Source organism: Bradyrhizobium sp. USDA 4486, from assembly GCF_054057995.1.
In genome coordinates this window covers 6,275,868-6,387,651 of sequence record NZ_JBSRZV010000001.1, presented here as the reverse complement: position 1 = coordinate 6,387,651, position 111,784 = coordinate 6,275,868, and the positions used below count along the sequence as shown (strand labels likewise).

103 protein-coding genes, 2 tRNA genes and 4 pseudogenes (2 of these 109 only partly in view) are annotated in these 111,784 nt (G+C 65.0%); 52 read left to right on the top strand and 57 right to left on the bottom strand.

The window, feature by feature from the left end:
- Positions 1–832: the 3' portion of a penicillin-binding protein activator gene (locus ACVWY3_RS30105; RefSeq protein WP_456841706.1), read on the top strand. The gene continues 404 nt to the left of window position 1, outside the view; only the last 832 of its 1,236 coding nucleotides appear in the window; the start codon falls outside the window, past its left edge; it ends in the stop codon at positions 830–832.
- A 119-nt stretch (positions 833–951) separates the two neighbouring features.
- On the opposite strand, the gene hemW is transcribed toward ACVWY3_RS30105, so the two are convergent.
- Genes hemW through rph form a run of 3 tightly spaced genes read right to left on the bottom strand, consistent with a single transcriptional unit; the run spans position 952 to position 3,512 of the window.
- Complete coding sequence (hemW, locus tag ACVWY3_RS30100) at positions 952–2,136, bottom strand: radical SAM family heme chaperone HemW (protein WP_456843491.1); 1,185 nt, start codon at positions 2,134–2,136, stop codon at positions 952–954.
- Between the two features lie 16 nt (positions 2,137–2,152).
- Positions 2,153–2,788 (bottom strand): RdgB/HAM1 family non-canonical purine NTP pyrophosphatase, encoded by a 636-nt coding sequence (rdgB, locus tag ACVWY3_RS30095; protein ID WP_456841705.1) that lies wholly within the window; start codon positions 2,786–2,788, stop codon positions 2,153–2,155.
- Positions 2,789–2,798: 10 nt separating this feature from the next.
- Positions 2,799–3,512, bottom strand: a complete 714-nt coding sequence (gene rph / locus ACVWY3_RS30090) for a ribonuclease PH (protein ID WP_235542105.1) — start codon at positions 3,510–3,512, stop codon at positions 2,799–2,801.
- A 170-nt stretch (positions 3,513–3,682) separates the two neighbouring features.
- On the opposite strand from rph, the gene hrcA reads away from it, so the two are divergent.
- Together hrcA and grpE are read left to right on the top strand one after the other, a co-directional pair.
- Positions 3,683–4,771, top strand: coding sequence for a heat-inducible transcriptional repressor HrcA (gene hrcA / locus ACVWY3_RS30085; RefSeq protein ID WP_456841704.1), 1,089 nt, complete (start codon positions 3,683–3,685; stop codon positions 4,769–4,771).
- A gap of 109 nt (positions 4,772–4,880) precedes the next feature.
- Entirely contained in the window at positions 4,881–5,498 is a 618-nt protein-coding gene (gene grpE / locus ACVWY3_RS30080) for a nucleotide exchange factor GrpE (protein WP_456841703.1), read from the top strand.
- Positions 5,499–5,629: 131 nt separating this feature from the next.
- Here the strand turns inward: grpE and pncA are convergent, their stop codons facing one another.
- Entirely contained in the window at positions 5,630–6,352 is a 723-nt protein-coding gene (pncA, locus tag ACVWY3_RS30075) for a bifunctional nicotinamidase/pyrazinamidase (protein ID WP_456841702.1), read from the bottom strand.
- 164 nt (positions 6,353–6,516) lie between these two features.
- Positions 6,517–7,458 (bottom strand): hypothetical protein, encoded by a 942-nt coding sequence (locus ACVWY3_RS30070; RefSeq protein ID WP_456841701.1) that lies wholly within the window; start codon positions 7,456–7,458, stop codon positions 6,517–6,519.
- Positions 7,459–7,856: 398 nt separating this feature from the next.
- Between ACVWY3_RS30070 and dnaK the strand changes: the two genes are divergently transcribed.
- From dnaK to ACVWY3_RS30030, 8 genes are all read left to right on the top strand, one after another.
- Positions 7,857–9,758 carry an Hsp70 family protein gene (gene dnaK, locus ACVWY3_RS30065; RefSeq protein WP_456841700.1) on the top strand — a complete coding sequence of 634 codons (1,902 nt, stop codon included), beginning with the start codon at positions 7,857–7,859 and terminating at the stop codon, positions 9,756–9,758.
- A gap of 245 nt (positions 9,759–10,003) precedes the next feature.
- Positions 10,004–11,140, top strand: a complete 1,137-nt coding sequence (gene dnaJ, locus ACVWY3_RS30060; RefSeq protein ID WP_456841699.1) for a molecular chaperone DnaJ — start codon at positions 10,004–10,006, stop codon at positions 11,138–11,140.
- An 88-nt stretch (positions 11,141–11,228) separates the two neighbouring features.
- On the top strand, positions 11,229–11,828 hold the full coding sequence (locus tag ACVWY3_RS30055) for a class I SAM-dependent methyltransferase (RefSeq protein WP_027561640.1): 600 nt from the start codon (positions 11,229–11,231) through the stop codon (positions 11,826–11,828).
- A 57-nt stretch (positions 11,829–11,885) separates the two neighbouring features.
- A complete protein-coding gene (locus ACVWY3_RS30050; RefSeq protein ID WP_456841698.1) occupies positions 11,886–12,464 on the top strand; it encodes an NADPH-dependent FMN reductase in 579 nt (192 codons plus the stop codon).
- Positions 12,465–12,469: 5 nt separating this feature from the next.
- Complete coding sequence (gene pyrF / locus ACVWY3_RS30045) at positions 12,470–13,183, top strand: orotidine-5'-phosphate decarboxylase (RefSeq protein WP_456841697.1); 714 nt, start codon at positions 12,470–12,472, stop codon at positions 13,181–13,183.
- A gap of 75 nt (positions 13,184–13,258) precedes the next feature.
- Positions 13,259–13,570 (top strand): DUF1330 domain-containing protein, encoded by a 312-nt coding sequence (locus tag ACVWY3_RS30040; RefSeq protein WP_456841696.1) that lies wholly within the window; start codon positions 13,259–13,261, stop codon positions 13,568–13,570.
- A gap of 175 nt (positions 13,571–13,745) precedes the next feature.
- Positions 13,746–14,561, top strand: coding sequence for a 4-hydroxy-tetrahydrodipicolinate reductase (dapB, locus tag ACVWY3_RS30035; protein ID WP_456841695.1), 816 nt, complete (start codon positions 13,746–13,748; stop codon positions 14,559–14,561).
- Positions 14,562–14,586: 25 nt separating this feature from the next.
- Entirely contained in the window at positions 14,587–15,210 is a 624-nt protein-coding gene (locus ACVWY3_RS30030) for a 2,3-bisphosphoglycerate-dependent phosphoglycerate mutase (protein ID WP_456841694.1), read from the top strand.
- A 117-nt stretch (positions 15,211–15,327) separates the two neighbouring features.
- On the opposite strand, the gene ACVWY3_RS30025 is transcribed toward ACVWY3_RS30030, so the two are convergent.
- Together ACVWY3_RS30025 and ACVWY3_RS30020 are read right to left on the bottom strand one after the other, a co-directional pair.
- Positions 15,328–16,224 (bottom strand): methylated-DNA--[protein]-cysteine S-methyltransferase, encoded by an 897-nt coding sequence (locus ACVWY3_RS30025; protein WP_456841693.1) that lies wholly within the window; start codon positions 16,222–16,224, stop codon positions 15,328–15,330.
- A gap of 54 nt (positions 16,225–16,278) precedes the next feature.
- The gene (locus tag ACVWY3_RS30020) at positions 16,279–16,812 is read right to left on the bottom strand and encodes a DUF2244 domain-containing protein (protein ID WP_456841692.1); all 534 of its coding nucleotides are present in this window, start codon (positions 16,810–16,812) and stop codon (positions 16,279–16,281) included.
- Positions 16,813–16,834: 22 nt separating this feature from the next.
- Here ACVWY3_RS30020 and nth point away from each other — a divergent pair, with 22 nt between their 5' ends.
- Both nth and ACVWY3_RS30010 read left to right on the top strand, forming a co-directional pair.
- A complete protein-coding gene (nth, locus tag ACVWY3_RS30015; RefSeq protein WP_456841691.1) occupies positions 16,835–17,605 on the top strand; it encodes an endonuclease III in 771 nt (256 codons plus the stop codon).
- 34 nt (positions 17,606–17,639) lie between these two features.
- Positions 17,640–18,029 (top strand): annotated as a pseudogene (locus ACVWY3_RS30010) (HlyD family secretion protein); the annotation flags it as partial.
- Positions 18,030–18,062: 33 nt separating this feature from the next.
- Here the strand turns inward: ACVWY3_RS30010 and ACVWY3_RS30005 are convergent.
- From ACVWY3_RS30005 to ACVWY3_RS29995, 3 genes and pseudogenes are all read right to left on the bottom strand, one after another.
- Entirely contained in the window at positions 18,063–18,803 is a 741-nt protein-coding gene (locus tag ACVWY3_RS30005) for a sulfate transporter family protein (RefSeq protein ID WP_456841690.1), read from the bottom strand.
- A 244-nt stretch (positions 18,804–19,047) separates the two neighbouring features.
- Positions 19,048–19,485, bottom strand: a pseudogene (nikR, locus tag ACVWY3_RS30000) (nickel-responsive transcriptional regulator NikR); the annotation flags it as partial.
- A 229-nt stretch (positions 19,486–19,714) separates the two neighbouring features.
- Positions 19,715–22,165, bottom strand: a complete 2,451-nt coding sequence (locus ACVWY3_RS29995) for a heavy metal translocating P-type ATPase (protein WP_456841689.1) — start codon at positions 22,163–22,165, stop codon at positions 19,715–19,717.
- A 51-nt stretch (positions 22,166–22,216) separates the two neighbouring features.
- On the opposite strand from ACVWY3_RS29995, the gene ACVWY3_RS29990 reads away from it, so the two are divergent.
- Positions 22,217–22,492 (top strand): metal-sensitive transcriptional regulator, encoded by a 276-nt coding sequence (locus tag ACVWY3_RS29990; protein WP_024338640.1) that lies wholly within the window; start codon positions 22,217–22,219, stop codon positions 22,490–22,492.
- Between the two features lie 66 nt (positions 22,493–22,558).
- Here ACVWY3_RS29990 and ACVWY3_RS29985 read toward each other — a convergent pair whose 3' ends face one another.
- Entirely contained in the window at positions 22,559–23,542 is a 984-nt protein-coding gene (locus tag ACVWY3_RS29985; protein WP_456841688.1) for a YiiX/YebB-like N1pC/P60 family cysteine hydrolase, read from the bottom strand.
- Positions 23,543–23,729: 187 nt separating this feature from the next.
- Between ACVWY3_RS29985 and ACVWY3_RS29980 the strand changes: the two are divergent.
- Positions 23,730–25,128: pseudogene (locus ACVWY3_RS29980) on the top strand (flavin monoamine oxidase family protein).
- A 390-nt stretch (positions 25,129–25,518) separates the two neighbouring features.
- Here ACVWY3_RS29980 and ACVWY3_RS29975 read toward each other — a convergent pair.
- From ACVWY3_RS29975 to pheS, 4 genes are all read right to left on the bottom strand, one after another.
- Positions 25,519–26,292, bottom strand: coding sequence for a sulfite exporter TauE/SafE family protein (locus ACVWY3_RS29975; RefSeq protein ID WP_456841687.1), 774 nt, complete (start codon positions 26,290–26,292; stop codon positions 25,519–25,521).
- A gap of 19 nt (positions 26,293–26,311) precedes the next feature.
- Positions 26,312–28,720, bottom strand: a complete 2,409-nt coding sequence (gene pheT / locus ACVWY3_RS29970) for a phenylalanine--tRNA ligase subunit beta (RefSeq protein WP_456841686.1) — start codon at positions 28,718–28,720, stop codon at positions 26,312–26,314.
- The gene (locus tag ACVWY3_RS29965) at positions 28,717–29,070 is read right to left on the bottom strand and encodes an endonuclease domain-containing protein (protein WP_456843490.1); all 354 of its coding nucleotides are present in this window, start codon (positions 29,068–29,070) and stop codon (positions 28,717–28,719) included. Before ACVWY3_RS29965 ends, pheT begins: the two co-directional genes overlap by 4 nt.
- A gap of 302 nt (positions 29,071–29,372) precedes the next feature.
- Entirely contained in the window at positions 29,373–30,455 is a 1,083-nt protein-coding gene (pheS, locus tag ACVWY3_RS29960; RefSeq protein ID WP_283082930.1) for a phenylalanine--tRNA ligase subunit alpha, read from the bottom strand.
- A gap of 136 nt (positions 30,456–30,591) precedes the next feature.
- On the opposite strand from pheS, the gene ACVWY3_RS29955 reads away from it, so the two are divergent.
- The gene (locus tag ACVWY3_RS29955) at positions 30,592–31,002 is read left to right on the top strand and encodes a hypothetical protein (protein ID WP_456841685.1); all 411 of its coding nucleotides are present in this window, start codon (positions 30,592–30,594) and stop codon (positions 31,000–31,002) included.
- 8 nt (positions 31,003–31,010) lie between these two features.
- Here the strand turns inward: ACVWY3_RS29955 and rplT are convergent, their stop codons facing one another.
- The 3 genes from rplT to infC form a co-directional block, all read right to left on the bottom strand.
- Positions 31,011–31,370: a 50S ribosomal protein L20 gene (gene rplT, locus ACVWY3_RS29950; RefSeq protein WP_027550107.1), complete on the bottom strand. Its 360-nt coding sequence runs from the start codon at positions 31,368–31,370 to the stop codon at positions 31,011–31,013.
- 80 nt (positions 31,371–31,450) lie between these two features.
- On the bottom strand, positions 31,451–31,651 hold the full coding sequence (rpmI, locus tag ACVWY3_RS29945) for a 50S ribosomal protein L35 (RefSeq protein ID WP_008539890.1): 201 nt from the start codon (positions 31,649–31,651) through the stop codon (positions 31,451–31,453).
- Positions 31,652–32,019: 368 nt separating this feature from the next.
- A complete protein-coding gene (gene infC / locus ACVWY3_RS29940; RefSeq protein ID WP_027574769.1) occupies positions 32,020–32,559 on the bottom strand; it encodes a translation initiation factor IF-3 in 540 nt (179 codons plus the stop codon).
- 251 nt (positions 32,560–32,810) lie between these two features.
- On the opposite strand from infC, the gene ACVWY3_RS29935 reads away from it, so the two are divergent.
- Together ACVWY3_RS29935 and ACVWY3_RS29930 are read left to right on the top strand one after the other, a co-directional pair.
- A complete protein-coding gene (locus tag ACVWY3_RS29935; protein WP_456841684.1) occupies positions 32,811–33,611 on the top strand; it encodes an alpha/beta hydrolase in 801 nt (266 codons plus the stop codon).
- Between the two features lie 142 nt (positions 33,612–33,753).
- Positions 33,754–34,221: a nuclear transport factor 2 family protein gene (locus tag ACVWY3_RS29930; RefSeq protein ID WP_456841683.1), complete on the top strand. Its 468-nt coding sequence runs from the start codon at positions 33,754–33,756 to the stop codon at positions 34,219–34,221.
- A gap of 119 nt (positions 34,222–34,340) precedes the next feature.
- On the opposite strand, the gene ACVWY3_RS29925 is transcribed toward ACVWY3_RS29930, so the two are convergent.
- The 3 genes from ACVWY3_RS29925 to ACVWY3_RS29915 form a co-directional block, all read right to left on the bottom strand.
- Complete coding sequence (locus tag ACVWY3_RS29925; RefSeq protein ID WP_456841682.1) at positions 34,341–35,129, bottom strand: acyl-CoA thioesterase domain-containing protein; 789 nt, start codon at positions 35,127–35,129, stop codon at positions 34,341–34,343.
- A 192-nt stretch (positions 35,130–35,321) separates the two neighbouring features.
- On the bottom strand, positions 35,322–36,497 hold the full coding sequence (queG, locus tag ACVWY3_RS29920; RefSeq protein WP_456841681.1) for a tRNA epoxyqueuosine(34) reductase QueG: 1,176 nt from the start codon (positions 36,495–36,497) through the stop codon (positions 35,322–35,324).
- Positions 36,446–37,138, bottom strand: coding sequence for a glutathione S-transferase family protein (locus ACVWY3_RS29915; RefSeq protein ID WP_027561613.1), 693 nt, complete (start codon positions 37,136–37,138; stop codon positions 36,446–36,448). The genes queG and ACVWY3_RS29915 overlap by 52 nt, the downstream gene beginning before the upstream one ends.
- Before the next feature lie 169 nt (positions 37,139–37,307).
- On the opposite strand from ACVWY3_RS29915, the gene ACVWY3_RS29910 reads away from it, so the two are divergent.
- The 3 genes from ACVWY3_RS29910 to ACVWY3_RS29900 all read left to right on the top strand — a co-directional run bounded on the left by ACVWY3_RS29910 (position 37,308) and on the right by ACVWY3_RS29900 (position 40,376).
- Positions 37,308–38,114 carry an undecaprenyl-diphosphate phosphatase gene (locus ACVWY3_RS29910; protein ID WP_456841680.1) on the top strand — a complete coding sequence of 269 codons (807 nt, stop codon included), beginning with the start codon at positions 37,308–37,310 and terminating at the stop codon, positions 38,112–38,114.
- A 192-nt stretch (positions 38,115–38,306) separates the two neighbouring features.
- On the top strand, positions 38,307–39,632 hold the full coding sequence (locus ACVWY3_RS29905; RefSeq protein WP_456841679.1) for an FAD-binding oxidoreductase: 1,326 nt from the start codon (positions 38,307–38,309) through the stop codon (positions 39,630–39,632).
- 3 nt (positions 39,633–39,635) lie between these two features.
- Positions 39,636–40,376 carry an SDR family oxidoreductase gene (locus ACVWY3_RS29900; RefSeq protein ID WP_456841678.1) on the top strand — a complete coding sequence of 247 codons (741 nt, stop codon included), beginning with the start codon at positions 39,636–39,638 and terminating at the stop codon, positions 40,374–40,376.
- 86 nt (positions 40,377–40,462) lie between these two features.
- Here the strand turns inward: ACVWY3_RS29900 and ACVWY3_RS29895 are convergent, their stop codons facing one another.
- Positions 40,463–41,428, bottom strand: a complete 966-nt coding sequence (locus ACVWY3_RS29895) for a complex I NDUFA9 subunit family protein (RefSeq protein ID WP_456841677.1) — start codon at positions 41,426–41,428, stop codon at positions 40,463–40,465.
- A gap of 149 nt (positions 41,429–41,577) precedes the next feature.
- Between ACVWY3_RS29895 and ACVWY3_RS29890 the strand changes: the two genes are divergently transcribed.
- A tRNA-Leu gene (locus tag ACVWY3_RS29890) sits at positions 41,578–41,664 on the top strand.
- Positions 41,665–41,778: 114 nt separating this feature from the next.
- On the opposite strand, the gene ACVWY3_RS29885 is transcribed toward ACVWY3_RS29890, so the two are convergent.
- Complete coding sequence (locus tag ACVWY3_RS29885; RefSeq protein WP_456841676.1) at positions 41,779–43,050, bottom strand: MFS transporter; 1,272 nt, start codon at positions 43,048–43,050, stop codon at positions 41,779–41,781.
- 302 nt (positions 43,051–43,352) lie between these two features.
- Between ACVWY3_RS29885 and ACVWY3_RS29880 the strand changes: the two genes are divergently transcribed.
- The 9 genes from ACVWY3_RS29880 to ACVWY3_RS29840 all read left to right on the top strand — a co-directional run bounded on the left by ACVWY3_RS29880 (position 43,353) and on the right by ACVWY3_RS29840 (position 51,892).
- A complete protein-coding gene (locus tag ACVWY3_RS29880; protein WP_456841675.1) occupies positions 43,353–44,687 on the top strand; it encodes a UbiA family prenyltransferase in 1,335 nt (444 codons plus the stop codon).
- Positions 44,688–44,789: 102 nt separating this feature from the next.
- Positions 44,790–45,404 (top strand): ribonuclease D, encoded by a 615-nt coding sequence (locus tag ACVWY3_RS29875; RefSeq protein WP_456841674.1) that lies wholly within the window; start codon positions 44,790–44,792, stop codon positions 45,402–45,404.
- A gap of 228 nt (positions 45,405–45,632) precedes the next feature.
- The gene (lptC, locus tag ACVWY3_RS29870) at positions 45,633–46,352 is read left to right on the top strand and encodes an LPS export ABC transporter periplasmic protein LptC (protein ID WP_456841673.1); all 720 of its coding nucleotides are present in this window, start codon (positions 45,633–45,635) and stop codon (positions 46,350–46,352) included.
- A 5-nt stretch (positions 46,353–46,357) separates the two neighbouring features.
- Positions 46,358–47,083 carry an LptA/OstA family protein gene (locus ACVWY3_RS29865; protein ID WP_456841672.1) on the top strand — a complete coding sequence of 242 codons (726 nt, stop codon included), beginning with the start codon at positions 46,358–46,360 and terminating at the stop codon, positions 47,081–47,083.
- Positions 47,084–47,328: 245 nt separating this feature from the next.
- Positions 47,329–48,342 carry an LPS export ABC transporter ATP-binding protein gene (lptB, locus tag ACVWY3_RS29860; RefSeq protein WP_456841671.1) on the top strand — a complete coding sequence of 338 codons (1,014 nt, stop codon included), beginning with the start codon at positions 47,329–47,331 and terminating at the stop codon, positions 48,340–48,342.
- Between the two features lie 89 nt (positions 48,343–48,431).
- Positions 48,432–50,060, top strand: coding sequence for an RNA polymerase factor sigma-54 (gene rpoN, locus ACVWY3_RS29855; protein ID WP_456841670.1), 1,629 nt, complete (start codon positions 48,432–48,434; stop codon positions 50,058–50,060).
- 171 nt (positions 50,061–50,231) lie between these two features.
- Entirely contained in the window at positions 50,232–50,843 is a 612-nt protein-coding gene (hpf, locus tag ACVWY3_RS29850; protein WP_456841669.1) for a ribosome hibernation-promoting factor, HPF/YfiA family, read from the top strand.
- A gap of 238 nt (positions 50,844–51,081) precedes the next feature.
- Positions 51,082–51,543, top strand: a complete 462-nt coding sequence (gene ptsN, locus ACVWY3_RS29845) for a PTS IIA-like nitrogen regulatory protein PtsN (protein ID WP_008141251.1) — start codon at positions 51,082–51,084, stop codon at positions 51,541–51,543.
- A 118-nt stretch (positions 51,544–51,661) separates the two neighbouring features.
- Positions 51,662–51,892 carry a hypothetical protein gene (locus ACVWY3_RS29840; RefSeq protein WP_456841668.1) on the top strand — a complete coding sequence of 77 codons (231 nt, stop codon included), beginning with the start codon at positions 51,662–51,664 and terminating at the stop codon, positions 51,890–51,892.
- 211 nt (positions 51,893–52,103) lie between these two features.
- On the opposite strand, the gene ACVWY3_RS29835 is transcribed toward ACVWY3_RS29840, so the two are convergent.
- From ACVWY3_RS29835 to ACVWY3_RS29800, 8 genes and pseudogenes are all read right to left on the bottom strand, one after another.
- On the bottom strand, positions 52,104–52,376 hold the full coding sequence (locus tag ACVWY3_RS29835; protein ID WP_007598581.1) for a BQ00720 family protein: 273 nt from the start codon (positions 52,374–52,376) through the stop codon (positions 52,104–52,106).
- Between the two features lie 50 nt (positions 52,377–52,426).
- A pseudogene (locus ACVWY3_RS29830) lies at positions 52,427–52,853 on the bottom strand (Hsp20 family protein).
- A gap of 292 nt (positions 52,854–53,145) precedes the next feature.
- A complete protein-coding gene (locus tag ACVWY3_RS29825) occupies positions 53,146–54,231 on the bottom strand; it encodes a sn-glycerol-3-phosphate import ATP-binding protein UgpC (protein ID WP_456841667.1) in 1,086 nt (361 codons plus the stop codon).
- A 13-nt stretch (positions 54,232–54,244) separates the two neighbouring features.
- Positions 54,245–55,093 carry a sn-glycerol-3-phosphate ABC transporter permease UgpE gene (gene ugpE / locus ACVWY3_RS29820; protein ID WP_456841666.1) on the bottom strand — a complete coding sequence of 283 codons (849 nt, stop codon included), beginning with the start codon at positions 55,091–55,093 and terminating at the stop codon, positions 54,245–54,247.
- Positions 55,093–55,974: a sn-glycerol-3-phosphate ABC transporter permease UgpA gene (ugpA, locus tag ACVWY3_RS29815; protein ID WP_456841665.1), complete on the bottom strand. Its 882-nt coding sequence runs from the start codon at positions 55,972–55,974 to the stop codon at positions 55,093–55,095. The genes ugpE and ugpA overlap by 1 nt, the downstream gene beginning before the upstream one ends.
- Before the next feature lie 47 nt (positions 55,975–56,021).
- Positions 56,022–57,338 carry a sn-glycerol-3-phosphate ABC transporter substrate-binding protein UgpB gene (gene ugpB / locus ACVWY3_RS29810; RefSeq protein ID WP_456841664.1) on the bottom strand — a complete coding sequence of 439 codons (1,317 nt, stop codon included), beginning with the start codon at positions 57,336–57,338 and terminating at the stop codon, positions 56,022–56,024.
- Between the two features lie 218 nt (positions 57,339–57,556).
- Positions 57,557–58,774 (bottom strand): CaiB/BaiF CoA transferase family protein, encoded by a 1,218-nt coding sequence (locus ACVWY3_RS29805; protein WP_456841663.1) that lies wholly within the window; start codon positions 58,772–58,774, stop codon positions 57,557–57,559.
- Between the two features lie 176 nt (positions 58,775–58,950).
- Positions 58,951–59,376: an organic hydroperoxide resistance protein gene (locus ACVWY3_RS29800; RefSeq protein WP_061023501.1), complete on the bottom strand. Its 426-nt coding sequence runs from the start codon at positions 59,374–59,376 to the stop codon at positions 58,951–58,953.
- A gap of 155 nt (positions 59,377–59,531) precedes the next feature.
- On the opposite strand from ACVWY3_RS29800, the gene ACVWY3_RS29795 reads away from it, so the two are divergent.
- Positions 59,532–59,990, top strand: a complete 459-nt coding sequence (locus ACVWY3_RS29795) for a MarR family winged helix-turn-helix transcriptional regulator (protein WP_283082904.1) — start codon at positions 59,532–59,534, stop codon at positions 59,988–59,990.
- Between the two features lie 99 nt (positions 59,991–60,089).
- On the opposite strand, the gene ACVWY3_RS29790 is transcribed toward ACVWY3_RS29795, so the two are convergent.
- Positions 60,090–60,165, bottom strand: a tRNA-Ala gene (locus ACVWY3_RS29790).
- 91 nt (positions 60,166–60,256) lie between these two features.
- Positions 60,257–60,664, bottom strand: a complete 408-nt coding sequence (locus tag ACVWY3_RS29785) for a TIGR02300 family protein (protein ID WP_456843489.1) — start codon at positions 60,662–60,664, stop codon at positions 60,257–60,259.
- Between the two features lie 170 nt (positions 60,665–60,834).
- On the opposite strand from ACVWY3_RS29785, the gene aroA reads away from it, so the two are divergent.
- The 12 genes from aroA (at position 60,835) to ACVWY3_RS29725 (ending at position 73,116) form a co-directional block, all read left to right on the top strand.
- On the top strand, positions 60,835–62,172 hold the full coding sequence (aroA, locus tag ACVWY3_RS29780; RefSeq protein WP_456841662.1) for a 3-phosphoshikimate 1-carboxyvinyltransferase: 1,338 nt from the start codon (positions 60,835–60,837) through the stop codon (positions 62,170–62,172).
- The gene (gene cmk / locus ACVWY3_RS29775; protein WP_456841661.1) at positions 62,169–62,807 is read left to right on the top strand and encodes a (d)CMP kinase; all 639 of its coding nucleotides are present in this window, start codon (positions 62,169–62,171) and stop codon (positions 62,805–62,807) included. Before aroA ends, cmk begins: the two co-directional genes overlap by 4 nt.
- A gap of 269 nt (positions 62,808–63,076) precedes the next feature.
- Entirely contained in the window at positions 63,077–64,783 is a 1,707-nt protein-coding gene (rpsA, locus tag ACVWY3_RS29770; protein ID WP_456841660.1) for a 30S ribosomal protein S1, read from the top strand.
- Between the two features lie 274 nt (positions 64,784–65,057).
- A complete protein-coding gene (gene sppA, locus ACVWY3_RS29765) occupies positions 65,058–66,038 on the top strand; it encodes a signal peptide peptidase SppA (protein ID WP_456841659.1) in 981 nt (326 codons plus the stop codon).
- A 171-nt stretch (positions 66,039–66,209) separates the two neighbouring features.
- Positions 66,210–66,515: an integration host factor subunit beta gene (locus ACVWY3_RS29760; RefSeq protein WP_008539997.1), complete on the top strand. Its 306-nt coding sequence runs from the start codon at positions 66,210–66,212 to the stop codon at positions 66,513–66,515.
- Positions 66,516–66,586: 71 nt separating this feature from the next.
- Positions 66,587–66,979, top strand: a complete 393-nt coding sequence (locus ACVWY3_RS29755) for a lipopolysaccharide assembly protein LapA domain-containing protein (RefSeq protein ID WP_456841658.1) — start codon at positions 66,587–66,589, stop codon at positions 66,977–66,979.
- Positions 66,980–67,043: 64 nt separating this feature from the next.
- Entirely contained in the window at positions 67,044–67,715 is a 672-nt protein-coding gene (locus ACVWY3_RS29750; protein WP_456841657.1) for a phosphoribosylanthranilate isomerase, read from the top strand.
- Positions 67,712–68,929 (top strand): tryptophan synthase subunit beta, encoded by a 1,218-nt coding sequence (gene trpB / locus ACVWY3_RS29745; protein ID WP_456841656.1) that lies wholly within the window; start codon positions 67,712–67,714, stop codon positions 68,927–68,929. Before ACVWY3_RS29750 ends, trpB begins: the two co-directional genes overlap by 4 nt.
- Positions 68,926–69,762: a tryptophan synthase subunit alpha gene (trpA, locus tag ACVWY3_RS29740; RefSeq protein WP_456841655.1), complete on the top strand. Its 837-nt coding sequence runs from the start codon at positions 68,926–68,928 to the stop codon at positions 69,760–69,762. Before trpB ends, trpA begins: the two co-directional genes overlap by 4 nt.
- A 172-nt stretch (positions 69,763–69,934) precedes the next feature.
- Complete coding sequence (accD, locus tag ACVWY3_RS29735; protein WP_456841654.1) at positions 69,935–70,876, top strand: acetyl-CoA carboxylase, carboxyltransferase subunit beta; 942 nt, start codon at positions 69,935–69,937, stop codon at positions 70,874–70,876.
- On the top strand, positions 70,873–72,216 hold the full coding sequence (locus ACVWY3_RS29730; RefSeq protein ID WP_456841653.1) for a bifunctional folylpolyglutamate synthase/dihydrofolate synthase: 1,344 nt from the start codon (positions 70,873–70,875) through the stop codon (positions 72,214–72,216). The genes accD and ACVWY3_RS29730 overlap by 4 nt, the downstream gene beginning before the upstream one ends.
- A 159-nt stretch (positions 72,217–72,375) precedes the next feature.
- Positions 72,376–73,116: a metallophosphoesterase family protein gene (locus ACVWY3_RS29725; protein ID WP_456841652.1), complete on the top strand. Its 741-nt coding sequence runs from the start codon at positions 72,376–72,378 to the stop codon at positions 73,114–73,116.
- 16 nt (positions 73,117–73,132) lie between these two features.
- Here ACVWY3_RS29725 and ACVWY3_RS29720 read toward each other — a convergent pair whose 3' ends face one another.
- From ACVWY3_RS29720 to ubiE, 12 genes are all read right to left on the bottom strand, one after another.
- A complete protein-coding gene (locus ACVWY3_RS29720) occupies positions 73,133–74,140 on the bottom strand; it encodes an ATP-dependent DNA ligase (RefSeq protein ID WP_456843488.1) in 1,008 nt (335 codons plus the stop codon).
- A gap of 144 nt (positions 74,141–74,284) precedes the next feature.
- A complete protein-coding gene (gene trxA, locus ACVWY3_RS29715) occupies positions 74,285–74,605 on the bottom strand; it encodes a thioredoxin (RefSeq protein ID WP_008540017.1) in 321 nt (106 codons plus the stop codon).
- Between the two features lie 67 nt (positions 74,606–74,672).
- Positions 74,673–78,182 (bottom strand): double-strand break repair helicase AddA, encoded by a 3,510-nt coding sequence (addA, locus tag ACVWY3_RS29710; RefSeq protein WP_456841651.1) that lies wholly within the window; start codon positions 78,180–78,182, stop codon positions 74,673–74,675.
- On the bottom strand, positions 78,176–81,322 hold the full coding sequence (addB, locus tag ACVWY3_RS29705; protein WP_456841650.1) for a double-strand break repair protein AddB: 3,147 nt from the start codon (positions 81,320–81,322) through the stop codon (positions 78,176–78,178). The genes addA and addB overlap by 7 nt, the downstream gene beginning before the upstream one ends.
- 282 nt (positions 81,323–81,604) lie before the next feature.
- Positions 81,605–82,327, bottom strand: coding sequence for a nucleotidyltransferase family protein (locus ACVWY3_RS29700; RefSeq protein ID WP_456841649.1), 723 nt, complete (start codon positions 82,325–82,327; stop codon positions 81,605–81,607).
- 138 nt (positions 82,328–82,465) lie between these two features.
- A complete protein-coding gene (locus ACVWY3_RS29695; RefSeq protein WP_456841648.1) occupies positions 82,466–82,786 on the bottom strand; it encodes a PilZ domain-containing protein in 321 nt (106 codons plus the stop codon).
- 77 nt (positions 82,787–82,863) lie between these two features.
- On the bottom strand, positions 82,864–84,396 hold the full coding sequence (gene tsaE / locus ACVWY3_RS29690; protein WP_456841647.1) for a tRNA (adenosine(37)-N6)-threonylcarbamoyltransferase complex ATPase subunit type 1 TsaE: 1,533 nt from the start codon (positions 84,394–84,396) through the stop codon (positions 82,864–82,866).
- Positions 84,393–86,897 (bottom strand): ATP-binding protein, encoded by a 2,505-nt coding sequence (locus ACVWY3_RS29685; RefSeq protein WP_456841646.1) that lies wholly within the window; start codon positions 86,895–86,897, stop codon positions 84,393–84,395. Before ACVWY3_RS29685 ends, tsaE begins: the two co-directional genes overlap by 4 nt.
- Positions 86,898–87,196: 299 nt before the next feature.
- On the bottom strand, positions 87,197–87,655 hold the full coding sequence (gene dut, locus ACVWY3_RS29680; protein ID WP_456841645.1) for a dUTP diphosphatase: 459 nt from the start codon (positions 87,653–87,655) through the stop codon (positions 87,197–87,199).
- Positions 87,652–89,103 (bottom strand): bifunctional phosphopantothenoylcysteine decarboxylase/phosphopantothenate--cysteine ligase CoaBC, encoded by a 1,452-nt coding sequence (gene coaBC / locus ACVWY3_RS29675; protein WP_456841644.1) that lies wholly within the window; start codon positions 89,101–89,103, stop codon positions 87,652–87,654. Before coaBC ends, dut begins: the two co-directional genes overlap by 4 nt.
- A gap of 57 nt (positions 89,104–89,160) precedes the next feature.
- Complete coding sequence (gene ubiB / locus ACVWY3_RS29670) at positions 89,161–90,735, bottom strand: 2-polyprenylphenol 6-hydroxylase (protein ID WP_456841643.1); 1,575 nt, start codon at positions 90,733–90,735, stop codon at positions 89,161–89,163.
- Positions 90,732–91,493, bottom strand: coding sequence for a bifunctional demethylmenaquinone methyltransferase/2-methoxy-6-polyprenyl-1,4-benzoquinol methylase UbiE (gene ubiE, locus ACVWY3_RS29665; RefSeq protein WP_456841642.1), 762 nt, complete (start codon positions 91,491–91,493; stop codon positions 90,732–90,734). The genes ubiB and ubiE overlap by 4 nt, the downstream gene beginning before the upstream one ends.
- 81 nt (positions 91,494–91,574) lie before the next feature.
- Here ubiE and mutM point away from each other — a divergent pair, with 81 nt between their 5' ends.
- Positions 91,575–92,474: a bifunctional DNA-formamidopyrimidine glycosylase/DNA-(apurinic or apyrimidinic site) lyase gene (mutM, locus tag ACVWY3_RS29660; RefSeq protein ID WP_456841641.1), complete on the top strand. Its 900-nt coding sequence runs from the start codon at positions 91,575–91,577 to the stop codon at positions 92,472–92,474.
- A gap of 166 nt (positions 92,475–92,640) precedes the next feature.
- Here the strand turns inward: mutM and ACVWY3_RS29655 are convergent, their stop codons facing one another.
- Together ACVWY3_RS29655 and ACVWY3_RS29650 are read right to left on the bottom strand one after the other, a co-directional pair.
- Positions 92,641–93,384, bottom strand: coding sequence for a nucleotide-binding protein (locus tag ACVWY3_RS29655; protein WP_456841640.1), 744 nt, complete (start codon positions 93,382–93,384; stop codon positions 92,641–92,643).
- A 244-nt stretch (positions 93,385–93,628) separates the two neighbouring features.
- Positions 93,629–94,990, bottom strand: a complete 1,362-nt coding sequence (locus ACVWY3_RS29650) for a serine protease (RefSeq protein WP_456841639.1) — start codon at positions 94,988–94,990, stop codon at positions 93,629–93,631.
- Between the two features lie 267 nt (positions 94,991–95,257).
- Between ACVWY3_RS29650 and ACVWY3_RS29645 the strand changes: the two genes are divergently transcribed.
- Complete coding sequence (locus ACVWY3_RS29645; RefSeq protein WP_456841638.1) at positions 95,258–96,061, top strand: HesA/MoeB/ThiF family protein; 804 nt, start codon at positions 95,258–95,260, stop codon at positions 96,059–96,061.
- Between the two features lie 318 nt (positions 96,062–96,379).
- On the opposite strand, the gene ACVWY3_RS29640 is transcribed toward ACVWY3_RS29645, so the two are convergent.
- Positions 96,380–97,381, bottom strand: coding sequence for a 2-hydroxyacid dehydrogenase (locus ACVWY3_RS29640; protein ID WP_456841637.1), 1,002 nt, complete (start codon positions 97,379–97,381; stop codon positions 96,380–96,382).
- A gap of 318 nt (positions 97,382–97,699) precedes the next feature.
- On the opposite strand from ACVWY3_RS29640, the gene ACVWY3_RS29635 reads away from it, so the two are divergent.
- Positions 97,700–98,230, top strand: a complete 531-nt coding sequence (locus ACVWY3_RS29635; protein ID WP_456841636.1) for an SH3 domain-containing protein — start codon at positions 97,700–97,702, stop codon at positions 98,228–98,230.
- A 162-nt stretch (positions 98,231–98,392) separates the two neighbouring features.
- On the opposite strand, the gene irrA is transcribed toward ACVWY3_RS29635, so the two are convergent.
- Positions 98,393–98,884: an iron response transcriptional regulator IrrA gene (irrA, locus tag ACVWY3_RS29630; protein ID WP_456841635.1), complete on the bottom strand. Its 492-nt coding sequence runs from the start codon at positions 98,882–98,884 to the stop codon at positions 98,393–98,395.
- Between the two features lie 356 nt (positions 98,885–99,240).
- Here irrA and fabA point away from each other — a divergent pair, with 356 nt between their 5' ends.
- The 4 genes from fabA (at position 99,241) to ACVWY3_RS29610 (ending at position 102,169) form a co-directional block, all read left to right on the top strand.
- On the top strand, positions 99,241–99,762 hold the full coding sequence (fabA, locus tag ACVWY3_RS29625; RefSeq protein WP_456841634.1) for a bifunctional 3-hydroxydecanoyl-ACP dehydratase/trans-2-decenoyl-ACP isomerase: 522 nt from the start codon (positions 99,241–99,243) through the stop codon (positions 99,760–99,762).
- 39 nt (positions 99,763–99,801) lie between these two features.
- Positions 99,802–101,025 (top strand): beta-ketoacyl-ACP synthase I, encoded by a 1,224-nt coding sequence (fabB, locus tag ACVWY3_RS29620; RefSeq protein ID WP_456841633.1) that lies wholly within the window; start codon positions 99,802–99,804, stop codon positions 101,023–101,025.
- A 134-nt stretch (positions 101,026–101,159) separates the two neighbouring features.
- On the top strand, positions 101,160–101,957 hold the full coding sequence (gene fabI, locus ACVWY3_RS29615) for an enoyl-ACP reductase FabI (protein ID WP_456841632.1): 798 nt from the start codon (positions 101,160–101,162) through the stop codon (positions 101,955–101,957).
- Between the two features lie 74 nt (positions 101,958–102,031).
- A complete protein-coding gene (locus ACVWY3_RS29610; protein ID WP_456841631.1) occupies positions 102,032–102,169 on the top strand; it encodes a hypothetical protein in 138 nt (45 codons plus the stop codon).
- A 9-nt stretch (positions 102,170–102,178) separates the two neighbouring features.
- On the opposite strand, the gene ACVWY3_RS29605 is transcribed toward ACVWY3_RS29610, so the two are convergent.
- The 3 genes from ACVWY3_RS29605 to ACVWY3_RS29595 are packed head-to-tail and all read right to left on the bottom strand — an operon-like array spanning position 102,179 to position 104,161.
- Positions 102,179–102,775, bottom strand: a complete 597-nt coding sequence (locus ACVWY3_RS29605; protein ID WP_456841630.1) for a glutathione S-transferase family protein — start codon at positions 102,773–102,775, stop codon at positions 102,179–102,181.
- Positions 102,772–103,233: an N-acetyltransferase family protein gene (locus ACVWY3_RS29600; protein ID WP_456841629.1), complete on the bottom strand. Its 462-nt coding sequence runs from the start codon at positions 103,231–103,233 to the stop codon at positions 102,772–102,774. The genes ACVWY3_RS29605 and ACVWY3_RS29600 overlap by 4 nt, the downstream gene beginning before the upstream one ends.
- Position 103,234: 1 nt before the next feature.
- The gene (locus tag ACVWY3_RS29595) at positions 103,235–104,161 is read right to left on the bottom strand and encodes a LysR substrate-binding domain-containing protein (RefSeq protein ID WP_456841628.1); all 927 of its coding nucleotides are present in this window, start codon (positions 104,159–104,161) and stop codon (positions 103,235–103,237) included.
- Between the two features lie 113 nt (positions 104,162–104,274).
- On the opposite strand from ACVWY3_RS29595, the gene katG reads away from it, so the two are divergent.
- Entirely contained in the window at positions 104,275–106,440 is a 2,166-nt protein-coding gene (gene katG, locus ACVWY3_RS29590; RefSeq protein WP_456841627.1) for a catalase/peroxidase HPI, read from the top strand.
- A 121-nt stretch (positions 106,441–106,561) separates the two neighbouring features.
- Here katG and pnp read toward each other — a convergent pair whose 3' ends face one another.
- From pnp to infB, 5 genes are all read right to left on the bottom strand, one after another.
- Positions 106,562–108,724, bottom strand: coding sequence for a polyribonucleotide nucleotidyltransferase (gene pnp / locus ACVWY3_RS29585; RefSeq protein ID WP_456841626.1), 2,163 nt, complete (start codon positions 108,722–108,724; stop codon positions 106,562–106,564).
- A gap of 463 nt (positions 108,725–109,187) precedes the next feature.
- Entirely contained in the window at positions 109,188–109,457 is a 270-nt protein-coding gene (gene rpsO / locus ACVWY3_RS29580; RefSeq protein WP_283038809.1) for a 30S ribosomal protein S15, read from the bottom strand.
- Positions 109,458–109,459: 2 nt separating this feature from the next.
- Positions 109,460–110,578 carry a tRNA pseudouridine(55) synthase TruB gene (gene truB / locus ACVWY3_RS29575; protein ID WP_456841625.1) on the bottom strand — a complete coding sequence of 373 codons (1,119 nt, stop codon included), beginning with the start codon at positions 110,576–110,578 and terminating at the stop codon, positions 109,460–109,462.
- Positions 110,575–111,006, bottom strand: coding sequence for a 30S ribosome-binding factor RbfA (gene rbfA, locus ACVWY3_RS29570; protein WP_456841624.1), 432 nt, complete (start codon positions 111,004–111,006; stop codon positions 110,575–110,577). Before rbfA ends, truB begins: the two co-directional genes overlap by 4 nt.
- Positions 111,007–111,161: 155 nt before the next feature.
- Positions 111,162–111,784 carry the final stretch of a translation initiation factor IF-2 gene (gene infB, locus ACVWY3_RS29565; RefSeq protein ID WP_456841623.1) on the bottom strand. It continues 2,062 nt past the right edge of the window, so the window shows 623 of its 2,685 coding nt (coding positions 2,063–2,685); the start codon falls outside the window, past its right edge; its stop codon occupies positions 111,162–111,164.

Below are 111,784 nucleotides of genomic sequence, written 5' to 3'. Positions count from 1 at the left end.
CGAGGAAGGCGCCGAGATCATTCTGGGGCCGCTGTTCGCGCAATCCGTGCCCGCGGTCGCCCAGGTCGCGCGCACGCGCGGCATTTCCGTGATCGCGTTCTCGACCGATTCCAGCATCGCCGGCCGCGGCGTGTATCTGCTGAGCTTCCTGCCGGAGTCCGACGTCAACCGGATCATTGAATATTCCGCCAGCATCGGGAAGCGCTCCGTCGCCGTGCTCGTGCCCGACAATGCCTATGGCAATGTCGTCGAGGCCGCAGTGAAGGCAGCGGTGCCGCGGCGTGGCGGACGCGTCGTCGTCTTCGAAAGATATGGTGCGGATCGCGCCACCCCGGCGCGCACCGTGGCGCAGCAGCTCGGCAGTGCCGATGCGCTGTTCATTGCCGACGACGGCGATGCCGTCGTCGCGGTGGCCGATGCGATGACCGCGGCCGGCGCGAATTTGCGCAACATCCAGCTGCTCGGCACAGGGCTGTGGGACAATCCGCGCGTCTATGCCAGCCAAAACTTGCAAGGCGGCCTCTATGCCGCACCGGATCCGGCCGGCTTCCGCGCGTTCTCCGGCCGCTATCGCACCAAATACGGCGCCGAGCCGATCCGCACCGCGACACTCGCCTATGACGCCGTCGCCCTCGTCGCCGCGCTCGCGCGCACCCAGGGCACCACGCGATTCTCGGCCGACGTGCTCACCAACCCCTCAGGCTTTGCCGGCATTGACGGCCTGTTCCGCTTCCGCGCGGATGGTACCAATGAACGGGGCCTCGCGGTGATGAAGGTGACGACCGGCGGTGGCGTTGCGGTGGCGGGTTCGCCGAAGAGCTTTGGAGCGTAGCTCAGGACGAAGGCGCCGTAGGGTGGGCAAAGGCGCACTTGCGCCGTGCCCACCATCTCTCAGCTAAATCGCATGGAATGGGTGGGCACGCTTCGCTTTGCCCACCCTACGAGAGCTCGTTACGCCGCCAAATCGGCGACCACCGCATCCAGCACCGGGAATCCGCTGCTCGTCACGCGCAAACGTCCCGTCGCGTCGACCGTGATCGCGCCTTCCTCGCGCAGCAGCGCGATGCGGCCGGCGTCGAGTGGACGGCCGGCCAGGGCTCTGTAACGGTCGGGGTCGATGCCCTCGGCGAGGCGCAATCCCATCAGCAAAAATTCGTCGGCCCGTTCTTCGCTGTTGAGGAGATCGTCGGTGACGACGCCGTGACCGTTGGTTTCGACCCGCAGCAGCCAGGCTTCGGGACGTTTCTCCGTGGCAGTGGCATGGCGCACGCCGTCGATATCGAGGCGGCCATGTGCGCCCGGGCCGATGCCGGCATATTCCGCGCCCCGCCAGTACACCAGATTGTGCCGGCACTCGGCACCGCGCCGCGCGTGGTTGGAGATCTCGTAGGCGGGCAGGCCGAGCCTGTCGCAGGTCTCCTGCGTCACGTCGTAGAGCGCGCGCGCGACCGCTTCGTCCGGCGTTTTCAGCTTGCGAGCCTGGTGCAGGCCGAAGAACGGCGTGCCTTCCTCGATCGTCAGTTGATAGAGCGACAGATGCTCGGCGGCTTCATCGATCGCGTGCCGCAGCTCGTCGGCCCACATCGCCGGCGTCTGGTCGGGGCGGGCGTAGATCAGGTCGAACGAATAGCGCTCGAACGAGCGGCGCGCGATGGCGACGGCATCGAGCGCTTCGCGTGCGCTGTGCAAGCGGCCAAGCGCCTTCAGCGAGGCATCGTCGAGCGCCTGCACGCCAAGCGAAACGCGATTCACGCCCGCCGTGCGATAGCCGGCGAAGCGTGTGGCCTCGACGCTGGTCGGGTTCGCCTCCAGCGTGACCTCGACATCGTCGGCAACGGACCAGTGCTTGCCGATCGCATCGAGCACGGCGCCGACAGTGGCGGGCTGCATCAATGACGGCGTGCCACCGCCGAGGAAGATCGAGGTGACCTCACGGCCGGGCGCGCGCTCGGCCGTCGTTGCGATCTCGCGCGCGAAAGCGGAAGCGAACCGCGGCTCGTCGATCGCGGCGTGGCGGACATGGCTGTTGAAGTCGCAATAGGGGCACTTCGACAGGCAGAACGGCCAGTGCACGTAGACGCCGAAGGCTTCAGATTCCTGTTTTGACGCGTTTTCCTGGCGCGAACCGGTATCCACTTCGCTCGAAAACGCTCTAGCGCGGCTCAAGGCAGATCTCCGCCAGTTTCACGAAGGCGCGGGCGCGGTGCGACAGGCCGAGGCCGAGCGGCGGCAGGCCGTGCTTCTCGATGCTGGTCATCTCGCCGAAGGTGCGATCGTGTCCGTTCGGCAGGAACATCGGATCGTAGCCGAAACCGGCACTCCCGCGCGGCGGCCACACCAGCGTGCCGTCGACGCGCGCCTCGACCTCTTCGAGATGATCGTCGGGCCAGGCGACGCAAAGCGCGGAGACGAAATGCGCGGCGCGCTTGTCGGGCGTGGTCGCGCCACGCTCCTGCAGCAGACGCTCGATCTGCGCCATGGCTGCGGCGAAGTCCTTGCTGGGTCCGGCCCAGCGCGCGCTGTAGATGCCGGGCGCGCCGTCGAGCGCGTCGACCACGATGCCGGAATCATCGGCGAATGCGGGAAGCCCGGTCGCCTTTGCCGCTGCGATCGCCTTGAGCGCGGCGTTGCTGCGGAAGTCGTTGCCGGTCTCGTCGGGCTCGCCCAGACCGAGCTCACCGGCCGACACCGCCTCGATGCCGTAAGGCGCGAGCAGCTCCTTCATCTCGGCGAGCTTGCCGGGATTGTGGGTCGCGATGACGAGCTTTCCAGTGATTCGGCGGTGCATGGCTTATTGACTACGCCACGGCCAGTTTCTGCAAGTCCACCAGACGCGCGATGCCTTTCTGCGCCAGGGCGATCAGCTTCAGGAACTCGTCCTGCGTGAACGGCTCGCGTTCCGCGGTGCCCTGCACTTCGATGATGCGGCCGTCGCCGGTCATGACGAAATTGGCATCGGTTTCTGCTTCCGAATCCTCGGCATAGTCGAGGTCGAGCACCGGCGTGCCGTTGTAGATGCCGCAGGAGATCGCAGCGACGTTGTCGCGCAGCACATTGGCCTTGATCATGTTGCGCGCCTTCATCCAGTTGATGCAATCGGCGAGCGCGACCCAGGCGCCGGTGATCGAGGCCGTGCGGGTGCCGCCGTCGGCCTGGAGCACGTCGCAATCGACCGTGATCTGGCGCTCACCGAGCGCCTCGAGATCGACGATGGTGCGAAGCGAGCGGCCGATCAGGCGCTGGATCTCGACGGTCCGGCCGCTTTGTTTTCCGGCAGAGGCCTCACGGCGGGTGCGTTCCGACGTCGCGCGCGGCAGCATGCCGTATTCGGCGGTGACCCAGCCGCGGCCCTGGCCCTTCAACCATGGCGGTAGGCGGTCCTCCAACGTGGCGGTGACCAGCACATGGGTGTCGCCGAATTTCACCAGGCACGAGCCTTCCGCATATTTGACCACGCCACGCTCCAGCGTCACGGGGCGCAATTCGTCGGGCGCACGGCGGCTTGGCCGCATGGGAAATCCTCCAAAAACTCACGGAAAAGGGCTGTTCGCGGTGCTTGTAGGTGGGGTGAGGGTGGGCGGCAAGGCCTTATTCGCCCCCGGTTTTCCACCCCGCAAATGCCACGCTTGTCAGACGCGTCGAGGATGGACAAATTATGAGCATCTGAGAGGAGTTACCGTCTGTGGCCCATCACGATCCGATCCATCTGATCGCGCCGCGCGCAGGCCTCGCCCAGCTCAACGAGCGTTCCCGCGATATCTTTCGTCAAATTGTCGAAAGCTATCTCGCGACCGGCGAGCCCGTCGGCTCGCGGAATATTTCGCGGCTGATCGCCATGCCGCTGTCGCCGGCCTCGGTCCGCAACGTCATGGCCGATCTGGAACAGCTCGGCCTGATCTATGCCCCGCACACCTCCGCCGGCCGGCTGCCGACGGAACTCGGCCTGCGCTTCTTCGTCGATGCCCTGATGCAGGTCGGTGATCTCAACGAGGCCGAGCGGCAGTCGATCCAGAGCCAGCTCTCCTCCGTCGGCGAGGCGCAGTCGGTCGAGGCGGCGCTCGACCAGGCTTTGATGCGGCTGTCGGGCCTGACCCGTGCCGCTGCCGTGGTGCTGACGCCAAAATTAAATGCGCGGCTGAAGCATATCGAATTCGTCCGCCTGGAACCGGAGAAGGCGCTGGTGATCCTGGTCGGCGAAGATGGCCAGGTCGAGAACCGCGTGCTGACGCTGCCGCCCGGAGTTCCCTCCTCGGCGATCACCGAGGCCGGCAATTTCCTCAATGCGCGCATCCGCGGCCGGACGCTCGCCGAGGCTCGCCTTGAGCTCGAAACCGCGCTGGGGGAAGCTCGCGCCGAGCTCGATCAGCTGACGCAGAAGGTGATCTCGGCTGGACTTGCGAGCTGGTCCGGCGGCGAGAACGAAGACCGCCAGCTCATCGTGCGCGGCCACGCCAATCTGCTCGAGGATCTGCACGCGCTGGAGGATCTGGAGCGGGTTCGCCTCCTATTCGACGATCTCGAGACCAAGCGCGGCGTCATCGACCTGCTGGGCCGCGCCGAGACCGCCGAGGGCGTGCGCATCTTCATCGGTTCGGAGAACAAGCTGTTTTCCTTGTCCGGCTCCTCCACGATCATCTCGCCCTATCGCGATGCCGCCGGTCATATCGTCGGCGTTTTGGGGGTGATCGGGCCGACGCGGCTGAATTATGCCCGCGTCATCCCGACCGTGGACTACGCCGCCCGCATCGTCAGCCGTCTCCTGGGGGGCTGACCGGCATTTGCGCCGATCACGGGCGCTTGATTTTCGCGCGCTTAGGCACGATATCCGGCCCAACAATCCTTGCTAACAATCCTTGGAAACCAGTTCGAGATTTGAGCCGATGAACGATCGAGACCGGCAACCCGAAGACACGACCGCGCCGACCGGCGAGCCCGTGGTGTCAAAGCCCTACGTCATGCCCGACGATCCCGAGCCGGGTTCGGTCGAGACCTTGCAGAAGGAAGCTGCCGAAGCGCGCGACCGCATGCTGCGGACGCTGGCCGAGATGGAGAATCTGCGCAAGCGCACCACCAAGGAGGTCGCCGACGCCCGCCTCTACGGCATCACCGGCTTTGCCCGCGACGTGCTCGACATCGCCGACAATCTCCAGCGCGCGCTGGATGCCGTTCCGGCCGAGGCGCGGGCGGCGGCCGATCCCGGCCTGATCTCGCTGATCGAGGGCGTCGAGCTCACCGAGCGCTCGCTGCTCAACGCGCTGGAGAAGCACGGCGTGAAGAAGTTCGATCCGCAGGGCCAGAAGTTCGACCCGAACTTCCAGCAGGCGATGTTCGAAGTGCCGGATGCGTCGGTGCCGTCGGGCACCGTGGTGCAGGTCGTGCAGGCCGGCTACACCATCGGCGAGCGCGTGCTGCGTCCGGCTCTCGTCGGCGTGGCCAAAGGCGGCGCGAAGGCCGCGCCGGCCGCGAACAACAACGAGTCGAGCGACGCGCCGAACTGAGCGGCGAAAATGGGCGAAGCGTCATTCCGGGGCGGCTCGCAGGGCTGAACCCGGAATCTCGAGGGTCTCAGGCGCGCAATTGCGCACCTGAGTTAAATGCTTCGCGTCGCCCCGGAATGACTGCGTGAAGCCTACGCACTCACCGCGATATCCGCCGACTGGATCCGCTTCACGCCGGCCTTGGCCATATCGGCCCAGGCTTTTGCCAGCGAGCCCTGGGTGTCGATGCCGCGGCAGGCGTCTTCCACCACGTAGACCTCGAAGCCAGCCTTGCGCGCGTCTAGTGCGGTCCATGCGACGCAGAAATCTGTCGCCAATCCCACAACGAAGACGCGCTTGATCTTGCGCGCCTTCAGATAGCCGGCCAGACCCGTCGAGGTCTTGCCGTCGGCTTCGAGGAAGGCCGAGTAGCTGTCGACGTCCTTGTGAAAGCCCTTGCGGATGATGAGCTCGGCGTGCGGGATATTAAGGTCCTTCGACAGCGCCGCGCCGTCGGTGCCCTGTACGCAATGATCGGGCCACAGCACCTGCTTGCCGTAAGGAAGATCGATGGTCTCGAACGGCTTTTTGCCGGAATGCACCGAGGCGAACGAGATGTGACCGGGCGTGTGCCAATCCTGCGTCATCACCACATTCGCAAAACCTTTCGCGATTCTGTTGATGACGGGCACCACCTGCTCGCCCTCCTTCACCGCAAGGCTGCCGCCGGGCAGGAAGCAGTTCTGCACGTCGATCACGAGCAGCGCGGAGGTGTCGTCCGGCTTGATCGATGCCGCTGCGAAAAGTGCGGTCGGAGTGAGAGCCACGAGCGCCGTCGTTCCAAGCGCCGCCAGGATTTGTCGCCGATCCAGCATCGTTCGCCTCCCCTTGTGAGCCAATGGAGACAAAGCCTAGTTCCGCGCGCGAACGAACTGAAGCCCGAAAATGCAGCCCGATTTGGTAAGGGGTTGGGCTGCCAGCCCGTCCCGGATAAGCGCGCCTTCACAGGCGCGCGGCGAGTGTGTTGGACCGTCTGCAGCTATCCCTTCGGCTGGATCCCGTCGCGCACGGCGCGGAAGCGGGTGAAGGCGGCCTGCCACTGGTCGCGCGGGGCGCTGGCGATGATGCGCAGCGAGGCGCCGCCGGTCGAGAAGCGGATCCACTGCACCACGGTCACCGGGACCTTGTCCTTGCCGCTGACGCCGTCGATGCGGGTCTCAAAACCCTGCTGGCCGTTGATGCGGATCGGCTCGGACATGGTGACGCGCGCCTCGCGCACGCCGGGGATCTGGAGCGCCGCCTCCTGGGCGAAGCGGGCGCGGTCGTCGGCGGCTTGCGGGGTGGCGCCGATCAGGCCGAGGATCATGAACGGCTTCTGCTCATAGCCGGTGCTCTCGCTGCCGTCGGCCAGGATGATGCTGGAGCCCGGCGCCAGCGTGCGGATGTCCTTGAAGTCGGCAAGATCAGTGATCTTGAACGGCATCAGCGCGATCTGCTCTTCGGCCGACACCTCCCTGCGGGTGGTGGCGCTGGCAAACATCTGCCGCACCGCCTCGTCGGTGTAAATCTTGGTCGCGTTCTCCGGAATCTGCACCGCTACATAGCCGGAGAAGCCGGCGCCTGGCACGATCATCGAATAGCGCTTCACCGGGGTGTCGCCCGCCTTGCCGCTTTCGGTGGTGAAATAGGCAAGGCCCGCAGGGGTCTCTAACTTGTCCTGCTTGACGCCACCGGTGCCGGCCGGATTGGAATTGAAGGCGCTGACGACCTCGCCATAGGCCGCCGGCGGCAGCTCCGTGATCAGCACCTTGACGCTGCCGTCCTCGCTTTCGAAGCCCGGAAAGCTCTTGGCCGTGTTGAGCCCGACCAGCGGCACCATGCCGAGACGAAGTCCGGGCGGGTAAACGGCGTCGGCGGCAAAGGCCGGGAGCGCTGAGGCAGCGAGGAGAGCGAGCGCGGCGAGGGGGCGGATCAGCTTCATGGGCACTCTGATTGGTTCACATTGAGGCCGTTCAATGGTCGGCGATTGGGCCGCTTTGTCGCGCGAAGCAGCCCGATGACGAGGCTGTCCGGCCGGTCCGCCTTGTAGCGGGTTTGGCCCGCCGGTAACAGGGCGGGCCGGATCACGGTGCCGGGGGCTGGCGGACCGCCGAACCTGTTAATATTTCCTCACCCGCAAGGGCGGTTGAGCCCGGATATGATCTTCCAAAACTCAATGTTTTCACGGCCGAAACTTGCGTTCGGTCCTTGCGGCCCCCTCCCCCCCTCCTATATGAGCCTCAATCATCGCAATATCGCGGATGTTTGATCTTAGGGGGTTTCGGTTCGGGTGCCTTCTGGGCCCAGCCAACCTGCCGCAAAAAGAAGGATATCAGGACCATGGGAAAGGTCATTGGGATCGACCTCGGCACCACGAACTCGTGCGTCGCCGTGATGGATGGCAAGAACGCCAAAGTCATCGAGAACTCCGAAGGCATGCGCACGACGCCTTCGATCGTCGCCGTGACGGACGACGGTGAGCGCCTCGTCGGCCAGCCTGCCAAGCGCCAGGCCGTCACCAATCCCGAGCGCACGTTCTTCGCGGTGAAGCGCCTGATCGGCCGCCGCTACGACGACCCGATGGTCGAGAAGGACAAGAAGCTCGTTCCGTACAAGATCGTGAAGGCTTCCAACGGCGACGCCTGGGTCGAGGCCGACGGCCAGACCTACTCGCCCTCGCAGGTCTCGGCGTTCATCTTGCAGAAGATGAAGGAGACCGCGGAAGCCCATCTCGGCCAGAAGGTCGACCAGGCCGTCATCACCGTTCCCGCCTACTTCAACGACGCCCAGCGCCAGGCGACCAAGGACGCCGGCAAGATCGCGGGCCTTGAAGTGCTGCGCATCATCAACGAGCCGACCGCGGCTGCGCTCGCCTATGGTCTCGACAAGACCAAGGCCGGCACCATCGCCGTGTACGACCTCGGCGGCGGCACGTTCGATATCTCCATTCTCGAAATCGGCGACGGCGTGTTCGAGGTGAAGTCGACCAACGGCGACACCTTCCTCGGCGGCGAAGATTTCGACATGCGCCTCGTGGGCTATCTGGCCGACGAGTTCCAGAAGGAGCAGGGCATCAACCTGCGCAACGACAAGCTCGCGTTGCAGCGCCTGAAGGAAGCTGCTGAGAAGGCCAAGATCGAGCTGTCGTCGACGACGCAGACCGAGATCAACCTGCCCTTCATCACCGCGGACCAGACCGGCCCGAAGCATCTGACGATGAAGCTCACCCGCGCCAAGTTCGAGGCGCTGGTCGACGACCTCGTGCAGAAGACCATCGAGCCCTGCCGCAAGGCGCTGAAGGACGCCGGCATCACCGCCGGTGAGATCGGAGAGGTCGTGCTGGTCGGCGGCATGACCCGCATGCCGAAGGTCCAAGAGGTCGTGAAGCAGCTGTTCGGCAAGGAGCCGCACAAGGGCGTCAACCCCGACGAAGTCGTGGCGATCGGTGCTGCGATCCAGGCCGGCGTGCTCCAGGGCGACGTCAAGGACGTGCTGCTGCTCGATGTGACCCCGCTGTCGCTGGGCATCGAGACGCTGGGCGGCGTGTTCACCCGCATCATCGACCGCAACACCACGATCCCGACCAAGAAGAGCCAGGTGTTCTCGACCGCCGAGGACAACCAGAACGCGGTTACCATCCGCGTCTTCCAGGGTGAGCGTGAGATGGCGGCCGACAACAAGATGCTCGGCCAGTTCGACCTGATGGGCATTCCGCCGGCGCCGCGCGGCATGCCGCAGATCGAGGTGACCTTCGACATCGACGCCAACGGCATCGTCAACGTCTCGGCCAAGGACAAGGCCACGGGCAAGGAGCAGCAGATCCGCATCCAGGCCTCTGGTGGTCTGTCGGAAGCCGACATCGAGAAGATGGTCAAGGACGCCGAGGCCAATGCCGAGGCGGACAAGAAGCGCCGCGAGGCCGTCACCGCCAAGAACGAGGCGGATGGTCTCGTGCATTCGACCGAGAAGGCTCTGGCCGAACACGGTTCGAAGGTCGCCGAGAGCGAGCGCCGCGCCATTGAGGATGCCGTCAGCGACCTCAAGGAAGCGCTGAAGGGCGACGATGCCGAGGCGATCAAGGCCAAGACCCAGACGCTGGCCCAGGCTTCGATGAAGCTCGGCGAGGCCATGTACAAGCAGCAGGCCGAGGCCGACGCCAAGAAGGATGCGGCCAAGGATGACGTCGTCGACGCGGAATTCACCGAAGTCGACGACGACAAGAACAACAAGAAGTCCGCCTGAACCCCGAGAGGGTGACGATGCGGACGGCTTGGACCCCACACGCGCTAATGGCCTCCCCCTTCGCGGGGGAGGCTTCCGTGTCGAGGTCGCCGGGGCACGCTCCCGTTACGATCGATCAATTTCCAGCCGTTATTCTCAGCGCTGCCAGGCTGCTCTCTGCCGTGAGGCGGGAGGGCGCTTATATCGGTGCGTGGCAGCGCTGTTTCGCCCCAACTTGAATCGCGATTGGATAGACCGAGCTCAACATGTCCACGTCCACCAAGCGCTGCTACTACGAGACCCTCGAAGTCGACCGCGACGCCGACGAATCCAAGCTGAAATCGTCGTTCCGCAAGCTCGCGATGAAATTCCATCCCGACCGCAATCCCGGGGATGAGACCAGCGAAGTCAAGTTCAAGGAAATCAACGAGGCCTACGAGGTCCTGAAGGACAAGGACAAGCGCGCCGCCTACGACCGCTACGGTCACGCGGCTTTCGAGCAGGGTGGCGGCTTTGGCGGCGGCGCCGGTTTCGGCGCGGGCTTCGCCTCCTCCTTCTCCGACATTTTCGAGGACCTGTTCGGCATGGCCGGGCAGCGCGGCCGTGGCGGCCGCGAGCGCGGGGCGGACCTGCGCTACAACATGGAGATCACGCTCGAGGAAGCCTTCGGCGGCAAGACCGCGCAGATCGAGATCCCGGTCTCGGTCACCTGCGAGGCCTGCTCGGGCATCGGCGCCAAGGCCGGCACCAAGCCGAAGACCTGTTCGACCTGCGGCGGCGCCGGCCGTGTGCGGCAGTCGCAGGGTTTCTTCACACTGGAGCGGACTTGTCCGGGCTGTCAGGGCCGCGGCCAGATGATCGAGGAAGCTTGCCCGTCCTGCGCGGGCCAGGGCCGGGTCACCCGCGAGCGCACGCTCTCGGTCAACATCCCGCAGGGCGTCGAGGACGGCACCAGGATCAGGCTCGCCGGCGAAGGCGAAGCCGGCGTTCGCGGCGGTCCGCCCGGCGACCTCTACATCTTTCTGTCCCTAGCGCAGCACCAGCTGTTCCAGCGCGATGGCGCCGACCTGCACTGCCGCGTGCCGATCTCGATGGTGACGGCCGCCTTGGGCGGCGAGTTCGAGGTGCCGACCATCGACGGCGGGAAGACCAAGGTGAAGGTGCCGGCCGGAACCCAGTCGGGCCGCCGATTCCGCATTGCATCAAAGGGCATGCCGGTGCTGCGCTCGCGCCAGACCGGCGATATGTACGTCCAGGTCGCGGTCGAGACCCCGCAGAACCTCACCAAGAAACAGCAGGAGTTGCTGGCCGAATTCGAAAAACTGTCCTCCGGCAATACCCAGCCGGAGTCGGTCGGCTTTTTCGCCAAGGTGAAGGATCTCTTCAGTAATCGGGCGAACTGACTTGTCTTGACCGTGCCGCCTTCGGCCTATACCTGTTTATGACCATTTTCTGACACGCCGCGGTCGCGCGGTCCCGTCCGGTCCTGACATGCCATTGCCATCGTCCGCGCGTGCGTTGAAGAAGCCCCGTCTCGATGACGAGGTGCGTTTTCTCAGGTCGTGGATCGAAAAGCCGCTGCACATGGGGGCGGTGATGCCATCGGGCAAGCTCCTGGCCCGGACCATGGCGCACTACGTTGATATCGATTCGGACGCTCCGGTGGTCGAGCTCGGGCCCGGCACCGGCGCCATCACTTCAGCCCTGGTCGAGCGCGGTGTCGACCAGAAGCGTCTCGTCCTCGTCGAATACAATCCCGGCTTCTGCGCTCTGCTGCGCGATCGCTATCCGCAAGCCAAGGTGGTGCAGGGCGATGCCTACCGCCTGCGCGACACGCTCTGGAACGTGCTGAGCGCGCCGGCGAGCGCGGTCGTCTCGGGCCTGCCGCTGGTGACAAAACCGATGCTGACGCGGCTGAGGCTGATCCGCGATGCCTTCACGGCATTGGCGCCCGGCGCGCCCTTCGTCCAATTCACCTATGCGGTGGTGCCGCCGATCCCGAAATCGCTGCCCGGCGTGTCCACAGAGGCCTCGGAACGGATCTGGATGAACCTTCCGCCGGCCCGCGTCTGGGTGTATCGCAAGGACTAATTCCGCCGGCATTTCCCTTTGCGCGGCGGGCTCGTTTCGCCGCACGCATTGGATCGGATGCCCGCACCCAAAATCCTGGTCATTCCCGGCTCGCTGCGCACCGGTTCGCACAATGCGAAGCTGGCAGCGCTAGCCGCTTATGAATTTGCCCAAGCCGGCGTCGACGTCACCCGCATCTCGCTCGCCGATTTTCCGCTGCCGATCTACGACGGCGATCTTCAGGCCAAGTCAGGCATTCCCAAGCACGCCATCAACCTCAAGCGCATGATCGGTGCGCATCATGGCGTCCTGCTCGTCACGCCCGAATACAACGCCTCGGTGCCGCCGCTGCTGAAGAACGCGATCGACTGGGTCAGCCGCGTGCAGGAGCTGCATGAGACGCGTGGCGACGTATTCCGCAACCGGTCCTTCGCGCTCGCCGGCGCCTCGCAGAGCCGGCTCGGTGCTGCGCGCGCGCTCCAGGCGCTCAGGCTGATCCTGACCTCCTGCCACGCCAACGTGATTGCCAATCAGCTCGCGCTCGCCTTTGCCGATCAGGCCTATGACGATATGGACAGGCTGAAGAACGAGGACGATATCGCCGCGTTGAAGCAGCTGGTCGCGCAGTTGATCGACATTTCCCAACGCATGATGTGAGTGACATGACGCCAGCCGAGATCGCCCCGAAAGACCGCCTGATCGTCGCGCTCGATCTGCCCAGCGTCGATGCCGCGGAGGCGATGATCGCGAGGCTCGGCGACAGCGTCAGCTTCTACAAGATCGGCTATCGGCTCGCTTATGCCGGCGGCCTGCCGCTCGTCGCCAAGCTCGCGGACATAGGCAAGAAGGTCTTTCTCGATCTCAAGCTGCACGACATCGGCAACACCGTGACGCAAGGCGTCGAGAGCATCACGAAGTTGGGCGCGACCTTCCTCACCGTGCACGCCTACCCGCAGACCATGAAGGGCGCCGTCGAAGGCCGTGGCTCTTCGAAGCTGAAGATCCTCGCCGTCACGGTGCTGACCTCCTACAACGAGGACGACCTGCACGCGGCCGGCTACCGGCTCGGCGTCTCAGAGCTGGTCGAAGCGCGCGCACAGCAGGCGCAGGTGCTCGGCGTCGATGGCCTCGTGTGCTCGCCCGAGGAAGTCGGCAGCCTTCGCAAGATCGTCGGCCACCAGATGACCCTCGTCACGCCCGGCATCCGTCCGGCGGGCTCGGCAACAGGCGACCAGAAACGCATTATGACGCCCGGTCGTGCGATTGTCGCGGGCGCCGACTATCTCGTCGTCGGACGGCCGGTGGTGGAAGCCGCCGACCCCAAGGCGATCGCTGATGCTATCCAGGTCGAGATCGCGCAGGCGCTCCGAGCGTGATGCGGAGAAGTGCGAGGCGGTTTTCCGATCAGGGCATGCTCAGATAGAGAGCACGAACAACCAGGGAGAAGAACGATGGCAAAGGGCTACTGGATCGGACGCGTCGACGTGAGCAACGAGGAGGGCTACAAGCCCTACGCCGTCGCCAACGGTCCGATCTTCAAGAAATGGGGCGGCCGCTTCGTCGTCCGCGCCGGCAAGTTCACCACCGTCGAGGGCGCCAGCCGCACCCGCAACGTCGTGATCGAATTCCCTGACTACGAGACCGCGATCGCCTGCTACAACTCGCCGGAATACCAGGCCAACATCAAGGTGCGCCAGCCGCACTCGACCGCCGACCTCATCATCATCGAGGGCTATGACGGCCCGCAGCCGCAGGACGGCTGAGCCGGGACTGTCATTCCGGGGCGATGCGAAGCATCGAACCCGGAATCTCGAGATTCCGGGTTCGGCTCTGCGAGCCGCCCCGGAATGACGGTGAACGTGGCGGCCCCTGCCCCGATCCCCCTCGGTTGCCGGAACTGCATCCCCCCGCTACAACGGCCGGAGAGAGGATCACACCATGTCCGACATGCGCTTAATTGTTGCAGGAGCTGGCGGCCGGATGGGCCGGGCGCTGACGCGGGCGATTGCCGAGAGCAAAGGCGCGGTGCTGGCGGGTGCCCTGGAGGCGCCGGGCTCGGAGCTGCTCGGCAAGGACGCCGGCGTGCTCGCAGGCCTGCCGGCCAATGGCATCAAGCTCTCGGCTGATCTCTGGGCGATGTCGAAGGACGCCGATGGCATCCTGGATTTCACCGTGCCTGCAGCCACCATCGCCAATGTCGCGATCGCCGCCGAGCGCGGCCTCGTCCATGTCATCGGCACGACCGGCCTGTCGGGCTCCGACAACGCCGTGATCAAGAGCGTGACTAACCGCGCCGTCGTGGTGCAGTCGGGCAATATGAGTCTCGGGGTCAATCTGCTCGCCGCCGTGGTCAAGCGCGTCGCCAAGGCGCTCGATGAGACTTTCGATATCGAGATCGTCGAGACCCATCATCGCATGAAGGTCGATGCGCCCTCCGGTACGGCGCTGATGCTGGGCCAGGCCGCAGCCAGCGGCCGCGGCGTCACTCTCGACGACCATTCCGAGCGCGGCCGCGACGGCATCACCGGCGCGCGCCGGCCGGGCCATATCGGTTTCGCCTCCTTGCGCGGCGGCACCGTCGCCGGCGACCACAGCGTGACCTTCCTCGGCCCGTTCGAGCGCCTGACGCTGTCGCATCAGGCCGAGGACCGCATGCTCTTCGCCCATGGCGCGCTCAAGGCGGCGCTGTGGGCGCATGGCAAGAGCCCCGGGCATTACTCCATGGCCGACGTGCTCGGTCTCGCCGACATCTGAATCAAGCAAGTAACGGAAATCCTCAATGAGCGAACGTCTCCTCGTGCTCGTGCGCCACGGCCAGAGCGAATGGAATCTGAAGAACCTGTTCACGGGATGGAAGGACCCTGATCTCACCGAGCTCGGCGTCACCGAAGCGAAAGAAGCCGGTCGCAAGCTGAAATCGCAGGGACTTGTGTTCGACGTCGCCTTCACCTCGGTGCTGACGCGCGCGCAGCACACGCTCGACCTCATCCTCGGCGAGCTCGGGCAAGAAGGTCTGCCGACCTCGAAGAACCTCGCGCTGAACGAGCGCGACTATGGCGATCTCTCCGGCCTCAACAAGGACGATGCGCGCAAGAAATGGGGCGAGGATCAGGTGCTGATCTGGCGCCGCTCCTACGACGTGCCGCCGCCCGGCGGCGAAAGCCTGAAGGACACGCTCGCACGCGCGCTGCCTTACTACGTGCAGGAGATCCTGCCCGGCGTGCTCAATGGCAAGCGCACGCTGGTCGCTGCCCACGGCAACTCGCTGCGCGCGCTGATCATGGTGCTGGAAAAGCTCTCGCCGGAAGGCATTTTGAAGCGCGAGCTCGCGACCGGTGTGCCGATCATCTACCGGCTGAATGCCGATTCGACCGTGGCCTCGAAGCTGGATCTGGCGGGCTGATAGACACCGTCATTCCGGGGCGCCCGGAGGGCGAATCCGGAATCTCGAGGTTCCCAGGTGCGCAATTGCGCACCGTAGTTCGATGCTTCGCATCGCCCCGGAACGACATTGAATAAGTCACTGCATCCCGATCCGCCCGGCTTCCCAGCCCAGCATGGCCTGCTTGCGGGTGATGCCCCAGTGGTAGCCGGTGAGCTTGCCGCTCTTGCCGAGGGCGCGGTGGCAGGGCACGACGAAGGAGACCGGGTTCTTGCCGATCGCAGCGCCGACGGCGCGCGAGGCCTTCGGGCTGTTGATGTTGCAGGCGATGTCGGAATAGGACACCGCGCGCCCCATCGGAATCTTGAGCAGCGTCTCCCACACCCGCACCTCGAAATCGGTGCCGATCAGGACCACGCGCAGCGGCTGATCCGGCCGCCACATCCTGGGGTCGAAGATGCGGTGGGCGAGCGGCGCGGTGCCTTCGTGATCTTCCACATAGGTCGCGTTCGGCCAGCGCCGCGTCATGTCGGCGAGTGCGATCTTCTCTTCGCCATGATCCGCAAAGGCGAGGCCCGACAGGCCGCGATCGGTCGCGATCACGATCGCGGTGCCGAACGGCGAGGGATGGAAGCCGTAGCGCAGGGTGAGGCCCGCGCCGCCGTTCTTCCATTCACCCGGCGACATCGCTTCATGCGTCACGAAGAGATCATGCAGCCGGCCCGGCCCCGATAAGCCGGAGTCGAGCGCGGCGTCGAGGATGCTTGCGGAGTCCCGCAGCAGCCCCTTGGCGTGGTCCAGGGTGAGGGCCTGCATGAAAGCCTTCGGCGTGATCGAAGCCCAGCGGCGGAACAGATGGTGCAGCTCATCCGGCGTGACGCCGGCGGCATCCGCCATCGCCTCGATGGTCGGCTGGGCGCGCCAGTTCTCCGAGATGAACGCGATCGCCCGGCGCACGGAATCGTAGTCGCGCAGCGCGGCATTCTGGGGGCCCGGCTTGGCCAGGCGCTGGTCATGGATGGCGAGTGTCATCATGACCGGAAATGTAGGAGGGCGGAGGCTAGGAAACCACCCGATTTCTGACTGCGCTCAGGTCACCGGATTGTAGGTCGGGCCACGCTTGGCGGCATTCAGTGCCTCGATCAAGTCCTTGTAAAAACTAGATTTTTCTTCTGGGCCCAAGAATCGGGCGATCTGGATCTGATGGCCCCGCGAGATCAGATAGAGATGCTCGATGCCAAAGTCCTCGTCGACCTCCATGTCGAGGCGGACCCAGAGCGGGTTGAAGGTCCATTCGGCGACCGCGCCGCGATGGCTGACGCGCCGCACGCGCAGCTCGGACGGCGTGACCACGATCTCCTCGCTCGCCCGCGCATCGCGGAAATTGACCTTGAAGGCCCACCAGATCACCAGCACGTCGAGGCCGAAGAAGCCGAACACAGGCCAGGCGCCCATCATCAGGAAGGCAAGGCCGGTGACAAAGCTGACGACGCTCAGGAACAGCATCACCGCGAGGAAGCCGGTGCGGTTCAGCGAGCGATGCGGCGTCAGCAGCGCGGAGAAGATCCGCGCCTCGCGCGGATCTTCAGAATTCTTGCGCTCAATTTCGTTGCCTGTGCTCATCGTCCCTCAGTATATCCCGATCATGGCGAAAATCACCCGCAAGCCGGCCCCGCGCAAAGCGCCGGTGCCGAAGAAGAAGGCAAAACCGGCCGTCGCGAAGCCCAACGCCTCTTCGAAGAAATGGGCCTCCGCCAAGAAATCGCTCAAAGCCACCAGGCCATGGACGCCCGCCGAGATTCACGAGGTCTTCAGCCGTTTCCGCAAGGCCAATCCCGAGCCGAAGGGCGAGCTCGAGCACATCAATCCGTTCACGCTGCTGGTCGCCGTGGTGCTGTCGGCGCAGGCGACCGATGCCGGGGTCAACAAGGCGACACGGGAATTGTTCAAAGTCGCCGACACGCCGCAAAAGATGCTCGATCTCGGCGAAGAGCGCCTGCGCGAATACATCAAGACCATCGGCCTCTATCGCACCAAGGCGAAGAACGTGATCGCGCTGTCGGCCAAGCTGCTCAGTGATTTCGGCGGCGAGGTGCCGCGCACGCGCGCGGAGATCGAGTCGTTACCCGGCGCCGGGCGTAAGACCGCCAACGTCGTGCTCAACATGGCGTTCGGCGAGCACACCATGGCCGTGGACACGCATGTCTTCCGCGTCGGCAACCGCACTGGGATCGCGCCCGGCAAGACACCGCTCGACGTCGAGCTTGGTCTCGAAAAGGTGATCCCGGCCGAGTTCATGCTGCACGCCCATCATTGGCTGATCCTGCACGGCCGCTATACTTGCCTCGCGCGCAAGCCGCGCTGCGAGGTGTGCCTGATCAACGATCTCTGTCGCTGGCCGGAGAAGACGGTGTGACGGTCGTGAGAGCGAAGCGCATTAGGGGCACGTCGTGAGTCAACAAGAGCAGATCGCACCGTCGGCACCTGCCGCCACCCCCGCCGCGTCGCCCAAGCCCATGCTGCCGCCGGCCAGCTCGCTCTGGAGCCGGCTCGCGATCCCGCTGTTCGCCGTCGTCGTCGCGCTCGGCTTCGTCGCACTGGCGATGCTGCGCTTCGACGAATGGGTCGGCAATGCCGTGGTCCAGACCACCAATGACGCCTATGTGCGCGCCGATCTGACGCGGCTTTCGAGCCGCGTCTCCGGCGCGGTGCTCGCGGTAGGAGTGACCGACTTCCAGCACGTCAAGGCCGGTGACCTCCTGATCCAGATCGATCCCGCCGATTACGAGGCGCAGGTCGCGCAGGCCCCGGCGCCGTTCAGCTTTGCCAAGACGGTGCTGCGCAAGTGCGGGGTGAAGGTGACCTGATCGAGGTCACCGCATCTGGCGCGCCGGCTCGATCAGCTCTCGCCGCGGACCTGACAGGCGCTTGTGCATGTGGACCATGAAGGCCATGCCGAAGATCGGCGTCGCCAGGTTGACAACCGGGATCGAAACGAAAGCAGCGATGAACAGGCCGGCGGTGAAGATGGTCGCGGCATTGTCGCGCCGCATCGCCTTGGCTTCCTCCGGCGGACGGAAGCGCATTGCGGCGAGCTCGAAATATTCGCGACCCAAAAGCCAGGCGGCGGCGAGGAAGAAGATCAGGAAGCCGGCGCCGGCGAATAGCACCAGCGGCAGGGCCGCGAGATACACCAGGATGGTCAGCAGCGCGGTCTTGATGCCTTCGAACATCGCCTGGTTGAACGGCAGCGCCACGCCCGGCCGTTCGGCCGGATAATGCTCGCGCTCGACGATCTCGGCGACGTCGTCGACGAATAGGCTCGCCACCAGCGAGGTGATCGCGGGCATCAGGAACACGCCGCCGAACACGACGCCGAGGCCGGCCGCGATCGAGACGATCCAGGCCAGGACTTCCAGCGACGAATGCCAGCCCGGCCCGAGCAGGCCTTCCAGCCAGACCTCGCCCGAGGTCGCAAACCAGCTGAGCAGCCGCTGCAAGCCGATCGCCAGCACGGTGATCAGCACCAGTGCAAGCCCGATCGATCGCCACAGGATCGAGCGCATCGGCGGCGACAGCATTTGCGACAGCGCCTTTGCGGCGGTATCCAGCATGGGGGACCCTCTCAGGTAAGCACTTCGCGAGAGGTAGACACCGGATGCGGCTTCGGCAAGGGCGCGTAGCCCAGCGGAGGTCTGCGGATTGCGGCTCTCGTGTCCCGGACGTAGCGCGGCATGCAATGACGCGCTGCCGAGCCGGGACCCAGGAGCTTGCGGCGAGATGGCCCGCGCTCTGCAGCGCACCGCGTAAGTGCGCGCTGCGCTCGTCCGGGGCACGCGAGCTACGGACTACTCGTGCCCGGTGCCCGTGCTTCCGCACTTTCGCCGGTTTCCCCTCGCCCGTCGGGATCATCATCACGCGGCCGTAGCGCACGCCGCGTTCGGCGATGATGTGGTCGGCGAAATGCCTGACTTCGGCGGCGTCGCCGCGCAACGCGGTCATCTCCATGCAATTGTCGTGATCGAGATGGACGTGCAGGGTCGCGAGCGCGAGGTCATGGTGACCATGGAATTCCTGCACCAGGCGTTTTGAAAGATCGCGCGCGGCGTGGTCGTAGACATAGACGAGACCCGCCACGCACTGGCCGGTCTGCGCGGTGTCTTCCGTGCTCTGTTGCAGCCCGGCGCGGGCGAGGTCGCGGATGATCTCGGAGCGGTTCTGGTAGCCGCGCGCCTCGGCCGCGGCATCGATCTCCGCCAAGAGTTCGTCCTCGATCGTGATGGTAATTCGCTGCATCAGGTCCTCTCCGCGGCCACCGCTCCTCTTATTACCTCGCCCCGCTTGCTGGGAGAGGTCGGAATTCAAGCCTAGCTTGAATTCCGGGCGAGGGGGACTCTCCGCGAGTCCAATTCTCACTGTGATTGCGCAGACAGCCCCTCACCCCAACCCTCTCAGCGCGAGCGAAGCTCGTCGCGGCCCCGTAAGAACGGCGCGAGGGAGTGCGCCTTCGTGCGGCTACTACGCTTCACAGCCGAGTCGCACGCAGCCGCAGCGCATTCCCGACCACGCTGACCGAAGACAGCGCCATCGCCGCCGCGGCGATGATCGGCGAGAGCAGGAGGCCGAACGTGGGATAGAGAATCCCGGCGGCGATCGGGATGCCGGCCGCGTTGTAGACGAAGGCGAAGAAGAGGTTTTGCCTGATATTGCTCATCGTCGCCTGCGACAGTTTTCGCGCGCGCACAATGCCGGTGAGGTCGCCCTTGAGCAGGGTGACGCCGGCGCTCTCCATTGCCACGTCCGTGCCGGTGCCCATGGCGATGCCGACTTCCGCGGCCGCCAACGCCGGCGCGTCGTTGACGCCGTCGCCGGCCATTGCGACGCTGCGCCCGGCCTTTTGCAGTTTTGTGACGACCGCGCTCTTCTGGTCCGGCAGCACCTCGGCCTCGACCTCGGCGATGCCGAGCCGGCGCGCCACCGCTTCCGCCGTCGTGCGGTTGTCGCCGGTGAGCATGATCACCTTGATGCCCTCGGCCGCGAGCGCCTTCAGCGCTTCCGGCGTCGAAGCCTTGACCGGATCGGCGATCGCGAACAGGCCGGCGAGCTTGCCGTCGACGGCCATGTTGATCACCGTGGCACCGTCGCCGCGCAGCCGTTCGGCCTCCGTGTCGAGCGCCTTGGTGTCGATGCCGATCGAGTCCGAGTATCTGGCATTGCCGAGCACGACGGTCTTGCCGTCCACCCGGCCAGTCGCGCCTTTGCCGGTTGGCGAATCGAATTGCTCGACCTGGCCCAGAGCGAGTTGCTTCTCCTTCGCAGCGCGCACGATGGCGTCGGCCAGAGGATGCTCGCTGGCGCGCTCGACGCTGGCCGCAATGCGCAGGATGTCGTCTTCGGCAAAGCCGGCCGCAGGCACGATCGCGACCACCTTCGGCTTGCCCTCGGTCAGCGTCCCGGTCTTATCGACCACCAGCGTGTCGATCTTCTCCATCCGCTCCAGCGCCTCGGCATTCTTGATCAGCACGCCCGCCTGCGCACCGCGGCCGACGCCCACCATGATCGACATCGGGGTAGCAAGCCCGAGTGCGCAGGGGCAGGCGATGATCAGCACGCTGACCGCGGCGACGAGGCCGAAGGCGAGCCGCGGCTCCGGTCCGAACCAGGCCCAGGCGATAAAGGCGGCGATCGCGACAACGATCACCATCGGCACGAACCAGCCGGCAACTTGATCGGCCAGCCGCTGGATCGGCGCGCGCGAGCGCTGCGCGTCGGCGACCATCTGCACGATCTGTGATAGCAGCGTCTCCCGCCCGACCCTGTCGGCGCGCATGATGAAGCTGCCGGACTGGTTCAGCGTGCCGGCGATGACCTTGGCATCGACCTCCTTGGTCACCGGCATGGATTCGCCCGTCACGAGCGACTCGTCGAGCGAGGAGCGGCCCTCGAGAATGATGCCGTCGACCGGCACCTTCTCGCCGGGACGCACGCGCAAGCGGTCGCCGGCGTGAAGCGTATCGATCTCGACTTCATGCTCACTGCCGTCGGCGTCGACGCGGCGCGCCGTCTTCGGCGCGAGCTGAAGCAATGCCTTGATTGCGCCTGACGTTGCATCGCGGGCGCGCAGCTCCAGCACCTGCCCGAGCAAAACCAAGACAGTGATGACGGCCGCCGCCTCGAAATAGACGGCGACCGCGCCGCCATGTCCGCGGAACGTTGCCGGAAAAATCTCCGGCGCGACGGTGCCGAGCACGCTGTAGACATAGGCAACGCCGGTGCCCATCGCGATCAGCGTGAACATGTTGAGGTTGCGGGTGGCGAGCGACTGCCAGCCGCGGACGAAGAACGGCCAACCTGCCCACAGCACCACCGGCGTTGCGAACACGAGCTGGATCCAGTTCGAGAGAGTCGGGTCAATCCAGTTGTGAGGACCTGCGAGATGGCCGCCCATCTCCAGCACCACGGCCGGCAGCGCCAGGGCGCCGCCGATCCAGAACCGCCGGGTCATGTCGGCGAGCTCCGGATTGGGGCCAGTCTCGAGGCTCGCCATCTCCGGCTCCAGCGCCATGCCGCAGATCGGGCAACTGCCCGGTCCGACCTGGCGGATCTGCGGATGCATCGGGCAGGTGTAGATCGTGCCCGCAGGCATCTCCGGGTCGGGCGCCTTGTCCTTGGCCAGATACTTGGCGGGGTCGGCGGCGAACTTGGTGCGGCACCCGGTGGAGCAGAAATGGAAGGTCTCGCCGTGATGTGCGAGGTGGTGTTTTGAAGTCGCGGGATCGACGGTCATGCCGCAGACGGGATCAAGCACTTTCGCGGCGTCTTGGTCGTGCGCGTGATGACGACTGTGAGCGGCGTGATCGCCATCTCCGCCGCAGCACGAAGAAGCGGTGGGCTTTGCGGCCGGGGCTTTCGTGGAACGGCCGCATCCGGACTGCGTTTCCGCATCGGGACGGTGCTCGTGGTTGGCGTCGTTCATTTCCGCACTCCGGTCCTTGTAACCCATACCCGGTAGGGGTATATAGGCCGCATGCGCAAGGACATCAAGGCATCCGTCGGAAAACGTCTCGGCCGGATCGAAGGCCAGGTTCGGGGTCTCTCGAAGATGGTCGAGGAAGACCGCTATTGCATCGACATCGTGACGCAGATCTCGGCCGTCCGCGCCGCGCTGCGTCGGGTCGAGGAAGAGATTTTGAAGGATCACGTCGCCCATTGCGTCGAGCACGCGATCGCGAGCGGCGACAAGGCCGATCAGCGCGAGAAGATCGCGGAGCTGATGGCGGTGATAGGGCGCGCGGAGCGGTAGGTCTGCTCCGTCATGCGAGCGACATGACGATTGTTGAGGCGTTATCGCGCTATAACCCCGTGGGGCCTAGGCCGCGATCTCGCGTGTGCGCCGGCGCCGCCGCGTGCGATACATCGTCAGCTTCTTCAGCAGCGGGAAATGCCTGGAGACAGCAACACGCCCGGTGATCTCCGCCGGCTGCGCGCTCACTTCCTCAATCGAAACTTCAGCCGGCGTCTCTTCGTCAATCGCTTCAGGAACGAGCGGCGGCGCACGGAGCGTTTCTGGAAACACACTGAACGTGCCCGCTACCTCCTCGAGCGGCTTCTGCTTGTCGGCCCAGTGCAGGGAGGTGTAGTCGAAACCGTGCACGATGGTGGGTTTGACGACTTCGAAATAGGGCGAGATGTCGAAGTCGCGGGGCATGTAGAGCGAGGAATCGCGGATGTGCAGGATCTCGCGGCGCGCGGCGCGGCTGCCGGCCTTGGTGATCTTGGGCAGGATCGGATAGCGCACGGCGTCGAACGCCTGCGCGATCAGCGCCGAGCAGATGATCTTGGTCGGGTCGCCCGAGCCGAGCGCGATCATGCGGCGCCGCCAGCGTTGCGGTATCGGCAGCGGAAACAGGAAGCGCATCAGATCGACGATGTTCTTGGTGTCGTAGCCGAAGCCGATGCGGTTGATCGCATAGCGGCAGACCGTGGTGCGGTCCTCATAGGACAGCCCGACCGGGCGGCAGACTCGGGTGTGATACGGGAAGTATTTTGACAGCGGCGCCGAGGTGACGCCTTCGCCGATATTGGCCTCGATCAGCACATGCGGTTCGCCGCTGGGCTCTTCCGCACCTTCGATCGGGCCGACGTAGAGCGCGGCATGCGACCAGGTCGACTGCGTCAGATATTTGATGATGCCGGAGATGCGGTTGTTGCCCTCGACCAGCAGCACATCGCCGGGCTCGATGACGCCGCGCAGGTGCTCCGGGTCGCTCGGCGTGAACGGCTCATAGCCCGGCACCTCCTTCGAGAGGTACGCGGCAATCAGCTTGCCGACTGAATCTAGGACCGTCCCCATGAGCTCCCCCGGGCCTTTCTGGCCGTCTTTTCTTCCATCTCTATCATGGTCGAAACGTGTTGCAATTCGGTTCATCAGTCTGTGAGATCAAGCACGATTGATTCACCATGATGGTTGCCGCGCAGCATCAGATGCGGCAAGGTTCGCGGGCTGTTCCCGTTCGCCGCAAGTCCCCGGAAACCATGACATGACAATCACGCGCCGCGGTTTCCTTTCGGCGTCCGCGGCCTTCGCTGCGATGCCGGTCTTGATGCCGGACTCGCGCGCCACCGCCGCGCCGCTGCCGCGCGACGCCGACATTGTCGTCATCGGGGCCGGCGCCGCGGGGATAGCTGCGGCGCGGCGCATCATGGCGGCCAACCGCAAGGTCGTGGTGGTAGAAGCGGCATCGCAGATCGGCGGCCGCTGCATCACTGATGCCAAGACCTTCGACACGCCGTTCGACCGCGGCGCGCGCTGGATGCACAATCCCGAAACCAATCCGATGATCCGCCTCGCGCGGGCCGCCGGGCTGGACGTGGTGCAGGCGCCGGCGGGGCAGAAGATGCGCATCGGCCGCCGCAATGCGCGGGCCGGCGAGACCGAGGAATTCCTCGCGGCGCTGGTGCGCGCCAACCGCGCCATCGACGAGGCCGCGCGCGGCAAGCTCGATACCTCCTGCGCCTCCGCGCTGCCGAAGGACCTCGGCGACTGGGCCGGCGCGGCCGAGTTCATGCTTGGGGCCAGCTTCGCCGGCAAGGATTTGAAGGAGCTGTCCGCGATCGACAAGGCCCGCGCGCAGGACCGCAATGCTCCCATCGCCTGCCGCCAGGGTCTCGGCACGCTCATCACCAGGCTCGGCGAGCAGGCGCCGGTGGCATTGTCGACGCCGGCGAGCCGGATCGTCTGGAGCAATCGCGACGTCAGCGTGGAGACGCAAAGCGGCAAGATCGCCGCGCGTGCGGCCATCATCACGGTCTCGACCAACGTGCTGACCTCGGGCGCGATCAAGTTCGGGCCCGATCTTTCCCAAGCGGACGCTGGACGCCGCGTCCAAGCTCTCTCTCGGCAGCTACGATCACATCATGCTGCAGCTGCCCGGCAACCCGCTCGGACTGTCGCGCGACGACATCCTGATCGAGCAGAGCAACTCGACGCGCACGGCACTGCTATACGCCAATATCGGCGGATCCTCGCTGTGCTCGATCGACGTCGGCGGCTCCTTCGGCCGCGATCTCTCCGAGCAGGGCGAGAAGGCGATGGCGGCCTTCGCGAAGGAATGGATCACAAAGCTGTTCGGCAGCGAGGCCGCGTCCGCCGTGCAGAAGACCAGCGCGACGCGCTGGAATGCCTCGCCCTATGTCATGGGCGCGATGTCGGCTGCCTCGCCCGGCGGCCAGCTCTCGCGCAAGGTCCTGGCCGAGCCGATCGGCTGCATGTTCCTCGCCGGCGAAGCCACCCACGAGACGCTGTGGGGCACCGTCGATGGCGCCTGGGAAAGCGGCGAGCGCGCCGCGGATGCAGCCCTGCGCAAGATCGGCGCGATCAGGGACGAGCAGGAGGTGCCGACGCAGTCGACGAAGAAGCGGCGGGCGCCGCGGGGATAGGGCAGAGGCAACCAAGCGGCAACATACTCGGCCGTCGAGCGAGGCAGCAGCGCTCTCTCCGTTCCCTCCCCCACAAGGCAGCGCTATCGCATATGAAAACGGCGTCATTTTTGGCGTTACCGTTTCCACATCGTCATGGCCGGGCTTGTCCCGGCCATCCACGTCTTCACTCCTGCAAAACAAGACGTGGATGCCCGGGACATAGGCGAGCGAAGCGACGCCGTCCTTGCGGACGGCTATGCCCGGGCGTGACGAGTTTGTGGAGCGATCGACTGCTCACAAGATACATCGAACCTGCAGCATTATCCGCATATGCGATTGCCCCGCCCCACAAGGAGAAAGGGAACGCGCCGCCATCGAGGCGCTGGGCGGGTCTCAGCCCAGTGAGACTTAGCGAAGCACCCCATCCAGCACCGGCAGCCCGGCGATCACCGCCATCGCGATCAGCACGTAGCAAATCCCGCGAAACACCTTTTCGCTGGCGCGACCGAACAGCGATGCGCCGAACGCGACGCCGAGCGCATAGACCGGACCGACGATCAGCGAGAGCACGAGCGACTCGCGGCTGATCAGGCCCGTCGTCGCGTAGCTCACCATCGAGAAGAAGTCCGAGGCGCCGAAGAACAGCACGATGTTGGCGCGTGCGACGATGGGTGCGATGGGCCGACCGAGCCAGTAGCCGATGATCGGCGGGCCGCCGGTCTGCGCCAGTCCGCTACAGAAGCCGGAGAGGCCGCCAATGCCGACCGAGAGCCAGAGGTGGTCCTTGCCGCGATAGCGCCAGCCTGACAGCAGCAGGAGCAGCAGCGCTGCGACGAAGCAGGAGATGATCCAGCGCGTGGTGACGGGCTCGAGCACGCTGAGGAAATAGGTGCCGACGGGCACGCCGATCAGCGCGCCCAGCACGATCACGGCGGCCGCCGCTCTTCGGTCCGCCTTCCGCCACGCATCCGGCAGCAAAGGCGCGGCGGCGACGAAATCGATCACGAGCAGCAGCGCAGCAACGAGACGCGGCGCGGCGATGCTGCTTGCCAGCGGCATGAAGATCAGCGCCGAGCCGAAGCCGGAGAAGCCGCGCGCGGTGCCCGAAACAAAAGCGACGGCGCAAAGCGCCATCGCAATGGTGAGGCTGACGTCCTTCGGAAGGAAGTCGGCGATACTCATGCTCCATTATTCCAGAGCATCACGCCCGCAGCGTGCCGCCGGTCTTCTTCGTGACCTCCGCCACGATCTTCGCGGCCACGGCCTCGATCTCCTGATCGGTCAGGGTCTTCTCGCGCGGCTGGAGCGTCACCGCGATCGCGATCGACTTCTTGCCGTCATCGATCCCCTTGCCCTCGTAGACGTCGAAGACGTTCACGCCGGTGATCAGCTTCTTGTCGACGCCCTGTGCGGCGCGCACGATGTCGCCCGCCTTCACGGCACGGTCCACGATGAATGCGAAATCGCGCGTGACAGGCTGGAACGCCGACAGCTCGATCAGAGGCTTCGCGCGGGTCGGCTTCTTCTTGGCCTCGGGGATGCGGTCTAGGATCACCTCGAATACGACAAGCGGGCCGTCGGCGCCGAGTGCCTCGAGCGCGCGCGGGTGCACCTCGCCGAAAGTGCCGAGCACGTTCTGCGGCCCGATCTGGATCGTGCCGGAGCGGCCCGGATGCAGCCACGGCGGGCCACCGGCCACGATCTGAAGCGCCTGCATCGGCGCACCGGCGCCCGCCAGCACCGCCAGCGCATCGGCCTTGGCGTCGAACACGTCGGCCTGCGCCGAGCCCGTCCAGTGCCGGCCGAGACCTTCCGAGGACGCAAGGCCACGGCGCACGCCGCTCGCCGCCATGAACTGATCCTGCGGACCATCGCCCTTGAAGACTTGACCGACCTCGAACAACGCCACGTCGCCATAGCCGCGATCGGCGTTGGCCTGTGCTGCCGAGATGAGTCCCGCCAAGAGGGTTGGGCGCATGTCGGAGAGGTCCGAGGCGATCGGGTTCGCCACTTCGAGCTCGCGCTGGCCGCCGCCGAACAAATTTGCCGCAGTCTTGCTGATGAACGACCAGGTCACTGCTTCGACCATGCCGCGGCTCGCCAGCGCGCGCCTGGCGCGGCGGGTGCGGAGCTGCAGCGGGGTCAGCACGGGCTTGCGCGCGTCGTCACCGCGTTCGAACGGCGTCATCGGCACCTTGTCGACACCGAAGATGCGGACGATCTCCTCGACGATGTCGGCCTTGCCGTGCACGTCGGAGCGCCACGACGGCACCGCGACCTTCACGACCGGGCCGGGGCCCGCCATCATGAAGCCGAGATGGGTCAGGATGCGCTTCATCTCTGCCTGCGGCACCTCGATGCCCGAGAGGCGCTTGACCTCCGTCACCGGGAAATCGATCACGCGGTCGTCGCCAAAGGCCTTGCCGACCACGACGTTCTCGGACGGCGTGCCGCCGCACATGTCCACCACGAGCTTGGTCGCAAGCTCGAGGCCCGGCACCATGAAGGCCGGATCGACGCCGCGCTCGAAGCGGTAGCGCGCATCGGAATTGATGCCGAGCTTGCGGCCGGTCTGGGCGATGTTGATCTCGTTCCACAGCGCCGACTCTATCAGCACGTCAGTCGTGTTCTCGTCGCAGCCCGAGGCTTCGCCGCCCATGATGCCGGCGAGCGATTCGACGCCGTGCTCGTCGGCGATCACGCAGATGGCGGGATCGAGGTTGTAAGTACGGCCGTCGAGCGCCAGCAGGGTCTCGCCGTCGCGGGCGCGGCGCACGACGAGATTGCCCTTCACCTTCTTGGCGTCGAACACGTGCAGCGGGCGCGCGCGGTCGTAGGTCATGAAGTTGGTGATGTCGACCAGCGCGTTGATCGGGCGCAGCCCGATCGCGGTCAGCCGCTTCTGCAGCCAGTCCGGCGACGGGCCGTTCTTCACCCCGCGCACGAGGCGGAGCGCGAAACCCGGACACAGCGTCGCGTCCTCGACGGTCACCTTCACGGGACAAGGAAATTCGCCCTTGATCGACTTGATCGTCGGGTCCTTGAACTTGCCCATGTCGGCAGCGGCGAGATCGCGCGCGATGCCGTGCACGCCGGTGCAGTCCTGCCGGTTCGGCGTCAGATTGATCTCCACCACGGGATCGCCGAGCGCGGCCCATTCGGCATAGCCTGCACCGATCGGCGCATCCGCCGGCAGCTCCATGATGCCGTCATGATCGTTGGAGATCTGCAGCTCGGCTGCCGAGCACAGCATGCCGCGGCTCTCGACGCCGCGGATGGTGCCGACGCCGAGCGTGATGTCCTTGCCGGGAATGTAGGTGCCGGGCGGCGAGAACACGCTGACCAGCCCCGCACGCGCGTTCGGCGCGCCGCACACGACCTGCACCGGCGCGCCACCGTCGCCGGTGTCGACCATGCAGACCCGCAAGCGATCCGCATTCGGATGCTGCTCCGCCGAGATCACCTTCGCAATGGTGAAGGCTTTAAGCGCTTTCGCCTTGTCCTCGATGTTCTCGACCTCGAGGCCGATCATGGTGAGCTTGTCGGCGAGCTTTTCCAAGGGCTCGTCGGTGTCGAGATGATCCTTCAGCCAGGAGAGGGTGAATTTCATGGCTGCTCTTTCTCCTCGGAGACGGTCTGCTCCCTCTCCCGCTTGCGGGGGAGGGGTGGGGTGGGGGCTCTCTCCGCGATGATAGTCGCGATTGTTTCGAGAACGCCGGCGCGGTTGGTCATGACATCGAGATTGCTGAAGCGGAGCACCCTGAAGCCCTTCGCTTCGATCGCGGCAGAGCGATGAGCGTCGGCGCGCTCGCCTTCGTCCGAGAAATGTTGGCCGCCATCGAGCTCGATGACGAGTTTGGCCGCGTGGCAGATGAAATCGGCGACGTAGTGCTCGATCGGGAATTGGCGGCGGAAGCTCGCGCCGTTCAATCGGCCGGCCTGCAGCTCCGACCAGAGGATACGTTCCGCATCGGTCGAATTGCGCCGAAGCGCGCGCGCGTTCGCGCGCAGCTTAGCCGGTACTTTCCAGTTCGGAGGCTTGGGACCGACCATCGGCAGCCCCATCGAGGAAACACCCTCTCCCCAACCCTCCCCCGCAAGCGGGGGAGGGAGTTCGAGCTGTCGGGTGGACAGAGGATACGTACCCTTGTGACGAACACCACGCGCACGCCCTATCCGTTCCCTCCCCCGCTTGCGGGTCAGGGAGAGGCTTGTCTCCGCGGAGGGAACGGAGAGAGCTTTCGTAGGGCCATTTGCCACCCTCACGTGCTCAGCCCTCCCGCCAGCGTCGGCACTTCCAGCGGCTTGAAGCCGTAGTGGGAGAGCCAGCGGACGTCGCTGTCGAACAGCTGGCGCAAATCGGCGATGCCGTATTTCAGCATGGCGATGCGGTCGATGCCCATGCCCCAGGCAAAGCCCTGGTACTCGTCGGGATCGATGCCGCAGGCGCGCAGCACGTTCGGATGCACCATGCCGCAGCCGAGAATCTCGAGCCAGTCCTCGCCCTCGCCGAAGCGGATCTCGCCCTTGTCGCGGCGGCACTGGATGTCGACTTCAAGCGACGGCTCGGTGAACGGGAAGAACGACGGCCGGAAGCGCATGTTGATGTGGTCGACCTCGAAGAAGGCCTTGCAGAACTCGTGCAGGATCCATTTGAGGTGGCCGAGATGCGAATGCTTGTCGATGACGAGGCCTTCGACCTGGTGGAATTGGGGCGTGTGGGTCGCGTCCGAATCGATGCGGTAGGTGCGGCCCGGGCAGATCACGCGGATCGGCGGCTTCTGGCTCAGCATGGTGCGCACCTGCACTGGCGAGGTGTGGGTTCGCAGCAGCATGCGCGAGCCGTCCTCCTTCGGATGGAAGAAGAAGGTGTCGTGCATCTCGCGGGCGGGATGGCCGACCGGAAAATTCAGTTTTGTGAAGTTGTAGTCGTCGGTCTCGATATCGGGGCCTTCGGCGACCGAGAATCCCATATCCGCGAAGATCGTGGTCAGCTCGTCCCAGACCTGGCTCAGCGGATGGATGCGGCCGGCCTCGGCCGGCGCATCGCGCAGCGGCAAGGTGACATCGACGGTTTCGGAGGCGAGCCGCGCATCGAGCGCCGCCGACTTCAGCACGTCGCGCCGTGCTGCGAGCGCCTCGGTGACCTTGTCCTTGGCCTGGTTGATCGCGGCCCCTTGCGTCTTTCGCTCGTCCGGCGACATCTTCCCGAGGGTGGCCAGCAGCGCCGAGATCGAGCCCTTCTTGCCGAGGGCTGCGACGCGCACCGCTTCGAGCGCGGCTTCGTCGCCGGCGGCAGCGATCTGGTCGAGGATGGATGTTTCGAGCGTTGCGAGGTCGGACACGGTCGGATCCTTTCAAAAGGCTGCCGGTTGTGGCCGCAGCCGGGCCGGAACGTCAAGCCGAATAGCCGTCGTAAATGCAGGGCATTTGAACCCTATGGGCATGGCTGGGACCAACCTGAAGTCAAAAGGAGGGACTATGCGTCTGCGATCCTGCCTCGCCGCTCTGGCGATGGTTCTTTTCGGAAACGTGACCTACGGCGCCGAGGAATGCCCGGCCAAATCGACGTCGATGGACGACATCGTCGCCGTCCTCAACGCGGCACCGAGCTGCGACCGTGCCATGATGCTGTTCGAGGCCTGCGCCTACGGCGCCAGCGGCGACGTGCAGCTCGGCGGAGCGGTCGAGAAAAAGTGCGAGGCCGATTTCGCCGGGCAATTGAAGCCGCCGCAAAAGCTCAGCTATCAACGCGAGCTGGCAGGCTGCGACCGGAAATACCGGAACAAGTCCGGCACGATGTATATCTCGGCGACAGCCTTCTGCCGGGCGGAGGCCGCCCAGCGTCACTCGCAACGCGCGCTGAAGGCTGCGGGCCACAGGGCCCGCTAGCGTAAGCCTTAAGCAGCCAGTGCGGCTTTGGCCTTCTCGGCGATCGCCTGGAACGCGGCGGGCTCGCGGATCGCGAGATCCGACAGCACCTTGCGGTCCACGGTGATGCCCGATTTGGCGAGACCGTCGATAAATCGGCTGTAGGTCAGGCCGAACGGACGCACAGCGGCGTTGAGACGCTGGATCCACAGCGCGCGGAAGGTGCGCTTGCGACGCTTGCGGTCGCGGAAGGCGTATTGCTGGGCCTTCTCCACGGCCGGCTTGGCGGCGCGGATGGTGTTCTTGCGGCGGCCGTAGAAGCCCTTGGCGGCCTTGTAGACTTTCTTGTGCTTGGCGTGGGCGGTCACACCGCGTTTGACGCGAGACATGACAAAATCCTTCAGAGATGACTTCGGTTATCGGATCGCCGCGGGATGCGCGGCACGGATGGCAGTGATCGTCGACGCGATCAGGCGTTCGGCAAGAAGTACTTCTTGACGTTGTCGCCGTCGGTCTTGAACAGCACGCGGGTGCCGCGGAGCTGACGGATCTGCTTCTTCGTCCGCTTGATCATGCCGTGACGCTTGCCGCGCTGGGCGTGCATCACTTTGCCGGTGGCAGTCACCTTGAAGCGCTTTTTAGCGCCCGACTTGGTCTTCAGCTTGGGCATTTGGCTCTCCTAATGGCCACAGAAATCCGCCCGCGAAGGCGGTTGGCCGTCAAAAATGCTCGTTAGAGCGTTGATTGTGCTCAGGTTTTCGCGAGCAAGCGCGACACCCGCACGAACACCGCCACGGCAGCCCTTAAATCAGCCGGGCGATGAAGGCTGGGCTTATGACAGAGGACAGGCCGATTGGCAATGATGAACCGCCGGAACCGGCTCGCCGACTATTGCAAGTTGTCACCCTCATGTCCCAGCCGTGTCGCTGGAAGCAGGACCAAAATGGCAATTATTTCCGACAACGCGCACCAAAACAAAACGGCCCGCCGGAGATCCGAACGGGCCGTCGAATTCTCAAAGTCCGCTGAAAGCTCGTCTCAGCGAGGTGCCAGCACCATGACGACCTGGCGACCTTCGAACCGCGCGTCCTGCTCGACCTTGGCGAGCTCGGCGACGTCGGTCTTGATCTTGTCCAAAAGCTTGGTGCCGATCTCCTGATGCGCCATTTCGCGGCCGCGATAGCGCAGCGTGATCTTGACCTTGTCGCCCTCTTCGAAGAACCGCTGCATCGCGCGCATCTTCACGTCGTAATCGTGATCGTCGATCATCGGGCGGAGCTTGATCTCCTTGATCTCGACGGTCTTCTGCCGCTTGCGGGCTTCCGCGGCTTTCTTCTGAGCGGAATACTTGTACTTCCCGTAGTCCATGATCTTGCAGACGGGAGGGCTGGTATTCGGCGAAATCTCGACCAGATCCATCCCGACTTCCTGGGCCATCCGGATGGCGACGACGGTCTCGACCGTGCCTTTGTTCTCACCGGTCTGGTCGATCAGCTGGATCTGCGCATTGCGAATATCATCATTGATGCGAGGCCCGTCTTTGCTGGCAGCGGGCGGAGCTTTATTAGGACGGCGAATGGGTGGTTCTCCAAAGTTGTGAAAGAAGCGGCTATTTTGAAGGAAGAAGCGTTTGCGGGCAAGCAAGTCGCGTGTGCACGAGACGAAAAACCCTCAAATGCGAGGCATTTGGGCCACGCCTGACGACACGCTGATCGAAATAGACACCTTGCTTCTGTTCCGCAAGCGTCCCAAAGGGACAATGCCGGCAGCGGTCGCTCAATCGCGCGCGGCCCGGACTGCTGAAACCGCACAGTCAGAGTAAACGTTCCATGACCCAAGCAATTCCCGATGCCGTGCTCGACTTCATCGATGTGGGAGAGGGTCCGTCCGCGCGCAAAATCGCGGTGCGCAGCCGGCGCGGACAAGGACATGGTCAGGGCCCGGGGCTGGTCTGGCTCGGCGGCTTCAAATCGGACATGCAGGGCGGCAAGGCCCAGGCGCTGGATGCCTGGGCCGGCGAGCACGGACGTGCCGCGGTCCGATTCGACTATTCCGGTCATGGTGAATCCAGCGGCAATTTCGCCGATGGAACCATCGGCAGCTGGCTCGAGGACAGCATCGCGGTGTTCGAGCGGTTCTGCGAGGGACCGCAGATCCTGGTCGGCTCCTCCATGGGTGGCTGGATCGCGCTGCTGCTCGCGCGCGAGATCAGGAAGCGTTCCGGTAAAGCGTCGCTGGCCGGCCTCGTGCTGATCGCGCCGGCGCCCGATTTCACCGAAGAGCTGATGTGGAAGAAGTTCTCGCCCGAGGTGAAGAAGGAGATCGAGAGCAAGGGCTTCTGGCTGCGGCCGTCGGATTATGGCGACGGCTCTCCCTACCCGATCACGCGGAACCTGATCGAGGAGGGTCGCAATCATCTCGTGCTCGGCAGCGCGATCGATCTCGGCTGCCCCGTGCGCATCCTGCAAGGCGCTCAGGACCCAGATGTGCCCTGGCAGCATGCGTTTGCCTTGACGCATCGCCTGCCGGCCGACGACGTCGTGCTGACCATGATCCAGGACGGCGATCACCGCCTCTCCCGCCCGCACGACATCGCGCGGATTCTTGCGGCAGTGGCCGAGATCGGGTGAAGTGTTGCCTTAGAATTCGCTGTCATTGCCCGCGAAGGCGGGCAATCCAGTATTCCAGAGACGGCTGTGATTGACCGAGAGGCCGCGGCCTACTGGATGCCCCGCCTGCGCGGGGGCATGACGGAGAACGGGAGCAACGCCAATGACCACGACCGCCATGCTGCGCGCCTTCTGCGATGCCGTCGAGCAGCGCAACGGACGTGCCTTCGCGGAGCTCTTCACGCAGGACGGCGTCTATCACGACGTTTTCTACGGCGCCTTCGCTGGCCGTGAGAAGATCGCCGCGCTGATCGACGATTGGTTCTATCGCACGGCGACCGATTTCCGCTGGGAGATGCACGATCCTGTCTCTGACGGCACCACGCTCTATGCGCGCTACACATTCAGCTACAGATCAACCTTGCCGGAAGCGAATGGCGCGCGGGCGATGTTCGAGGGCGTCGCGATCATGACGCTGCGTGACGGCAAGATCGCCTGTTATCACGAGGTCGCCAACACCGCGCCGGCCTTCGTCGACCTGAAGTTCGCGCCGGAGCGGATCGCGAAGATTGTCGCCAGGCAGGGCGCCGAGCTGAAGGCGCGGCCGGAGATGAAGCGGCATCTTGGCTAGTGCTTTCCTCCCGTCATTCCGGGGCGATGCGAAGCATCGAACTACGGTGTGCGATTGCGCGCCTGAGAATCTCGAGATTCCGGGTTCATCGCTGCGCGATGCCCCGGAATGACGGTGGGCTACGGCGACGACGGCTTCGCCATCGGCTTGCGCTGCGCCAGCGCCGCCACCGTCGCGGTGCCGATCGGGCCCTCTTCGTCGTAGAGCCAGCATTCGCCGATCGCCACGCCCTCGGTGGCCTGGTGGTTCACCACGTCGAAGCCGATCCAGTTCGTCACCGGCAGCCGGTGCAGATAGATCGTGACGTCGCTGTTGATGTAGCCGAGCCCCTTGTCGCCGGCGTTTGCGAACGGGCTGGCGAAGTCGGCGCCAACAGCGACATGCACGAACGGTGTCATCGGCACGCCGGCGACGAGCTCGCGCACCTCGCTCATCCACAGCCGGCGCGGGCCGAGCGAGCCCATATGGCCAACGATGGGACGCGTTGTCCATTTGCCGTTCATGCCGAGCCTGGGATCGGTAGGTTTTGGAATGTCTGACGGCTTCGGCACGTCCCAGTTCGGCGGCGACCAGATGTTGCCGTCGGGATTCTGCGTCTTGCGCAGCAGCTGGCACGAGGCGCGCGCCATGCTGACGCCGCCCGAGAAGAATTCGGCCTCCACCACGCGGATGCGCAGCCCGTCGCGCACCAGCCGGGTCGTCACGTGAATCGGCTTGTCGATGGTCGGCAGCCGGAACATGTCGACGGTGAGGCGCGCCGGCACGAATTCGGGCCCCGAATGGCGCTCCTCGATGACAAAGCCGAGCAGCCCGATGATGACGCGTCCGTGCAGCGACTTCGGGTCCCACGGGCCATTGGCCACTTCCGTCGGATGGAAGGTATCGCCGTCGCGCGTGAAGAAAGGCATGTTTGTTGTCATGGTGCGCGACTTTTGAGGGAATGGGCGCGGAAATCAAGGGTGGTGAGAGCGGGCGCGCGAGGCAGCCACAACACAGGTGTCATCGCCTGCGAAGGCGGGCGATCCAGTACTCCGAGAAGGCGGTGATTGAGTCGAGAAGCCGCGGCGTACTGGATTCCCCGCCTTCGCGGCGGCCGTGGATCAAGAGGCGGCTCGCCACTCCTCACGCACGCCCTCGTCGGACTCTCCGTCCAACGCAGCGCTCTTCATCGCTTCAAGCTCTTGTCGCTCCAGCAACTGCCCCAGCGCCCACACCGCCGCCCCACGCACCAGCGGGCTCGCATCATCGAGCAATCGCCGCGCCTCTTCGGCCAGCACCACCTCACCGGAGTTACCGATCGCAATCAGCACATTGCGCAAGAAGCGGTTGCGGCCGATGCGCTTGACCGGCGACTTCGTGAACAGCGCACGAAACGCTGCGTCGTCGAGCCGTGAAAGCTCAGCAAGACCAGGCGCGCGCAATTCATCACGCGCGGCGAGCTTGGCTTCACGACCCTCCTGCGCGAACTTGTTCCAGGGGCACGCCGCAAGGCAATCGTCGCAGCCATAGATGCGGTTGCCGATCGCTTTGCGAAACTCGTGCGGGATCGGTCCCTTGTTCTCGATGGTGAGGTAGGAGATGCAGCGCCGCGCATCGAGCTTGTAGGGCGCGGGAAAAGCCGCCGTCGGGCAGATGTCGAGGCAGGCCCGGCACGAGCCGCAATGATCGATCTCGGCGACATCGCGCGGCAGCTCCAGCGTGGTGTAGATCGCACCGAGAAACAGCCATGAGCCGAACTCGCGCGAGACCAGATTGGTGTGCTTGCCCTGCCAGCCGAGATGCGCGGCCTGCGCCAAGGGCTTCTCCATCACCGCCGCGGTGTCGACGAACACTTTCACTTCCGACGGCGCGGTTGCGACCAGCCAGCGCGCCAGCGCCTTCAGGCGTTTCTTGATGAGGTCGTGATAGTCGTCGCCCTGCGCATAGACCGAAATTGCCGCGCGCGTGCGCTCCTTCAGGATCGCTAGCGGATCAGAGTCGGGGCCGTAATTGACCCCGAGCATGATGACGCTGCGCACGTCGGCCCACAGCCCGCGCGGATCGACGCGGCGCTCCGGTTGGTTCGCGAGCCAGTCCATGTCGCCATGGCCGCCCGCGGCGATGAATTCGAGGAAATGCGTGCCGGCCTTTTCGATCGTGCCAGGCGCTGTGATGCCGATGCAGTCGAAGCCGAGCGCGCGCGCCTCGCGCGCCAGCGCCGCCTTCAGTTCAGTTGGATCGCAGTTCAGAAATCCAGGTCCACGTAGGTGCGCGATGCCGGCACGCCGGCCAGCCATTCGCTGAGCAGCGGACGGAATGACGGGCGGGATTTCACCCGCGCGTACCACGCCTTTGCTGCGTCGTCCTCGCTCCATGGCACGTCGCCCAGATAGTCGATCGCCGAGAGATGCGCCGCGGCGGCGAGATCCGCGTAAGTCAGCCGGTCGCCGGCGAGGAAGTTGCGCGTCTGCGCCAGCCAGCCGATATAGGCCAGATGATAGCGCACATTGGCCTTGGCCGCGCGCATCACGTCGGCCGAAGGCGGGCCGCCGCCATTCTCCTCGCTCATGAAGCGCTTGTAGATGCGCTCGGTGACGAGCGGGTGCGAGACCTCCTCGAAGAACTTTTCGTTGAACCAGGCCATCAGCCGGCGCACCTCGACGCGCTCGAAGGTCGTCTCCGGCATCAGGCGCTTGGGCCCCATCCCGGCGCCATAGGCCTCATCGACATACTCGGCGATGATGGCCGCGCCCGGGATCGGCGGCTGCTCGTCGTCCACCAGCACGGGCGTGGTGCCGGCCGCGTTGAGCAGCAGAAATGCCTCGCGCCGTTCCCAGCTGCGCTCCTCGATCAGCTTCAGATCGAGCCCGTATTCGCCCGCGATCAGGCGGATGAAGCGCGAATGCGGACAGAACGGATGATGAAACAGTGTAAACATGAAGCCTTTGACTATTTGATGGTGCTTAAGAATCCATCAATGTTTGTGCGGCGCCACACTAGTCCCTCAAAACTGCGAAGCAAGAGCGCGGTGTCGCATTTTGCGATTGCAGCATTGGGGGGAATAGGCGAGAAGAGCCCCGCTTTTCCAGCCGAAATGGACCGTAAATATGTCAGATGCAATACGGGCAGTGATCCTCGGCATCATCGAGGGGGTGACCGAGTTCCTTCCCGTGTCCTCGACCGGCCACCTGCTGCTTGCGGAGCGCTTCTTCGGCCTCGGCGAAGGCGCATTCTGGGATTCGTTTACGGTTCTGATCCAGTTGGGTGCGATCCTCGCGATCGTCGGGCTCTACTTCAGGAAGCTCTGGGATGTCGCGATCGGCCTGTTCACGGGCGATGTCTATGCGCGCCGTTTCGTGATCGGCGTGCTGGTGGCGTTCCTGCCCGCCGTGATCGTCGGCCTCGTCGCCGGCAAATACATCAAGAGCGTGCTGTTCAATCCCTGGGTCGTCTGCTTCACGCTGATCGTCGGCGGCGCCATCCTGCTCTGGGTCGACAAGCTCGACCTCAAGCCGCGCGAGCATGACGCCACCAAATTCCCGCTGCTGATGTACCTCTATATCGGCATTGCCCAGTGCGTCGCCATGATCCCGGGCGTGTCGCGCTCCGGCGCCAGCATCGTCGCCGCGATGTTCCTGGGGGCCGACAAGCGCGCGGCAGCGGAGTTCTCGTTCTTCCTCGCCATCCCCACCATGATCGGCGCGTTTGCCTACGATTTTTACAAGAACCGCTCCGAGATGACGATGGACCACATGGGCATCGTCGCCATCGGCTTCGTGGTGTCGTTCGTCACCGCGATCATCGTGGTCAAGACGTTCCTGGAGTACGTCACCCGCCACGGTTTCGTGGTGTTCGCCTGGTGGCGCGTCATCGTCGGCACCCTCGGCCTGATCGCGCTGGCGCTGGGGCGGTAAAGTAACGACTGCCGGACCAAACGTCGGGGCCGGCGTTGTGCTATGGCTCACCTCCCCGCCGGGGGAGAGGTGGTCCCCGCCGGGGAGAGGTGGGCGTCGAGCTCGCGATTGGATGCGTGGTTTCAACGCAATATAAGCTTTTGACGGCTAGGCAGTTTCCGGAGCGGGGTGGCCCGCAGGCGGAGCTGAACCATGACCCTCGTCAGCGGCTGGGGGCGCTTTCCAGTCGTCGATAGCGACGTGCTGCGTCCGCGCTCGTTCGCGGCGCTGGGTGAAGCCGTGGTGGCCGGCTCCGTGGCGCGGGGCAACGGCCGCGCCTATGGCGACGCCGCGATCGGCGCTGTCAAGACGATCGGGATGACCGGGTTCGACCGGATCAGGTCGTTCGATCCCGCGACCGGGCGTATCCGTCTCGAAGCCGGCGTGCTCCTGTCGGATCTGATCGACACCTTGGGTCCACGCGGGTTCCTGCCTTTCGTCGTGCCCGGCACGCGCTTTGTTTCGGTCGGCGGCGCGATCGCCGCCGATGTGCACGGCAAGAATCACCATTGCGAGGGCGGCTTCGGCCGCTATGTCGAGAGCATCCTGCTGCGCACCGGCCAAGGCGAGATCATCGAAGCTTCGCGCGAAGAACATTCCGATGCCTTCTTTGCGACCATCGGCGGCATGGGCCTGACCGGAATCATCCTCGAAGCGACGATGCGGCTGCGGGCGGTGGAAACGGGCTGGATCCGCGAGCGCGTGATCTCCGCATCCGATCTCGACGCCGCGATGCGCGCGCTGGATGCGGGCGATGCGTCGACCTATTCGGTGGCGTGGATCGATTGCGCTGCGCGCGGGCGTGATCTCGGTCGCTCGCTGATCTATCTCGGCGAGCACGCGCGCCGCGACGAGCTCGCGGAAGGTGCCGCTGCATTTCCCGCCGGCAAGAATCCCGCCTTCGCCGTGCCCGTCGACCTGCCGTCGATGACGCTGAACCGCTTCAGCATCCGCGCCTTCAACGAGCTCTACTACCGCATGGGCGCGCGGCGCGCCGGCGGCAGCCATGTGGTCTCGCTCTATCCCTATTTCTTCCCGCTCGACGCGATCGCCGGCTGGAATCGCATTTATGGCAAGCGCGGCTTCCTCCAGCATCAATGCGTGATTCCGCAAGCCAGCGCGCGCGCCGTGCTCGGCGAGATCCTCGACCGTGTCGCAAGGCGCGGCGATGCCTCCTTCCTCGCAGTGCTCAAGAAGCTCGGCCAGGGTGACGGCATCTTGTCGTTTCCGCTGCCCGGCTACACGCTGGCGCTGGATTTCGCGGTAAAGGGCGACATCCTGAATTTTCTCGACGAGATCGATCGTCTCGTCGTTGCGGCCGGCGGCCGGCTTTATCTGGCGAAAGACGCGCGCCAGTCGCGCGCGACGTTCGAGGCCGGCTATCCCGCTTTGTCGCGCTTCAACGCGATCCGCAAATCGCTCGACCCCAAGGGCAGCATCCGCTCCAAGCTTTCGCAACGCCTGTTCGATGAGGTGTAAGCCGTGACGTCACGCAAGACCGTTCTGGTGCTCGGTGGCTCCTCCGATATCGGCCGCGCTGCCGCGCGCGCCTTTGCCAGGACCGGATACGACGTCGCCCTCGCCGGCCGCGACGTCGCGGTGCTGGAGCCTGATGCGGCCGATCTGCGCGCGCGCTACAACGTCGAGGTGGGTCTCCATAAATTCGATGTGCTCGACACCGCTTCGTTCGATGGCTTCGTCGCCGCCCTTCCCGCGCTGCCTGACGTCGTCATCTCGATCATCGGCCTGCTCGGGGTGCAGCAGGATGCCGAGAGCGATCTCGCCCACGCCACCACGATCATGCGTTCCAACTACGAAGGCCCGTCGCTGATCCTCGGCCTGTTCGCGGAAAAATTCTTAGGCCGCGGCGCTGGCACGATCGTCGGCGTGTCCTCTGTCGCCGGCGATCGCGGCCGCGCCTCGAACTATGTCTATGGCTCGGCCAAAGCAGGCTTCTCCGCCTTCCTTTCGGGCCTGCGCGCCCGCGCCAGCCGCGGGGGCGTGCATGTCGTCACCGTAAAACCGGGCTTCGTCCGCACCAAGATGACGGAAGGCATGAAGCTGATCGGCCCGCTCACCGTCGAAGCGCCTGTCGTTGGCGACGCGATTCTTCAGGCCGTCGAGAAGAAGACCGACGTCATCTATGTCAGCGGCAGATGGCGCCTCGTGATGCTGATCATCAAGGCGCTGCCTGAGGCGATCTTCAAGAAGCTGAAGTTTTGAGGCTGTGGCCGCAGCGGCGGTCTGCCCCTCGCCCCGTTCGTCCCACAAACTCGTCAAGCCCGGCCATGACGACGGAGAGAGACGTCTCACACGCTCATGCGCTGGAACTGGCCGGCCGCGCGGAAGCGCCAGAGATATTGCGGGGCGATGGCCTCCAGCGAATCAGCCGTGATGCCCAGGCCTTCCAGCGTGAGCCCGGCAGCTTTCGCCGCATCCGACACGACATTGTCGCGCTCGAGCAGCGTGACCTGGTCCGGCGTCAGCTTGAAAGCGCCCGGCGCGAATTGCAGGAAGGCGGCCTGGAAGCGGGCGAGCCTGAACGATAGCGGTACCAGCATCCGCTTGCGGTCGGTGATCTCGAGGATGGCCTCGATGATCTCGCGCATGGTCAGCACTTCAGGCCCGCCGAGCTCATAGGTGGCGCCCGCCTTGGCCTTGCCGTCGACCGCATCCGCGATCGCGGTGGCGACGTCGCCGACATAGACCGGCTGCATCTTGGTCTCGGCGCCGATCAGCGGCAGCACCGGCGACATCCGCGCCAGAGCCGCAAAGCGGTTGGTGAACTGGTCCTCGGGGCCGAACATGACGGAGGGGCGGAAGATCGTCGCGGATGGCACCGCGGCCAGCACCGCCGCCTCGCCGGCCGCCTTGGCCTTGGCATAGTGCGAGGGCGATTCGGAATCGGCGCCGATCGCGGAGACATGGATCAGGCCGGCGCCCGCCGCCGCGGCCGCCTTGGCGACGGTCTCGGCGCCTTTGGCCTGAACGGCGTCAAAGGTCTGCGCGCCGCTCTCGGCGAGCACGCCGACGAGATTGATCACGACATGCGAATCGCGCAGCGCCGCCTCGACCGAGGCCGGATAGCGCAGATTGGCCTGCACGGTGTGGACCTGCCCGACCCTGCCCGAGGGCTGGAGGTACCCGGCTAGTTCCGGCCGCCGCACTGCAACACGGACCCGGTAATCGCGCCGGCATAGCGCCCGGACGACATTCCGGCCCAAAAACCCCGATCCGCCGAAAACCGTGACCAGCGTGTCCAGATTCGATGCCATGGGGTCCATTCCTGCAGGAAGCGTGCGAGATATCAGGCTTGTATCGGGCCGGTTTGCGATGCGCAATCCGCATCGCCAAAACCGGGCAAGCATGAATTGACAACGGCGTCACCGAACCGTAGTAACCGCCTCCGTGCCCCAAACGGCATGCCCAGGTGGTGGAATTGGTAGACGCGCTGGCTTCAGGTGCCAGTGGCTTAACGGCCGTGAAGGTTCGAGTCCTTTCCTGGGCACCATTTTGCGGGGTTTGGACCCAAAACAGAGCTACCTCCGATCGTTAGGGATGCCAGGGCGGCGATCGTAGAATCATCGGCGCGTGGGTTCTTGTGGAACCAGATCGGCCCTGTCCCTCACACCACCCGCTTCCCCGCCCGCTCCGCTACCGCCTTCTGCACGAAATACATCGCCACCAGCGCGACGGCGGCCGATGCGACGACGACGTAGCCGATCCGGTCGAAATGGAGCAGCGAGCCGTCAGGCGCCTGCGCGATGATGGCGCCGGCGAGCACCGAGCCGAGGCCGCCGGAAAGCTGCTGGAGCGAGGCGCTGCTCGCGCTGAAGGAGCCGCGCTGGCTTTGATCGGGGATCGCCGACATCAGCGCCTGCGACGGGATCATGCGCGAGAAGATGCCGACGAACATCAGCACGTTGACGAGGATCGCGGTCACGAGCGAGACGTGGCCTAGATGGGTGTAGATCAGCACCATGATCACCGACACCACGCTGCCGAACACGAAGGTCGGGTATTTGCCGAACGCGTCGCTGGCGCGGCCGACCAGCGGCCCGGTGACGATGCTGAACAGGCCGGAGACGAGATAGATCGTCGGCAGATGCGTGATGTCGATGCCGAGATTGTGCACGGTGAAGGCGCTGGAGAACGGCATCAGCATGTAGCCGCCCGTCGCCAGCAAGGTGGTGACCCCGAAGGCCAGCGTGTAGCGCGGCTCCGCGACGGTCGCGATCAGATGACGGAACGGATTTCTGTCCTGCTTCAGCTTCAGATGCGCGTCGACCGGCTCCATCGCGAAGACGATGACCGCGATCGCCGCGATCGACAGGCCGACGATCGCAACGAAGCAGACATGCCAGTTCCAGTGATTGGCGAGAAACAGGCCGGCGGGAATGCCGAGCACCTGGCTCGCGGCGAACGCGGTCTGCACGAAGCCCATCACGCGGCCGCGCAGATGCAGCGGAAACAGATCGGTGATGATGGCGAGCACGACCGAGCCGATCACGCCGCCGAACAATCCGGTCACGATCCGCCCGAGCAGCAGCACATGGTAATTCTGCGCGGCGGCGCAGAGCAGGGTGCCGAGCGTGAAGCCGACATAGAAGAACAGCAAGAGGCGCTTGCGATCGAAGCGATCGGCAAAGCCGGCGGCCAGCACGCCGGAAATTCCTGCGCTGAACGCATAGGCAGACACCGCGACGCCGAACTGGGTGGCCGTGATGTTGAGCGCGGGCATCAGGATGGCGCCGAGCGGCGACATGATGATGAAGTCGAGGATGATCGTGAATTGCGTGAAAGCGAGCAGCGCGATCAGGAGCGACTGGTAGCGCGAAAAGCCACGCTGCCGTTCCTGTTGATCATCGATCGGCGCGGCGAGCGTCTGTTCGGTCATGGGTACCTGGTTCGCGGATGGGCGCGGCAGGGCGCCGCGCGAAACTGGCAGATAGGGTGAATGGTGAGGATTTCCACGGCGCACACGGCAAAGGCGGTGCCGGAACACGAAGCTCACGCCGGGTTGTGGGATCGATGCAACAGCTCGACACGCCGATTTGACTTGACCGTCCCGTCGGGCCGGCCGCCCCCTCCGGCCGAATTAAGCCGCCCTTAGCGAATGCCCCCTAGGCTCGCCACCGTCCATTTCCCTGCTCCCGGCCGGAAGCCGGTCAGTTTTGCGGCAGTTGAGAGCGTTTTCGGATGGAGCAGCCCGCCCGGCAGCATGATTTTGGCACGCCCGAGCCGTCGGTTGCGGCGGCGCGGACGCTGGTCATCGACCTCGAAGGCGCGCTGCTGCGCTCCGAACTGCTCATGGAGGTGCTGTTCTCCAGCCCCGGCCGCCTGCTGGCCCGCTTCGGCGCGGGCGGACGACCAGGCATGGCAGCGCTCACGGATGTCCTCGCGCAGGCCGACATCGACTACGCCCACCTGCCCTACGCGTCCGGCGTGCTGAACCAGGCGCTGGCGGCGCGGGCGCGGGGCGAGAAGATCTATCTGGTGGCAGGCCGTTTCGCCCGACATGCCGCGGGCATCGCCGCGCATCTCGGCTTTGATGGCGTCGTGACGCCGGCCGGTCTTGCTGCCGGTGACAGACTGCCGTTCGATCGCGGCTCCATCGAACGCGTCGAGAGCCGTGGCCGAAGCCGCGTCAGCCTGAAGGCTTCTAGTCTGAAGATTTGGGCGAACGCGCTGCGCGTCTACCAATACGCCAAGAACACGCTGGTGTTCGTGCCTGCGATCACCGCGCATCAGATGAATCTTGCGACGCTCGGCTATGCGCTGCTGGCGTTCATGGCGTTCTCGGCCTGTGCATCCGGCGCCTATCTGATGAACGATCTGCTTGATCTTGCCGCCGACCGCCAGCATCCCACCAAGCGCCATCGCGCGCTTGCGTCAGGCGATCTTCCGATCTCCTCAGCACTGCTCGCGATCCCTGCCCTCTGGCTGTTCGCGGTTGTCACCAGCCTCTGCATCTCGCCGCTGTTCCTCGGCGTGCTCGGCATCTATCTCGCCACCACCATCGCCTATTCGCTCGTGCTCAAGCGCAAGATGCTGGTCGATGTCGTCACGCTCGCCGGCCTCTACAGCCTGCGCATCGTTGCCGGCGCGGTCGGCGTCGGCGTGGTGCTGTCGGAATGGCTGCTGATCTTCTCGCTGTTCGTGTTCACCTCGCTCGCGCTGATCAAGCGCTTCAGCGAGCTCAGCATGCGCGAGAGCGCCGGCCTCGCCGATCCCTCCAATCGCGATTACAGGATCACCGACCTCCATGTCATCGCCGCGATGGCGGCGGCGAGCGCGATGAACGCGGTGACGGTGTTCTCGCTCTATGTGTCGTCAACCGCGGTGACGCCGCTGTACGGCCGTCCCTGGATGCTGTGGCTGCTCAATCCGCTGCTGCTCTACTGGTTCGGCCGCGCCTTGATGATGGCGCATCGCCGCGAGATGCCCGATGATCCGATCATCTACGCTTTCCGTGACGGCCCCAGCCGCATCACGGTCGCGGCAATGATCTGCATCATGCTGGCCGCGATCTGAGCTGTCAGGCGCTTGCGCGGCCCGCCCCCAGTGGCTACATCGCGGGCCATCCGATTAGCCTATGATGCCGACAGACCGATTCGATCGAGGTTTTGACCCACCATGACCGTACGCCTGCACCGCGGCGACCTGCCGGACCTGTCCCGCTACACCTCGGCGGTGGCGATCGACACCGAGACCATGGGGCTGAACCCGCACCGCGACCGGCTCTGCGTGGTGCAGCTCTCGCCCGGCGACGGCAGCGCCGACGTGGTGCAGATCCCCAAGGGGCACACCGACGCGCCGAACCTGAAGGCCCTGCTGGCCAATCCGGCCATCACGAAGATCTTCCACTTCGCGCGGTTCGACATCGCGGTGCTGTACCAGACGTTTGGTGTCATGACCGGGCCGATCTACTGCACCAAGATCGCCTCCCGCCTGACCCGCACCTATACCGATCGCCATGGCCTGAAAGACCTCGTCCGCGAGGTGCTCAATATCGACCTTTCCAAGCAGCAGCAGTCCAGCGACTGGGGTTCCGACAGCCTGTCCGAGCCGCAGCTCGCCTACGCCGCCTCCGACGTGCTGCATCTGCATGCCCTGCGCGAGCGGCTCGATGCCATGCTGGTGCGGGAAGGCCGCACCGCGCTGGCCAAGGCCTGTTTCGAATTCCTGCCGACCCGCGCCCTGCTCGACCTGCAGGGCTGGGCCGAAGAGGACATTTTTGCGCATTCCTGAGGCGTCTACGATGTCATTCCGGGGCGGCTCGAAGAGCCGAACCCGGAATCTCGAGATTCCGGGTTCGATGTTTTGCATCGCCCCGGAACGACGGGAGCAAGCGGACCGAGGTAATCGCCCCGTTTCGGACACTTTCGTAACGGCCTGTCGCCGGCTGCATATCGTGGCGGCGCCGGGTACAATGCGGCGCACCCAACCGGACAGAGCGAGCGACACTCTGGAGCAGCAGTGAATTCGGCCCAGAATCCCACCTACGACGCCGCGCTTGCGGCGAAGTTTGCCAGCGCGGCGCGCCACAGCCGTCTGGTGCGGATTCTGCGCATCGCGGTCCCGGTGACGGTGATCGTGTCCCTGGCCGCGATCGTCGCCGTCTCGACCTTCCTCAATCCGTTCCAGATCCCGATCAAGCTCGACTCTGGAAGTCTCGTGGTCACCGGCACCAAGATCACGATGGAAACCCCGCATATGTCCGGCTTCACACCGGACCAGCGGCCCTACGAGCTCTGGGCCAAGGCGGCGACGCAGGACATCACCGATCCCGATCACGTCGATCTCGCCGATCTGCGCGCCAAAGTGCTGATGGAGGATCAATCCACCCTGTTCCTCGATGCCCGCACCGGCCGCTTCGACAACAAGCAGCAGCAGCTCGACCTGCACAAGGATATCTTCCTGCGCACCTCGACCGGCTACGAGGCGCGGCTGAACTCGGCCTTCGTCGACATGGGCAAGGGCACGGTCTCCTCGGACGAGCGCGTCGACGTCAAGCTGACCAACGGCACGCTGACCGCAGATCGCTTACGAATTACGGAAGGCGGCGACGTCATTCGCTTCGAGGGCAATGTCGTGATGCATCTCGACAAGATCAGCACGGATGATGCCGCGGCCCCCGTCGAGCAGACAGCGCCGCCACCGGCGAAGTCAAAGAACAAGTCTGCCAATTCAAGATGATTTTCATGATCAGGTTTTTTCCGCGCAGCAAAGTCAAAGGGTGCGCCATCCTCGGTGCGACGGCGCTAGCTGTCGGCATCGCGCTGACGGCAGGTGCAGCGATCGCGCAGAGCACGATACAGGGCACGCCGAACGCGTTGCAGGGCTTTTCGCAGAACCGCGATCAGCCGATCCAGATCGAGGCCGCCTCGCTCGAGATGCGCGACAAGAAGAAGGAGGCGACCTTCTCCGGCAATGTGAAAGTCATCCAGGGCGACACCACCATGACCTCGAAGACGCTGGTGGTGTTTTACGAATCCGGCGGCGGCGACAAGCCGGCCGCGCCGCAGCCCGCAGCGAAGGGCGCGAAGGGTGCGCCGATGCAGTCGGCAACGCCGGGCCCCGGCGGCAGCTCCTCGATCAAGCGGCTGGAGGCGCGCGGCAATGTCGTGGTCACCCAGAAGGACCAGGTGGTGACAGGCGAGACCGCCGTGTTCGACACCAAGACCAACCTCATCACGATGTTTGGCGGCGGCGCAGGCCAGGTGGTCATGACTCAATGCAAGAACGTCATGCGCGGCGACCGGCTGACCGTGGACATGACCACCGGCGTGTCCCGCGTGGAATCCGACAGCGGCCGGGGCGTTCAGGTCCTGCTGCCGCAGGGCGGCGGCAGTGAGTGCGGCTCGGGCGGTCCGGCCAAGCCCGGCGCGGCCCCGCCCTCGCTGCTGCCCGGCATCGGCAAAAAGTGAATTCTGAAAGCAAGTTCATGGACTTGGGTCGGATGGCGCCGATCCGAGGTTGAAGCTTGCGTAGCGAGACTGTATCTAGCGGCCAGGGCTTTCGAAGCGGGGTCCGCCGCTTTTCGGGCGTGTTTCACTGGGCATGAGACATCCCTTCATTCATGCTGTGCCGGCGAATCGAGAGGCCGGCGCGGCAGATCGCGCGAACGCTGCGCAAACGCCGCGCAAAAACCGCGAAAGGCTGGAAGGCGGGGATGGTCGATCTATTCAGCATGTTCCGTCGGCGCCCCGCCAAACGCGGCCGGCCAGGATTTGCGCGGGATATCACCGCGCTTGGGGACAGCGTCGGGGGTCTCGTGACCAGCCCGGTGCGGGACGCCCCGCCGATTGCTCGTGACCAGCCGATGCACGCGCCCGACCAGTTCCAGGGTGACTATCAAGGCGACCATCAGGCCGACTACCAACCCGAGCCGCCGCGCACGGTTCACCCGGTCCGGAGCGCCGCGAAGCCGAATGGCGCCGGCGGGCCGCAGCTGCTGCGCCGCCCCGGCTTTCTGGCTGTGCATAGCGTGGAAAAGGCGTTCGGCAGCCGGCAGGTGGTGCGTGGCGTGAGCATCTATGTGCGGCGCGGGGAGGCCGTCGGTCTGCTCGGTCCGAATGGTGCCGGCAAGACCACCGTGTTCTACATGATCACCGGGCTGATCAAGGCCGATCGTGGCGCGATCGAGCTCGACGGCCACGACGTTACGCAACTGCCGATGTATCAGCGCGCGCGGCTCGGCATCGGCTATCTGCCGCAGGAAGCCTCGATCTTTCGCGGCCTCACCGTCGAGCAGAACATCCGCGCCGTGCTCGAAGTGGTCGAGCCCTCGCGCAAGAAGCGTGAGCAGCAGCTCGATTCCCTGCTTGACGAATTCAACATCACGCGCCTGCGCAAATCGCCCTCGATCGCGCTGTCAGGCGGCGAGCGCCGCCGCGTCGAGATCGCGCGCGCATTGGCGACGCGCCCGAACTATATGCTGCTCGACGAGCCCTTCGCCGGCATCGATCCGATCGCGGTCGGCGATATTCAGGACCTCGTCCGCCATCTCACCAACCGCGGCATCGGCGTGCTGATCACCGATCACAATGTCCGCGAGACGCTGGGTCTCACCGATCGTGCCTATATCGTTTATGCCGGTGAGATCCTGACGGAGGGAAGCCCGGACGAGATCGTCGCCGATCCCGACGTTCGCCGGCTTTACCTCGGCGAGGAATTCCGCCTCTAGCCCGTTTTTCCCATTCGTCAAGACGTGTACATCGGGCTCGGACTAGGATAAGCAAAAATCGGACCAACTTTTGGATCGGTTCTTGCTTCATGGCGCTTACGCAGAGATTAGAGTTCCGGCAATCGCAGTCGCTGGTCATGACGCCGCAGCTGATGCAGGCGATCAAGCTGCTGCAATTGTCCAATCTCGATCTCACGACCTTCGTGGAGGAGGAACTCGAGCGCAACCCCCTGCTGGAGCGGGCCAGCGACGATGCCCCCGGCGGCGAGGCCCCGGCCGAGGCTGGCCAGTTCAGCGACAATGATGGCGAAGATTCAGGCAGCCAGGGCGGCGATGACGGCTTTGGCGGCAGCGGCGACGCTTTCGAGCCGGGCCAGGAAGAATGGATGAGCAAGGATCTCGGCACCCGCGCCGAGATCGAGCAGACCCTGGACACGGGCCTCGACAACGTCTTCTCCGAGGAGCCGGCCGAGGCGGCCGCGCGCAACGCGCAGGACGCCGCGCCGAGCGTCTACACCGAATGGGGCGGCGGCGCCTCCGGCGACGAGGACTACAATCTCGAGGCCTTCGTTGCGGCCGAGATGACGCTGTCGGATCATCTCGCCGAGCAGCTCTCGGTCGCCTTCACCGCACCCGCGCAGCGCATGATCGGCCAGTATCTGATCGATCTCGTCGACGAGGCCGGCTATCTGCCGCCCGACCTCGGCCAGGCCGCCGAGCGTCTTGGCGCATCGCAAAAGGACGTCGAGGACGTTCTTGCCGTGCTGCAAAAATTCGACCCGCCCGGCGTCTGCGCCCGCAACCTGAGCGAATGCCTCGCGATCCAGCTCCGCGAGCTCGACCGCTACGATCCGGCGATGCAGGCCCTCGTCGAGCATCTCGATCTGCTGGCCAAGCGCGACATCGCGAGCTTGCGCAAGCTCTGCGGCGTCGACGACGAGGACATCGCCGACATGATCGGCGAGATCCGCCGGCTCAATCCCAAGCCCGGCATGAAGTTCGGCTCGGCCCGTTTGCAGACCATGGTGCCCGACGTCTATGTCCGCCCGGGTCCCGATGGCGGCTGGCATGTCGAGCTCAACAGCGACACCTTGCCGCGCGTGCTGGTCAACCAGACCTACTATTCCGAGCTGTCGAAGAAGATCGGCAAGGACGGCGACAAGTCCTATTTCACCGACGCGCTGCAGAACGCGACCTGGCTGGTGCGCGCGCTCGACCAGCGCGCCCGCACCATCCTCAAGGTTGCGACCGAGATCGTGCGCCAGCAGGACGGCTTCTTCACCCATGGCGTCGCGCATCTGCGGCCGCTGAATCTGAAGGCGGTCGCCGATGCCATCCAGATGCACGAATCCACGGTGTCGCGCGTCACTGCCAACAAATACATGGCGACAAATCGCGGCACATTCGAATTGAAATATTTCTTCACGGCGTCGATCGCCTCGGCCGACGGCGGCGAGGCGCACTCCGCCGAAGCGGTGCGTCATCACATCAAGCAGCTGATCGATGCGGAAGAACCCTCGGCGATCCTGTCGGATGATACCATCGTGGAACGCTTGCGCGCCTCGGGCATTGATATAGCCCGCCGCACGGTCGCGAAGTACCGCGAAGCCATGCGCATTCCGTCCTCGGTGCAACGCCGCCGCGACAAGCAGAGCGCCCTTGGTAACGTCCTCTCCAACGCACTGTCCGACCGCTCCCGCAACACCGAACCGGCCTGATTGCGCTGGCGCGAAATCGCGCTACTCTCATCCCCCCATCGCGACCGATCCAAGCACGCGCATGATCCGGAAAAATGTGCGGCGGTTTTCCGAAAAGATCATGCGCAGGGAACAACCCCAGCTGCGATGACGCGTCATCCTGGCTGGGCGCAAACCAAGCGAGGCATCACCATGACTCTTCGGATTTCGGGCAAGAGCGTCAGCGTCGGCGAGGCCCTGCGTGGCCGCGTGACCGACCGGACTGAAGAGGTCCTGCGCAAATATTTCGACGGCAATTATTCCGGCCACATCACGCTGTCCAAGGACGGCTTCGGCTTCCGCACCGACTGCGCGCTGCATCTGGATTCGGGAATTACGCTGGAGGCCGATTCGAATGCGCCGGACGCCTATGCCAGTGCCGACCAGGCGCTGATCATGATCGAGAAGCGGCTCAAGCGTTACAAGAGCCGGCTCAAGGACCGCTCGGCGCGCAAGGCCCATGTCGCCTCCGCGGCGCTGGCCGCCCTCGACGCAACGGCTTACGTGCTGGAAGCGCCGGGCGAGGGCGAGGAAGTGGACGAGGTCACCGGCTACAACCCCGTGATCATCGCCGAGTCCACCACCGCCCTGAAGCAGCTCTCGGTCAGCGAGGCCGTCATGGAACTGGACCTGACGGGGGCGCCGTGCCTGGTGTTCCAGCATGGCTCCAGCGGGCGGGTGAACATCATCTACCGCCGGGCCGACGGCAATGTCGGCTGGATCGACCCGCCGGGCGGAAAGGGCGATGGCAAGGCCGGGGCCTAGGGCCAGCAGGGGGGCAGGCCCGAGACCCCGTACCATCCGCAGCCCTTAACAATGACCGGGGCAAAGCCCTACGCGGGAGTTGGCACCGGGATTGCGTTGGAGTAGAAGCGCCCCACATCAGGACTAGGGACTGGCTAAGTCCCCCTCCTGCTTCACCTTCTTGACGCCGGCCCGGCGCGGTTATTCCCACGCAGGCCAAATCGGAACCTGACGGTCTAATTCACCTCGGAAAGCTTCCATGCCGATTACCGATCTGGTCGCACCCGAGGCGATTCTCCCGGCATTGAAGGTCAACAGCAAGAAGCAGGCGCTTCAGGAACTTGCGGCCAAGGCCGCCGAGTTGACCGGACAGAACGAACGCTCCGTGTTCGAGGTACTGCTCCAGCGCGAGAAGCTCGGCACCACCGCGGTCGGCTATGGCGTCGCCATTCCCCACGGCAAGCTGCCCAAGCTGGAAAAGATTTTTGGCCTGTTCGCGCGGCTCGATCGCCCGATCGATTTCGAGGCGATGGACGGCCAGCCGGTCGATCTCGTCTTCCTGCTGCTCGCCCCCGAAGGCGCCGGCGCCGATCACCTCAAGGCCCTCGCCCGCATCGCCCGCCTCTTGCGCGACCAGGACATCGCCAAGAAGCTCCGCGCCTCGCGCGACGCCCAGGCGATCTATTCGGTGCTGGCGCTGCCGCCGGCGACGGCGGCGTAAGCCCTCTCGCCCGATCGAAGCCGAGCCGCGCCGTCTGCGACTTATTTGGTAGCCGGGCGCTATCTCTCAATTCCGCACGCGTCCGGCCGGCACGGCTTGGGCGCTGGATTTTTGAGACATGAATTGCGGTTCGACAGCGCGCTTCCTCGGTCTGCTTTGCTCCGTCACCAATGAGGCGCTTCGACTCGATCCGAAGAACCAGGATATCTTGGTCAATCGCGGCCTTCTCTACATGATGCGATCCGACGCCAAACATGCGCGCGCGGATTTCAGCAGCGTGCTCGCGCTGCCGCCGACCGACAAATGGGCCGTGGTCACGGCGCGCGAGGGGCTCGGCTATCTGAAGTGATGAGAGAGAGGTGCGAATTCCTGCCTCACGCTCGGTCATTGCGAGGAGCCCTTGCGACGAAGCAATCCAGACTGCCTCCGCGGAAAGATTCTGGATTGCTTCGCTGCGCTCGCAATGACGAGGAGAGGGCAGCGGACTATCGCATCAAAAGCAAAACGGGCATGCCTTCCTGCGAAGGCATGCCCGCCAAAACTCTCTTCGTGCGACGCGCTTAGTGCACGCTGACGGCTTGCAGCTCGTTGCTCCAGGCGTTGGCGATTGCGGCTTCGCGGCTGTCGGTCAGCATGATCGGCGTGCCGTCGGCGGCGTGGAGGGCGAACAGCTTGAGGCCCGGCGCAATCTTCGGCGCCTCGGGAAACAGGCCCGGAACGTCCTCGGAGCGGATCTGCTTCACATAGGCGATATGGCCTTCGCCAAGGGTGGCCAGCGTCTCCGGCGAGACGTTCTTGGCTTCGTATTCGAACGCAACGTGACCTTCACTCATGGTCTCGACTCCTCTAACGAACTAAGCGGTCGAGTCCGCTACTCGTTCCATTATTCGTGCTCATTGATAGCGATTGTCTTAACGATCCTCTCCGGCTCAGGCCGGGCCAGATCGATCGACAACAGCCCGTTCTTCAGATCCGCACCCAGCACCAGCATCCCCTCTGCCAGCACGAATGGTGCGCTGGAAGTGGCGCGCGGCGATGCCGCGATGGATGTATTGCCGGGTCTTGTCGTCCTGCTGCCGTCCGCGGATCACGAGCTGGTTTTCCTCAATGGTTACATCGAGTTGATCGCGGGTGAATCCGGCGACCGCCAGTGTGATGCGCAACCGCTCGGGCTGGCCGTCCGTCCGGTCACACCTCTCGATATTGTAGGGAGGGTAGCCGTCGGCGCCTTTGACGACGCGGTCGAGCACGCGCTCGATCTCGTCGAAGCCCAGAAGGAACGGACTGGAAAGCGTGGGAACACGAGACATAGTTTACAAAGTCCTCTCGAAGCGACTTTGGTGCTTCGGGGCCCCGTCAAGGCACCCCTTGGTCAGCAATATGGTCATATCCCCGTGTCCGTTCAAGGACGTAGCGGGGGTTGTGGATGGGCGCTTCTGCCGCCCACGGCTCTGCCATCGCACAAAATGCTTACAATTCGTCACAGCGCCCGGAGGCGCAGGCATGACGAATTCGGGGGCGATTTATCTCAATGAAAACAGGACCCCTTCCTACTGTGCATGGGGTTGTTTTCGCGCTCTTGGTGAGGGCCCTCGGAACCGCTCACGCCTCGATCCGCGTCCGCCCGTCGCCACTGAACAGATGCAGTTTTGAGCGGACTGCAGCGACGCGGATCCTCGCGCCGATGGCGGGGGCCTCAGTTCCAGGGATGCGGACGATGACCTCGCCGGGCGGCAGCTCGCCCGGGGTGGCGGCGACGCGCTGATCGTCCTGCTCGCGCGAGCCGTAGACGAAGGTCTCTGCACCGACGCGCTCGATGGCTTCGACCGTTAACGGCAGCACCACGCCGCCGGCTGGTGTCTCATCGGTGATGACGAAATCCTCCGGGCGGATGCCGAGGATGCCGGCTTCACCTGCGCTGCCGCCGAGCTGCGACTTGATCTCCTCGGGACGCGTCGACATCAGGTTCATCGGCGGTGCGCCGATGAAGGAGGCGACGAAGGTCGTCGCCGGCTTCTCGTAGATCGCCAAGGGATTGCCGACCTGCTCGACCTGGCCGCCGTTCATCACGACAAGAATGTCGGCGAGCGTCATTGCTTCCAGCTGGTCGTGGGTGACGTAGATCGACGTCGTGTTGAGCCGCCGCTGCAATTTGCGGATCTCGACGCGCATCGCGATGCGCAGCTTGGCGTCGAGGTTGGAGAGCGGCTCGTCGAACAAAAACACCTTCGGTTGGCGCACGATGGCGCGGCCCATGGCGACGCGCTGGCGCTGGCCGCCGGAGAGCTGGCGCGGCTTGCGCTCCAGCATAGCGGAGAGCTCGAGCACGCGGGCGGCTTGCTCGACACGGGTCTTGATCTCGGCCTCGGCCATGCCGCGGTTGCGCAGGCCATAGGCCATGTTGTTGTAGACGCTCATATGCGGGTAGAGCGCGTAGTTCTGGAACACCATGGCGATGTCGCGATCGGCGGGCTCGACCTGGTTGACGACGCGGCCGCCGATGTCGATCTCGCCGCCGGTGACGGTCTCGAGCCCCGCGACCATGCGCAGCAGCGTGGACTTGCCGCAGCCGGAGGGGCCGACCAGCACGCAGAACTGGCCGTCCGCGACATCGACGTTGACGCCTTTGATGGCCTCGAAGCCGCCGGTGTAGGTCTTGCGGACGTTGCGCAGGGTGACGTTAGCCATGAAAACTCGCTTCTTACTTTTCCGTCTCGACCAGGCCGCGCACGAACAATTTCTGCATCACGACGACGACGAACACCGGCGGCAGCATGGCCAGCACGGCGGTCGCCATCACGATCGGCCATTCGGTCAGCGCGTCGGTGGTGGTGATCATCTTGCGGATGCCGACCTGAATGGTCTGCATGTCGTCGCGCGTGGTGATCAAGAGCGGCCAGAGATATTGATTCCAGCCGAGGATAAACAGGATCACGAACAGCGCCGCCATGTTGGTGCGCGACAGCGGCAGCAGCGTATCCCAGAAGAAGCGCAAGGGACCGGCGCCGTCGATGCGCGAGGCCTCCAGCAATTCGTCCGGCACGGTCATGAAGAACTGGCGGAACAGCAGCGTCGCCGTCGCCGATGCGATCAGCGGCAGCGCCAGACCAGCATAGCTGTCGAGCATGTGCAGGTCGGCGACGATCTTGTAGGTCGGATAGATGCGCACCTCGACCGGCAGCATCAAGGTGATGAAGATGATCCAGAAGATCGCCATCCGGAACGGAAAGCGGAAATACACGATCGCATAGGCCGAGATGATCGAGATCGCGATCTTGCCGATTGCGATCGCCAGCGCCATCACCAGCGAGTTCAGCATCATGTTGCCGACCGGCTCGCGGGTCGAGCCGCTCGTGCCGATGAAGATGGTCTGGTAGTAGACCTCGAGGAAGTGCCCGCCCGGCAGCAGCGACATCTGCCCGTTGGCGATCAGCGCGTTGTCCTGGGTCGAGGCGACGATGGCGATGTAGACCGGGAACGCGACGATGGCGATCCCGATCCAGAGGATGATGTGCGCGACGTAGCGCCTGATGCCCTCTTCCTCGACCATCAGTAGGTCACCTTGCGTTCGACGAAGCGGAACTGGATTGCGGTGAGCACGATGACCATGATCATCAGGATCACCGATTGCGCCGCGGAGCTGCCGAGATTGCCGCCGAGCAGGCCGTCGGAATAGACCTTGTAGACCAGCGTCACGGTCGACGTGCCGGGTCCGCCGCGGGTCATGGTGTCGATGATGCCGAACGTGTCGAAGAAGGCGTAGACGATGTTGACCACCAGCAGGAAGAAAATGGTCGGCGACAGCAGCGGGAAGATCACGGTCCAGAACCGCCGCATCGGACGCGCGCCGTCGATCGCAGCGGCCTCGATCACGCTCTTCGGGATGCTCTGGAGACCGGCGAGGAAGAACAGGAAGTTGTAGGAGATCTGCTTCCAGGCGGCGGCGAGGATGATCAGCGCCGCGGCCTGGTTGCCGTCGAGCAGCGGATTCCAGTCGATGCCGAGGCCGCGCATGTAGCGCGAGAGCACGCCAAGCGAGGGATGCAGCATGAAGATCCAGAGCACGCCGACGACGGGCGGCGCCACCGCATAGGGCCAGATCAGCAGCGTGCGGTAGAGCATCGAGCCGCGCAGCGGCTTGTCAGCCATCACGGCGAGCAGCAGCGCAAAGGACAGCGACGAGATCGCGATGGCGAACGAGAAGAAGAAAGTCCGGACGATCGAGGCGAAATAAGCGGGGTCCTTGAACAGCTCGATATAGTTGTCGAACCACACGAAGCTCGACGACAGGCCGAAGGCGTCCTGGAGCAGGAAGGACTGGATCACGGCCTGCAGGGCCGGCCAGTAGAAGAAAATCAGGACGATCGCGAGTTGCGGGGCAACCAGCGCGTAGGGCAATAGCTTTGACTGGAAAATGGCTTGCTTTTGCATGATGCCCCAGCAGCGGCAGGCCGGCGACCGGCCTGCCGCTGATCGCCTTACTTGACGGCGGTCTTTTCGAACTGCCGCAGCATCGTGTTGCCGCGCTCGACGGCGGCATCGAGCGCCTGCTTGGCGGTCTTCTTGCCGGCCAGCGCCTGCTCGATCTCTTCCGACCAGACGTCGCGCAGCTGCACCATGTTGCCGAGGCGCAGGCCGCGCGAGTTCTCGGTCGGCTCCTTATTGGTCAGCTCGAGCAGCGGCGTCTCGAGATAGGGCTGGTCCTTGTAGAACCCTTCTTCCTTCGCCTTGGCGTAGGCCGCCTTGGTGATCGGCAGATAGCCGGAGGCCTTGTGGATGTAGACTTGGCGATCGGTGTCGGAGAGGAAGGTCAGGAACTTCGCGACGCCCTTGTATTCGTCGGCCGACTTGCCGCCCATCACCCAGAGCGAAGCGCCGCCGATGATCGAGTTCTGCGGCGCGCCCTTCACGTCCGGATAATACGGCATCGGCACGGCGGTGAAGTTGAACTTGGCCTGCGCCTTGACGTTGCCGAAGAACGCCGACGAGGTCAGGTAGATCGGGCATTCGCCTGAGGTGAAGCGGCCTTCGCCGGTGTTGGTGCGGCCGGCATAGTCGTAGACCTTGGTCTTCTGCAGCTCGACCAGGTTTTCGAGATGCTTGACCTGGAGCGGGCCGTTGAATTCGAGCACGGTGTCGAAGCCGTCGAGGCCGTTGGCCTTGGTCGAGAGCGGCACGTTGTGCCAGGCCGAGAGCTGCTCGAGATTGACCCAGGTGACCCACGAGCCCGAGAAGCCGCAGGTGTCGTGACCGGCCGCCTTCAGCTTCTTGCCGGCCTCGAACACTTCAGGCCAGGTCTTGGGGATCTCGACATTGGCCTTCTTCAGCTCGTCGAGATTGACCCACATGACTGTAGATGACGAGTTGAAGGGGAACGACAGCATCTCGCCCTTCGAGGTCGAGTAGTAGCCGGTGATCGCGGGCAGGTAGGCCTTCGGATCGAACTTCTCGCCGGTCTCGGCCATCAGCTTGTAGACCGGCTTCACGGCGCCGGTCGCGGCCATCATGGTCGCGGTGCCGACCTCGAACACCTGCATGATATGCGGCGCGTTGCCGGCGCGGAACGCGGCGATGCCCGCGTTCATCGTATCGGCGTAGTTGCCCTTGTAGGTCGGGATCACCTTGTAGTCGCTCTGCGCGGCGTTGAAATCGTTGGCGAGCTTGACGATGACGTCGTTGTTGGCGCCGGTCATCGCATGCCACCACTGGATTTCGGTCAGGGCCAAGGCCGGCGAGGCGCTGAGACCAACCGTGAGTGCAACAGCTGCAGCCGCGCCAAAATGTCGAAGAGTCATCAAGAAAACCTCCCTTGCCCGTCAATGAAGAGGCGCTTGCGCTAGCAGCGCCATATGACGTTCACATGACTGTGTAAGCGGCCGAAACGAAAGCGGCAAGCGCTGGAAAAGGGAAGCCGTCAAATAGGCGAATGCGACGCGGGCAGCCTCATGCGTTCGCGCTGCACATGCGCGGCTCGCGCCGCAGTGCGGCATCTGCCGAGTGAGGCGGTCGGACCCTAGCGCTTGCGCTCGGGCCCGCAGACCACGCCCTTGGCGACCATCGCGTCGATCTCCGACTTGGAGTAGCCGAACTCGCCCAGCACCTCGGCCGCGTGCTGGCTGAATTTCGGCGGCAGGCGGCGCAGGCTCGGCTTGCTGCGGTCGAGCCGGATCGGCGAGGCCACGCCCTTGTACCAGTCCTTCTCGATGACATCACCGCGCGCGATCGTGTGCGGGTTGGTCAACGCTTGGTCGATCTTCTGCACCGGACCGGCAGGCAGACCCGCCGCAAGCAGGCGATTGCACAGCGGCTCGGCCTCGTGCTGGCTGAACACCGCGGCCAGCTCTGCGCGGAGTGCCTCGCGGTTGGCGATGCGGTCCTTGTTGCGGGCAAAGCGCGGATCGGTGCCGAGCTCGGGCTTGCCGATCTCCTTGGCGAGCTTGCGGAAGGTGCCGTCATTGCCGACGCCGATGAAGATGTTGTCGGTCTTCGTCGGGAAGATCGCGTAAGGAACGAGGTTCGGATGCTCGTTGCCGGTGAGCGAAGGCGGCTTGCCATGCATGAAATAGTTCGCGGTGTGCGGATGCATGATGGCAAGGCCGGTCTCGTACAGCGTCGTTTCCAGGAACTGGCCCTTGCCCGAACGCTGCCGCTCGGAGAGCGCCATCAGGATGCCGATCGCGGCATAAAGACCGGTGGTGATGTCGACCAGCGGCACGCCGATCCGCATCGGGCCGCTCTCCACCGAGCCGGTCGCCGCGATCATGCCGGTCATGGCCTGGATGATGGCGTCATAGCCGGGATTGCCGCCACGCGGGCCATCGGCGCCGAAGCCGCAGATCCGGCAATGCACGAGGCGCGGGAATTTCTCGCGCAAGACCTCGTTGCCGATGCCCCATTTCTCCAGCGTGCCGGGCTTGAAATTCTCGATCAGGACGTCGGCCGTCTCCAGCATCTTCAGCAACACCACGCGGCCGCCCTCGGAGGCGAGGTCGAGGCCGATCGAGCGCTTGTTGCGATTGATGCCGACGAAATAGGCCGCGTCCTCCTCGTGGAACGGAGGACCCCATTCGCGCACCTCGTCGCCCGCCGGCGGCTCGACCTTGATGACGTCGGCGCCGTGGTCGGCGAGGATCTGGGTGCAATAGGGACCGCCGAGTACGCGCGTGAGATCGATGACGCGCAGCCCGCTCATTGCGCCCAATGCTGCCCCAGAACTGGCGGCTTCAGTCATGCCTTCGCTTCCCTGTGTCGGTCGTTTGGTCACAGGCCTAGCGAGGTTTGTTTGCGCCAGCAATGGCGCCGGGCGTAGAGCCGCATGCGCCGCCGCGCGCCAATCCCGCGGCGCGGCAAATCAAGCGGAAGCGGCCGGCCCGAGGGGGATCCCGGGCCAGCCAATCCATCGTCAGATCAGACGACCGTCAGGCGAACGTCGACATTGCCGCGCGTGGCATTGGAGTACGGGCACACCTGGTGCGCCTTCTCAACCAGCGCCTCGGCCTCCGCACGGGCGAGACCCGGCAGCGAGACGGCGAGGTCGATGTCGAGGCCGAAGCCGCCCTCGGAGCGCGGGCCGATGCCGACGGTCGAGGTGACCGATGCGTCGGCCGGAACCTTCGGGCCGCCCTGCGAGGCCACGAACTTCATCGCGCCGATGAAGCAGGCGGCATAGCCGGCCGCGAACAGCTGCTCGGGATTGTTGCCGGCGCCGCCGCCACCGCCGAGCTCCTTCGGCGTGGTAAGCTTGACGTCGAGTGCGCCGTCGAGGGTCGCAGCATGGCCGTCGCGGCCGCCGGTGGCTTTTGCGCTGGTCTTATAGAGGACGTTCACGGACATTTTCGTCTCCCTTGGGGTTCCGGGTTGGGACCCCGTCTATATCGCGGACAATTAGATTGCGCGCAATTGAAATTGTGCAGCCTCACATTTAATTGTCCGCAATTGAATCTGCCGCCGGCCGGCCCCAGGATGGGAGAAACGTCGTGAGATTCGTGATGCCCCGGAAAGTGCCGGCGCTGGACCCGCAGCGCCTCGACAACCAGATCTGCTTCGCGGTCTATTCCGCCGCGCATGCCTTCAACCGCGTCTACAAGCCGCTGCTTGACCGGCTCGGCCTCACCTATCCGCAATATCTGGTGATGCTGGTGCTGTGGGAGCGCGACGACGTCCCGGTCAAGGACATCGGCGAGAAGCTGTTCCTGGATTCGGGCACGCTGACGCCGCTCTTGAAGCGGTTAGAGGCCGCGCATCTGGTCAGGCGTACCCGCTCCAGCGAGGACGAACGACAAGTGCTGATCGCCCTGACGCCGCAGGGCCACGCACTGAAGGAAAAGGCACGCAGCGTGCCGCAATCGATTCTGGCGGCCTCGGACTGTTCGGTGTCGGAGCTGGTGGCAATGAAGGATGAGATCGTCGCATTGAGGGATCGGCTCAATGCGGTGATCGGGGAGTAGGGGAATTCGTGGAGGCCGGCTTCGCCCTTCGGGCCGCGCCGCGGCAGCCTTCGCTGCGATAAGGCTTGCCGAGCCGAAGCTGGCGAAGCCAGCGAAGGCTGGTGGAGCCAGGCGGGATCGAACCGCCGACCTCTTGCATGCCATGCAAGCGCTCTCCCAGCTGAGCTATGGCCCCTTAAATCGCGGGATGACCCTGGGGGATCACTCCCGACCGGCGAGCCTTCCGACTCGCGCGGTGCACCCTTTTTCACAGATCAGGGCTGATCTCAAGTCTCTTCATCACCTCCGACATCACCAATGATGTCGGTGACGTCCTCATCGCCCTCTTCTTCGTCGGCAATGAAGGTCGAATCATCGTCATCGTCGTCGTCGAGGGTCTCGTCGACCTCGATATCGTCCTCCGATTCGGGCACCACGGCCTTGACCTTGCCGGTGTTCTCCTCGGCATCGGCCTCCTCGAGGGAGACCAACTCTTCGGCCTCAGCCGGCTCCGGCGCGGTATCCTGGGCCATGTTGCGGGCTTCGGCGCCACGGGGCGCGCGCGCAGGGGCAATCGGGGCGATCGGAACCACTTCGCCGGTATAGGGCGAGATCACCGGATTCTTGTTGAGATCATAGAATTTCTTGCCCGTGGTCGGGCAAATACGTTTGGTTCCGAGTTCGGACTTGGCCACGGCAGGAATCCTGGGAATGTCTGAAAAGCGGTGCTTCACTTGGCTAGTTGGCGGCCCGCTGTCAATAGCGCATTACGGGAGAAAGACATGCCCGTGACGACGGAGAGACCATGTGATACCTGCCCCCGCGAGCCCCGCAGGGATGTTTCGGGCCTATCCAAGGACATAATGTGACCCATTCCGACAAGCCGACGCCCCTTCGGTCGCGCGCCAGCGGTCCACTGACCGGGAAAGTGCGGGTGCCCGGGGACAAGTCGATCTCCCACCGCGCCCTGATCCTCGGCGCGCTTGCGGTCGGCGAGACCAGGATTTCGGGCTTGCTGGAAGGCGAGGACGTCCTCAACACCGCCAAATCCATGCAGGCTCTTGGCGCTCAGGTCGAGCGCACCGGCGATTTCGCCTGGAAGGTTCAGGGCGTCGGCGTCGGAGGCTTTGCACAGCCCAGCGCGGCGCTGGATTTCGGCAATTCGGGCACCGGCTGCCGGCTGGTCATGGGCGCCGTGGCCGGCTGCCCGATCTCGGCGATTTTCGACGGTGATGCCTCCCTGCGCAGCCGCCCCATGCGCCGGATTCTCGATCCGCTCGAAAAGATGGGCGCCAGGGTCGTTTCCGGCGGCGAGGGTGGCCGCCTGCCGCTGACCGTCCAGGGCGCGCGCGATCCGCTGCCGATCACCTACAAGACTCCGGTCGCCTCGGCCCAGATCAAATCGGCCGTGCTGCTGGCGGGCCTGGCCGCGCCTGGCACCACCATGGTCATTGAAAACGAGGCCAGCCGCGACCACACCGAGCTGATGCTGAAGCATTTTGGTGCCGAGATCACCTCGGTGCCGGAAGGCCAGCATGGCCGCCGCATCACGCTCGTCGGTCAGCCCGAGCTGCATGGTGCCAACGTCGTCGTGCCCGCCGATCCGTCCTCTGCGGCATTCCCCATCGTCGCGGCGCTGATCGTCGAAGGCTCCGACATCGTGTTGTCCGACGTCATGACCAATCCGCTGCGCACCGGCCTGTTCACCACGCTGCGCGAAATGGGCGCCTCGATCGAGGAGAGCGAGGTGCGGCGCGATGCCGGCGAGCCGATGGCGCAGTTGCGCGTGCGCGCGTCAAAACTGCGCGGCGTCGAGATACCGCCGGAGCGCGCGCCCTCGATGATCGACGAATATCTCGTGCTGGCGGTCGCGGCCTCCTTCGCCGAAGGCACGACCATCATGCGCGGCCTGCAGGAGCTGCGCGTCAAGGAATCCGACCGTCTCGAGGCCACGGCTGACATGCTCCGCGTCAACGGCGTCAAGGTCGAAATCTCCGGCGACGATCTGATCGTCGAGGGCCGTGGCCATGTCCCCGGCGGCGGCACAGTCGCGACCCATATGGATCATCGCATCGCGATGTCCGCGCTGGTGATGGGGTGCGCATCCGACCAGCCCGTGACCGTTGACGATACCGCCTTCATCGCCACCAGCTTCCCGGACTTCATTCCGATGATGCGTTCGCTAGGGGCCGAGTTTTCATGATCATCGCCATCGACGGGCCCGCCGCCTCGGGCAAGGGGACGCTCGGCAAGCGCCTTGCCCATCATTACGGCTACCGTCATCTCGATACCGGTGTGATCTATCGCGCGGTGGCCTATGCCCTGATGCAGTCGGGTCATGATCTCCGGGACGAGGCGGCGGCGGTGCAGGCGGCGCTGGAACTCGATCCCGAAAAGTTCGGCAATCCCGCCCTGAAGACCCAGGAGGCCGGTGAGGGCGCGTCCATCGTTTCGGCCATCCCCAGGGTTCGCGAGGTCCTGCTCAATTTCCAGCGGCAATTTGCCGCCGATCCGCCCGGCGCCGTGCTGGACGGCCGGGACATTGGAACCGTGATCTGCCCGCATGCCGACGTAAAGATTTTCGTCGTTGCCGACCCCAGGGTTCGTGCGCGGCGCCGGACCATGGAGGCGAGGGCGAGGGGCGAGCAAGTGGACGAGGCGGCCGTGCTCGCCGACATCATCCAGCGCGACGAGCGTGACAAGAACCGGCCGATTGCGCCTTTAAAACCGGCCCCCGATGCTTACTTGCTAGATAACTCCCAACTGGATATAGAAGGCGGCGTCCGGGCCGCCATCGACATTATCGAGGCTGTCCGAGCGGGCCGGTCGCGGGGTTAAGCCGCCGCCGTCATTGGAGGAAGTGCCCGCTCCCGCTCTTTGAGGTCGATACCTTCGGTCCCTGGTTTGGGGACCGGCGCGATCCAGGCTCCGGACACAAGAATTCCACGTATCGAATGCGCGGGCCTCAGCCGGCCCGCTTCCGTTGTTCTTGCTGCAAGGCCGGAGCAACGAGCGGTCGCTCGAAGGTTTTGCGGACCTTCCGACACTGCGCGTGCGATGCGCCCTTGAACCCAACGGCCGGCAAGACATCCGCAACTGGAGAACAAATGGCTTCGACTTCTGCTGATACCTATAGCCCCTCGCGCGACGATTTCGCCGCGATGCTCGACGAGTCCTTCGCAGGTGGCAACCTGCAGGAAAGCTCCGTCGTCAAGGGCAGGGTGGTTGCAATTGAAAAGGACATGGCCGTCATCGACGTCGGCCTGAAGACCGAGGGCCGCGTGGCCCTGCGCGAATTTTCCGGCCCCGGCCGTGACTCTGACCTCAAGGTCGGCGACGAGGTGGAAGTGTTCCTCGATCGCATCGAGAACGCCCTCGGCGAAGCCGTGCTGTCGCGCGACAAGGCGCGCCGCGAAGAGAGCTGGGGCAAGCTCGAGAAGGCGTTCCAGAACAACGAGAAGGTCAACGGCGTCATCTTCAACCAGGTCAAGGGCGGCTTCACCGTCGATCTCGACGGTGCCGTGGCGTTCCTGCCGCGCTCGCAGGTCGACATCCGTCCGATCCGCGACGTCGCGCCGCTGATGAACAACTCGCAGCCGTTCCAAATCCTCAAGATGGACCGCCGCCGCGGCAACATCGTGGTGTCCCGCCGCACGGTTCTCGAAGAGACCCGCGCCGAGCAGCGCCAGGAGCTGGTGCAGAACCTCGAAGAGGGTCAGGTCATCGACGGCGTGGTCAAGAACATCACCGATTACGGTGCGTTCGTTGATCTCGGAGGCATCGACGGCCTGCTGCACGTCACCGACATCGCGTGGCGCCGCGTCAACCATCCGACCGAGGTGCTCTCGATCGGCCAGACCGTGAAGGTCAAGATCATCAAGATCAACCACGAGACGCACCGCATCTCGCTGGGCATGAAGCAGCTGCTGGACGATCCGTGGCAGGGCATCGAAGCCAAGTACCCGCTGGGTGCCCGCTTCACCGGCCGCGTCACCAACATCACCGACTACGGTGCGTTCGTCGAGCTCGAACCGGGCATCGAAGGCCTGATCCACGTCTCCGAGATGTCGTGGACCAAGAAGAACATGCACCCCGGCAAGATCGTGTCGACCTCGCAGGAAGTCGACGTGCAGGTGCTGGAAGTCGATTCCGTCAAGCGCCGCATCTCGCTCGGCCTCAAGCAGACCATGCGCAACCCGTGGGAGGTCTTCGTCGAAGGTCACCCGACCGGTTCGGTCGTCGAGGGCGAGGTCAAGAACAAGACCGAGTTCGGTCTGTTCCTGGGTCTCGAGGGCGACGTCGACGGCATGGTCCATCTCTCCGATCTCGACTGGAAGCTTCCGGGCGAGCAGGTGATCGACAACTACAAGAAGGGCGACATGGTGAAGGCCGTGGTGCTCGATGTGGACGTCGAGAAGGAGCGTATCTCGCTCGGCATCAAGCAGCTCGAAGGCGATCCCTTCGCCGAGCCGGGCGATGTCAAGAAGGGCGCGGTCGTGACCTGCGAAGTGCTCGAAGTGAAGGAGAGCGGCATCGAGGTGAAGATCGCCGGCACCGACTTCACCACCTTCATCAAGCGCTCGGAGCTCGCGCGTGACCGCAACGACCAGCGCGCCGAACGCTTCGCCGTCGGCGAGAAGGTCGATGCCCGCGTGATCCAGTTCGACAAGAAGGCCCGCAAGGTCCAGGTGTCGATCAAGGCGCTCGAAGTCGCCGAAGAGAAGGAAGCCATCGCGCAGTACGGCTCCTCCGATTCGGGTGCGACGCTCGGCGACATCCTGGGCACCGCGCTCAAGAACCGCGACAGCAAGTAAGCGAAGCCTTCGTTTTGCTGACATCGAAGCCCCGGCGCGAGCCGGGGCTTTTTTGTTGCCGGCTACCCCGCTGTCGTCCCGGACAAGGACGCCCTAAGCGCTTGTCCGGGACGACAGCGCAGTATGTGGCGGCCTTCCGGGCTACGCAGGTACAGCCTTGTTTTCTTCAAATTGCGCCGCAATTGATGTATCGAGATAAGCCAATCGTCACGCTGTGACGGCACAACGCGCCAGGCCTTTCACTTGGACGCGCCTTTCATTTGGAGATATTCCGATGTCGCTCGATTCGGACATCATCGTCGATCGCCGCAGAATCCGTCGCAAGCTGACGTTCTGGCGCGTGATGGCCGCGCTGATCGCGATCGCGGCGATTGCGGGCTTCGCGCTGGTCGCAACACCCGGCGCGCGCGGCACCTTCGCATCCGCGGGCTCGATCGCGCGGGTGCAGATCGAAGGCCTGATCCGCAGCGATTCTGATCGCACGCAGGCGCTGGAGCGGCTGGAGAACTCGCAGGCCGCGGCCGTCATCGTTCACATCAACTCGCCGGGCGGCACCACCGCCGGCTCCGAGCAACTCTACGATTCGCTCACGCGGCTCAAAGCAAAGAAGCCGCTCGTCGTCGTGGTCGAAGGCCTTGCTGCCTCCGGCGGCTACATCACCGCGATCGCGAGCGACCACATCATCGCGCAGCAGAGCTCGCTGGTCGGCTCGATCGGCGTGCTGTTCCAGTATCCAAATGTCGCCGAGCTCCTGAAGACGATCGGCGTCAAGGTGGAGGAGGTCAAATCCTCGCCGCTGAAGGCCGCGCCGAACGGTTTTGAGCCGACCAGTCCCGAGGCCCGGGCCGCGCTCGATGCGCTGGTGAAGGATTCCTATGCCTGGTTCAAGGGCCTGGTGAAGGAACGGCGTGGCATGGATGACACGCAGCTCGAAAAAGTCGCCGACGGCCGCGTCTTCACCGGACGCCAGGCGGTCGATCTCAAGCTGATCGATCAGATCGGCGACGAGAAGACGGCGGTGACCTGGCTGGTCGAGCAGAAGGGCGTCAAGAAGGGTCTTTCGGTGCGCGATTACAAGCTGCAGCCGCGCTTTTCCGATCTGCCGTTCCTCAAGACTGCGGCGGCCGTGACGCTGGAAGCGCTTGGTTTAGGCTCGATTGCGCATCAGATCGGGCAAGCCGGCGTGGTGCAGGCCGTGGATCGGGTCGGAATGGATGGAATGCTGGCCCTGTGGCAGCCGGCGGCGTCGAATTGACGGAACCGGGCGAGGGCCGGAGGATTTTCCCGCTTGGCGGGTGGCCGCTCAGCCCGCTTTTCCGGCATTTGTCACGCATTTTCGCGACGCTCAACCTTGATTTAGCGTCTTGACAGATCACAGTATTTTCACGGAAATGGTCATCCGCACGCTTCCGGGTCCTATCTCTCGATGATCAAATCCGAACTTGTTCAGCGTATCGCCGAGCACAACCCGCATCTGTACCAGCGGGATGTCGAGAACATTGTGAATGCGATTCTCGAAGAGATCGTAGCGGCCCTCGCGCGCGGTGATCGCGTCGAGCTGCGCGGCTTCGGTGCCTTCTCGGTCAAGCATCGCCCTGCACGCGCCGGGCGCAATCCACGCACCGGCGCCCACGTGCCCGTCGACCAGAAGAGCGTTCCGTTCTTCAAGACCGGCAAGGAAATGCGCGAGCGGCTGAACCGCGACCATCCGGATCCCGGCGCTGCAGACTAAGGCTGTCGTCGGCGCTTAACCGAACGGCCGCATCATGCGGCAGCAAGCTTGATTCAAGACGAGCGATCGCGATGCGAAAGTTCCTGACCGCGCTGATCGTGATTCCGCTGGGCCTGATCCTGGTGACCTTCGCCGTCGCCAACCGGCATTTCGTCACGGTCTCCCTCGATCCCTTCGTCACCGACGATCCGTCCTTCGCGGTGCGGCTGCCGCTGTTCCTGCTGCTGATCCTGGTGGCCGCCATCGGGGTCGTCGCCGGCGGCTGTGCAGTCTGGTTCGGCCAGCGGCGCTGGCGGCGGGCAGCGCGGCGGAACGATGCGGATGCGCGGGCTGCCAGGGTCGAGCTGGCCGATCTGCGAGCCCAGATGGCCGCAGCAAAGCCCGAGCCCCAGCGCCTTCCCGCCCCCTCGGGGCTCGGCCTTTACGGGCCTGTCGGGCGAGACAAGCAGCGCGCGACGTTGTAGAAGCGGCCCCGACCGAAAAACCCGTTTCCGGCTGCTCCTTGCGGCCGCTAACCGCTTTGAGACCATGTCCCAGCTCGTCAAAATCTGCGGCCTGTCCACGCGCGAGACGCTTGACGTCGCGCTCGACGCCGGCGCCGACATGGTGGGGTTCGTGTTCTTTCCGCCGTCGCCGCGGCATCTGTCGCTGGAAGCCGGCCGTGACCTCGGCCGCCAGGTGAAGCGGCGCGCGCTCAAGGTCGCACTCACCGTCGATGCCGATGATGCCACGCTCGACAACATCATGGATGCGCTGTCGCCGGATATCTTTCAGCTCCACGGCAACGAAAGCATGGCGCGGCTGCGTGACATCAAGCAGCGGTTCGGCCGCCCTGTAATGAAAGCGGTGCCGGTCGCAACCGCGGCCGATCTCGCCGTGCTGCCCGGCTATGCCGCGGTCGCCGACCGTATCCTGTTCGACGCGCGGGCGCCGAAGGATGCGACCCGGCCCGGCGGCCTGGGCGCGCCATTCGACTGGCACCTCCTGGAAAATCTCGATCTGAAACTGTCCTATATGGTCTCGGGCGGGCTCGATGCCGGCAACGTCGCCGAAGCGCTCCGCGTCACCCGCGCCGGCGGCGTCGACGTGTCCTCCGGTGTCGAGAGCGCTCCCGGCGTCAAGGATCCGGCACTGATCGAGGCCTTCATTCGCGCGGCGCGCGCCACCCAAGATGCAAGTCAAGAGTTGAGCGTACGATGAACATCGCCAAACCAAACTCCTACCGCAGCGGCCCCGACGAGCGTGGCCATTTCGGCATTTTCGGCGGACGCTTCGTCGCCGAAACCCTGATGCCGCTGATCCTCGAACTCGAGAAGGCCTATACCGCGGCCAAGGCCGATCCGGCCTTCCAGGCCGAGATGAACGGCTATCTGAAGAACTACGTCGGCCGGCCCTCGCCGCTCTATTTCGCCGAGCGTCTGACCGAGCATCTCGGCGGTGCGAAGATTTACCTCAAGCGCGAAGAGCTCAACCACACCGGCTCGCACAAGGTGAACAACGTGCTCGGCCAGATCATGCTGGCGCGGCGCATGGGCAAGAAGCGCATCATCGCCGAGACCGGCGCCGGCCAGCACGGTGTCGCGACCGCGACGCTGTGCGCGCGCTTTGGCCTGGAATGCGTGGTCTATATGGGCGCCGTCGACGTCGAGCGGCAGCAGCCCAACGTGATTCGCATGGAAATGCTGGGCGCCAAGGTGTTTCCGGTGCAGTCGGGCACGCGCACGCTCAAGGACGCCATGAACGAGGCGCTGCGCGATTGGGTCACCAACGTGCACAACACCTTCTACTGCATCGGCACGGTCGCCGGCCCGCATCCCTATCCGACGCTGGTGCGCGACTTCCAGTCGATCATCGGCAACGAGACCAAGGCGCAGATGCAGGAGATCGAGGGCCGGCTGCCGGATTCGCTGGTCGCCTGCATCGGCGGCGGCTCGAACGCGATGGGCCTGTTCCATCCCTTCCTCGACGATCCCTCCGTCGAAATCTTCGGCGTCGAAGCCGCTGGCCATGGGCTCACGCACCTGCATGCGGCCTCGATCGCGGGCGGCCGTCCCGGCGTGCTGCACGGCAACCGCACCTATCTCTTGATGAATGAAGACGGCCAGATCCAGGACGCGCATTCGATCTCGGCCGGCCTCGACTATCCCGGCATCGGCCCCGAGCATTCCTGGCTGCACGAGATCGGCCGGGTCAATTATCTCTCCGCGACCGATGACGAGGCGCTCGGCGCGTTCCAGCTGCTGTCGCGTCTCGAAGGCATCATCCCCGCGCTCGAGCCCGCACATGCCATCGCCAAGGTGATGGAACTCGCGCCGAAGCGGCCGAAAGACCACCTGATGGTCGTCAATCTCTCCGGCCGCGGCGACAAGGACGTCCCGCAAGTCGGCGACATCCTGAGGGGCAAGAGCAAGTGACCACGCGTATCGACACCCGTTTCGCCGAGCTCAAGAAGGCCGGCCGCTCGGCCTTCGTCACCTATGTGATGGCCGGCGATCCCGATCTCACGACCTCGCTCAATATCGTCAAGGCGCTGCCCAAGGCAGGCGCCGACGTCATCGAACTCGGCATTCCCTTCACCGATCCGATGGCGGATGGTCCCTCGATTCAGGCGGCTGGTCTGCGCGCTCTCAAGATCGGCATGACCTTGAAGAAGACGCTGGAGCTGGTGCGCGACTTCCGCAAGGACGACAACGTCACGCCGCTAGTGCTGATGGGCTATTACAATCCGATCTACATCTATGGCGTCGACAAGTTTTTGGCTGATGCCAAGACATCAGGCGTGGACGGCCTGATCATCGTCGACTTGCCGCCGGAGGAAGACGACGAGCTCTGCATTCCCGCGCTGAAGGCGGGCCTGAACTTCATTCGCTTGGCGACCCCGACCACCGATGACAAGCGCCTACCCGCGGTGCTCGCGAACACGTCGGGCTTTGTCTACTACGTCTCTATCGCCGGCATCACCGGAGCAGCAGCGGCGGATGCCAATGCCGTCGGTGAAGCTGTCGCGCGCATCAAACGGCATACCAAGCTGCCGATCTGCGTTGGCTTTGGCATCCGCACGCCGGAGGCGGCGCGCGCCATTGCCGAGAAGGCCGATGGTTCGGTGGTCGGCACCGCGCTGGTCGATGCGCTCAAGAACAGCCTCGATGCCGAGGGGCGGGCGACCGCCAAAACAGTTAACGCCGTGGCTGAGCTGACTGCGGCCCTGGCCCAGGGCGTTAGGGCTGCGAAACAGGCGGCCGAATAGGCCATAATTCCGCTTTAGCTCTTTAGTTTGAGCATGATCTTGTCGGAAGACCGCTTCACACTTTTCCGGATCATGCTCTAACGCGGACGACACGGCGGCTTGCCGGGCAGCGGCCCGGCCGCCATATATCTCTTCAGGCGATCCCCTGCGGGCTCGCACATCGGAGCAAACCATGAACTGGCTTACCAATGTGGTCCGGCCGAAGATCCGCAACATGCTGCGGCGGGAGACGCCGGAGAATCTGTGGATCAAGTGCCCGGATTCCGGGCAGCTCGTGTTCTACAAGGACGTCGAGGCCAACCAGTTCGTCATCCCCGGCTCGAACTACCACATGCGCATGGGCGCGGTGGCGCGTCTGAAGTCGATCTTCGACAACGAGACCTGGTTCGATGTCGCACTGCCTGACGTGACGCCCGATCCGCTCAAGTTCCGCGACGAGAAGAAATATGTCGACCGCATCAAGGATGCGCGGGCGCGGACCAACCTCAACGACGCGATCAAGGTCGGCTACGGCAAGCTCGAAGGCGCGGCCGTCGTCGTCGCCGTGCAGGATTTCGATTTCATGGGCGGCTCGCTGGGCATGGCCGCGGGCGAGGCCATCGTGCGCGGGCTGGAGCTCGCGGTCGAGAAGAAGTCGCCGTTCATCGTGTTCGCCGCCTCGGGCGGCGCGCGCATGCAGGAAGGCATCCTGTCGCTGATGCAGATGCCGCGCACCACGGTCGCGGTGCAGATGCTGCGTGAGGCAAAGCTGCCCTACATCGTCGTGCTGACCAACCCGACCACCGGCGGCGTCACCGCGTCCTACGCCATGCTTGGCGACGTGCACATCGCCGAACCCGGCGCATTGATCGGCTTTGCCGGCGCGCGCGTGATCGAGCAGACCATCCGCGAGAAACTGCCGGAGGGTTTCCAGCGCGCCGAGTATCTGAAGGAGCACGGCATGGTCGACATGGTCGTGCATCGCCACGAGCTGCGTCCGACCCTGGCGCGGCTCTGCCGCCTGCTGACCAAGGCGCCGGCGCAGGATGGTGCGTCGAAAGCAGTGCAGCCAGTCGTCAGCCCCGCCCAGATCGTATCGGCGGCTGAGACAGCGCCGGCTGCGCCCCACGCGTGAACGCGTCCCCTGACAGCGCAAAGCCGTCGCTCGGCGAAGTGATCGGGCGGCTGTCGGCCCTGCATCAGAAACGCATCGATCTCGGGCTCGAGCGGATGCACCGCCTGCTCGAGCGGCTCGGACACCCCGAACGCAAGCTGCCGCCGGTGATCCACATCGCCGGCACCAACGGCAAGGGCTCGACGCTCGCCTATCTGCGCGCGACACTGGAAGCCGCCGGCTTGCGCGTCCACGCCTACACCTCGCCCTACCTCGTCCGCATCAACGAATGTTTTCGCCTCGGCCGCGCCGGCGGCGGCGTGCTCGTCGGCGATGACGAGCTGCGCGCGGCACTCGAAGAAGTCGAGCGCGTCAATGCCGGCGAGCCTGCGACGGTGTTCGAGCTGAAGACGGCTGCCGCCTTCCTTCTGTTCGCGCATAATCCTGCCGATGTCGTGCTGCTCGAAGTCGGCCTTGGCGGCCGACTCGATTCGACCAACGTGCTCGATACGCCGGCGGCCTGCGTCATCACCCCGATCAGCATGGACCACATGGATTTTCTCGGCGATACGCTGGCGTCGATCGCCGGCGAGAAGGCCGCGATCATCAAGCGCGGCGTGCCGGTGATTTGCGCCGAGCAGGCGGACGAGGCGATGGCCGTGATCGAGGCGCACGCAAAGCGCATGCGCGCGCCGCTGTTTGCCGCGAACGAAAGCTGGCACGTCAATGTCGAGCACGGGCGCCTTGTTTATTCCGACGAGCGCGGCCTGATGGATCTCGCGGCGCCGCGCCTGTTCGGCCGCCACCAGTTCGACAATGCAGGTCTTGCGATTGCGACGCTGCGCGCGATTTCGAATTTCAGGATCAATCATGCGGCATTCGAGGCCGGCATCGTCGGTGCGGAATGGCCGGCGCGGATGCAGCGCATCACCTCGGGCGAATTGCTCTCCTGGGGACCGCAGGGCTCGGAAATCTGGCTCGACGGCGGTCACAATGCCGAAGGCGGACGCGTTGCGGCAGCAGCCCTCGGCGATCTCGAAGAGCGGGTGTCGCGGCCGCTGGTCGTCATATCAGGCATGATGGCCAACAAGGACGCGCAGGGTTTTCTCGCCAATTTCGCCGGGCTCACCCGTCACATCATCGCGGTGCCGATTCCCGATGCCGAGAACGCGCTGCCGGTTGACCGCCTCGCGGATGCCGCGCGCAGTCTCGGCATGCGCGTCGAGCCCGCGCCCGGCATTGAGGCCGCGCTCCGCGCCCTGGCGAAGCTCGCCTATGAGGTGCCGCCGCGCATCCTGATCACCGGTTCGCTCTATCTCGCCGGCCACGTGCTCGCCATCAACGGCACGCCTCCTGCATAGTCGGTCCCGTGTCCCGGACGCGTGCAGCCTTGGCGATGCGTAGCATCGTCCTGGCAACGCTGCTCCGCTGAGCCGGGACCCGTGCCGCGACATGGCCCCGGCTCTGCAGCGCACCGTTCCACGCTGCGCTGCGTCCGGGGCGCGAGAGCGAGGACAACAATGCGTTTAGCCGCGATTGCCGACGTGCACGGAAACGATCTCGCGCTGGAGGCGGTGCTCGCCGACATCCGCGCCCAGGGTATCGCCGACATCGTCAACCTCGGCGACATGCTGAGCGGCCCGCTCGATGCACGGCGCACCATCGAGATCCTGATGGCGCTCGATGCTGTGCACGTGCTCGGCAACCACGACCGCTATTTGCTCGATCGTCCGCCGGAGAAGATGGGTTCGTGGGACCGTCCAGCGCACGCGCAGCTCAATGCCACGCAGCTCGACTGGCTGCGTGCACAGCCGATGACGCGGGTGTTTCGCGATCAGGTCTTCCTCTGTCACGCGACGCCTGAGAGCGACGAGATCTATTGGCTCGACACGGTGCACCCTGATGGCACCGTGGCGCTGTCGCCGCTTGATCGCATCGAGCAGTTCGCGCAAGGTATCTCACAGCCGCTGATCCTCTGCGCTCACACCCATCTCGCCCGCGCCGTGCGGCTTCGGGACGGCCGCTTGATCGTCAATCCCGGCAGCGTCGGCAGCCCCGGCTATCGCGACAAGCACCCGTTCCCGCATGTCGTCGAAGCCGGCACGCCGGACGCGCGCTATGCGATTCTCGAACTCGCTGACGGCGACTGGCAGGTGACGTTCCGCCATGTAGCTTACGATCATGAGGCGGTAGCCGCACTCGCCCGCCGCAACAATCAGCCGGAGCTGGCGAACGCGCTGGCAACGGGGTGGATCAAGTAGCCCGCCTGCGTGCGGGCTACTCCAGCAGATTCATCGGATCGGCCACCTTCTGCTTCAACTGATCGAACGTGCATTGCCGCGGGGCCTTGTCGGGGCGCCAGCGCAGGATCGAGGTGCCGTGGCGAAAACGCTCGCCGCTGAAATGGTCGTAGCAGACCTCGATCACCAGCCTCGGCTTGAGCGGGCACCACTTGGCCGAGCGCTCGGTGGACCAGCGGCTCGGTCCGCCCGGCGCGTTGCCGGTGAAGCCGGGCTCGCCGATCAACGCCTCCAGCCGGTCGGTCAGGTCAGGCTTGGCCTCGGCTTTGATCGCCGAGGTGAAGCCGACATGGTGCAGCAGGCCCTTGTCGTCGTAGAGCCCGAGCAGCAGCGAGCCGACCACCCTGCGGCCGGCGATCTTGTTGGTGGCGTAGCGGAAGCCGCCGACCACGCAATCGGCGCTGCGGAATTTCTTGATCTTCTGCATGCCGTCGCGGTTTCCCGCCTGATAAGGCAGGTCGAGGCGCTTGGCGATGGCACCGTCCGAACCGCCGCCCGATTGCGCCAGCCATTTTTTCGCGGTGGTGTAGCTCGTTGTCGCCGGCGAGAGACGGAAGATGCTGCCTTTCAGATGGGCCTTGGCAAATGCTTCCAGCGCCGTCCGTCGCTCGCTTAGCGGCTTTTCGGCAAGCTGCTTCTCCCTGGCCGTCGCGAGCAGATCGAAGACGAGATAGAGCGCCGGCGTTTGCTGCGCGAGCTTCGTCACGCGGCTTGCAGCGGGATGTATCCGTTGCAGCAGCGCATCGAAGGAAAAGCCCTTGCCCTGCGGCACCACGATCTCGCCGTCGAGCGTGAAGCGATCCGCCTTCAGCGCCAGCGCCGCGGCGACAATTTCAGGAAAATAGCGCGCGAGGTCCTCGCCGGATTTCGAGCGCAGATCGACGTGAGCGCCATCACGCGACAGCAGGCAACGAAAACCATCCCATTTCGGCTCGTATTGCCACTCCTTGCCGCGCGGGATGGCGTCGACCGACCGCGCCTCCATCGCAACGAGGGAGGCGGACTTTCTCGCACGTTTTGGAGGAGGGGCGGGCAAGGGCGGGACTCGTCATGCACAGGACACGTCCCACCAACGCAAACGGCCGGCATTTCGCCGGCCGTTGTCGAAAATAATCGTAAATCGCGTGGATCAGACCGCGGAGGTGATCCACTGCTGGAGCTTCGCCTTCGGCGCCGCGCCGACCTGGCGGGAGGCCATCTCGCCGCCCTTGAAGATCATCAGGGTCGGGATCGACATCACGCCATATTTGGACGCGGTCTTCGGGCTTTCGTCGACATTGAGCTTCACGATCTTGACCTTGTCGCCCATTGCGCCGGCGATCTCGTCGAGGGCAGGAGCGATCATGCGGCAGGGGCCGCACCATTCGGCCCAGAAATCGACGACTACGGGGCCGTTCGCCTTGAGCACTTCGGCTTCGAAATCGGCGTCGGAAACCTTGCTAACGGCCATTGCAGTACCTCACTCGGTTGAAAGAATCGGCGCGAATGGGAATCGCGCCCGGGATCATGGCGTCAACCTATGAACGGCCCCTTGCCGGGTCAAGGACGCTCACGCCGAGATGAAGGGATGCCAGCGCCGCGTCCAGCGCGGGGGCTGAAATCTCCATATATTCAAGGGCCTCGGTCCAGAGCAGGACGGCTCGGATGGGCTTTTGGGGATAAAGCCGCGCCAGCACCGCCCGGTACAGGGCGAGCTGTCGGACATAGGCCGCCGGCGCCTCCGCCGCGCTGTTGGGGGCCGCCTGGTTGGTCTTGAAATCGACGATCAGAACCTCATTCGGACGAACGACCAACCGGTCGATCTGGCCCGATACCAGCGCCGGAGGACGGTCCGGCCGATCGAGCTTGCCGACAATGGCGACCTCCGCCCGGCTGCCGGCGGCAAAGACTGGGGCGAAGCGCGGCTCGGCGATCAAGGCGAGCACCTTTTCGGCGAGTGCAGTGCGGTCGGCCTCGGACCAGTCCGAGGCGTTGCGCGCCATGAAGCCGAGCGCGGCCTCGCGCCGGCGCTCCGAGGCGATGTCGGGCAGGGATTGCAGCAGCCGGTGCACCAGCGTGCCGCGTTGCAGTGCCAACGCGCGGGACTGCACCGATTCGCCTGATCGCACCGAGCGGCCTTCTCCGGAAAACTGGCCGGAGGGGCGCACGGGATCATCTTCCGCGCTCTCATGCGGCGCGGGCGTCCGCAGCCAATCCGGCAGGATGATCGTTTGGTCCGCTGATGTTGCTGGTGTGCCGAGCGCTGCGACATCCTCGGGACGGGCGAATCGAGTCACCTTCCCAAGCGGCGTCTCGATCGTTTCCTTGTTCAGGCCCGATGCGGCGAGCCCGGTGTCGATGAGGTCGTACCAGCTCAGCTTGCGGACCGTCCTCATATTGCCAGGCATGCAGCCGCCGACGATCAGCCGGTCAGCCGCGCGCGTCATCGCGACATAGAGCAGGCGGCGATATTCGTCCTCGGTCTCCTCCAGCATTGCCTTGCGCGCGTCGGCAACCGGCTTGGGGTCGTCGGCCTTGCGCCCGGCCCAGACCACGACCTCGCCTCCATTGCCGCGCGGCACGTTGATCAAACGGACCCGCTGCGAGTCCGCGGGCGACGACGTGGTGTCAACCATGAACACGACCGAAGCCTCGAGGCCCTTGGCGCCGTGAACGGTCATCACCCGCACCTCATCGCGCGAAATCTCCATGTCGCGCTTCACCTCGGTGTCGGCCGAGCGCAGCCAGGCCATGAAGCCCTGCAGCGAGGCCGGCGCTTTGCGCTCGTAGCTCAGCGCCAGCTCCAGGAACTCGTCGAGCGCGTCATTGGCCTCATGGCCGAGCCGGCGCAGGATACGCGCGCGCCCGCCGTCGCCCCCTAACAGCCAGGCGTAGAAGGCGAACGGCGTCTCCTCGCGCGCACGGACCTCGCAGGCCTCGAGGCGCCGCAGCACCGCCCTGAACTTCTCGCTTTCCGCCGCATGCTCGCCGAGCGCGCGCCGCAGCGATCCCTTGCGGGCATGGGCGAGCTGGAACAGATCGTCGTCGTCGAGCTCGAACAGCGGGCTCTTCAGCGCCACCGCGAGCGCCAGGTCGTCCTGCGGCAGTAGCAGCGCATCGGCGAGATTCATCAGGTCGATGATGCCGATGTGCTCGGTGAGCTTGAGCCGGTCGGCGCCGGCGACTGGGACGCCAGCGTGCTTCAGCGCCTGAATCACCGCATCGAATGCGTTGCCGCGTCGACGCACCAGGATCAGCATGTCGCCATAGCGCAGCGGACGGCGCTCGCCTTCGTGCCCGGTCAGCGTGCCGCTCTCGACCAACCGCTTGATCTCGGTCTGGATGCGACGCGCGAGCTTGATCTCGGGGCTGGTGGCGGCGACACCATCGAATGGTGCGCGCCAGCCCTCGATCTCCTGCCTATCATCGGCTTCCGCAAGGTCCCACAGCTCGATCACGCTCGGGCCGGCGTCGGCCAGCGCGTTGTGCAGGGGATGGCCGATCTCGACCGAGTGGATGCTCTTGTAGATCTGAGGATCGCGAAAGACATGGTCCACGGAGTGCAGGATCGCCGCGCCCGAGCGGAACGAATAGGTGAAGGCGACCGGATCGAATTTCAGCCCGGCCGCGGTGAACTTGCGATGCAGCTCGCGCCGGCGCGCGTCGAACTCGTGGGGCGCCGCTCCCTGGAACGAGAAGATCGACTGCTTCTCGTCGCCCACCGCGAACACCGTGCGGTTCAGCCCCTCGCGCGCGCCTTCACCGGCGGTGAACTCGGAGATGATATGCGCGACGATGTCCCACTGCCGCGGGCTGGTATCCTGGGCTTCGTCGATCAGGACGTGATCGACGCCGCGGTCGAGCTTGTAATGGACCCAGCCCGAGGAGACGCGGTTGAGCATCGCCAGTGTCTTGTCGATAAGGTCGTCATAGTCGAGCAGGCCGCGCTCTTGCTTCTCGCGGCGGTAGTTTGCCGCCGCCGCGGTCGCGATGTGCAGCAGGGCCGCGGTGCGGTCGCGCATGGTCACGGCGCGGCGCTTCTCGATCAGTCCAGCGAGGCGCTGCGCCTCGTTCTCGAACAGACGCGCGACGGATGGATTGTGCTCGCCAAACTTCTTCGTCAGAACCGCCTTGCGGGGCAGCTTCTCATCCGTGAGGAAGAGGCAGAGATAGGCATCGACCTGCGCCGCGCCGGAAAACACTTTTGCCTCGCGGAGGCGCGTAGCCTGGTCATTGTCGGACTTGCTGCCGTCCTCCAGCGCAAAGGCGATGTCGTCCCAGCGCGAACGCGGCAGGAACGGGCCATCGAGGATCTCGGTCTCGACGTCCTCGATGCGATCACTTGCATCGACGCCCAGTACCGCCGCCATCTGCGCAGCAGCAGCTTCAGCGTTGCCGGCCTCGTCGGTCCAGGCCATGAAATGGTCGCGGCTGAGGCACGCCTCGCGCACGACCTCCTTGAAGGTGACGTCGGCGGCACTCGCCATCGCGGTGAGCAGTGCGCGGCCGGTGATCGTCTCCGGATCGCGGGCGGCTTCCAGCAGGACCTTCAGATTGGCGCGCTCCATCATGTCGTTCTGATCGCGCTCGTCGATCACGGCGAAGCGTGCCGGCACATTGGCCTCGAACGGAAACTGCTGGAGCAGGCGCGTGCACAGCGCGTGGATGGTCTGCACCTTCAGCCCACCGGGCGTCTCCAGCGCGCAGGCGAACAGTTTTCGCGCGTCGCGGCGCAACTTTGCGCTCGGATGCGGGATGCCGACGGCACGGATCGCGGCGTCCAGCCCGGCATCGTCGAGCGTGACCCAATGGCCAAGCGTGGTGAACACGCGCTCGGCCATGTTGGCGGCGGCGGCCTTGGTGAAGGTGATGCAGAGGATCTTTTCCGGCGGCACGCCAGACAGCAACAGGCGGATCACGCGCTGGACCAGCACATGGGTCTTGCCCGAGCCGGCATTGGCCGACACGAAGGCCGACGCGGTCGGATCGGACGCGCGCGCCTGCCGCGCACGAACTTCGTCGGGAATGGGACGCGGCAGCTTCACCATTCCTCGATCCCCAGGCCGCCGGCCGCAGACCATTCCTTGATCCGGGCGAGGTCGTCATAGGTGCCGTAGCGGTTCGCCCACATCGGCAGGTTCAGCGAGGTGTAGGGCTGGTTCTCGTCCTCGAAGGCGCGGATCAGTGCCTCCAGCTTGGCCCGCGCTTCTGCGGCAGCGGTATCGGGCGGCTGCGGCTCGTCGCCGGGCTTGTACTTGAGCTCGAGGATGCGCTCCTCGCCCGGCGGATTGTTGCCGCTCAGGCGGACGTAGACGAGCTGGCTGACGGACGCGCCCGCGTCGATCTCAGGGAAACCGCCTTCGCGCAGAATTGCGGCTTCCAGCGTGAGTTGCGGCGACAGACCCATGCGGACCTGCTTGCCGGTCGGCGGCTGGCCGGTCTTGTAGTCGAGAATGGCGTAGCCGCCGCCTTGGCGCCGCTCGATGCGGTCGGCGCGGGCGGAGAGGCGAAAGCTGCGGTTGTTGCGGAGCGCGATCGAAATCTCGCCGCGGGTCTCCGCCGTGATCGCCTCGATCGCATCACGCCTCGCAATCTCCCATTCGCCGAACCAGCGCGCGATGCGCTGGAAGCGCGGCCACCACAGCGCCCGCGCTTCGGGCCGCTCCATCAGCGGCGCAAAATGCTTCTCGCCGATCGCGCGCAGAACGCGCGCGGGATCGTCGGGCAGACGCGCGGCATAGGTCTCCGTGAACTCGCCGATCGCATCGTGGATCGCCGAGCCGCGGTCGGCCGCCGACAACGGCATGTCGACGGGATCGAGCGCGTCGAGCCGCAGGATGTACTTTGCGTAGATCGTGTAGGGATCGCGCAGCCAGTCCTCGATCGCGGTGACGGACATGCTCAACGGCCGGCTCGCGCGCGGCGGCCGCGGCTCGGGCTGCTTGATCGGCCTGACCTCGGCGGGCTGATCGAGCGCGCCGGCGAACTGCACGTATTTTTCGCCGGCGCGAACAGCAGCCTTCCAGAGATCGTCACCTGCGACCGCTTCGAGCCGATGAAGAAAGCGCGAGGCCACGGCCGGTGCGCCGCCGGCCTTGGCGGAATGGGTGAGGATCACCTCATCGCCGCCGAGCAGCTGCGCGAAGTCATGAGCGGAGAGGCCGATACGGCGTTCCGGCAAATCGAGGCCGAGCTCGTGCCGCATCGGCCGGCTGAGCCAGGGATCGATGCGCGGCGCCGGCGGCCACACGCCCTCGATCAAGCCGCCGATGATGACGCGGTCGGCCTGCATCAGGCGCGATTCCAGCGGACCGTAAATCTGGAGGCGCGCTCCGGGCCTGTCGCGCCGCCGCACCGCGCGATCGCTGAATGCGGTCTGGAACACGTCGGCATAGTCAGGCAGCGGCACCATCAATCCGCTGGTGGTGCCGCCGCGCAGGAGATCGTCGAAGGCGCTCGCGAGTGCGAGGCCCTCGCGCTCCTCGAAGGCGAGCGGGATGCCCTGCTCGTCGCGCGACAGCTCGATCATGATCTCGCGATGGCGGTGCGCGAGCTCGGCGAAATCATGCGGCTTCGACGGCGGCAGGCTCTCGATCGGCGCCAGGGCTCTCTGCAAGACATTGATCAGCGCCTGGATTCGATCGAGGTCTTCGGCCTTGAGATGCGCGCGCGGCTCGGCCTTATGAAGCGCGGAGACCTCGCCGCGCCACAGTTTTGTTAGCTCGTCGCGAAAGCGGTTGAATTCGCGCAGGAGACCGCCGGTGCCGGCAGGCGGGCGCGTGCCGCGCAGAACTGCGAGCTCGAGGGCTTCGATCGCCGTCCTCCATGCGCCTTGCGCGCGGCCGAGCCGGCACAGCGGATGCTTCAGCATCGCCAGCAGCGTCGGCGGCTCCGATCCTTTGATCGCCGCTTCCGCCACAAGGCGCGCGAAAACGCCGGCGGAGGTTTCCATCAGCGCGTCGCCGCCGGAATCGTCGAAGGCGAGATCCCATCGCGTCAGCGCCGCCATCACCCGCCGCGCCAGCGCGCGATCCGGTGTCACCAGCGCCGCCGACTTGTCGAGATGCCGCGCCTCGCGCATCGCGATGGCGATCGCAAGTGCTTCCATCTCGGGATTGGAGGCCTCGACCACCGTGAGGTTTTTCATGCCGCCCGCGATCCTCGCAGCAACATCCGGCTGTTTCAGCCGGTCGTGCCAGACTTCCGTCTTGGCCGACGGCCGCATCGATTCGGAGGCGAGCAGATCGCGACCGCCGTCCGCCGGCGGCTGGAGGATCTCGACGTCGCTGCGCTTTATGCCGAACCGCTCCAGCAGCGCGTGCATGGCATATTGCGGATGATTCGAGGCCGGATGCTCGGCGAACTTGCCGAGCGAATCGCGCAAACCCCCGATGCTGCGCCAAGCATCCTCGTCAAGATCGGTGTCGAGGCCCGGCAGCACCACGGCGCCATGCGGCAGCGATGCGACCGCGTGGAGGAATTTTGCGGTGGCCGGCATCGAGCCGGTCGAACCGGCCGCGATCACGGGACCATGGGGATGCGCGGTCAGGCGCTTTGCTTCCGCTGCGATCAGAAGGTCACGCCGCGCCGCGGGCTCGATGCGGTTGATCTCGGCGAGATGCGCAGGCCAGGCGATGCGAGCGATGCGCAAAAATTCGAGCGAGTGCTGCCAGTAACGGTCGAGATTATCAGGCACGAGCCCGTCGAGCGCGCTCCAGTCGACGCCGCGCGTCACCATGTCGTCGATCAGGCGGGCGAGATCGCCGGCAAGCGCAAGCGTGGAGGCGGGGCCGCCGACCACCAGCGGCGACAGCACCGGGCCCTTGGCCCAGGCGGCGACGAGCTGCGCCAGCGTCAGCCGCCGTTCCAGCTCGCCGAGCCGCGGCGGGATCTCGATCGGCATCGTGCCCGAGAACTGTTCGCCTTCGTCGGCGAAAGCGAGCTCGTCCTCGTCGATGTCGCCGAGCGCGACGATGCGCGGCAGCACCACTGCGTCCGCCTTCATCTCGTCGAGGAAGATCTCGCGGACGACGCGCATGGCGCGCCGTGTCGGCAGATACAGCGTGGCATCGGCCAGCCGCGCCGGTTCCTTGCGCGCCTCGAAGCCGCCGACCAGCTGGCCGTCGAGCAGGCGCGAGACGACCGTGCGCAGGAACGGAACTGAGAGGGGAACGCTGACGACGCGCATGGGCTGCCTGATTCGGGGTCAGGGCAATATAGGGAGGCGGGGGCGAATGGTCATGCGCCGGGAGGGAGTCGTCCCCGCTCTCCCACCGTCATTCCGGGGGCGATGCGCAGCATCGAACCCGGAATCTCGAAATTCCGGGTTCGCGCTTACGCGCGCCCCGGAATGACGGGCAGTGCCGCAGGTTAGGCAAAGGCGCGCTTGCGCGCCGTGCCCACGCGTCTCTCACCGGCTTTCTGAGCTTGAATGGTGGGCACACCCTACGGCGCGGTGCTTGGAGCGGCCCTACGCCACGCTCTCCAAAAACGCCTCTTCCGCGGCGTGCACCGCATCGGGCGTGCCGACATGCATCCAGACGCCGTCGAGGCGAAGGCCGAACAGGCGCTCCTGCTCGTTGGCGCGGTCGAACATCTTTGTCAGCGAGAACTCGCCCTGCGGCGCGTCAGTGAAGATCGCCGGCGACAGGATCGCAGCGCCGGCATAGACGAACGGGACGATCTCTTTTTCTTTGCGCTTGCGCAGGGCGCCATCCGGCGTCATGCCGTAATCGCCGCGGCCGCTATAGCCGATGCTGGTCGCGGTCGGCGCCATCAGCAGCAAGATGTCCATCCGCGCCGGATCGAAATTTTCTGCAAGCCGCGCCAAATTGGAGCGCACGCCGTCGATCCACAGCGTGTCGGAATTGACGTGGAAGAACGGCGCATCGCCGAGCAGCGGCAGCGCCTTGATCACGCCCCCGCCGGTGCCGAGCACCTGGTCGCGCTCATCCGAGATGGTCACACGCGGATGCTGCCGCGATGCGGTGTGGTCGATGATCTGGTCGGGCAGATAGTGCACGTTGACGACGGCGTCGGTGACACCCGCCTGACCGAGCTTGTCGAGCACATGATCGAGCAGCGGCTGGCCGGCCACCCGCACCAGGGGTTTTGGCATCTTATCCGTCAACGGACGCATGCGCAGGCCGAATCCTGCAGCGAGCACCATGGCTTTGGTCGGTTTGACGGGCATCAATTGCTTTCTCAGATCTGCTTTCTCTGACCTATCGATTTCGCGTTCGCAGCAATCCTAGCACGGAGTTCACCGCGCCGCACCGCATCTCAACCGCCTTAGCCAGCCGCCGTGACGGTTGTGCGACGGGTGTTGCCGTTACGCTCCAACAGATGTGGAACGCACCTTTTTTTTCTTCCTGTCACCGAGCTTGAGGAAATTGACACCGATCTGGTCGCCATTGACCCAGGCCAGCTCGCAGCGCCGGTACGCGAGTCCGGTTGAGGACAGCAGCAGGAAAAATTCTTTCAGGTGGAGCCCTTCGACCGAGCCGTCGATGGTCAGCTTGGCGCCGCTCTCGGAGACGTCCTCCATGGTGCAGTCGCGCCGCCAGGTCCCGTCGATTCCCATCATCTGGGCCGGAATCCCGCGTTCGAAAACAACCCGGCTGTTGCCGCGCTGGTCCGCCTTCACTGCCATCTGCCCTTGCTCCAGCCCCGTCATTCTCCGGCTGCCTGCGGGCGATGATACCGATGGGATGGCTAACAGGCCGTAAATCAGGTTCCGGTCGGGGCGACCGGCGGCGGCACGTTGGCGAGATACCAGTCGCGCAAAGCGCTGAGCGTTGGATGAGCCAGGGAGCGCTGGAGATAGGTCCAGATCCGCGGCTGATGGCGCAAATAATGCGGTTTACCGTCGCGACGATTGAGCCGGGCGAAGGTGCCGAGCAGGCGCGTGTTGCGCTGCGCCGACATGATGGCGTAGAGCTCGGCAAAGCCTGCCGCGTCGAAGCCCGCATCGCCCGAGCGGCGCGCCTTGATGTAGCGCGACAGCAGCGTCAGCTCGATGTTTTCAGGCACGTCGATGCGGGCGTCCTGGAGCAGCGAGACGACGTCGTAGGATTGCGGCCCGAGCACGGTGTCCTGAAAATCGATCACGCCGACGCGCTCGATACCGGCGCGGTCCGCGAGCCAGATCAGGTTGGGCGAGTGATAGTCGCGGATGATCCAGGTCTTCGGCGCGGCCAGCGGCTTCTGCAGAAGCTCGCGCCACATCGCGAAAAATTCGTCGCGTGCCTCGGCGCTCAGCGGCGCGTTGCGGTCGGGCAGATACCATTCCGGCATCAAGCCGATCTCGATCAGCAGCGCCTCGATGTCAAAGACCGGAATAGCATAGGTCTGATCCGCCAGAGGCAATGTCTCCGGCAGCGTCTTGCCGTGCAGCATGGCGAGCGCGTCGGTCGCGGCCTCGTAGCGCTCGGGAATCGGGCGCGGTGGATCGCCTTCGACGACGGCTTCGCTGCCGAAATCCTCGGTAATCAGGAAGCCATGATCGAGATCGGCATGGTAGATCGTCGGCGCCGAGATTCCTTGCGCGCGCAGGCCTTCGTCGATGGCGACGAACGGCCTGACGTTCTCTGCGAGATGCACCGCCGCGCTGTAGGATTTCCCGTTATAGAGCGCAGCGCCGTCAGGCCGCTGCGGAAAGTTCATGAGGATGACGATCTCGTGGTCGCGCCGCAGCCGCGCATAGGAGCGGGTGGAGGCGTCACCCGCCATGTGCTTGCGCGTTGCATCCATGTAGCCCGACGCATCCAGGAACTCACGCAGCGCCTGCAGCCGCGCAACAGTGGCGGCGGCCTTGCCGTAACCGGTGATGTCGGCCGCGCGCGCATTTGAGCCTAGCGCCGGCCGGTGCGTTAGCGCGATGTCGATACGGTCTTCGGGCATCGCCGACGGCGCACGCTCGGGCCATTCGATCAGCACCAGCGTCGCATCGGGCAGCGGCGACAGGCCGATCTCCTCGAGCTCGCTCTCGTCCTCAACGCGGTAGAGGTCGGCGTGCATCACCGGGAAGGGCGGCAGCTCGTAGCCCTGCACGAGCGTGAAGGTCGGGCTCGGCACCTCCAGCTCGTCCTCGCCGGCGAGGTAGCGGACCAGGCTGCGGGCGGCTGCGGTCTTGCCGGCGCCGAGATCGCCGGTGAGCGTGATGACATCGCCGGGGCCGACCAGCAGCGCGAGATCGGCCATCAATTGTGCGGTGGCCGTCTCGTTGTGAAGCGCGACGGAGAATGTGGTTGGCGCGATCATTCGGCGGCGTCGCGATGCGCCGCCTGGTCGGTCGGGAACTCGCAGATCACGACCGTGCCGCGGCCGACGATCGAATCCACCCGCACCTTGCCGCCATGCAGCTCGACGAAGGAGCGCACCAGGGACAGGCCGAGCCCGGCGCCGCGGTGACGCGAGCCTTGCGAGCGGCTTTCGAACCAGTTGAAGACCTTGTCCTTCATGTCGGCGGGTATTCCGGGCCCGGAATCTGTCACGGTGAAGACCACACTGCGCTCTGTGCGCCGCGCGCTGATGCCGACGGTGGAATCCTGTGGAGAAAACCCGACGGCATTGGCGAGGAGATTATAGAGCACCTGCACCACGCGCTTCTCGTCGCCGATGAAAGTCCCGATATCGGGCGCGATCTCGACCTTGAGGCGGATGCGGTCGGTGGCGAGCCGGTCCTGGATACCTTCGGCGGCGAGCTCGATGGCCTTGCTGACGTCGACGGGTCCAAGTTCCAGCTTCATCGCGCCGGCATCGATGGTAGCGAGATCGAGGATGTTGTTGGTGAGCGCCAGCAGCGCGTTGGTCGATTTGGTGACGTAGTCGAGATATTCGGCCTGTTTCGGCGTCAGCGGCCCGGTCGAGGGATCGCTGAGGAAATGCGCGAAGCCGATGATGGTGGTGAGCGGCGAGCGCAGCTCGTAGGAGACGTGGTGGACGAAATCCACTTTCATCTGGTCGGCGGCTTCCAGCGCCTCGTTGCGCTCGCGCAGCGCGCGCTCGACATTCTCGGTGTCGGTGATGTCCTGGAACGTCAGCATGGTGGCGCCGTCGTGCAGCGGGCGGATCATGCCGTCGAGCACGCTGCCGTCCTTGCGCTCCAGCTTCAGCGGCACATCGCCGCGGTTCTCGATCGAGGTGATGGCCTCGCGGATCTGGCGCCAGACCACGGGATCGTCGAACAGCTGATGGCACCAGCCCTCGACGGTCTGGATGTGGGGCTCGTCACGCATGGCGTCGCTGGAGAGCTTCCACATCCGGACGAAGGCCGGGTTGAACAGCTGGGCCTTGCCGTTGCTGCCGAACACCGCGACGCCTTCGGCGAGGCTGTCGAGTGTCTCACGCTGGACGCGGATCAGGCCGTCGAAGCGGCGGGCGAGATCGAGGCTTTCGGTGACGTCGTCGAACAGATAGGTGACGCCGCCTTCCGGATTCGGCGTGGTGACGACGGAGAGCGCGCGCCCGTCGGGCAGATACCAGGTGTCGTGGGCGGCCTCGACCGCGCGATAGGCCTCGTGCAGCTTGGCCTTCCAGGCGCGGAAATCAGGCTGCTCCGGCAGCTTGCGCGCGGCGCGGAGCTGGTCGAGCACGCTGGAATCGTCGGGATTGGCGTCGAGGAAGGTGCGGTCGAGGTCCCACAGCCGCCGATAGGAATCGTTGTAGAAGGCAAGGCGCCGCTGGCCATCGAATACGGCAACGCCGGAGGAGAGCTGGTCCAGTGTGCGGCGATGTGCTTCGGCCATCCGCACCAGCGCCGAGCTCAGCGCATCCGCTTCGCTGGCGTCGATCGCGACGCCGACACTGCTGCTGCCGACATTGACCGCGCGCACGTCGTACATGCGCCGCTCGCCACTGACGACGATCGGCAGCCGCGAGGTGAAAGTGGCCGCGTCCTTCAGCCCCCGTTCCATCGCGGTGCGGTCGGCGCTGTCGAGCAGCTCGAGCTTGCGCTCGTGGGCATCGGCGATGCTGGCGGCCTCGGTCGCACGGACATAAGCCGGATTGGCGTAGGTGAGCGCGCCGTTCGCGGCCTTGGCCCATATCGGCCACGGTGCGGCAGCGGCAAAGCCGCGCAGCATCTCGGTCTCGTCGGAGAGCGCCTTGTAGCGCAGATGGGTTTCGGCCAGTTCGCGGCGCAGTCCGGACAGCTCGCGAATCCTGACAATGGCCTGGCCGCCGATGGCGCGGCCGATGGCCTCCAGCGTGTGGCCATGTGCGGTGGTCAGCGTCAGCTGGAACCCGTCGCCACGCTCCCGCAGCGCATCGACCGCGTGGTCCATCTGCAGCGCCGGTTCCGGCGGCAGCCAGGTTCCGAACGCCAGCACGCGCTGCGGCGAGGAATCGCGCGGCAGCACCATCGAGATGTCGCCCGTGATCTGGGCGCGGTTGTCGCCGGCGGGCCAGGAGATCATGATCTGCGGCTCGGCAAACAGCAGCGCGCCGTAGCGGTCGGCCTGGAGCTGGAGTTCCCCGATCCGCGCGCGCAGCCGCGCCTCGTTCTTCGCGGTGCGCACGCGCGTGCGCATCAACAGGATCGCGGCCATCACGGAGAAGCCGAGCAGGGCCAGCGCGGTGGCAAGCACTGCGAGTTCCTGCCGGTTGAAATCCAGCAATGTGGAGAGGGTGTCGACGAGGTCGTCGGCCTTGGCCGGCGCAGCCGGCAGCAGCGCTGCGAGAGCGCCTCCCAACAAGCTGTTGCGCGCCAACGATGTGCACGACAGCAGCGTCCGACGCATCGACACGATCACGCCTGACATAGTTGCCCCAAGACCGCACGGATTTGCGCGCGGCAACCCCCGCCGCACGCGAATCAAACGACAATACCCCCACCGCGACTCCGGCGGTAAGAGTCCAGATCGTGAACGCAAAGGCGGCCCCAAAAAAATGCGGGGCGCTGGGTTCCAGGCTCGCGTAGCTCTGCGGGTGATTTGGCTGGAATTGCCGTGTGTTAGCTTGTCGTGCGAAGCGCGCGCCCGGATCGAAGCTACGCCCCCACCCGCGTCGCTCCGCTCCGCGACCTCTAAAGCGGGAGAGGTGAATCCAACTCGCAGCTCGGCTAGCGTCCCGTTGAACCAAATCCGCCGGCGCCGCGATCCGTTTCCGACAATTTCGCCACCGGAACCAGCGCGGCCTGCACCACGGGTGCGACCACCATCTGTGCGATGCGCTCGCCGCGCTTGATCACGAACGGCCCGGTGCCGTGGTTGATCAGGATCACCTTGATCTCGCCGCGATAGTCCGCGTCGATCGTGCCCGGCGCGTTGAGCACGGTGACGCCGTGCTTGGCGGCAAGGCCCGAGCGCGGTCGCACCTGGGCCTCGAAGCCGGGCGGCAACGCAATCGCAAGGCCCGTCGGCACCAGCGCATATTGGCCGGGCGCCAGTGTCAGCGGCTCGCTCTCCGGCACTGCGGCCATCAGGTCGAGGCCGGCGGCCTCGGCGGTCTGGTAGGCCGGCAGCGGCAGGCCCTCGGCATGGGCGAGGCGCTGCAATTCGACCGCGACTTTCGTGCTCAAGATGCGGACTCCAGGGATTTACCGGTCACGCTTTTTGCGACATGCGCGACCAGCTCGATCGCAACCTGTTCCTTGGTCATCACGGGCCAGGAATCAACAGCGATCTCGCCGTCCTTCTCACCATTCTTGCGGCTTATGAGGTGGACGGTGTTGCGGTCGCCGCCCATCACGCCGGTCGCGGGTGAGACGTCGTTGGCGACGATCCAGTCACACCCCTTGCGCTGAAGCTTTGATTTCGCGTTGTCGATGAGGTGTTCGGTCTCGGCAGCAAAACCGATCACCAGCGGCGGGCGCTTGTCGGTCAGCTTCGAGATCGTGGCGAGGATGTCGGGATTCTCGACCAGCTGAAGCTGCGGCATGCTGCCTGCGGTCTTCTTCAGCTTCTGCTCGCCCTCATTGGCGACGCGCCAGTCGGCGACGGCAGCGGCGAAGATCGCGATGTCGGCGGGCAGCGCGGCCTGCACCTGCTCCAGCATCTGCCGTGCCGATTCGACGTGCTTCACTGTGACGCCGGCGGGATCGTCGAGATCGACCGGGCCGCTCACCAGGATCACCTCGGCGCCGGCGGCTTGTGCTGCGGCGGCAATGGCAAAACCCTGCTTGCCCGAGGAACGGTTGGCGATGTAGCGCACCGGATCGATCGGCTCGTGGGTGGGACCCGCGGTGATCAGCACGCGCTTGCCGGCGAGCGGCTTCGGCACTGGCGGCCGCAGCAGCCGCTCGGCGGCGGTGGCGATCTCGATCGCCTCGGACATGCGGCCGACACCGGCTTCACCCGCTTCGGCCATCTCGCCGGAATTGGGCCCGATCAGCACCACGCCGACACGCTGGAGCTGCGCGACGTTGCGCCGCGTCGCCGCGTTGTTCCACATCAGCGGGTTCATCGCCGGCGCCAGCAGGATCTTGCGGTTGGTCGCGAGCAGGATGGCGCTGGCGAGATCGTCGGCATGGCCGTTGGCCATCTTCGCCAGGAGGTCTGCGGTCGCCGGAGCCACCACGATCAAGTCGCAGTCGCGCGCGAGGCGGATGTGGCCGGCATCGAACTCGCTCTGAGGATCGAACAGATCGGTATAAACGCGCTCATGCGAGAGCGCGCTGACCGCGAGCGGCGTGACGAATTGCTGCGCGGCCTTGGTCAGCACGCTGCGGACCTCGACGCGGCGTTCCTTCAGCCTGCGGATCAGGTCGAGCGACTTGTACGCCGCGATGCCGCCGCCGATGATCAGGGTGACGCTGACCTCAGGAACCGCGCCGGTGCGCTGCGGCGTGGGGGCGGTGGATAGCGCCGGGGGCGCCGAAAAAGGCGTCAGCGGCTCCTCGCGGCCCTCGATCAGCTCCCGCAGGATGACCCGGACCTCTTCCTCGACCGACCTGTGGTTCTTGGCCGAGCGCAGCCGCAAATAGGTTTTGACGGCGTCGTCGAGCTTGCGGATGGTCAGGCTTGCCATGACAGCCCTCCAGCACGGAATGATAGCAATGCTATCATTTGCGCGATTGCATTGCAATCAAAGATTCCGGACGGCGATCAGGATTCCGATGAAGGTCGCGGCAATGATCCAGAGCGCCACGGTGCGCCAGCGATTCTTGCGGCCCTCGCTCCGGCCCATGGCGGCGATGCTCTCCGGCGACAGGCGAAGGCCTTCCCGGGTCATGGTCTCGAGCTGCTCGAGCACCGCGACCGAGCGCTGGGCGATGTCGGGCAGGCGCATCATCACGCGGGCGAGCTCGCCGCCGCCGGCGAGCGCGCCCTGCACGCGGCCGATCGGACCGAGGTTGCGCTCGATCCACTCGCGCACCACGGGGTCGGCGATCTTCCAGATATCGAGCTTGGGATCGAAGCCGCGGGCGACGCCTTCGACCACCACCATGGTCTTCTGCAGCAGGATCAGCTCGGGCCGCGTCGTCATGTCGAACAGGCCGGTGACCTCGAGCAGCAGCGTCAACAGCCGCGCCATCGAGATCTCCTCGGCGGTGCGGTTGTGAATGGGCTCGCCAATGGCGCGGATGGCCTGCGCGAAATTCTCGACCGAATGATGCGCAGGCACGTAGCCCGCCTCGAAATGCACTTCCGCCACGCGGCGATAATCACGGGTGATGAAGCCGAGCAGGATCTCGGCGAGGAAGCGCCGCTCCTTCATGCCGAGCCGGCCCATGATGCCGAAATCGACCGCGACGAGGCGGCCGGCCTCGTCCAGGAACAAATTGCCCGGATGCATGTCGGCGTGGAAGAAGCCGTCGCGCAGCGCATGGCGGAGGAAGCTCTGGATCACCTTGCGGCCGAGATCGGGCAGATCGACCTGCGCCTCTTCGAGGCGCTTGTGATCGTTCAGCGCGATGCCGTCGATCCACTCCATGGTCAGCACGTTGTGCGTGGTGCGGTCCCAGTCGACGGTCGGCACGCGGAAGTCGGGGTCGTCCTGCGTGTTCTCCGCCATCTCCGACAGCGCGGCGGCCTCGAGCCGCAGGTCCATCTCCATCGCGACCGAGCGCGACATGGTGTTGATGACCTCGACCAGACGCAGGCGCCGCGCCTCGGCCGAATAGGTCTCGGCCTTGTGCGCGACGAAGAAGAAGTCGGAGAGATCGCGGCGGAAGCGCGCGGCAACGTTCGGCCTGAGCACCTTGACCGCGACAGGCCTGCGAATGCCATCGCGCTGCACCTCGCCGCGATGCACCTGCGCGATCGAGGCAGCTGCGACCGCCGGGCCGAAGCTGACGAACACGTCCTTGAGCGGCCGCTCCAGCGACGTCGCGATCGCAGCTTCCGCCTCTGCCTGCGGAAACGGCGGCAAGCGGTCCTGAAGGCTTTCCAGGTCGCGCGCCATGTTGAAGCCGACCACGTCGGGGCGCGTCGCCAGGAATTGGCCGAGCTTGAGATAGGCCGGACCCATCCGCGTCAACGCGCGCGAGATTCGCGGGCCCTGCTTGACGCCTCGCCGCTCGACGATGCGCGCAAGTTTCAGCGCGAGCTGGCCGGGCGGCGGCACCAGGCTGGGATCGACCGAGCCGAACACGCCCTCGCGCGCAAATACGAACGCGGCGCGGATCAGGCGCGCAATGTGGGTGAAGGCAGAGATCACAAACGCCAGCCCGAATGCAGTGCGACGATGCCGCCGGACAATGTCTGCCAGCTGACGCGGGCGAAGCCGGCGTCGCGGATCATGTCGGCGAAGACGTTGGGCCTTGGAAATTTGCGGATCGATTCGACGAGATACTGATAGGACTCGGCATCGCCCGTCACCATGCGGCCGAGCGGCGGAATCACCTTGAACGAGAACAAATCGTAGATCCGGTCGAGCCCGGGCACCTCGACGGTGGAGAACTCGAGGCACAGGAAACGGCTGCCGGGCCTCAGCACACGATAGGCCTCGCGCAGCGCCAGGTCGATCCGGGGCACGTTGCGGATGCCGAAAGCGATCGTATATGCATCAAAGCTGCGGTCGGCGAAGGCGAGCGCCTCGGCATTGCCTTCGACGAAATCGACCTGGGTGTCGAGATGGCGCTTGGCGGCGCGCTCGCGGCCCACAGCCAGCATGTCGGTGTTGATGTCGCAGACGGTGGCATGGAAGCCCGCGCCGGCCGCCTTGGCGGCGCGGAACGAGATGTCACCGGTGCCGCCGGCAACGTCGAGCAACGCGAACGGCCGATCGCTCCTGGGCGGGTTGAGCGTGTTGATCATGATGTCCTTCCAGACCCGGTGCAGGCCACCGGACATCAGGTCGTTCATCAAATCATAGCGCGACGCCACGCTGTGAAACACATCGTTCACCAGCGTCTGCTTGTCCCCCAGGGGCACGTCCCTGAAGCCAAAATGCGTGGTTTCGCCCGGCCGATCCATTACTCTACTCCACGAGGCGGACCATAGCCTGCCCGCCGCAATGGCGCTATCACACCGCCTTCATAAGGTGAATGCCTGACCATGCCTGAATTGCCCGAAGTCGAGACCGTCCGCCGCGGCCTTCAGCCCGTCATGGAGGGCGCGAAAATCCTCAGGGCGGAGGCCCGCCGGCCTGACCTGCGCTTTCCGTTCCAGCCGGACTTCGTGGCCCGGCTCAAGGGGCAAGTCGTCACGGGCCTCGGCCGCCGCGCAAAATATCTCATGGCCGATCTTGCCTCCGGCGACGTGCTGCTGATGCATCTGGGCATGTCGGGCTCGTTTCGCGTCGTCAAGCCGGACAACGACGCGGCACCCGGCGAGTTTCGCTATCCGAAGGGCAAGGATTCAGCACACGACCACGTGCTGTTTCGGATGTCCTCCGGCGCCGACATCGTCTTCAACGATCCGCGCCGCTTCGGTTACATGAAAGTGATTGCGCGCAACGCGCTCGACGATGAGCCGCTGCTGCGCGGGCTCGGCCCCGAACCGCTCGGCAACGAATTCGACGCCGCGATGCTGGCGCGGTCCTGCGCAGGCAAGACCACGAGCCTCAAAGCCGCGCTGCTCGACCAGCGCGTGGTCGCGGGTCTCGGCAACATCTATGTCTGCGAAGCGCTGCACCGCTCGCATTTGTCGCCGCGCCGGATCGCCGCGACGCTCGCGACCAAGGGTCGCAAGGGCGCTGGCGGCGGCGAGCCGACCGACCACGCGAAGCGCTTGGTCAGCGCGATCCACACCGTGCTGAACGACGCCATCAAGGCCGGTGGATCGTCATTGCGCGATCACCGCCAGACCTCGGGCGAGCTCGGCTACTTCCAGCATTCCTTCAAGGTCTACGACCGCGAGGGCGAGAAATGCAAGACGCCCGGCTGCGGCGGCACGGTGAAGCGTTTCACCCAGAATGGCCGGTCGACCTTCTGGTGTCCGAAATGTCAGAAATGAGATGGATCGCAGCCGGGAGGTCGTGAGTCTCGGCGAAGACGACGATCCCACCACGCCGTCATTGCGAGCGCAGCGAAGCAATCCGGCCGGGCTGGTGACCGAATTGCTTCGTCGCTTGTGTCACCGGATAGGGAAGAGCCGCCTGGCGCCCGAGCGATCGCCCCGCTCAGTACGCCAGTGTCGTGGTCTCGTCCGCCACAAGCTCGGCGGCGACGTGCAACATGCCGTTGGCGGCCGAGATGACCTGGTCGATCAGGACATTGGTCGTAGCCTCGAGCTCGAGCCGGTTCTCGATCCAGCGCCAGAGGCCGCGGATCTCGTCGGCCGACTTGCCGTTCGGCGCGAACTCGCTGACGGCGAGGCCGCTGGCGAGCGAGTCCTGGTGGTCGTTGCGCATGACGATCAGCGGCCGTGCGAGCACCTCCGCGAGATCGAGCGCGGCTTCCTCGGCGAGCGCGCCCGCGGCGTTGTCGATGCGCTGACCGCGGATCGGGGTCTGGTTCAGCACGAAGCTGTAGGGCCGCTTCCAGGCGCGCGCGACGCTCAGCGTCGAGACGGTCGCCTCGATGTCGGCGACGGTCGGCCGGGACGGGATCAGGCAGAGGTCGGAATGACGGATCGCGGCGGTGGTCACGGCGGACAGGCCGGCCGCGGTGTCGACGATCGCGACCTGCAGGCCGCTGTCCGCCAGCATCTTGACGCGCGGCGCGAAATCGGCGGCGTGATAGATCGGCTCGACGACGACGTCGTCGTTGTTGCGGCGGCGGGCCCAGTTCGACAGCGTGCCCTGCGGATCGGTCTCGATCAGGCGGACGGTGAAGCCGGCCTGCTTGGCTGCCAGCGCGAGTCCGATGGCGAGCGTGCTTTTGCCACTGCCGCCCTTTTGGGTGGCCAGTACGATCGTATGCATGGAAAGTTCAATCCTTTGGAATGTCTGGGTCGTTGGGGTAACGCCACGCGAACGTGCATCGCTTCTCGATGCTGAGCTCTTCTCGCTCAGGACGTGCCCTGCCCGATCCAAAGGATCGCGGATGTCCGAATCAACGGTAACGATGATGGCAGAATCGGGAATGCCAGCCAATCCGTACCAACACTGGACCCGTACTCGCGCGCATGACTTGCACGCGCCGCGGGTCCGGGAGTGTCGCGCTTGCCTACTTCCGCACGCAGATCACGCGCACGACGGCGGCTCTGGCGTCGGTCGAGGTGCCGTTCGCTGTGACCGCGTTCGCTTTCAGGAAGTCGCGCACGGTGTCCGCGCTGACCATCACCGCCTGCGATGCCGGCACTGTCGTCGCAGGTCCTGCAACCATCGCGGGCTTCAGCAGCGCGATGCCGGCGAACTTGCCGTCGCCATCGATGGCCGGGCCGCCTGAAAATCCGACCGCGGGCGGCGGCGACAATGCCGAGTCGCTGCTCGTGACCGGCGCCAGTGCGCCCTTGACGCTCGATATGTTGGCGGCGCCGCCCTGGCTTTGGGGATCGGCGATGCCGACGACATCGACACTCGCCTTCATGCCACCGCCTGTGAGGCTGAGCGGCTTCAGGCCGCGCGCGCCGTAGATGTGCAGCAGCGCGAGATCGTGCTCCTTGTCGTCGGCGAGCCGGTCGGCGCTGCCATAGCCGGCAATGGTGATCGCGAGACAGCTATCGGTGACGAGGCGGTCCGCGACGATCGCGCCGTCGTCGCTGACGACGATGCCGGTGCCGTATTCGACGCTCTTGCGCGGCGGCGGCCCGGCTTGCGGCCCCGACGGGAACGCATTGAACGCGCTCGACATCGCGATCACGACCGGCTCGACCGTGTTCTCGGTGGCTTGGTCATAGAGGATCGTCATGATGCGGACCTCGTCGCCCTTGAAGGTGCCGCGGACGTAAAACTTCTTCAGGCCCTGCAATCCCGACAGCACGAAGAAGTCGGGCTTGACCACGGTGTAGTCGACCTTGCGGCCGGCCGGCTCCTTCTTCTCCGCATCCGCGAGCTTAGCCGTGGTCGGGTTCGCCTCCTTGCGGCGGCTTAGCAACACCTGCACCGTGCCGGTCGGCGAGGTCCATTTCGAGCCGTTGGCGTCGGTCACCTGCTGCGGCACCAGTTTTGCGGGAATGCCGAGCCGTGCGCCGCTGGTCATCTCGGTCACGATCTTCCAGCCGACGCTCTCCTGCTTCCGCCGCGCTGTCTCGGCGAGCGCGGCGCGCTCCTGCGGGTTGAGCACGCCGGTCGGCTTGCCGCCTTTGAGCTTCTGGTATTCCTTGATGGCTTCGACCATCCGCGTGCTGACATCGCCGGTGATGGCACCGTTATACTGGCCGACCCAGGCGAGATCGGACTGGAGCGCCAGGCGCTCTCCTTGCGTCATGCCATCCGCCGTCTCCGACGGCGTCTGGGGGGCGGGCGGCTTGATCGGAACGGTCTGGACGATTTTCGGCCTGGTGCCGGGGACCTGTGGCGTCGTCATCTGGGCGTTCGCAGCCGTGGCAGACGCCAACATCAGTGTTGCCGCAAGCATCGATCTCATGACAAATCCAGCCAGCCCATTGAACGCCAAGCCATTGAAGCACATCTCGTTGGTCGCGAACAATGTTGGGGTGGTTCAGGCCTGCAATAAGGGCCAAAACCTCATCCTGAGGAGCCGCGGAGCGGCGTCTCGAAGGATGAAGGCCGGGCTGCCGCAGCGGGCCTTCATGGTTCGCCCGGCGATGCGACGCATCGTGCGGAGACGGCGCTTCGCGTCTCCTCACCACGAGGAGTTAGAGCGAGGGCGTGGTAGGAGAGACGTACGACGATGCTGAGCCCGGACGAACTCGAACGCTACGCCCGCCACATCGTGCTGCGCGATGTCGGTGGTCCCGGCCAGGCTGCGCTGAAAAAGGCCTCCGTGCTGGTGATCGGCGCGGGCGGGCTCGGTGCGCCCGCCTTGATGTATCTAGCCGCAGCCGGCGTCGGCACGCTCGGCGTGGTCGATGACGACGTGGTCTCGCTGTCGAACCTCCAGCGTCAGGTGATCCACACCACGCCCGATATCGGCCGCCACAAGGTCGAGAGTGCGGCGGAGCGGATCGCCGCGCTCAATCCGCATGTCCGCTTCGTCGGTCACGCCACATGGCTCAATGCCGACAATGCGCTCTCGCTGGTCGGCGACTACGATCTCGTGCTCGACGGCTCCGACAATTTCTCGACGCGCTATCTCGTTTCCGACGCCTGTTTCTTCGCGAAGCGGCCGCTGATCACGGCGGCGCTCGGCACTTTCGACGGTTCGCTCACCACCATCCGCGCGCACGAGACAAACGAGCAGGGCGAGTTCAATCCGACCTATCGCTGCCTGTTCCCTGAGGCGCCCCCGCCCGGCACCGTGCCGGCCTGCGCCGAGGCTGGCGTCATGGGCGCGCTTGCGGGCGTGCTCGGCTCGATGATGGCGCTGGAGGCGATCCGCGAGATCGTCGGCTTCGGCGACGGCCTTGTCGGCCGCCTCCTGATGATCGATGCGCGCGCGATGCGCTTCGAGACGCTGCGTTACACGCGCGATCCGGCCAATCCGCTCAATGGCGACGGGCCGGTGTTCGACGATCTAAGCATCCATCGCGAGTAGCGCGTGTGCAAACAGTAGAACTCGACGCAACTGATTGGAAAACAGCTCAAGACTTTCGATCCCTCAAGGCAGCAATGGGGGCACCGGAAGGCATGGGGATAGCGTGGCCGCCTTCTTGGATTCAATTTTCGGCAGCGGAATGAATGCCCTTAAGCCTCCTTACGTCATCAAGGTCGTGAATACGGGTCAACTCGCACCAGAGCTTATGGACCTCATCCGAGATCTTTCGTCAGCGATGGAGGAGACGCGACTGCGTCGGCTTGCCCGCACAGGGGAGGACGTGGCGGTTGGTCTTGAAATCGCGAATTAGCCGGGCCCTCACAGCATGCTCGGGAGCACGCGATCCGGCGGCTTGTGGGCGTCGAGGAAGGTACGGATGTTGATGATGACCTTCTCGCCCATCTCGACGCGGCCTTCGATCGTGGCCGAGCCCATATGCGGCAGCAGCGTTACCTTGCCGGCCTTGGCGAGCCGCACCAGCTTCGGGTTCACCGCCGGCTCGTGCTCGTAGACGTCGAGGCCGGCGCCGCCGATCTCGCCGCCTTCGATCAGCTTGATCAGCGTGTCCTCATCGGTGACCTCACCGCGCGCGGTGTTGACGATATAGGCGTCCTTGCGGATCAGCTTTAGCCGCCGCGCCGAGAGCAGGTGATAGGTCGCGGGCGTATGCGGACAGTTCACCGAGATGATGTCCATCCGGGCCAGCATCTGGTCGAGGCTTTCCCAATAGGTCGCGCCAAGTTCCTCGGCGATCTTCGGGGCGACGGGACGGCGGTTGTGATAGTGGATCTGAAGGCCGAAGGCGCGGGCGCGGCGCGCCACCGCCTGGCCGATGCGACCCATGCCGATGATGCCGAGACGCTTGCCGCCGATGCGGTGGCCGAGCATCCAGGTCGGCGACCAACCCGCCCACGGCTTTCCCTCGGTCAGGATCGAGGCGCCTTCGATCATCCGGCGCGGCACGGCCAGGATCAGCGCCATGGTCATGTCGGCGGTGTCTTCGGTCAGGACCTTCGGTGTGTTGGTGACGGTGATGCCGCGGGCATGCGCGGCCTCGACGTCGATATTGTCGACGCCGTTGCCGAAATTAGCGATCAGGCGCAGCTTGCAGTCCGGCTGGTTGACGATGTCGGCGGTGATGTGGTCGGTGACGGTCGGAACCAGCACGTCGGCGGTGCGCGCGGCTTCCGCGAGCTGCTCGCCCGACATCGGCGTGTCCTCGAGATTGATCCGCGCGTCGAACAGCTCGCGCATCCGCGTCTCGATCGAGTCCGGCAGCTTGCGCGTCACCACGACGAGGGGCTTTTTCTTCACCGACATGTCCTGCCCTCATGAGGCGCTCGCTGCCGCCTCTGTCACCAAAGGCTGGCCGTTCAGGCCTCATTAACCCGGTTGTTCGACACTGCCCTTGCCGTGTCGTCCCCGGCGTTTCCTTGAAGCTCTCCCGACATTTCCGGCCGGAAAATCGGGGCAAACTGGTTGTTCAACTGCCCGTCCTCTCTAGCAGAAGGCCGGGCCAAGACAAGAACCACGGGTCAGCTTCGGGAACACCCGCGTGGGGCGGGTGGGGCGCAAAGGCGGGTATGGAATTTGGGGAGAGGACCTGGCCCGACCGGGTCTTCGACAGGAGACGGGTTGATGGCGTTGGGGCGTTTTTGTTCGGTGATGGCCCTCGTTTGTACCTGGTTGGGCGCCTCGGTCGGCCCCTCGCATTCGGCCAAGGACAACACGCCCCAGACTGCCAGCGGGCTGCCCGTGCCGCGCTATGTCAGCCTCAAGTCCGACCACGTCAACGTCCGCGCCGGTCCGACCAAGGACAATGACGTCGCCTGGGTCTACACCCGCGCCGGCCTGCCGGTCGAGATCACGGCGGAGTTCGAGAACTGGCGCCGGGTGCGTGATTCCGAGGGCGCCGAGGGCTGGGTCTATCATTCGCTGCTGTCGGGCCGCCGCACCGCAGTCGTCACCATGAAGCACAAGGACGATCTGGCACCGATCTACGATCGCGCCGATCCCGAAAGCGCGGTTGCAGCAAGGCTCCAGGCCGGCGTGATCACCCAGGTGAAAAAGTGTGCCGCAAACTGGTGCCGCGTCACCGGCAACGGTTTTGACGGCTGGATCCAGCAGGAACGCCTCTGGGGCGTCTATTCGGACGAGCAGGTGAATTGACGCGAAGCGTCATCCCAAGGCGATGCAAAGCATCGAGCCCGGGATCTCGAGATTCCGGGTCTGGTGCTGGCGCGCCATCCCGGAATGACGAGTCAGAACGACAATGGCCGGGAGCGGAATAAGCCCGACCATGTCGATCAAATCGGCAGCTTCGGACCGATCTCAGCGCTTCTTGCGCAGCCGCACGACCATGTCGATGCGGGAGATCTCGTAACCTTCCGGCACCTCCGGCATCTTGGACAGCGCCAGATGCGGATCCTCGATATCGACCAGCTCATGGCTGTTCTCGAGGTAATAATGGTGGTGGGTGGTGACGTTGGTGTCGAAATAGGTCTTGGTGCCGTCGACGCTGACCTGGCGGAGCAGGCCGGCGTCAGTGAGCTGGTTCAGCGTGTTGTAGACGGTCGCCAGCGACACCGGGACCTTGGCGAGGGTCGCTTCCTCGTAGAGCATTTCAGCCGTAAGGTGGCGCGCGCCCTTGCCGAACAGCAGCCAACCGAGCGCCATGCGCTGGCGCGTCGGGCGGAGGCCGGCCGACTGAAGCATTTCGTTGACGTCGTGCCACGGGCAGCCGGTCAGCGCCGGCTGGCGGCCGGACAGCAGGGTCGCCGTGTGGGCATCGTCATCGTGATGATGCGGTGTATTCTCGCTCATTTCCAGATTTCGGCACGCATTGACACTATCTATCTGCAATATATGGACAGATAGATGCAGATGCAAGTTTCTCGCAACTAGAGAGGTTCTAATCACCCTTGGAACTGGGCGCGGACCCCCGTCATTTTACCTTCATGACAGCGCTTTGCCACCGAAATGGCGTGTGTTAGAGAGCGCGCGGTTCCGCTAGCCGATTTTGGTGCGGCCAGGCAGGGAAAGCCAGGCCGGCAGTCCATCCGGGCGGCCTTTGCGGGAGCGGCGCCCGGCGGTGGCACTTGGCGTTGCTCTCCGATCGAGACGGGGCCCATTTTCGCCAAAAAACGCCGCTCAATCGGGATTAGAACAGAGGCTCGTGCATGCTGAACAAGCGCAACGGTTACGAATATGAAGATCTGCTGGCATGTGCCCGCGGCGAGATGTTCGGTCCAGGCAATGCCCAGCTGCCGTTGCCGCCGATGCTGATGTTCGACCGCATCACGGAAATTACCGACACCGGCGGCGAGTTCGGCAAGGGCCTGGTCCGCGCCGAGCTCGACGTGAAGCCCGATCTCTGGTTCTTCGGCTGCCACTTCAAGAATGATCCGGTGATGCCCGGCTGCCTCGGCCTCGATGCGCTGTGGCAAATGGTCGGCTTCTATCTGGGCTGGATCGGCGGCGAAGGTCGTGGCCGCGCCCTCGGCCTCAGCGAATTGAAGTTCGGTGGCCAGGTGCTGCCCGAGGCCCGCAAGGTTGTGTACAACGTCGATATCAAACGCGTGATGCGTTCAAAGCTGGTGCTCGGTATCGCCGACGGGTGGCTTTCGGTCGATGACCAGATTATTTATCGCGCCAAGGATCTGAAGGTCGGCCTGTTCAAGCAGGGCACGAGCCTGGGCTGAGCGCATTAGCAAGAAGACAACGATTAAGGCGAGGCTGTCATGAGGCGGGTTGTGGTCACCGGGATGGGCATCGTCTCGTCGATCGGAAACAACACCCAGGAAGTGCTTGCGAGCCTTCACGAGGCGAAGTCGGGCATTTCGCGGGCTGAGAAATATGCCGAACTCGGCTTCCGTTCGCAGGTCGCGGGTGCGCCGACGATCGATCCCGCGACGGTGGTCGACCGCCGCGCGATGCGCTTTCTCGGACAGGGCGCGGCGTGGAATCACATCGCCATGGAGCAGGCGATCCAGGACTCCGGCCTGTCGCCCGACGAGGTCTCCAACATCCGCACCGGCATCATCATGGGCTCCGGCGGCCCCTCGGCGCGCACCATCGTCGAATCCGCCGACATCACCCGCACCAAGGGCCCGAAGCGCGTCGGTCCGTTTGCGGTGCCGAAGGCGATGTCGTCCACGGCCTCCGCGACGCTCGCGACCTGGTTCAAGATCAAGGGTGTGAACTACTCGATCTCCTCGGCCTGTGCGACCTCGAACCACTGCGTCGGCAACGCCTATGAGACGATCCAGATCGGCAAGCAGGACGTCATCTTCGCCGGAGGCTGCGAGGAGCTCGACTGGTCGCTGTCCGTGCTGTTCGACGCCATGGGCGCGATGTCCTCGAAATACAACGACACGCCCGCCACCGCCTCGCGTCCCTACGACCTCAATCGCGACGGTTTCGTCATTGCCGGCGGCGCCGGCGTGCTGGTGCTGGAAGAGCTCGAGCATGCCAAGGCGCGCGGCGCGCGCATTTACGGCGAGATCGTCGGCTACGGCGCGACCTCGGACGGCTACGACATGGTTGCGCCGTCGGGTGAAGGCGCCGAGCGCTGCATGCGCATGGCGATGTCGACGGTGAAGACCAAGGTCGACTACATCAACCCGCACGCGACCTCGACGCCCGCCGGCGATCCTCCGGAAATCGAGGCGATCCGCAAAGTGTTCGGCGTCGGCGAGAAGTGTCCGCCGATCTCGGCGACCAAGGCGCTGACCGGCCACTCGCTCGGCGCCACCGGCGTGCAGGAGGCGATCTATTCGCTGCTGATGATGAACAACGGCTTCATCTGCGAGAGCGCGCACATCCAGGAACTCGATCCGGTGTTTGCCGACATGCCGATCGTGCGCAAGCGGATCGACAACGCCAAGATCGGCACCGTGCTGTCGAACTCCTTCGGCTTCGGCGGCACCAACGCCACGCTGGTGTTCAGCCGGCTGGATGCGTGAGGCCTTGCATACGCTGGTAGTTTTCGTCATGGCCGGGCTCGTCCCGGCCATCCACGTCTTTGCTACTAGCTGCGAGAGTACGTGGATGCCCGGGACAAGCCCGGGCATGACGGAGAGCGGAGCGTAATTACGAGATGGAAGGTTTGATGAAAGGCAAGCGCGGTCTGATCATGGGCATCGCCAATGATCATTCGATCGCTTGGGGCATGGCGAAGACGCTGCATGCCCACGGTGTCGAGCTTGCCTTCACCTTCCAGGGCGAGGCTCTCGGCAAGCGCGTCAAGCCGCTGGCGGAATCCCTTGGCGTCGATCTGGTGCTGCCGTGCGACGTCGAGGACATCTCCAGCGTCGATGCCACCTTCGCTGCACTCCGCGAAAAATGGGGCAAGCTCGATTTCGTCATTCACGCGATCGGCTTCGCCGACAAGAACGAGCTGAAGGGCCGCTACGCCGACACCAGCCGCGAGAATTTTTCGCGCACCATGGTGATCTCCTGCTTCTCCTTCACGGAGGTTGCAAAACGCGCGGCCGAGCTCATGACCGACGGCGGCAGCATGATCACACTGACCTTCGGCGCCTCCGAGCGCGCGATGCCGAATTACAACGTGATGGGCGTCGCCAAGGCGGCGCTGGAAGCCTCCGTGCGCTACCTCGCCGCCGATTTCGGACCGCGCGGCATCCGCGTCAACGCGATCTCCGCCGGCCCCATCCGCACGCTCGCCGGCTCCGGCATCGGCGAGGCGCGCGCCATGTTCGCCTTCATGCAAAAGCATTCGCCGCTCCGCCGCGGTGTCACGCTCGAGGAGCTCGGCGGCTCGGCGCTGTATCTGCTGTCGGAGCTGTCAGGCGGGGTCACCGGCGAAATCCACTATGTCGATTCCGGCTACAACATCGTGCTGATGCCGCGCCCCGACGATTTGAAGACGGAATAGCCGCGATTTTCCGTAGGGTGGGCCAAGCGCAGCTTGCCCACCATCTGGTACTTGGGCACGTCGCTTGCGTTCCTTTGCCACCCTCGACCGCGCTGGGGCTCGTTGCGGCCGACGGCAAGGGTTTTGATCTCGGCCTCCGCTATGGCCTGTCGGCGACGTCCTCCGGACTGGTCCAGCAATCCGGGCTCGCCGTCCTCAAGATCAAACTCTAAGCGGGCTGTTCAGCCCGCCGCGATCTTCTCCGCGCGCTGAAACGCGGGCCGCGCCATGCAGCGCGCGATATAAGCGTCGAACGCGGGGCGCGACGGCACCATCTTGAACAAGCGAACCGCAAAGTTCAGGCCCGAGCCGACCGTGACGTCGGCGGCCGAAAATTCCTCGCCGAGAATCCACGGGCCCTTCTCGAGCGCAGCTTCCAGCACGTCAAAGACTTGCGTCGCGCTGCCCCAGGCCGCGGTCGAGGTCGGCACCTCGATCTTGGTGAAGATCTGGATGATGGCCGGCTCGATGCAGCCGGGCGAGAAGAACAGCCACTGCAGGTAGCGCGCGCGGCGTGGATCGGTCACGGCCGGCGCCAGCTTCGTCTCGGGATAGCGGTCGGCGATGTAGGCGCAGATTGCGGCGGCTTCGCCGAGCGCAGCATCGCCGTCGCTGAGTGCCGGCACCTTGCCCATCGGATTGATCTTGAGGAACTCGGGCGCCTTCTGCGCGCCGGTCGAGATGTCGGTCAGCACGCGCTCATAAGGCAGGCCGCTCTCTTCCATCAACCAGAGCGTCGTAAACGAGCGCGAGCGGGGCGACCAGTAGAGTTTGATCATGGAGAGATTCCCTTCTTCCACCGGTAGTACTTCATCACAAACCCGTTCGACGGTTCGATCTCTTCCTTCTCGAACACAAAGCCTTCGCGCTCATACCAGCGCCAGGCCTTTTCGTTCTCGCGCACGCAACGAAGATGCATTTCGTCCGGCATTTGCGTGCGCGTGAAGGCGAGCAATTGCCGCCCGATTGATTGTCCCTGATAGGCGGGCGCGACGAACAGCATGTCGAGACAGAGCTTTGGCAGATGCAGCGCCAGCATCGCTGCGATGGTGCCGTTGTCGTCGGCGACGTACAGGCTCCAGCCGTTCTCCATCTCGCGCCGGATCCGCGCGCGCAGGTTCGCGAGCAGGAAGTCGCTGGCCTCGGCGAGCCCGGTCGAGACCCAGCTCTCCATCCAGACCCGGCCGATCTCGTCATATTCCCCGGTGCGCGCGGGGCGGATGACCAGATGCGGCATCTCAAGCCCGCGGGCTGCGCGCGGCCTGGCGCGGTCTTGCCTTGCCGGCCGACAGGCACACCACCTCGGAGATTTGCAGGAGCTGGCGCGCCAGCGGGCTGGTCTTGCGCCAGACCATCCCAATGGTGCGCGAGGGTTGCGGGTCGCGGAAGCGCGCTAGCGAGACCGAAGCCGATCGCGTCTCCACCGGCACCGCCATCTCAGGGATCAAGGTGACGCCGATGCCGGCGCTGACCATCTGGACCAGCGTCGATAGCGAGTTCGCATCCAGCATCTCGCGCGGCGGCGCCGATTGCATGTTGCAGAACGACAGCGCCTGGTCGCGGAAGCAGTGTCCCTCCTCGAGCAGCAGCAGGCGCATCTCGCGCATCATCTCGCGCGAGGGCACAGGTGTGCCCTCATCGGAGCCCGGGCGCACCAGCAGGAATTTCTCGTCGAACAAGGCGACCTCGGTCAGCGAGGGCTCCGATACCGGTAGCGCCACGATGGCAGTGTCGAGCCGGCCCTCGACCAGCTCCTGGATCAGCCGCGGCGTCATCGTCTCGCGCACGCGGATGTCCAGCTCCGGATGCAGGCGCGTGAGATTTTTCGTGATCTTGGGCAATAGATAGGGCGCGATCGTCGGGATCATGCCGATGCGCAGGCGGCCGGCAAAACGGTCCCGCGACGCCCGGGCGAAATCGCCGAGCTCGTCGACCGAGCGCAAAATCTCGCGGACGCGCTGGGCGAGTTCCTCGCCGAACCGGGTCAGTGCCACCTGCCGGGCGCTGCGCTCCAGGAGCAGGCCGCCGAGCGCCTCCTCCAGCTCCTTGATCTGCATCGACAAGGCCGGCTGCGAGATCGAGCAGGCCTCCGCCGCGCGGCCGAAATGGCCGTGACGGGCCAGCGCATCGAAATATCGGAGCTGGCGCAGCGTCAGATTGATCATCAGAAAATCCTATCGCAGCGATCACTAAAGTCAACTTCACCTGATAGGAGGCGGCGCTTAGAGTGGTTCTACCTGGTCAAGGCGCGAGTTCGACGCCGCCAGAGGAGGTATTCATGGACGACACTTCGAAGTGCCCGTTTTCGGGCGGAAAACCCACGCGCACAAACCGCGACTGGTGGCCGACGCAGCTCAACATCGAGGTGCTGCACAAGAATTCCGATCTGTCCGATCCGATGGGCAAGGAATTCGACTACGCCAAGGAGTTCAAGTCGCTCGACCTGGACGCGGTCATCAAGGACCTCACCGCCCTGATGACGGATTCGCAGGAATGGTGGCCCGCCGACTTCGGTCATTACGGCGGTCTGATGATCCGCATGGCCTGGCACAGCGCGGGCACCTACCGCATCACCGACGGCCGCGGTGGCGCCGGCGCCGGTCAGCAGCGTTTCGCACCGCTGAACTCCTGGCCCGACAATGCCAATCTCGACAAGGCGCGCCGCCTGCTCTGGCCGATCAAGCAGAAATACGGCCGCAAGATTTCCTGGGCGGATCTGATGGTGCTCGCCGGCAACGTCGCGCTGGAATCGATGGGCTTCAAGACCTTCGGTTTCGCCGGTGGCCGTGCCGATGTCTGGGAGCCGGAAGAGCTCTATTGGGGCCCCGAAGGCACCTGGCTCGGCGATGAGCGCTACAGCGGCGAACGCCAGCTCGCCGAGCCGCTCGGCGCCGTGCAGATGGGCCTCATCTACGTCAATCCGGAAGGCCCGAACGGCAAGCCGGATCCGCTCGCCGCGGCCAAGGACATCCGCGAGACCTTCTTCCGCATGGCGATGAACGACGAGGAAACCGTCGCGCTGATCGCCGGCGGCCACACCTTCGGCAAGACCCATGGTGCCGGCGATCCGTCGCTGGTCGGCCCGGAGCCGGAAGCGGGCGCGCTGGAAGACCAGGGCCTCGGATGGAAGAGCAAGCATGCCTCGGGCCTCGCGGGCGATGCCATCACCAGCGGCCTCGAGGTGACCTGGACGCAGACCCCGACCAAGTGGAGCAACAACTTCTTCGAGAACCTGTTCAAGTACGAATGGGAGCTGACGAAGAGCCCGGGCGGTGCGAATCAGTGGGTGGCGAAGGGTGCCGATGCGATCATTCCTGACGCCTTCGACAAGTCGAAGAAGCATCGGCCGACGATGCTGACGACGGACCTCTCGCTGCGCTTCGATCCCGCTTACGAGAAGATCTCGCGCCGCTTCCTGGAGCACCCGGATCAGTTCGCGGACGCTTTCGCCCGCGCCTGGTTCAAGCTCACCCATCGCGACATGGGCCCGATCCAGCGCTATCTCGGTCCGTTGGTGCCGAAGGAGACGCTGATCTGGCAGGATCCGATTCCGAAGGTCGATCACGAGCTGGTCTCTGATCAGGACATCGCGGCGCTGAAGGGCAAGATCCTGGCTTCGGGCCTCTCGGTCTCCGAGCTGGTTTCGACCGCCTGGGCGTCGGCCTCGACGTTCCGCGGCTCGGACAAGCGCGGCGGCGCCAATGGTGCGCGCATCCGTCTTGCTCCGCAGAAGGACTGGGAGGTGAACCAGCCGGCCCAGCTCGCCAAGGTGCTCGGCAAGCTCGAAGCGATCCAGAAAGAGTTCAACGCCTCGTCAGGCGCGAAGAAGGTCTCGCTCGCGGACCTGATCGTGCTCGGCGGCACCGCGGCGGTCGAGAAGGCCGCCAAGGATGCCGGCGTCGACGTCAAGGTCGGGTTCACGCCGGGCCGCATGGATGCTTCGCAGGAGCAAACCGATGCGGCCTCGTTCGCACCGCTGGAGCCGCGGGCCGATGGCTTCCGCAACTATGTCGGCAAGCGGCAGCAGTTCATGCAGCAGGAAGAAGCCCTGGTCGATCGCGCGCAGCTTCTGAAGCTCACCGGCCCCGAGTTGACGGTGCTGGTCGGCGGCCTGCGCGTGCTCGGCGCCAATGCGAACGGGTCGAAGCACGGCGTGTTCACCTCGAAGGTGGGCACGCTCAGCAACGACTTCTTCGTCAATCTGCTCGACATGAGCACGCAGTGGACGCCGGTCGCAGACGGCACCTACGAGGCGCGTGACCGCAAGACCAACGCGGTGAAGTGGACCGGCACCCGCGTCGATCTCATCTTCGGTGCGCACTCGCAGCTCCGCGCCTTCGCCGAGGTCTACGCGACCTCGGATTCCAAGGAGAAGTTCGTCAAGGACTTCGCCAAGGCCTGGACCAAGGTGATGAACCTCGACCGCTACGACATCTCGGCGTGAGGCTTTGCACCTCTCCCGCTTGCTTGCGGGAGAGGGCGCGCAGCTCTCCTGGGACGAGCACACAACAAAAAGGGCGGCCTCTCTCTTGGCCGCCCTTTCTTTTTTGATGTCGTAGAGCGATTTACTCGCCGGCGGCTTCGCGCGGGGCCTTCTCGCCCTCGGCGGCCTTGTCCTTGGCTTCGAGGTCCTCGCCAGTGGTCTGGTCGACCACTTTCATCGACAGGCGGGTCTTGCCGCGGTCGTCGAAGCCGAGCAGCTTGACCTTGACCTTGTCGCCTTCCTTGACGACGTCAGAGGTCTTCTGCACGCGGTTGGCCGCGAGCTGGCTGATGTGGACGAGGCCGTCCTTGGAGCCGAAGAAGTTCACGAAGGCGCCGAACTCCATCACCTTGACGACAGTACCGTCATAGATTTGGCCGACTTCCGGTTCGGACGCGATCGACTTGATCCACTTGATCGCGGCCTTCATCGCCTCGCCATCGGAGGAGGCGACCTTCACGGTGCCGTCGTCCTCGATGTTGACCTTGGCGCCGGTCTTCTCGACGATCTCGCGGATCACCTTGCCGCCGGTGCCGATCACTTCGCGGATCTTGTCTGTCGGGATCTTGAAGGTCTCGATTCGCGGCGCGTATTCGCCGAGCTCGGCGCGCGCTGCGGTGAGCGCCTTGGCCATCTCGCCGAGGATGTGGATGCGGCCTTCCTTGGCTTGGCCAAGGGCGACGCGCATGATCTCCTCGGTGATGCCCTCGATCTTGATGTCCATCTGGAGCGAGGTGATGCCCTGCTCGGTGCCGGCGACCTTGAAGTCCATGTCGCCGAGATGGTCCTCGTCACCGAGGATGTCCGAGAGAACCGCAAAGCGCTTGTCCTCGAGGATCAGGCCCATCGCGATGCCCGCGGTCGGCCGCTTCAAGGGCACGCCGGCGTCCATCAACGCGAGCGAGGCGCCGCAGACCGAAGCCATCGATGAGGAGCCGTTGGACTCGGTGATCTCCGACACCACGCGGACCGTGTAGGGGAATTCGTGGTGCGGCGGCAGCACCGGGTGGATCGCGCGCCAGGCCAGCTTGCCATGGCCGATCTCGCGGCGCTTGGTGCCGCCGAGGCGGCCGGTCTCGCCGACCGAGTAGGGCGGGAAGTTGTAGTGCAGCAGGAACGTTTCCTTGTACGTCCCCGACAGCGCGTCGATGTACTGCTCGTCCTCGCCGGTGCCGAGCGTGGTCACGACCATCGCCTGGGTCTCACCGCGGGTGAACAGCGCCGAGCCGTGGGCGCGCGGCAGCACGCCGACTTCGGCGATGATGTTGCGCACAGTCTTGACGTCGCGGCCGTCGATGCGCTTGCCGGTGTCGAGGATGTTCCAGCGGACGATCTTGGCTTCCAGCTCCTTGAACACGCCGGCGACGCGGAGCTTGTCGTATTTCGGCTCCTGGCCCTCCGGGAAGTAGTGGGCCATCACCTTTTCCTTGGCGACGCCGACCGCGGCATAGCGGTCCTGCTTCAAGGGGATCGAGTAGGCGGCGCGCAGCTCCTGCTCGATCAGTCCGAGCATTTCCTTCTCGAGCGCCGAATTGTCGATCGCGGTGACTTCGCGCGGCTCCTTGGCAGCCTTCTCGGCGAGCTCGATGATCGCGTTGATGACAGGCTGGAAGTGGCGGTGACCGAACATCACGGCGCCGAGCATGATGTCTTCGTTCAGCTCCTTGGCTTCCGATTCCACCATCAGCACGGCGTCGGCGGTGCCGGCGACGACGAGGTCGAGCTGGGTGTCGACCATCTCGTCGAGCGTCGGGTTGAGGACGAATTCGTCATTGGCAAAGCCGACGCGGGCGGCGCCGATCGGGCCCTTGAAGGGCGCGCCGGACAGCGTCAGCGCAGCCGAGGCCGCGACCATCGCGACGACGTCGGGATCGTTCTCCATGTCGTGCGAGAGCACGGTGACGATCACCTGCGTCTCGTTGCGCCAGCCGTCGACGAACAGCGGACGGATCGGACGGTCGATCAGGCGGGAGACCAGCGTCTCCTTCTCGGTCGGACGGCCCTCACGCTTGAAATAGCCGCCGGGAATGCGACCCGCGGCGTAGGCCTTCTCCTGATAGTCGACGGTCAGCGGCAGGAAGTCGACGCCTTCGCGCGGCGCCTTCGCGGCGACGACGGTGGCGAGCACCACGGTCTCGCCATAGGTGGCGATGACGGCGCCGTCGGCCTGGCGCGCGATCTTGCCGGTTTCCAGCTTGAGAGGGCGTCCGCCCCAGTCGATCTCGACTGAATGCTTATTGAACATAGAGGTCTTCTTTCATGGGTTCTCGAAAGAAGGGACGGCGCTCGAAAAACAAAAACCATGCGCAAGATTGCGGGACGCTGATCGAAGCGGGCGATCAGCGTCCTGCGATCCTGCCATGGTTTTTGGATGTCGGATGGCGTCCATCCTTTCGGGTCATACGGGCGCCTTGCCCGTTGTGTCCAGCCGCCGGATTGCTGCTGGACTGTCAGTCGGCACGAACGCGAACACCGAACCGCGGTGCTCGCCGATCATGCCTCGGATGCTTGCCGTCACTCGAGCGTGATCCGGAAAAGTCCGAAGCGGTTTTCCGAAAGATCATGCTTAAACAACGATCCAAAGAACGATTCTCATCGCGCTTTGGGCCCGCATCCGCCGCGCACGCAGCCTCGATCAAAAACCTTTAAATAAGTGCTTTCGTTCGAAACCACGCAAAAACGCGCGCCAGTGGCGCGCGCAGGAACACTTAACGACGAATGTTGTGCTTCTCGATCAGCGCCTTGTACCGCGCCTCGTCCTTCTTCTTGAGATAGTCGAGGAGCGAACGGCGGGTCGAGACCAGCTTCAAGAGGCCGCGACGCGAATGGTTGTCCTTCACGTGGGTCTTGAAATGGTTGGTCAGGTTGTTGATGCGTTCCGACAGGATCGCGACCTGAACCTCGGGCGAGCCGGTGTCGCCGGCCTTGGTGGCATTCGTCTTGATGACTTCCGCTTTGCGTTCTGCGGCAATCGACATCGTCAATTTCTCTCGTTGCGACCGGGGCTGGCAGTCAGGCCGGTCAGGTTGAACACACGCTTGGGGATGATTTCGCCATTGCCGACTTCGGCAAGCGCCAAAAGACGGCCTGCCACCGTGACATAGACTGTGCCGCTACAAGTGGGCGCATCCCGTCCGCGCAACAAAACGGCTTGGCCCCGATGGAGCCTTGCCGCATCAGCCCGAGTGACGGCCAGTGCCGGGATGTCGTCCAGCGCGGTCTCAACGGGCATGAGTGCATCGGCGAGGCTGCCCTCGCCGGACGCGGCTCTATCGCACAAAGCCTCCAACTGATCCAGCGGAATCATGTCGTTTTCGTCAAATGGACCGACCAGGGTCCGCCGCAGCGCGCAGATATGGCCGAAACTGCCGAGAATCCGGCCCATATCGCGGGCCAACGCCCGGACATAGGTACCCTTGCCGCACTCGGCCTCGAACACGGCCCGGTTGTTATCCGGTTGATCGACAAGGGTTAAATGGTGAATCTCGACGGGGCGGGGCGCCAGTTCCACGACCTCGCCGTCGCGGGCGAGGTCATAGGCCCGCTCGCCCTGGATCTTGATCGCGGAATAGCGCGGGGGAATCTGCTCGATCACGCCGGTGAAGCGGGGCAGCAGCGCCAGGATGGCTTCCCGGGTCGGGCGCTGGTCGGAGCTCGCGGTGACGCGGCCCTCGATGTCGTCGGTGTCGCGCTCCTCGCCCCAGCACACGGTGAACTGGTAGCGCTTGCGACCGTCCATGACGAAGGGGACGGTCTTGGTGGCTTCCCCAAGGGCAATGGGCAGGCCGCCCGAGGCGAGCGGGTCGAGCGTTCCGGCGTGGCCGGCGCGCTTGGCGTTGAACAGGCGCTTGAGCACCGCGACGGCCTGCGTCGAGGTCATGCCGATCGGCTTGTCGAGCACGACCCAGCCATGGACGTCACGGCGGTCGCGGCGGACCTGGTTGCCCTTCTGCTGCCTGGCGCGCGGATCGTTGTTGACGCGCCGCGGCTCCTGATGCGGCCGGGAATCGCCGCCGAGATCCGCAAAATCATTTTTCGTCACGTCGCGCTGATCGGCATCGTTGACGCCGATCGTGCCGTGTACGGGGTCCATCGTCATTGCTCTTCTTCCCGATCCGAATCCGGATCCTGTTCCAGGTCCTTCTGCACCGCAGGTGTTCGCAAAAGCTTCTCGATCCGTTCCGCTTCGTCGAATCGTTCGTCGACGCGGAAGCGAATGTCAGGTGCAAATTTCAGGTTAATGCGCCGCGCGACTTCGCCGCGCAGGAACTTCTTGTTGCGCTCGAGCGCAGCGATCACGATCTCGGTGTCGCGGCCACCGAGCGGCATCACGTAGATTGTCGCGAGCTTGAGGTCGGGCGACATCCGTACCTCCGGCACGGTGATGATGTGACGTTCGAGGTCCGCATCATGCACATTGCCTTGCGCCAGAATCTCGGCCATCGCATGGCGAACCTGCTCGCCGACGCGCAACTGGCGTTGCGAGCCGCCGGGCGCGGAACTTTTCTTCTGGTGGTGGCGGGGCATCGTCGAAAATCACCTCGTCGTGCCCGTGTTTGGGACACGAGCATTGTCATTTGTCCTGTTGAAACGAATGAGGCGTGGATGGCCGGAAAAATCCGGCCATCGCACTCCCGCAATTTCAGCTCAAAAAGATCCGGGCGCTTCGGTAAGATTTGGACTTACAGGGAGCGCTGGATCGTCTCCACGCGATAACACTCGATCACGTCACCGGCACGCATGTCGTGATAGTTCTCGAAGGCCATGCCGCATTCCTGACCGGACTGGACTTCCTTCACTTCGTCCTTGAAGCGCTTCAGCGTCGACAGCTTGCCTTCGTGCACGACGACGTTGTCGCGGATCAGGCGCACATTGGCGCCGCGTTCCACGGTGCCGTCGGTGACGCGGCAGCCGGCGACCTTGCCGACCTTGGAGATGTTGAAGATCTCCAGGATCTCGGCATTGCCCAGCATGGTTTCGCGCAAGGTCGGCGCGAGCAGACCGCTCATCGCCTTCTTCACGTCGTCCACGAGGTCGTAGATGATGTTGTAGTAGCGGATCTCGATGCCGTTGCGCTTGGCGGCCGCGGCAGCTTCCTTGTTCGCACGAACCGAGAAGCCGATGATCGCGGCGTTGAAGCCTTCCGCGAGCGTCACGTCGGATTCCGAGATGCCGCCGACGCCAGCATGCAGGATGCGGGCAGCGACTTCGTCGGTGCCGAGCTTCTCCAGCGAGCCGAGGATCGCTTCCAGCGAGCCCTGCACGTCGGCCTTGACGATCAGCGGGAACTCCTTGCGGCCCGCCG

What these genes read in the sequence shown, in the direction of transcription:
- ACVWY3_RS29725 (WP_456841652.1), top strand. Translation starts at nt 72,376, where the DNA reads ATGCGTTTAGCCGCGATTGCCGACGTGCACGGAAACGATCTCGCGCTG.
- dapB (WP_456841695.1), top strand. Translation starts at nt 13,746, where the DNA reads ATGTCCGACATGCGCTTAATTGTTGCAGGAGCTGGCGGCCGGATGGGC.
- katG (WP_456841627.1), top strand. Translation starts at nt 104,275, where the DNA reads ATGGACGACACTTCGAAGTGCCCGTTTTCGGGCGGAAAACCCACGCGC.
- accD (WP_456841654.1), top strand. Translation starts at nt 69,935, where the DNA reads ATGAACTGGCTTACCAATGTGGTCCGGCCGAAGATCCGCAACATGCTG.
- irrA (WP_456841635.1), bottom strand. Translation starts at nt 98,884, where the DNA reads ATGAGCGAGAATACACCGCATCATCACGATGACGATGCCCACACGGCG.
- rpsO (WP_283038809.1), bottom strand. Translation starts at nt 109,457, where the DNA reads ATGTCGATTGCCGCAGAACGCAAAGCGGAAGTCATCAAGACGAATGCC.
- ACVWY3_RS29895 (WP_456841677.1), bottom strand. Translation starts at nt 41,428, where the DNA reads ATGGCATCGAATCTGGACACGCTGGTCACGGTTTTCGGCGGATCGGGG.
- ACVWY3_RS29840 (WP_456841668.1), top strand. Translation starts at nt 51,662, where the DNA reads ATGAATTGCGGTTCGACAGCGCGCTTCCTCGGTCTGCTTTGCTCCGTC.
- ACVWY3_RS29995 (WP_456841689.1), bottom strand. Translation starts at nt 22,165, where the DNA reads ATGAACGACGCCAACCACGAGCACCGTCCCGATGCGGAAACGCAGTCC.
- ACVWY3_RS29990 (WP_024338640.1), top strand. Translation starts at nt 22,217, where the DNA reads ATGCGCAAGGACATCAAGGCATCCGTCGGAAAACGTCTCGGCCGGATC.
- ACVWY3_RS29955 (WP_456841685.1), top strand. Translation starts at nt 30,592, where the DNA reads ATGCGTCTGCGATCCTGCCTCGCCGCTCTGGCGATGGTTCTTTTCGGA.
- ACVWY3_RS30070 (WP_456841701.1), bottom strand. Translation starts at nt 7,458, where the DNA reads ATGAAGCTGATCCGCCCCCTCGCCGCGCTCGCTCTCCTCGCTGCCTCA.
- ACVWY3_RS29835 (WP_007598581.1), bottom strand. Translation starts at nt 52,376, where the DNA reads ATGAGTGAAGGTCACGTTGCGTTCGAATACGAAGCCAAGAACGTCTCG.
- ACVWY3_RS29720 (WP_456843488.1), bottom strand. Translation starts at nt 74,140, where the DNA reads ATGGAGGCGCGGTCGGTCGACGCCATCCCGCGCGGCAAGGAGTGGCAA.
- ACVWY3_RS29925 (WP_456841682.1), bottom strand. Translation starts at nt 35,129, where the DNA reads ATGCCTTTCTTCACGCGCGACGGCGATACCTTCCATCCGACGGAAGTG.
- fabI (WP_456841632.1), top strand. Translation starts at nt 101,160, where the DNA reads ATGGAAGGTTTGATGAAAGGCAAGCGCGGTCTGATCATGGGCATCGCC.
- fabA (WP_456841634.1), top strand. Translation starts at nt 99,241, where the DNA reads ATGCTGAACAAGCGCAACGGTTACGAATATGAAGATCTGCTGGCATGT.
- ACVWY3_RS29655 (WP_456841640.1), bottom strand. Translation starts at nt 93,384, where the DNA reads ATGCATACGATCGTACTGGCCACCCAAAAGGGCGGCAGTGGCAAAAGC.
- ACVWY3_RS30020 (WP_456841692.1), bottom strand. Translation starts at nt 16,812, where the DNA reads ATGAGCACAGGCAACGAAATTGAGCGCAAGAATTCTGAAGATCCGCGC.
- nth (WP_456841691.1), top strand. Translation starts at nt 16,835, where the DNA reads ATGGCGAAAATCACCCGCAAGCCGGCCCCGCGCAAAGCGCCGGTGCCG.
- ACVWY3_RS29880 (WP_456841675.1), top strand. Translation starts at nt 43,353, where the DNA reads ATGGAGCAGCCCGCCCGGCAGCATGATTTTGGCACGCCCGAGCCGTCG.
- tsaE (WP_456841647.1), bottom strand. Translation starts at nt 84,396, where the DNA reads ATGATCGCGCCAACCACATTCTCCGTCGCGCTTCACAACGAGACGGCC.
- ACVWY3_RS29645 (WP_456841638.1), top strand. Translation starts at nt 95,258, where the DNA reads ATGCTGAGCCCGGACGAACTCGAACGCTACGCCCGCCACATCGTGCTG.
- ACVWY3_RS30030 (WP_456841694.1), top strand. Translation starts at nt 14,587, where the DNA reads ATGAGCGAACGTCTCCTCGTGCTCGTGCGCCACGGCCAGAGCGAATGG.
- pnp (WP_456841626.1), bottom strand. Translation starts at nt 108,724, where the DNA reads ATGTTCAATAAGCATTCAGTCGAGATCGACTGGGGCGGACGCCCTCTC.
- ACVWY3_RS29640 (WP_456841637.1), bottom strand. Translation starts at nt 97,381, where the DNA reads ATGTCGGTGAAGAAAAAGCCCCTCGTCGTGGTGACGCGCAAGCTGCCG.
- ACVWY3_RS29915 (WP_027561613.1), bottom strand. Translation starts at nt 37,138, where the DNA reads ATGTTTACACTGTTTCATCATCCGTTCTGTCCGCATTCGCGCTTCATC.
- fabB (WP_456841633.1), top strand. Translation starts at nt 99,802, where the DNA reads ATGAGGCGGGTTGTGGTCACCGGGATGGGCATCGTCTCGTCGATCGGA.
- ugpE (WP_456841666.1), bottom strand. Translation starts at nt 55,093, where the DNA reads ATGGTCGAGGAAGAGGGCATCAGGCGCTACGTCGCGCACATCATCCTC.
- ACVWY3_RS29695 (WP_456841648.1), bottom strand. Translation starts at nt 82,786, where the DNA reads ATGGCAGTGAAGGCGGACCAGCGCGGCAACAGCCGGGTTGTTTTCGAA.
- ACVWY3_RS29685 (WP_456841646.1), bottom strand. Translation starts at nt 86,897, where the DNA reads ATGTCAGGCGTGATCGTGTCGATGCGTCGGACGCTGCTGTCGTGCACA.
- hpf (WP_456841669.1), top strand. Translation starts at nt 50,232, where the DNA reads ATGACTCTTCGGATTTCGGGCAAGAGCGTCAGCGTCGGCGAGGCCCTG.
- cmk (WP_456841661.1), top strand. Translation starts at nt 62,169, where the DNA reads ATGATCATCGCCATCGACGGGCCCGCCGCCTCGGGCAAGGGGACGCTC.
- rdgB (WP_456841705.1), bottom strand. Translation starts at nt 2,788, where the DNA reads ATGCACCGCCGAATCACTGGAAAGCTCGTCATCGCGACCCACAATCCC.
- ACVWY3_RS29760 (WP_008539997.1), top strand. Translation starts at nt 66,210, where the DNA reads ATGATCAAATCCGAACTTGTTCAGCGTATCGCCGAGCACAACCCGCAT.
- ACVWY3_RS29825 (WP_456841667.1), bottom strand. Translation starts at nt 54,231, where the DNA reads ATGGCTAACGTCACCCTGCGCAACGTCCGCAAGACCTACACCGGCGGC.
- coaBC (WP_456841644.1), bottom strand. Translation starts at nt 89,103, where the DNA reads ATGGCAAGCCTGACCATCCGCAAGCTCGACGACGCCGTCAAAACCTAT.
- ACVWY3_RS29700 (WP_456841649.1), bottom strand. Translation starts at nt 82,327, where the DNA reads ATGCCCGTCAAACCGACCAAAGCCATGGTGCTCGCTGCAGGATTCGGC.
- dnaJ (WP_456841699.1), top strand. Translation starts at nt 10,004, where the DNA reads ATGTCCACGTCCACCAAGCGCTGCTACTACGAGACCCTCGAAGTCGAC.
- trxA (WP_008540017.1), bottom strand. Translation starts at nt 74,605, where the DNA reads ATGGCCGTTAGCAAGGTTTCCGACGCCGATTTCGAAGCCGAAGTGCTC.
- ugpA (WP_456841665.1), bottom strand. Translation starts at nt 55,974, where the DNA reads ATGCAAAAGCAAGCCATTTTCCAGTCAAAGCTATTGCCCTACGCGCTG.
- ubiE (WP_456841642.1), bottom strand. Translation starts at nt 91,493, where the DNA reads ATGGATCGGCCGGGCGAAACCACGCATTTTGGCTTCAGGGACGTGCCC.
- ptsN (WP_008141251.1), top strand. Translation starts at nt 51,082, where the DNA reads ATGCCGATTACCGATCTGGTCGCACCCGAGGCGATTCTCCCGGCATTG.
- ACVWY3_RS29935 (WP_456841684.1), top strand. Translation starts at nt 32,811, where the DNA reads ATGACCCAAGCAATTCCCGATGCCGTGCTCGACTTCATCGATGTGGGA.
- pncA (WP_456841702.1), bottom strand. Translation starts at nt 6,352, where the DNA reads ATGCTGGATCGGCGACAAATCCTGGCGGCGCTTGGAACGACGGCGCTC.
- ACVWY3_RS30005 (WP_456841690.1), bottom strand. Translation starts at nt 18,803, where the DNA reads ATGCTGGATACCGCCGCAAAGGCGCTGTCGCAAATGCTGTCGCCGCCG.
- ACVWY3_RS30025 (WP_456841693.1), bottom strand. Translation starts at nt 16,224, where the DNA reads ATGATGACACTCGCCATCCATGACCAGCGCCTGGCCAAGCCGGGCCCC.
- grpE (WP_456841703.1), top strand. Translation starts at nt 4,881, where the DNA reads ATGAACGATCGAGACCGGCAACCCGAAGACACGACCGCGCCGACCGGC.
- ACVWY3_RS29805 (WP_456841663.1), bottom strand. Translation starts at nt 58,774, where the DNA reads ATGACTGAAGCCGCCAGTTCTGGGGCAGCATTGGGCGCAATGAGCGGG.
- ACVWY3_RS30040 (WP_456841696.1), top strand. Translation starts at nt 13,259, where the DNA reads ATGGCAAAGGGCTACTGGATCGGACGCGTCGACGTGAGCAACGAGGAG.
- ACVWY3_RS29975 (WP_456841687.1), bottom strand. Translation starts at nt 26,292, where the DNA reads ATGAGTATCGCCGACTTCCTTCCGAAGGACGTCAGCCTCACCATTGCG.
- ACVWY3_RS29800 (WP_061023501.1), bottom strand. Translation starts at nt 59,376, where the DNA reads ATGTCCGTGAACGTCCTCTATAAGACCAGCGCAAAAGCCACCGGCGGC.
- ACVWY3_RS29910 (WP_456841680.1), top strand. Translation starts at nt 37,308, where the DNA reads ATGTCAGATGCAATACGGGCAGTGATCCTCGGCATCATCGAGGGGGTG.
- addB (WP_456841650.1), bottom strand. Translation starts at nt 81,322, where the DNA reads ATGCGCGTCGTCAGCGTTCCCCTCTCAGTTCCGTTCCTGCGCACGGTC.
- mutM (WP_456841641.1), top strand. Translation starts at nt 91,575, where the DNA reads ATGCCTGAATTGCCCGAAGTCGAGACCGTCCGCCGCGGCCTTCAGCCC.
- sppA (WP_456841659.1), top strand. Translation starts at nt 65,058, where the DNA reads ATGTCGCTCGATTCGGACATCATCGTCGATCGCCGCAGAATCCGTCGC.
- dnaK (WP_456841700.1), top strand. Translation starts at nt 7,857, where the DNA reads ATGGGAAAGGTCATTGGGATCGACCTCGGCACCACGAACTCGTGCGTC.
- ACVWY3_RS29650 (WP_456841639.1), bottom strand. Translation starts at nt 94,990, where the DNA reads ATGAGATCGATGCTTGCGGCAACACTGATGTTGGCGTCTGCCACGGCT.
- ACVWY3_RS29865 (WP_456841672.1), top strand. Translation starts at nt 46,358, where the DNA reads ATGATCAGGTTTTTTCCGCGCAGCAAAGTCAAAGGGTGCGCCATCCTC.
- ACVWY3_RS29605 (WP_456841630.1), bottom strand. Translation starts at nt 102,775, where the DNA reads ATGATCAAACTCTACTGGTCGCCCCGCTCGCGCTCGTTTACGACGCTC.
- pheT (WP_456841686.1), bottom strand. Translation starts at nt 28,720, where the DNA reads ATGAAATTCACCCTCTCCTGGCTGAAGGATCATCTCGACACCGACGAG.
- rplT (WP_027550107.1), bottom strand. Translation starts at nt 31,370, where the DNA reads ATGTCTCGCGTCAAACGCGGTGTGACCGCCCACGCCAAGCACAAGAAA.
- ACVWY3_RS29795 (WP_283082904.1), top strand. Translation starts at nt 59,532, where the DNA reads ATGCCCCGGAAAGTGCCGGCGCTGGACCCGCAGCGCCTCGACAACCAG.
- rpmI (WP_008539890.1), bottom strand. Translation starts at nt 31,651, where the DNA reads ATGCCCAAGCTGAAGACCAAGTCGGGCGCTAAAAAGCGCTTCAAGGTG.
- ACVWY3_RS29985 (WP_456841688.1), bottom strand. Translation starts at nt 23,542, where the DNA reads ATGGGGACGGTCCTAGATTCAGTCGGCAAGCTGATTGCCGCGTACCTC.
- ACVWY3_RS29750 (WP_456841657.1), top strand. Translation starts at nt 67,044, where the DNA reads ATGTCCCAGCTCGTCAAAATCTGCGGCCTGTCCACGCGCGAGACGCTT.
- rbfA (WP_456841624.1), bottom strand. Translation starts at nt 111,006, where the DNA reads ATGCCCCGCCACCACCAGAAGAAAAGTTCCGCGCCCGGCGGCTCGCAA.
- ACVWY3_RS29930 (WP_456841683.1), top strand. Translation starts at nt 33,754, where the DNA reads ATGACCACGACCGCCATGCTGCGCGCCTTCTGCGATGCCGTCGAGCAG.
- ugpB (WP_456841664.1), bottom strand. Translation starts at nt 57,338, where the DNA reads ATGACTCTTCGACATTTTGGCGCGGCTGCAGCTGTTGCACTCACGGTT.
- ACVWY3_RS29905 (WP_456841679.1), top strand. Translation starts at nt 38,307, where the DNA reads ATGACCCTCGTCAGCGGCTGGGGGCGCTTTCCAGTCGTCGATAGCGAC.
- truB (WP_456841625.1), bottom strand. Translation starts at nt 110,578, where the DNA reads ATGACGATGGACCCCGTACACGGCACGATCGGCGTCAACGATGCCGAT.
- pyrF (WP_456841697.1), top strand. Translation starts at nt 12,470, where the DNA reads ATGACGCCAGCCGAGATCGCCCCGAAAGACCGCCTGATCGTCGCGCTC.
- rpsA (WP_456841660.1), top strand. Translation starts at nt 63,077, where the DNA reads ATGGCTTCGACTTCTGCTGATACCTATAGCCCCTCGCGCGACGATTTC.
- lptB (WP_456841671.1), top strand. Translation starts at nt 47,329, where the DNA reads ATGGTCGATCTATTCAGCATGTTCCGTCGGCGCCCCGCCAAACGCGGC.
- ACVWY3_RS29600 (WP_456841629.1), bottom strand. Translation starts at nt 103,233, where the DNA reads ATGCCGCATCTGGTCATCCGCCCCGCGCGCACCGGGGAATATGACGAG.
- rpoN (WP_456841670.1), top strand. Translation starts at nt 48,432, where the DNA reads ATGGCGCTTACGCAGAGATTAGAGTTCCGGCAATCGCAGTCGCTGGTC.
- ACVWY3_RS29595 (WP_456841628.1), bottom strand. Translation starts at nt 104,161, where the DNA reads ATGATCAATCTGACGCTGCGCCAGCTCCGATATTTCGATGCGCTGGCC.
- ACVWY3_RS29755 (WP_456841658.1), top strand. Translation starts at nt 66,587, where the DNA reads ATGCGAAAGTTCCTGACCGCGCTGATCGTGATTCCGCTGGGCCTGATC.
- ACVWY3_RS29635 (WP_456841636.1), top strand. Translation starts at nt 97,700, where the DNA reads ATGGCGTTGGGGCGTTTTTGTTCGGTGATGGCCCTCGTTTGTACCTGG.
- ACVWY3_RS29875 (WP_456841674.1), top strand. Translation starts at nt 44,790, where the DNA reads ATGACCGTACGCCTGCACCGCGGCGACCTGCCGGACCTGTCCCGCTAC.
- rph (WP_235542105.1), bottom strand. Translation starts at nt 3,512, where the DNA reads ATGCGGCCAAGCCGCCGTGCGCCCGACGAATTGCGCCCCGTGACGCTG.
- ACVWY3_RS29885 (WP_456841676.1), bottom strand. Translation starts at nt 43,050, where the DNA reads ATGACCGAACAGACGCTCGCCGCGCCGATCGATGATCAACAGGAACGG.
- ACVWY3_RS30055 (WP_027561640.1), top strand. Translation starts at nt 11,229, where the DNA reads ATGCCATTGCCATCGTCCGCGCGTGCGTTGAAGAAGCCCCGTCTCGAT.
- queG (WP_456841681.1), bottom strand. Translation starts at nt 36,497, where the DNA reads ATGGCTGGCCGGCGTGCCGGCATCGCGCACCTACGTGGACCTGGATTT.
- addA (WP_456841651.1), bottom strand. Translation starts at nt 78,182, where the DNA reads ATGGTGAAGCTGCCGCGTCCCATTCCCGACGAAGTTCGTGCGCGGCAG.
- ACVWY3_RS30050 (WP_456841698.1), top strand. Translation starts at nt 11,886, where the DNA reads ATGCCCGCACCCAAAATCCTGGTCATTCCCGGCTCGCTGCGCACCGGT.
- trpB (WP_456841656.1), top strand. Translation starts at nt 67,712, where the DNA reads ATGAACATCGCCAAACCAAACTCCTACCGCAGCGGCCCCGACGAGCGT.